The organism is Aliiroseovarius sp. S1123 (genome assembly GCF_023015885.1).
Taxonomy (GTDB): Bacteria; Pseudomonadota; Alphaproteobacteria; order Rhodobacterales; family Rhodobacteraceae; genus Aliiroseovarius.
Genome location: NZ_JALKBE010000001.1, coordinates 626,233 through 721,371 on the forward strand (window position 1 = coordinate 626,233; position 95,139 = coordinate 721,371).

Here is a 95,139-nt window from a genome sequence, read left to right on the forward strand (position 1 = left end):
GAAAACCGCATCTTCAAACAGCGTAACGCTGATATCGGTGTGGTGGACGAACAGGACATTCTGGATTGGGGCTTCTCGGGTGTGATGGTCCGTGGCTCCGGTCTGGCTTGGGATTTGCGCCGTGCGCAGCCCTATGAATGCTATGACGAGTTCGAATTCCAGATCCCCGTCGGCAAAAACGGCGACTGTTACGACCGCTACCTTGTCCGTATGGAAGAGATGCGCCAGTCGCTGTCGATCATCCTGCAATGTGTTGAAAAACTGCGTGCCCCCGAAGGGCAGGGCGATGTTATGGCCCGTGGCAAGCTTTCCCCGCCCAAGCGCAGCGACATGAAGCAGTCGATGGAAAGCCTGATCCACCACTTCAAGCTTTACACCGAAGGCTTCAAACTGCCCGAGGGTGAAGTCTATGCCGCCGTTGAAGCCCCGAAAGGTGAGTTCGGCGTTTATCTGGTGTCGGACGGATCAAATAAACCCTACCGCTCGAAGATCCGCGCGCCCGGGTTCCTGCATCTTCAGGCCATGGATTATGTGGCCGGTGGCCACCAACTGGCCGACGTTGCCGCCATCATCGGCACCATGGATATCGTGTTTGGGGAGATCGACCGCTAATGCTCCGCCGTTTGCATCATGAACAGCCCGAAAGCTTTGCTTTCACGCCCGCCAACCTTGCTTGGGCGGAAGGGCAGATCACGAAATATCCCGAGGGGCGTCAGGCCTCGGCGGTGATCCCGCTTTTGTGGCGGGCACAGGAACAGGAAGGCTGGCTGACCAAGCCCGCGATTGAAGCTGTCGCCGACATGCTGGGCATGGCGTACATTCGCGTGCTGGAAGTGGCCTCGTTCTATTTCATGTTCCAGCTGCAGCCGGTTGGCTCGGTCGCGCATATCCAGATTTGCGGCACCACGGGTTGCATGATCTGTGGCGCGGAAGACCTGATTGCCGTCTGCCGCGAGAAGATCGCGGACAAGCCGCATGTTGTGTCCGGCGATGGCAAGCTGAGCTGGGAAGAGGTCGAGTGCCTTGGATCCTGCACCAACGCGCCGATGGCCCAGATCGGAAAAGACTATTACGAAGACCTGACGGCTGAGAGCTTCGCCAAGATCGTGGACGAGCTGCGTGCTGGCAATGTGCCCACGCCCGGCCCGCAAAACGGTCGTTATGCGGCCGAGCCTCTGTCGGGTCTGACCTCGCTGACCGAGTACGACAGCGGCAAGACGCAGTATAACGCGTCGGTCCAGCTGGCCACCGACATCGGGGACACCGTGAAGCGTATCGACGGCACCGAAGTGCCGCTGCTGACACCGTGGATTGGCAAAGACGGGATCGTGGCAGGCCGCAACGCCGCTGCGCCGACCCCGAAAGCGCCCGCGACCGGCAAGACGGCGGCCCAGCAGGCCAAACCGGCTGCTAAGAAAGCCGAGCCGAAGAAAGCCGAGAAGGCCGAAGCGGCTCCCGCTGCGACCGGCACCGCGATGAAGCCGCGTACCCTGAAAGCCCCCCGCAAGTCGGGCGCGGATGATCTGAAGCAGCTGAAGGGCGTTGGTCCCAAGCTGGAGCAGACCCTGAACGAGCTTGGCTTCTGGCATTTTGACCAGATCGCCAAATGGGGCGCGGATGAAATCGCTTGGGTTGACGACAACCTGAAATTTAAAGGCCGGATCGAACGGGACGGCTGGATTGAGCAAGCCAAAACCCTTGCCGAGGGCGGAGAGACCGAATTCTCGTCCAAGGTCAAAAAGGGCAAGGTTTACTAAGGAATGAGAATGGCTACTGACCCGCAAAGCAACACCGGACAGCAGGGGCGTTTGGCGGCAATCGTCATCGCTGCGACCGGTCTGTTGTGGGTCGGAGGCACGTTTGCTGGCAACTCCCTCGACTGGTCCAACCGGACCATGGCCCTGATGGACATGCTGGCGCTGGCCGGGTTCGTTTTCGGACTGGTTGTAACGTATCGGATCTGGCGCCAGCGCCGGACGGATGAAGGATAGAAGCGAATGCTGCAGGATAAAGACCGGATCTTTACCAACCTCTATGGCATGCACGAGCGTACCCTTGCGGGCGCCAAAGCGCGTGGTCACTGGGACGGCACAGCCGGGATCATCAAAAACGGTCGCGACTGGATCATCGATCAGATGAAAGCCTCGGGCCTGCGGGGCCGTGGCGGGGCGGGCTTCCCGACCGGTCTGAAATGGTCTTTCATGCCGAAGGAAAGCGATGGGCGTCCGGCCTATCTGGTGATCAACGCGGACGAATCCGAACCCGGTACCTGTAAAGACCGCGAGATCATGCGCCATGATCCGCACACGCTGATCGAAGGTGCGCTGATTGCGTCTTTCGCGATGGGTGCCAACACTGCCTATATCTATATCCGTGGCGAGTTCATCCGCGAGCGTGAAGCACTGCAAGCGGCGATTGACGAAGCCTATGACGCGGGCCTGCTGGGCAAAAACGCCGCGAAATCCGGCTGGGATTTCGACCTGTTTCTGCATCACGGGGCGGGCGCCTATATCTGTGGCGAAGAAACCGCACTGATCGAAAGCCTTGAGGGCAAAAAGGGTATGCCCCGCATGAAGCCGCCTTTCCCGGCGGGCGCGGGTCTGTATGGCTGCCCGACCACGGTGAACAACGTGGAGTCGATCGCGGTTGTGCCCACCATCCTGCGCCGTGGCCCTGAGTGGTTTGCGGGCTTTGGCCGCGCCAACAACGCGGGCACGAAGCTGTTTGGCATTTCGGGTCACGTGAACAACCCCTGTGTGGTTGAAGAAGCCATGTCGATCAGTTTTGAAGAGCTGATTGAAAAGCATTGTGGCGGTATTCGCGGCGGCTGGGACAACCTGAAAGCGGTTATTCCGGGTGGCTCCTCGGTGCCTTGTGTGCGCGCCGAGAACATGCGCGACGCAATCATGGATTTCGACTATCTGCGCGGCGAACTGGGCTCGGGTCTTGGCACCGCGGCTGTGATCGTGATGGACCAGTCCACCGACATTATCAAAGCCATCTGGCGTCTGTCGAAATTCTATAAGCACGAAAGCTGCGGCCAATGTACGCCGTGCCGCGAAGGCACCGGCTGGATGATGCGCGTGATGGATCGTCTGGTGAAGGGCGAGGCCGACGTAGAAGAAATCGACATGTTGTGGGACGTGACCAAGCAGGTCGAAGGTCACACGATCTGTGCGCTGGGTGACGCGGCCGCGTGGCCGATCCAGGGCCTGATCCGCAACTTCCGTGACGAAATTGAAGACCGCATTCGTGTGAACAAACAGGGCAAAGTCAGTATCGCTGCTGAGTAAGCAGACGATTGACCGGGTAGAGGCGAGATAATGATCAAGCACCACAACATACTGAAAACAGGCGGTTTCTCGCCCGTTTCAGCGCGTTGTTATTGCATGACAGCGCCCTGCGTCACCATCTCCTTTGTAAACAAAGGAGAATTGTCATGATGAGTATTCGCAAAGTTTTGATGGCCGTTGGGCTGAGCGTAACTGCCGGGGTCGGGATGGCATCTGCCACCGATTATGACCCGCTGCGCAAGGATGCGCGGATGCATAACGAGCTGCTGGGCGCTTCTGTTGCCTATCTGATCGACGAAAACTGTGACGCGCTGACCCTGCGCAAGCTGCGCCTTCTGAACAAAGCGTTTTCGCTGCGTAAGCATGCCATGACGTTGGGCTTTTCGCACAGCGAGGTCATGGCCTACGTAGACAGCGACACCGAACAGGACCGTTTCCGCGCCATCGCCGAGCCTCTGCTGGCGTCGAAAGGTGCGGTCGCGGGTCAGGAAGAAACCTATTGCGCGGTAGGCCGCGCCGAAATTGAAAAACGCTCTTTCGTAGGCTCGTTACTGTACGAGCGCTGAGGGCATGAATGTGTGGGTACGGTGAAAACGCCGGCCCATGGAACGAAAAAGGGACCGTGATGAGCGACCTGAAAAAGATCGTCATTGACGACATGGAAGTCGAAGTGGACGGCGCGATGACGCTGATCCAGGCATGTGAAGTGGCCGGGATCGAGGTTCCGCGTTTCTGCTATCACGAACGTCTGTCGATTGCGGGCAACTGCCGCATGTGTCTGGTCGAGGTCGTGGGCGGTCCGCCCAAGCCGGCAGCATCTTGTGCCATGCAGGTGCGTGATCTGCGCCCCGGCCCGGAAGGGCAGCCGCCGGTGGTGAAAACCAACTCGCCGATGGTTAAGAAGGCCCGCGAAGGCGTGATGGAATTCATGCTGATCAACCACCCGCTGGATTGCCCGATCTGCGACCAAGGTGGCGAATGCGACCTGCAAGATCAGGCGATGGCCTATGGCATGTCAGGCACGCGCTTCAACGAGATGAAGCGCTCGGTCGATGATCTGGATCTGGGGCCGCTGGTGTCGACCGCGATGACCCGCTGTATTTCCTGCACCCGCTGCGTGCGCTTCACGACCGAGGTCGCTGGCATTTCGCAGATGGGCCAGACGGGTCGCGGCGAAGACGCCGAGATTACCAGCTATCTAAACCAGACGCTGGATTCGAACTTGCAAGGCAACATCATCGACCTCTGCCCGGTCGGTGCCCTGACCTCGAAACCTTACGCGTTCACCGCCCGTCCGTGGGAACTGACCAAGACCGAGACCATCGACGTGATGGATGCGCTTGGCTCGAACATCCGCGTGGACACCAAGGGCCGCGAAGTCATGCGTGTGCTGCCGCGCAACCATGACGGCGTGAACGAGGAATGGATTTCCGACAAGACACGCTTCATCTGGGACGGTCTGCGCCGTCAGCGTCTGGACGTGCCTTACATCCGCGAAAACGGCAAATTGCGCAAAGCCACCTGGGGGGAGGCTCTGTCGAAAGCTGCCGAGGCACTGAACGGTGCGACCAAAGTTGCCGGCCTGATCGGTGATCTGGCGTCTGCCGAGGCGGCGTTCAGCCTGAAGACCATCGTTGAAGGTCTAGGTGGCAACGTAGAATGCCGCACCGACAACGCGCGTCTGCCTATTGGCAACCGCTCGGGTTACGTCGGTACCGCGTCGATTGAAGACATCGACAACGCCAAGTTCATCCAGCTGATCGGCACCAACCCACGCGTTGAAGCGCCGGTTCTGAACGCCCGCATCCGCAAGGCGTGGCTGAAGGGTGCTGAAGTTGGTCTGGTCGGTGAAGCCGTTGATCTGACCTACGATTACGCGCATGTGGGCAATGACCGCGCCGCGCTGGAAAGCATCGTTGGCAAGGACTATTGCACCGTGAAAGACGCGCCGTCGGTGGTGATCGTCGGGCAGGGTGCCCTGCGTGAAGCCGATGGTCTGGCCGTTCTGTCGAACGCCATGAAGCTGGCTGAAGACACTGGCTCCAAGCTGATGATCCTGCACACAGCGGCTGGCCGCGTGGGCGCGATGGATCTGGGCGCTGTGACCGAGGGCGGCATGGAAGCCGCCACGACGGGCGCAGACGTCATCTTCAACATGGGCGCGGACGAGATCGAGATCGCAGACGGCCCCTTCGTGATCTATCAGGGCAGCCACGGTGACCGTGGTGCCATGCGCGCTGACGTGATCCTTCCGGGAGCCGCCTATACCGAGGAAAGCGGTCTGTTCGTGAACACCGAGGGCCGCCCGCAGGTTGCCCTGCGCGCCAACTTCGCACCGGGCGAGGCCAAGGAAAACTGGGCCATCCTGCGTGCGTTGTCGGCTGAACTGGGCGCGACCCTGCCTTGGGATACGCAAGCGGGCCTACGCCGCGCAATGGTCGAAGCAGCTCCGGTTTTGGGCGGTGTTGATCAGGTGGCTGACAATGAATGGCAGGCTTTGCCGGTAGAGAAGATGGGCAACGCATCCTTCCGCTATGTAATTGGCGATTTCTATCTGACCAACCCGATTGCTCGGGCGTCGGAAGTGATGGCTGAACTGTCCGCACAAGCGCGCGCCCGCACCGGCGCGTCGCTGGCTGCTGAATGAATATGGAATACCTACGGTCTGAGGGCATGAAGAGATATGTATGAATTCTTCACCACAACAAACTTAGGCATCGCGCTTTTGATCATTGGTCAGTGTCTGCTGATCGTGGTTCCGCTTCTGGTGGCGCTGGCCTTTCTGCTCTATTTCGACCGCAAGGTCTGGGCAGCCGTTCAGCTGCGCAAAGGTCCCAACGTGGTTGGTGCTTTCGGCGTGCTGCAATCCTTTGCGGACTTCCTGAAATACGTCTTGAAGGAAATCGTGGTGCCTGCGGGTGCGGACCGGTTTGTCTTCATGCTGGCCCCGATGCTGAGCTTCGTCTTGGCAATGGTCGCCTGGGCGGTGATCCCGTTCAACGACGGCTGGGTTCTGGCAGATGTGAACGTGGCGATCCTGTTCGTCTTCGCGGTCTCCTCGCTCGAGGTCTACGGCGTGATCATGGGCGGCTGGGCGTCGAACTCGAAATACCCGTTCCTTGGCTCGCTGCGCTCGGCTGCGCAGATGATTTCCTACGAAGTATCGATCGGCCTGATCATCATCGGTGTGATCATCTCGACCGGGTCAATGAACTTCGGTGACATCGTGCGCGCACAAGACGGCGCGGGCCTTCTGAGCTGGTACTGGTTGCCGCACTTCCCGATGGTCTTCCTGTTCCTGATCTCGGCACTGGCAGAAACCAACCGCCCGCCGTTTGACCTTCCCGAAGCGGAATCGGAACTGGTGGCTGGTTATCAGGTTGAATACTCGTCAACCCCGTTCCTGCTGTTCATGATCGGTGAATATGTGGCCATCGTTCTGATGTGTACGCTGATCTCGATCCTGTTCTTCGGTGGCTGGCTGTCGCCGGTCGAGGCCCTGCCGGATGGCATCCTGTGGCTGTTTGCGAAGATCTTCTTCTTCTTCTTCATCTTCTCGATGGTGAAGGCCATCACGCCGCGTTACCGCTATGACCAACTGATGCGCATTGGCTGGAAAGTCTTCCTGCCCTTGTCGTTGGGCTGGGTCGTGCTGGTCGCATTCTTCGCCCAATATGGGGCATTCTGGGGCGCTTATGCCCGCTGGACTGTGGGGGGCTGATCAATGGCTTTTGATTACGCACGCGCAACGAAGTACTTCCTGCTGACGGACTTCATCAAAGGGTTCCAGCTGGGCCTGAAGTACTTCTTCTCGAAGAAGGCGACGATCAACTACCCGTTTGAAAAGGGCCCGCTGTCGCCGCGCTTCCGTGGGGAACACGCCCTGCGTCGCTATCCCAACGGGGAAGAGCGCTGCATCGCCTGTAAACTGTGCGAGGCAATCTGCCCCGCGCAAGCGATCACCATCGACGCGGAGCCCCGCGACGACGGCTCGCGCCGCACCACGCGCTATGACATCGACATGACCAAATGCATCTATTGCGGCTTCTGTCAGGAAGCCTGCCCGGTGGATGCCATTGTCGAAGGTCCGAATTTCGAGTTCGCGACGGAAACCCGTGAAGAGCTGTTCTATGACAAGGCAAAACTGCTTGAGAACGGCGAACGCTGGGAAGCCGAGATCGCGCGCAACATCGAACTTGATGCGCCTTACCGCTGAGGAATGATCCAATGAACGACTTTTCCAAGAAATACGCTGAAATGCTGGAGCAGGGCACCTTGATGCTCCGCGCCTTCAACCCCGCGCTCGAGAAGTTCGTTCCCGAGGGCTTGGACAAACTGATGCCCACCATGCCGAAAGACATGATGGACATGATGTTTGGCAATGCCTTCAACAAGGATGGTCTGGACACGAAGACCCGCATGCTGGTGGCCCTTGCCGGGCTGGTGGCTGCAGGCGCGCAGGCCGGACCGCAGCTGAAAGTGACCGTGCGCCACGCGTTGGAAGCGGGTGCCACCGAAAAAGAGATCGCGGAAGTGATCTATCAAATGTCCATGTTGGGCGGCCTGCCGGCGATGAACCGGGCGCTTGAAGAAGCAAATGCCGTCTTTGCCGAAAACGAGGAGGGGAACGCATGAGCGTTGCCGATTTCGCCTTTTACCTCTTTGCCCTGACCACCGTGGTCGGCGGGTTCTTTACCGTGATGGCAAGAAACCCCGTCCATTCGGTCCTGTGGCTGATCACCGCCTTCATCGGCGCAACGGGTCTGTTCGTCCTTTTGGGCGCCGAGTTCGTGGCGATGCTCTTGATGATCGTCTATGTGGGCGCGGTCGCGGTGCTGTTTCTGTTCGTCGTCATGATGCTGGACGTGGATTTCGAAGCTCTGAAGGCCGAGATGTCGAAATCTCTGCCGCTGGCACTGCTGATCGGGGTCATCCTGCTGATGGAACTGGGCACCATCTTCGGCGTGTGGCAGTTTGCTGATGGGGCCGAGGCTGCACGTGCTGCAGTCACCCCCGCGCTGGACGTGGCCCATAACACCGAGGCTCTGGGCCAGATCCTTTACACCCAATACATCCTGCTCTTCCAACTGGCGGGTCTAATCCTGCTGGTCGCCATGATCGGCGCCATCGTCCTGACCCTGCGCCACCGCACGAATGTGAAGCGCCAGAACGTCATGGCCCAGATGCACCGCGACCCAGCCAAAGCGATGGAGATCATCGACGTGAAACCGGGGCAGGGGCTTTGAGGGGCAGAGATGAACAAGAATAAAACGATGTGGGTGCCGAAATGTGCGCCCGGAATGGAAGGGACAAAATGGTAGGTCTTGAACATTATCTCGCAGTTGGTGCGGCGCTGTTCGTCATCGGCATTTTCGGGCTCTTCCTGAACCGTAAGAACGTCATCATCCTTCTGATGTCGATCGAATTGATGCTTCTTTCCGTGAACATCAACCTTGTCGCGTTCTCGTCCTATCTGGGCGATCTGACGGGGCAGGTTTTCACGCTCTTTGTTTTGACTGTGGCGGCTGCTGAAGCTGCCATCGGTCTGGCGATCCTTGTCAGCTTCTTCCGCAACCGCGGCACAATCGCTGTCGAAGATGTCAACGTGATGAAAGGCTAACCAAGAATGGTACAGTTCATCCTTTTTGCCCCGCTTTTTGGCGCGTTGGTCGCTGGCTTCGGTCACCGCTTCATCGGAGACAAGGGCGCGCAGATCCTGACCACAGCCCTGCTGTTCTGGTCTGCCTTCCTGTCGTGGATTACCTTCCTTGGTCTTGGTTCCGAGACGCAGGTCATCCATCTGATGGATTGGGTGCAGTCGGGTTCGCTGAGCGTTGACTGGTCGATCCGTCTGGACCGTCTGACCGCGATCATGCTGGTCGTTGTGACCTCGGTCTCGTCGCTGGTTCACCTTTATTCCATGGGCTATATGGCCCACGACCCGCAGTTCGAGGGCGAAAGCTATCGCCCCCGCTTCTTCGCCTATCTGTCCTTCTTCACCTTCACCATGTTGATGCTGGTGACCTCGGACAACCTGCTGCAGATGTTCTTTGGCTGGGAAGGTGTGGGCGTTGCCTCGTATCTGCTGATCGGCTTTTACTATAAGAAACCCTCGGCCAACGCGGCAGCGATCAAAGCTTTCGTGGTGAACCGTGTGGGTGACTTTGGCTTCGCTTTGGGGATCTTCGGCCTGTTCTACATGACCGACAGCATCCGCTTTGACGACGTGTTCGCAGCGGCGCCTGCGCTGGCAGAGACCAACATCCACTTCCTGTGGACCGATTGGAACGCAGCAAACCTGCTGGCCTTCCTGCTGTTTGTTGGCGCGATGGGTAAATCGGCGCAGCTGATCCTGCACACCTGGCTTCCCGACGCGATGGAAGGCCCGACCCCGGTGTCGGCGCTGATCCACGCCGCGACCATGGTAACCGCCGGTGTCTTCCTGGTTTGCCGCATGTCGCCCCTGATGGAATACGCACCTGAGGCCACCAACTTCATCGTCTTCCTTGGAGCCACTACTGCGTTCTTCGCGGCCACCGTGGGCCTTGTGCAAAACGACATCAAACGCGTGATCGCGTATTCGACCTGTTCGCAGCTGGGCTACATGTTCGTGGCCGCTGGCGTCGGCGTCTACTCGGTCGCCATGTTCCACCTGTTCACCCACGCCTTCTTCAAGGCGATGCTGTTCCTTGGGGCCGGTTCGGTCATCCACGGGATGCATCACGAGCAGGACATGCGGAACTATGGCAACCTGCGTAAGAAGATGCCCATCACTTTCTGGGCAATGATGATCGGTACGCTGGCCATCACCGGTGTCGGCATCCCGCTGACCACCATCGGCTTTGCTGGCTTCCTGTCGAAAGATGCCGTGATTGAAAGCGCATTTGCCGGCACCAATGGCGGATATGCCTTCTGGATGCTGGTCATCGCGGCGCTGTTCACCAGCTTCTACAGCTGGCGTCTGATGTTCATGACCTTCTATGGTAAGCAACGCGGTGACAAGCACACGCATGAGCATGCCCACGAAAGCCCGCTGGTCATGACCATCCCGCTGGGTGTTCTTGCCATTGGTGCGATCTTTGCCGGTATGATCTGGTACGGCCCGTTCTTCGGGAAAGAAGATAAAGTGAACCAGTTCTTCGGGATCGAAGCGCATGCCTCGGCCACCCATGGCGAGGCTGCTGAGAGCCACGGTGACGATCAAGCTGCAGATACGCATGCTGATGATACCCACGCTGACGATGGTCACGCCACGGAAGAAGCGCATGCTGAAACCATGGCCGACCCGGCGCATGCGCCTGTCGCTGCTGCTCATCACGGTGAAGCGCCGAAAGGTGCGATCTTCATGCACCCGGACAACCACGTCCTGCATGACGCGCATTATGTGCCGAAATGGGTCAAGATCTCGCCCTTTATTGCGATGATCATCGGTTTCGCCACGGCCTTCTGGTTCTACATCCTGAACCCCTCTCTGCCAAAGCGTCTCGCGGCCACCTTCCCGCTGGTCTACAACTTCCTTCTGAACAAATGGTACTTCGACGAGATCTACGACATCCTTTTCGTCAAACCTGCGTTCATCGTTGGACGGTTCTTGTGGAAACGCGGTGACGGCAACGTGATTGACGGCTTCCTGAATGGCGTGGCGATGGGCATCGTGCCCTGGTTCACCAAGCAGGCTGGCCGCGCACAGACCGGTTACCTCTTCTCTTATGCCTTCGCGATGGTTCTTGGCATCGTCGCCTTGGTGACAATCATGATTATCTTCAGCGGTGGAGCGCACTAATGAACAACCTGCTTTCCATCATCACCTTCCTGCCGCTGGTCGCGGCGGTGATCCTTGCGCTGTTCTTGCGCGGGGATGACGAAGCGGCCGGGCGCAACGCAAAATACCTTGCGCTGGCAGCGACGGTTGCAACCTTCCTTTTCTCGCTTCTGGTGCTTGTCGGGTTTGACCCCACCGACACCGGCTTCCAGTTCGTAGAAGAGGGCGAGTGGATCATGGGCCTGAAGTACAAGATGGGCGTCGACGGGATCTCGGTTCTGTTCGTGATGCTCACCACCTTCATGATGCCGCTGACCATCTGGGCCAGCTGGGGCGTGAAAACCCGCGTGAAGGAATACATGATTGCCTTCCTGCTGCTTGAAACCCTGATGCTGGGCGTCTTCATGGCGCTGGATCTGGTGCTGTTCTACCTGTTCTTCGAAGCAGGTCTGATCCCGATGTTCCTGATCATCGGCATCTGGGGCGGCAAGGACCGCATCTATGCGTCCTTCAAGTTCTTCCTCTATACCTTCCTCGGCTCGGTCCTGATGCTGGTTGCGATGATCTATATGTTCGTTGACGCGGGCACGACAGATATCCCGACGCTGATGAACCACAGCTTTGGTTCGGAAGATTTCAGCCTCATGGGCATTCAGGTCGTAGGCGGTGCACAGACACTGCTGTTCCTGGCGTTCTTCGCAAGCTTCGCAGTAAAAATGCCGATGTGGCCGGTCCACACTTGGTTGCCTGACGCACACGTGCAAGCGCCGACCGCCGGTTCGGTCGTGCTGGCCGCGATCCTGTTGAAAATGGGCGGCTACGGCTTCCTGCGCTTCAGCTTGCCGATGTTCCCCATCGGGGCGGATACGATGGCGTGCTTTGTTCTGTGGATGTCGGCGATTGCGATCGTCTATACTTCGCTGGTGGCGCTGGTTCAGGAAGACATGAAAAAGCTGATCGCGTATTCATCCGTTGCGCACATGGGCTATGTCACCGCTGGTATCTTCTCGTTGAACCAACAAGGTTTGGACGGCGCGATCTTCCAGATGATCAGCCACGGCTTCATCTCGGGCGCGCTCTTCCTGTGTGTGGGCGTTATCTATGACCGCATGCATACCCGCGAGATCTCGGCCTATGGTGGCCTTGTAAACCGGATGCCAGCTTACGCGCTGATCTTCATGTTCTTTACCATGGCGAACGTGGGTCTGCCGGGCACCTCGGGCTTTGTGGGTGAATTCCTGACCCTGGTCGGCATGTTCAAAGCCAATACCTGGGTAGCTCTGGTTGCGACCTCGGGCGTGATCTTCTCGGCCGCGTATGCGCTGTACTTGTATCGCCGCGTCGTCTTTGGCGACCTGATCAAGGAAAGCCTGAAGTCGATTACCGAGATGAATAGCCGCGAGAAAGCGATCTTCGCACCGCTCGTCTTCATGACCCTGCTTCTGGGTGTCTACCCGTCGCTGGTCACGGATATCATTGGCCCCTCGGTCGAGGCGCTTCTGACCAACTTCCACGCCGCCGTTCCTGCAGATGCTGCAGAGATGGCTCAGGCCGCAGCGCATTAAGGAGAGCGAAAGATGAGCTCTGTTGATATTCAAACGGTTCTGCCTGAGCTGATCCTTGCGGTCTATGCGATGGTGGCGCTTCTGGGCGCGGTCTATACGTCGAAGGACGGGATGGCCAAGCCGATCACCTGGATCACCGGCGCCGTGATGGTCGTCGTGGCCCTGATGGTTGCTGGCGGAGACGGCAACACCGCCGCGTTCAATGGCATGTTCCTGGACGACGCCTATTCGCGCTTCGCCAAGGTTGCGATCCTGTTGGCCGCCGCTGCGGTTCTGGTCATGGGCGAGGCGACTATGTCGCGCCGTGGGCTTCTGAAATTCGAGTATCCGATCCTTGTAACGCTTGGCACCGTGGGCATGATGGTCATGGTCTCGGCGGGCGATCTGATGACGCTCTATATGGGTCTCGAACTGCAGTCGTTGTCGCTTTACGTCGTCGCCTCGTTGAACCGCGATAGCGTGAAGTCGACCGAAGCCGGTCTGAAATACTTCGTGCTGGGCGCGCTGTCCTCGGGCCTTCTGCTCTACGGTTCGTCGCTGGTTTACGGTTATTCGGGCACGACTTTGTTCTCGGGCATCATCGAAGCCGCGAACCACGGTCAGGTTGGCCTTGGTCTGCTGATCGGTCTGGTCTTCGTGACCGCCGGTCTGGCCTTCAAGGTATCCGCCGTACCGTTCCACATGTGGACCCCGGACGTGTACGAAGGCGCCCCGACCCCAGTTACCGCCTTCTTCGCCACCGCACCGAAACTCGCCGCGATGGGCCTGTTTGCCCGCGTTCTGTTTGACGCCTTCGGCCAGGCCGTAGGCGACTGGCAGCAGATCATCGCGCTTCTGGCCGTATTGTCGATGTTCCTTGGTGCTTTCGCCGCGATCGGTCAAACCAACATCAAGCGTCTGATGGCGTACTCGTCCATTGCCCATATGGGTTTTGCCCTGCTGGGTCTGGCTGCGGGCAGCGCATATGGTGTGCAGGCGATGCTGCTTTACATGGCCGTCTATCTGACCATGAACATCGGCACCTTCGCGTTTATCATGTCGATGGAGCGTGACGGTCGCCCCGTGACCGACATCGCCGCGCTGAACCAGTTTGCCGTGAACGACAAACTGAAGGGTCTGGCGATGCTGATCCTGTTGTTCTCGCTGGCAGGTGTTCCGCCAATGCTGGGCTTCTTCGCCAAATATGGTGTGCTGATCGCCGCCGTTCAGGCCGGAATGGCGTGGCTCGCGGTGGCGGGTGTGATCGCCTCGGTCATCGGTGCCTTCTACTATCTGCGCATCGTGTACTTCATGTATTTCGGTGAAGAAGGTGAAGGGCTGGAGCTGAACATGTCGCCCGCTGCTTGGGCGGCTCTGATGGGGTCGGCTGCGATCATCCTGCTGGGTGTCGTGAACTTCTTCGGCATCGAAGGCGCCGCTGCTGCGGCTGCTGAAGCCCTTGTCAAATAAAGCTCTGCCCAAATGGCCCGAGGGTGTTGAAAAACGCGTTCTGGCCAGTGTGGACAGCACGAATGAAGAGGCCCGGCGTATTGCGCCGGGCCTTTTGGGCCCCACATGGGTGCTTGCGCATGAGCAAACCGCCGGGCGCGGACGGCGGGGCAGGCCATGGGCCGCACCGCGCGGCCACTTCTCGGCGACGCTGGTCATGCGTCCGAACGAGACCCCGGATAAGGTCGCGCTACGCAGCTTCGTGGCATCCTTGGCGCTTTATGATGCATTCGCCGCGGCCACCGGGCGCACCAGCGGATTGTCGTTGAAATGGCCCAATGACGTGCTTCTAAATGGCGGTAAGGTCGCAGGCATCCTTCTGGAAAGCGCCGGCCTTGCAGGGGGGCAGGTCAGCCACATCGCCATCGGGATCGGCGTAAACCTGATCGAGGCACCACAGACCGAGCAGATTGAAGCCACCGCCGTGGCCCCCGTCAGTTTGGCTGGCGAGACGGGCGTTCAGCTGACACCCGAAGAGTTTCTGGGCTTTTTGGCCCCGGCCTATCAGCATTACGAGACCCAGTTCACCACCTACGGGTTCGAACCCATCCGCGAGGCGTGGCTGGCCCGCGCCGCCCGTCTGGGCGAGGTCATCACCGCCCGCACCACCCGCGACGAATACGTGGGACGATTTGAAACAGTGGACGCGCAGGGCAACCTTGTCCTATCAACAGCAAAATCCCGCGAGGTCATCCCCGCGGCCGAGATCTTTTTCTGAAGGAGTGGCCCATGCTTCTGGCCATTGACTGCGGCAACACGAACACCGTTTTCTCGATCTGGGATGGCGAAAAATTCCTGTGCACGCTCAGAACGTCCACACACCATTCGCGCACTGCGGATGCCTATTTCACGTGGTTCTCGACGCTGATCAATCACTACAAGATTGATCCACAGATTACCGGCGTTGCGATCAGCTCGACCGTGCCGCGCGTGGTGTGGAACCTGCGTGTTTTCGCGGATCGCTTCTTTGGCTTGCGCCCGCTGGTCGTCGGCAAACCTGATTGTCTGCTACCGGTTGCGCCGCGTGTAGATCAAGGGACCACGCCCGGTCCGGATCGTCTGGCCAACGCCGTGGCTGGGTACGAACGCTATGGCGGCGACTGCATGGTGGTGGATTTCGGCACAGCGACGAATATCGACGTGGTGGCCCATGACGGGGCCTATATCGGCGGCGTGATTGCCCCCGGCGTGAACCTGTCGCTGGAAGCTCTGCACCAAGGGGCGGCGGCCCTGCCGCATGTGGACGTCACCCAACCCGACAAAGTGATCGGCACCAACACCGTTGGCTGCATCCAGTCCGGCATTTTTTGGGGCTATGTGGGCCTTGTGCAGGGGCTGGTGCAAAAAGTGAAAGACGAATACGGCCTTCCCATGAAGGTCATCGGAACCGGAGGGCTCGCGCCGCTCTTTGAACAAGGCGCGCATCTATACGACAAGATCGATGAAGATCTGACCATGCACGGGCTTGTGCGCATCTACGACTACAATAAGGAACAGGGCAACATATGAGTGCTGACCGTCTGATTTACCTCCCGCTGGGGGGCGCCGGCGAGATCGGCATGAACGCCTATGTCTATGGCTATGGCAAGCCCGGCAAGGAGCGACTGATCCTTGTGGATCTTGGCGTGACCTTCCCGGATATGGATACGACGCCGGGCGTGAACCTGATCATGCCCGATATTTCGTGGCTGGTAGAGAATGTCGACCGCCTGGAAGCCATCTTCATCACCCACGCACACGAGGATCATGTGGGCGCAGTCGGGCGTCTCTATTCGAAACTGAAGGCGCCGATCCACGCACGCCCCTTCACCCGCTACCACGCGCAACGCAAGCTGGAAGAAGCAGGGCAGGTGCCCGAGGTTGTAATTACGGCTGGCGTTTATCCGCAGGTCATCGAGGCCGGGCCCTTTAAGGTCTCGTTCCTGCCTCTGAGCCACTCGATCCCCGAAAGTGCGGGCCTGGTCATCGACACGCCTGCAGGCCGGATCGTGCATACCGGCGACTTCAAGCTGGATGAAACCCCGGTTCTAGGCGATGCGTTTGATGAAGACCTGTGGCGCGAGGTGGCAAAGCCGGGCGTGAAGGCATTGGTCTGCGACTCGACAAACGTGTTTTCACCCGCACCCGGGCGTTCCGAGGCCGAAGTTGGCCCCGAGCTGACCCAGTTGATCAAGGACGCACCGCATATGGTGGTGGCAACCACCTTTGCCTCGAACGTGGCACGGGTAAAGCAACTGGCAGATGCGGGTAAGGCCGCTGGCCGTTCGGTCTGTCTGCTGGGGCGCGCCATGCGCCGGATGATTCAGGCAGGGATCGAGACCTCGGTCCTGCACGACTTCCCGACCACCGTGACACCAGAAGATGCACGCGACATCCCGCGCGAAAACCTGATGCTGATCGTAACCGGATCGCAGGGCGAAAGGCGTGCGGCCTCGGCTCAACTGGCGCGGGGCAAGTATATGGGCCTGTCGATGGCGGAAGGGGACATGTTCCTGTTCTCGTCCAAGACCATTCCAGGCAACGAGCGCGGCGTAATCCGCATCATGAACGCGTTCTCGGAAATGGGTGTGGAGCTGGTCGCAGAGAACGACCGTTATCACGTCTCAGGCCACGCGAACCGCCCGGATTTGCAGCGCGTGCACGAGATCATCAACCCGCAAATGGTCATCCCCATGCATGGCGAACACCGCCACCTGCGCGAACATGCCAAACTGGCCGAGAAGGGCGGGCGCCTCTCGATGGTTGTGGTAAACGGCGCGGTCTGTGACCTGACGGGTGATGCACCGCATGTAGTGGAACATGTTGAAACGGATCGTATTTATCTGGATGGAGACATCCTGATCGGAGCGCTGGACGGGATCGTCCGCGACCGGATCCGATTGGCGCTGAACGGCCATGTCATCGTGAACGTCATTCTGGATGGCGACGAGCCGCTGGGTGAGCCGTGGGTCGAGCTGATGGGCCTGCCCGAGGTCGGCCATTCAAATGCACCGCTTGTGGATGTGCTGGAAGAGGATCTGGGACAGTTCCTGATGCGGGCGTCGAACAAGACGTTGCGTGATGAGGACAAGCTGGGCGACGAGCTGAAACGCATCGCTCGGAAGTCTACGAATGACGAGATCGGGCGCAAACCGGAAGTGACCATCGTTGTCAGCCGGTTAGAGTAAGCAGGAGCCTTTGGGCACCTGTTCCGCGGGTTAGATTTCGCCGTAGTTTGGGCTGCGGCGGATCAACCACTGACCCGCGGGACCGCACATCACGATCTCCCATTCGGTCTCGGATGTGAATTTCTGAACGGCACGATAAACACCGTGTTGAAAGCTGTTCGGGTCTGGCCGCCAGTCGTCGCCCAGGATGAAGCCCCCGGGTTTGACCTGCCGCGACAGGGCCTGTACCTCGCGATAAGTGTCTTCGAACGCGTGGCTTGCGTCCAGATAGGCCCAATCCAGAGGCGCATCGATCACATCGGCGCAGTCCGGATAGAAACCCTCGATCACATGACATTCTGTGTCCGGGTGTAGCACGCAGCGCAGCGTGGTTTCCTGCCGCGCAAGTTCAGTGGGCAATTCGCCACCATTCAAATATGCCCCCTTTCCCCAGTCAAATGTCTCGCCCAATTGGGTCCACCGGTCGATCAGGTACAGTAACCGTGGCTTGACCTGATTACAGATCAATTCTGAGAAATGGCCACGAAACACGCCGATTTCCGCGCCAACCGAATTTTGCGGCAGCAGATCAAGGATATACCGGCGCCTGTTTAGGCGGTTGATCTCGGATTGCGGAAAAGGGAACGCTTCGTGTGTCATCGCCAACGAGGCTTCAGCGTCTTCGGGCTGAAGCCCCGTAGGGATCGCGATCTGCCGCGCCATTTAGCCTGCGCGACGCTCGTCAAAGCTTTTGGCGATGAACTCGGGCAGGTGATCGCCCATGCCAACAACCTTGTTCCCGCCACCACGATTGTTGCCACGGCCGCGCGATTTGTTGCGGTCGTTGCGCTCGGGCTTGGCCTCTGGCTGCGGCTGTTCCGCTGGAGCGGTATCTGCAACGACGTCCTTGGGCTTATCGCTTTTACGCTGACGGGCGGGCTTTTCGGCCTTGTCCTCGTCCGATTTTGCACTGCTGCGCTTGGGCTTTTCGTCTTTCAGCGGATTGTCGACCCGCGGAACTTCTTTTTCGATCAGCCGCTCGACCGCGTCCAGATTCTTTTCGTCGCGCGGCTCGCAGATCATGATGGCTTTGCCTTCACGCCCCGCACGCCCGGTACGCCCGATGCGGTGAACATAGTCTTCCGCATGCCCCGGCACATCATAGTTGAATACGTGGCTTACATTCGGAATGTCCAACCCGCGCGCTGCCACGTCTGATGCACACAAGAACCGAAGTGTGCCTGCGCGGAACCCATCCAGAACTTCCATACGTTTGGATTGTTCCAGATCACCGTGGATCGGGGCTGCGTCATAGCCATACTTGCTAAGAGATTTCGCGCAGATATCCACGTCCGTCTTCCGGTTGCAGAAAATGATCGCGTTGGTGCACTTGTCACCTTCGCGGTCGATCAGGGCACGCAGAAGTTTGCGCTTCTCGCTTGCCGCACGATCGCGGCGCGAGGGTTTGAACATGCACAGTTCCTGTGTGATCGTCTCGGACGTGGTGGCCTGACGGGCGACCTCGATCCGTTCGGGGTTGGACAGGAAGGTGTTGGTGATCCGCTCGATTTCCGGCGCCATTGTGGCCGAGAAGAACAGAGTTTGGCGGGTAAACGGTGTCAGACCGAAGATACGCTCGATGTCGGGAATGAACCCCATGTCGAGCATCCGGTCGGCTTCGTCCACCACCATGATTTGCACACCAGTCAGAAGCAGCTTGCCGCGCTCGAAATGGTCCAGCAAGCGGCCGGGTGTTGCGATCAGAACGTCGACACCGCGGTCGATCAGCTGATCTTGTTCCTTGAAGCTGACACCGCCGATTAGAAGGGCTTTGGTCAGTTTCACATGCTTGGCGTAAACGTCGAAGTTTTCCGCAACCTGTGCGGCCAGCTCGCGAGTCGGGCAGAGCACCAGCGATCGCGGCATACGTGCACGGGCGCGGCCACGCGCAAGGGCCGAGATCATGGGCAGCGTGAACGAGGCTGTCTTGCCGGTGCCGGTCTGGGCAATGCCCAACACGTCGCGGCCTTCAAGGGCAGGGGGAATGGCGCCTGCCTGAATGGGGGTCGGGCTTTCATAGCCCGCTTCGTCAATAGCTTTCAGCACCTTGGGGCTGAGTTTCAGATCGGAGAATTTTGTCAAAAGAGGGCCTTTGCAGTTTGCAGCTCGTGTCGGCCGCAATTTCAGCACGGCCTGTTCAACCGGATTGCTGAACATCTCACGCTGTGGGAATACTGTTTATAGTGTGAAAGGTCAAGGAAATGGGGGCATCGCCCGCTCACAGCGCAAAACACTGCTAACTAGGCTATTTTTCGCCCAAACATGGTGATCTTCGCGACCTAGATGAAATTCAGATGAAGCGAGGCGCGACATATGCCACATTGCATTGCGTCGCCACCGATGCGGTTGAATAGCCTTGATTTCAGGAGGGCCACTCTGTGCAATTCCCCTCAATCGAACGAATGCTGAAAACGCTCCATGGCTGGATCGGAGTGCTTCTATTGCCTTGGATCGTTTTGGTCGGCGTTACGGGTTTGTACATGAACCACGCTCGGGCCGTGAGTGACTTCCTGTCACCTGCTGCATACGACGAGTCGCAGTTTGAAAGCTGGCCTTCTGCTGCGCCAGTTACACAAGGTGACGCGCGCAGGCTGGCGTACAAAATCTATCCAGAGGCAGAGTTTGAAGAGGGGAAATCGTCGAAATATCATGACCGACCTGTCTGGAAGTTTAAATCAGGCTCGGATCAGGTTCTGGTCGAACGCAACACGGGTCATTATTGGGTTAAAACATGGTTTACCCGCGAGACATTCTCCCCCGATGGCCAGCTTTTGCATTCGAAACGCTATTGGGGTTCGGTCATGGACCGCATCCACAATTATGGTTGGATCGACTCTACGTTTGGACGATGGATTACCGACATCGTCGCAGGCTGTTTCGTTCTGTTCGCCCTGTCTGGGGTGACGCTGTTTCTGATGCCGCGCTTACGTCGGCGCAGAAATAGGCGCGCCCGTTTGCGCGCGGCATCGGCGTCAACCATCAGCGCCTCGAAGTGAGGCTTCTGAGATTTGGGATGTGTCCGTAAGTGAGTTGGGCGGGTGCAATTTTGCCCCGCCGCTTGTCAGACCATCATTTCCTTGGTGGCTGACAGTCTTAGGTCCGGATAGTCACGTTCAACACGGTCGATATCCCATTGAAGACGCGTCAAAAACACCGGGTCGCCGTCATTGTCATGGGCGATGTGCTGCTTGTTGGCGTTCACCAGCTTTTCGACTTCGTCCTTGTCGCCGATGATCCAGCGGGCCGAGGTGAATTGTGACTGCTCGAAGCGCACGGGCAGGCCGTATTCCAGCTCGATCCGGCTGGCGAGGACTTCGAACTGAAGTGCACCGACGACGCCGACGATAAAGCCCGAGCCGATGTTGGGTTTGAAGACCTTGGCGGCCCCTTCTTCCGCAAACTGCATCAGCGCCTTTTCAAGGTGTTTGGCTTTCATCGGATCGCCAGCGCGGACGCCCTGCAGAAGTTCTGGCGCGAAGGACGGAATTCCAGTGGCGCGGATCATCTCGCCTTCGGTCAGCGTGTCACCGATGCGCAACTGGCCGTGGTTCGGAATGCCGATGATGTCGCCGGCCCAAGCCTCTTCCGCGAGTTCACGGTCCGAGGCAAGGAACAGCACCGGGTTCGACACCGCCATCGGCTTTTTCGAGCGCACATGGGTCAGTTTCATGCCGCGCTTAAAGTGGCCCGAGGCCAGACGCATGAAGGCCACGCGGTCGCGGTGCTTCGGGTCCATGTTGGCCTGAACCTTGAAGACAAAGCCTGCGACCTTCTTTTCCTCGGGCGCAATTGCACGTGGATCGGCTTGTTGGGGCTGCGGTTCCGGGCCGTAATCGGCGATGCCCTGCATCAGTTCTTGCACACCAAACGAATTGATGGCGGAACCGAACCAAATCGGGGTCATGTGACCTTCCAGAACCGATTGCGGGTCGAGCGTGGGCAGAAGTTCCTTGGCCATTTCGACCTCTTCCAGAAACTTCTCAAGCAGATGCTCGGGTACATGTTCGGCCAGTTTGGGATCGTCCAGGCCTTTGATCTCGATGGTTTCGGCAACCACATTGCGGTCGGCGCGGTCCATCAGCTCCAAACGGTCATTCAGCAGGTCATAGGTCCCCATGAAGTCGCGCCCCATGCCGATGGGCCAGCTGGCAGGGGAGACGTCGATGGCGAGGTTTTCCTGAATCTCGTCAATAATATCAAAGGTATCGCGGCTTTCGCGGTCCATCTTGTTACAGAAAGTCAGGATCGGAAGGTCACGCAGGCGGCAGACCTCGAACAATTTCTGCGTCTGGCTTTCCACACCTTTCGCCCCGTCGATCACCATGACGGCGGCGTCTACTGCGGTTAGCGTGCGATAGGTGTCTTCCGAGAAGTCCGAGTGGCCGGGCGTGTCGACCAGATTGAACCGGTACTTGCCGAAATCAAACGACATGGCCGAGGCCGAGACCGAGATGCCCCGATCCTGTTCCATCTTCATGAAGTCCGAGCGCGTGCGGCGTGCCTCGCCCTTGGCGCGCACCTGACCCGCCATCTGAATGGCGCCACCATACAGAAGGAACTTTTCAGTCAGAGTCGTCTTGCCGGCGTCCGGGTGGCTGATGATCGCAAATGTGCGACGGCGCGCAATCTCGGGCGGCAATTCGGGGCGGTTTGTTTTCGTATCCAACATGGGTCGCATATAGCGACGAGGGCAGGGTGGTGCAACATGCAGGTTGCGTTCGGGATGCGCGGACCGCTAGGTGTTGGAAAACCAAAAATTGCAGTGGAGGATCACATGGATCTGGGAATTTCGGGAAAGAAAGCGCTGGTCTGCGCGTCGTCGAAGGGCTTAGGGTTTGGCTGCGCGCAGGCGCTGGCGCGCGAAGGCGTGTCGCTGGTGATGAACGCGCGGACCGAGGGGCCGTTGCTTGAAGCCGCAGAGGTTATCCGTGCTGAAACAGGTGTCGACGTGGTAACGGTCGCCGCTGACATTACCTCGGACGACGGCCGCGCGCGCGTTCTGGACGCGGCGGGCGAGGTTGATATCCTTGTGACCAATGCCGGCGGCCCACCCCCCGGCACATGGACAGATTGGGAGCGGGAGGCATTCATCGAGGCGTTTGACGCCAACATGCTGACCCCGATTGCACTGATGCAGGCGTTGATCCCCGGCATGGCAGCGCGTGGTTGGGGCCGTGTGGTGAACATCACCAGTGTCTCGGTAAAAGCGCCGATTGCAGTGTTGGGTCTGTCCAACACAGCACGCACGGGCTTGACTGGCTTTGTCGCGGGTGTGTCGCGCCAGATGGCCGGGCAGGGCGTGATCATCAACAACCTGTTGCCGGGTCTGCATGACACGGACCGCATGATTTCACTGGATCAGGCTGCGGCGGATGCGGGTGGTGTGTCCTTTGACGAGGCCCGCGCCCAAAAATACGCCACGCTTCCCGCGGGCCGTTACGGCACCAAGGAAGAGTTCGGCGCCACTTGTGCGTTCATGTGCTCGCAACATGCTGGGTTCATGGTCGGACAGAATGTGCTTCTGGATGGCGGGGCCACGAACACAACGCTTTAAACCCACAAAGATTGGTTGGCGGTGCCGGGGAAGGCTTGTGATTTCCCCCGGCATGCATACTTTTGCCGCCACACCCGTTTTACCGTCCGATAAGGGAGACACAGGATGCGTATGAATAAGCTTGCCGATGGTGCACTCGAGGTCAGTGCGCTGTGTCTGGGTTCCATGCTGTGGGGGTCAACGAACACCGAGGCCGAGGGCCACGCGCAGATCGACATGTTTCTGGATTATGGCGGCAACTTCATCGACACGGCCGAGATGTACCCGGTGAACCCAATTAAGGCAGAGCGCTGTGGTGCATCGGAGGCGGTGATCGGTAGCTGGCTGGCCAAGTCTGGGCGGCGCGACGAGGTGGTCATCGCCACCAAAGTCTCGGGCGACAATCCGGGCTGGAAACGGGACGGTAAGGGCTATGATAGTGCGATCATCCATCAGGCGGTGAACGAGTCTCTGGAAAAGCTGCAGACTGACTATATCGACATCTACCAGACCCACTGGCCCCTGCGCGGCAGCTATGCCTTCCGTCAGAACTGGACGTTTGACCCGTCGCGCCAGAACCGCGAAGAAACCGAAGCGCATATGCGCGACGTGCTGACTGCCATGGCCGAGGTCGTGGCCGCAGGCAAGGTCCGCCATTTCGGGTTGTCGAATGAAAGCGCGTGGGGCACGGCGCAGTGGCTGCGCATTGCCCGCGAAATGGGCGCGCCCGAGGTGATCTCGATCCAGAATGAATACAGTCTGATGCATCGCCTTGCGGACACCGATCTGGCCGAGCTGTGCATGAACGAAGGCACGCGTGTTCTGTCTTTCTCACCACTCGCAACAGGGCTGCTGACGGGTAAGTATCAAAACGGCGCCGTGCCTGCTGGCTCGCGTCTCGAGATCGCGGCGAAGAACGGCTATCCGGATTTGGGCGGACGTATCACAGACCAAGCGTTCCCCGCGGTGGATGCCTATCAGGCAGTTGCGGACAAGCACGGGCTTGATCTGGTGCAGATGGCCTTGGCGTTCTCGGTCGGGCGGCCCTTCATGGGGTCAACGATCTTTGGCGCGTCTTCGATGGAGCAGCTGGGGCTGATTTTGGATGGCAAGGATCTGGTCTTGTCAAACGGAGTTCTCGCCGATATCGACGCGGCGCATCGCGCGCACCCGATGCCGTTCTGAGGAAGCCCATGATGATGGATCGACGTACTGTGCTGAAACTTGGTGTTGCCGCTGTTGCGCCCACGTTGGTCGCGGCCTGTGTCAGCAATGGCGGGATCGAGTTTCATCGCAACACCCGCCGCCCCATCAGCTCGACCACGCGGTTCGATGCGTCCCGGTTCGCCGGGGACTGGGTGATCCGGGGTGAGTTTGTGCACCCCGGCGAGACACCACTTTATGGTAAGGTGTCCATCGAACACGGCGCGCAGGGCATCACGGGCATCACGCTTAGCAACGCGGCCAGCTCGCGCGAGCGTTATGACGCGCAGATGAAAATCCCCGGCCGGATCATCGTGGGTACGCCGCCTTTTGGAACCGAATACTGGGTGCTTTGGGTGGATGCGGACTATCGCACGGCGGCGATCGGCACGCCGTCGGGCAGCTTCGGCTGGATCATCGACCGGAAGCGCACTGGGGGCGCGGATCGCATCAGGGCGGCCGCCGATATGCTGGCGTTTAACGGATACGCCACGGATCGGTTGCAAACACGCTAAGCCCTAAGCTTGCGAAGGGATGCGGGACGTGCGAAGCCGTTTGCATGCAAGCTTGGATCCCCATCACCATACTGGCCGCGTTCTCGCAAAACCTGCGTTTCATGCTGCAAAAGCGGCTGAAGGACACGCGGCTTAGCGCGACCGGGGCCACCTTCGCGCGCTTCGTCTATTCCGCCCCGCTGGTTGCCGTGCTGATGGCGGGCTATTTCACGGCCACGGGACTGGAGGTTCCACAGCCTGACGCGCGGTTCTTTGCCTTTGCCTTCACCGGCGGGATTGCCCAAATTTTGGCAACGATCTGCGTGGTTGCATTGTTTGCCGAACGCAACTTTGCTGTCGGGATCACTTTCAAGAAAACCGAAGTCGTACTGACCGCCCTGACCGGACTTCTGGTGCTCGGGGAAGGTGTCGGAATGGCCGGAGCGCTGGCCATTGGCATCGGGTTCTTTGGTCTGATCCTTTTGTCGGACCCTCCGGAAGGTGGGAAAGGCTGGCGACGTTTCTTCAATAAGGCCGCCGCGCTGGGACTGAGCGCGGGACTGCTCTTTTCCTTTTCGGCCATCGGCTATCGCGGCGCGTCCCTGTCGTTGGGCGTCGAAGACGTGGTGGCGCGCGCGGGCTTTACGTTGGCGGTCGTGACAGCGTTTCAATCGCTGATCATGGCGGGCTGGATGGTCCTGCGCGAAAAAGGCGAAGTCACGCGTGTGCTTGCCTCGTGGCGCGTTGGGGTGCTGGTCGGACTCAGCTCGATGGTCGGCAGTTTTTGCTGGTTCACCGCTTTCACGCTGCAAAACGCGGCGCTTGTGAAGGCGTTGGGGCAGGTGGAGCTTCTGTTCTCCTACGCCGCCACGCTGTTCGTGTTCCGCGAAAAGGTCAGCGGGCGCGAATATGCGGGAACCGCGCTGATCCTCGCCTCGGTCCTGGTGTTGGTTCTGTACCTGAAATAACGCCGTTACAGGGCGGCAGACAAAGGTCCGACGCCGCCCAGACGTTCAAACAGGCTTTCTTCGTCCGAGTTGTTGAAGAAGGGGACCTGAGCGGGGGCGCCGAGGTCAGGCAGGTTGCCTACGATCTCGGCCAGCACGACTTCGGTGATGAAGGGCAGGTCGAAACGACGCACGTCGTCCAGCGGGATCCATTGCAGGTGGCTCAGCTCGTCCGAGGCGCGCGAGAAATCGTCGACATCTGTCTTAAGCTCGTCTGCGTCTACCGCAAAAAAGCGTGCATCAAAGCGGCGCGGGCGTCCTTTGGGGGTGATGGCGCGGAAGACAAAAGACATGCCTTTGGCCGAGGGGATAAAGCCTGCATCCGCAAAGCTTTGCCAGTCGCCGGGGATGTCGCTGGACCACGCGCCAGCCTCGCCCAAGATCTGGCCGGTTTCTTCCCACAGTTCGCGAATGGCCGCGACCAGAAGCGCCTGGGCTTTCGAGGCATCCGCCTGTTCACCCAAACGGGTCAGGCAGGGTTCTGCCCCTGCGTCTGCCAGAGGGACTTGCGCATCGGTCGCATCCAGCGCGCCGCCCGGAAAGACGAACTTGTTGGGCATGAAGGCGGCCTTTGCGCCGCGTTGTCCCATCAGAACTTGGGGGCGAGTGGCTTTGTCCCGGATCAGAATGACGGTTGCTGCGTCGCGGATGATCTTGGATTTGTCCATGTCGGCCCCTTATGGCGTTCTGTTACTTCTTTCCTGCAAAACCGTGCATACGCTTTGCCCACTGAAAGGCAATCATAAAGCCTTTGAAGCGGGGCAGAAGATAAAGTGACGCAGCGACAGTCCCCACGGTGAAGATGGTGGCTAGGATCAAAGGATCTTGCACGACGTGCACATAGAAAATGTGCAGCAGGGGGGCCATGACGTGGCCCACTACGATAATGGTCAGATAGGCAGGGCCATCATCCGCGCGCTGGTGGTATAGTTCTTCCCCGCAAACCGTGCAGTCGTGATGGACCTTCAGATATCCCTGAAACAGCTTTCCTGTGCCGCAGCTTGGGCACCGCTTCGCCCAGCCCTTGCGCAGGGCAGGCTTTAGCTCACGTTCACGTTCGGCCACTGCGGGCATCATATCATCCGCAGTCATCTGAGCGTTTTCAGTCATCGGGGACTCCTTTGTCGCGCGTCAGACCATCATACAGAACTTCACATGTAAATCAGGCCCAGAAATGCGCTTGCGTCGGGATGTCGCGGAAAAATGCGCAAGGCTGCGACGGAAAGCTGAAGCCCGCGCGTTGAAGATACATAGCGACACAGAAACACGGTGTCGCATGAGGCAAGAAATCTTAGGAGACCGTTATGAAACTGAACAAGAAAACTGCTACGACTGCTATTGCTCTGGGTCTTGGAGCCGCTCTGACGCTGGGCTCGACCGCTGCGATGGCCTTTGGTGGCAAAGATGGTGATCGTGGCGCAATGGGACGTAAAGGCGGGTTCATGCAGATGGAGTTCGTGGATGTTGATTTGGACAAGAATGGCCAGATCACCGTCGAGGATCTGCAAGCCGCTGCAAAGGCACGGTTCGACATGGCTGACGCTGATGGCGATGGTGCGTTGACGCTGGACGAAATGAAAGCCCAGGCTGAACAGCGCATGGCAAATCGCATGGCCGCAAAAGGCGACGGCAAAGGCGAGCGCAAAGGCAAGATGTTCCAGAAGCGCATGGGCTGGAAACTGGAAGACATGCTGGCCAAGAAAGACGCGGACGGCAATGGCAGCCTGAGCTTCGAGGAAGTCACACCAGATCAGGCCATGTTTGAACGCATGATCGACCGGTTCGACACGGATGATGACAATGCCATCTCGGCGGCCGAGTTCGATGCGGCCCAGAAAGAGATGTTCATGCGGCACGGCAAACGCGGCCATGGTGGTAAAGACGGCGGCCGCAAAGGCTAAATCTGATGCGGATGCCCCGCCTGACGGGGTGGGGCATCCGCACATTGTCTTGGGTCAGGGATCGGGCTAGGCAGGGTATATGAACATGGCCTTGGACGCGTATGAAGGTGCTTCGGACGAGGCGTTGCTGGTGCTTTACGGCAATGGCGACGCTGTGGCCGCGCAGCTTCTGACCCAGCGGCTTGCACCGCGCGTTCTGGGCTTTGCGACACGGCTTCTGAGCGGTGACCGCGCCGAGGCCGAGGACGTGACGCAGGAAGCGATGTTGCGTCTGTGGAAACAGGCCGCAAGCTGGCGTAGTGGCGAGGCTCAGGTCTCGACCTGGCTGTACCGGGTGGTGTCGAACCTGTGCACCGACCGGCTTCGGAAGCGGCGAACCGTTGATCTCGATGCGGCGGGTGACCCGGAAGATGGGCAGCCCTCGGCGGTCGAAAACATGATGGATGTCGATCGGGCCACGGCCTTGCAGGGCGCGTTGAACCGATTGCCGGATCGACAGAAGGTTGCGGTGACGCTTCGACATATTGAAGGGGCAACGAACCCCGAGATCGCCCAGATCATGGGCATCAGCGTCGAAGCGGTGGAAAGTTTGACCGCAAGGGGAAAAAGAGCCTTGGCCAAGGATCTGGCCGGGCGACGTGAGGAGTTGGGATATGGTGAAGACTGACAAGCAGCCGATGCAGGACAATGAGCTGGACCTGTTCTTTGACGCGGCCCGGCGGGACGTGGCCGCGCCGTCTGACACATTGATGGCGGCGATTATGGCCGATGCACAGGCACAAATGCCTGTGGTCGAACCGCTGCCTACCTCAAAGACACACAAGATGGGATTGTTCGCGTCCATTTGGTCCGCGATTGGCGGTCTGCCCGCTGCGGCCAGTCTGGCGACAGCGACCGTTGCCGGCGTCTGGATCGGGTTTACGCAGCCGGTTCAACTTGAAACGTTGTCTGGCGGGTTGGTGCTGGCGGGGGACTATGTCACCACGGACACCACCTATGCGCTGGAAGACCTTGCGCCCGGATATTTGGGAACGACCCTGTTTGCAGAGGATGAGGGATAATCATGTCAGATCAAACACCGCAGACACCGACCTCACCCTCCCGCGCGCCCCGGCGCTGGACGCGCGTTGTGCTGGTGGTTTCATTGACGCTGAACCTGCTGGTTCTGGGGTTGATCGTGGGGGCCCAGGTTGCTGGGCATCGCGGAGATGGCTTTGATCACCGTGGCCCAGATCGCGGCGCGATCCGCGATCTGGGGTTCGGCCCGATCGCAAAGGCTCTGGATATCAAGGACCGGCGCGAGATTGGGCGCGCCTTTAGGCGCGAAAGCGGATCCTTCAAGGAAAACCGTACTGTGCTTGAGCGGGATTTTGTGGCGCTTTTGCAGATCCTGCGGAGCGAAGATTTCGACGCGGCTTCGTTTGAGGCCACTTTGTCCCAGCAGGCCGAACGGCTACGCCTGAGGGGCGAGACCTTGCGTCATCTGCTCGTCGAACGGATCGACGGGATGTCTGTTGAAGACCGCAAGGCTTTCGCTGATCGTTTGGAACGCGCAGTTGATCGCGGATCGAGACCCAAGGATCGTTGATGTCAGCTGGGTTGCGTCGAACTGCGACCCGTCTGCTTAGGCCGCTGAACGCCCGAAGGTCACCACGTTGCGGCCGTCCGATTTCGACGCATACAGCGCTTGGTCAGCAGACCGCGTCAGCTCATGCGCGCTGCGCGTGTCATGTGGTTGATCTCCCCAAACCGCAACGCCAACAGACACCGTGACCGGGACCGGAAAAGTGGTCTCGGCGACATAGATCGGCTGATCTCCTATGGCGCGGCGCAGACGTTCCGCCATGGCCATCACGTCCTTTTGGCTGACATCGGGCAGGGCAACCATGAACTCCTCGCCGCCAAAACGCGCCAGAAGGTCAAACTCGCGTAGATTGTCGCGCAGGCGATTTGCGACCTCGATCAACACCTGATCGCCAACCCCATGTCCGAACCGGTCATTGATGGATTTGAAGTGATCCAGATCCAGCACCATGATCGCATAGGGCTGCCCGTTGGTTAGGGCCTCTTGTTCCAACCGGTTCAGATAACTTTGCGCATAGCGGCGATTGTGCAGCCCGGTCAAAGGATCCTGTACCGCCAGTGACAAGTTGTGATCAAAGCGTTTGCGCAGGGCGTCCAGTTCCAGCTTGCGCGCCAGAAGGGTTTTCAAACGCACGGCAAGTTCGGTCGCATCGAACCCACAATGCAGAATTGCGTCAGCCCCCAGATCCAGCGCCATTGCGCCGTCATGGGGGCGGTCGCGATCATGGATAACCACAATAATCGCATTTCGCGTATGCACACGAGAGCGTAGCTCGCTGACCAATCGCAGACCGTCTGATTCCCCGGCCAATGACGCGCTGATGACAAAGGCATCGGGGGCATTGCTGTTCGTGTTCACGTCGCTCAACGCCTGCGATTTCGTCATGATATCAAGACGGTGCGGAAGCTCAAGCCCAAGCTTTCGGCGCCACAAAAGCCCGTGTTCCGGCTCTGGCGCAACAAGGGCGATATGGGCCGCGGGGACAAAATTTGCCGCATCCTCGGCACAGCCAAACTCGGCCGAGATGTCGCGATGGCGCATGATCTCATCATATGTTCCGCGCATGCGGATCAGGTTTCGCACCATAGCAGACAGCGTGCTTTCTTTCACATCCGGGGAATAAACATCATCCGCGCCTGCTTCCAAAGCGGCAATCCGGGTATTTTGGCTGTCCTTATCCGCAAACAGGATAACCGGAATGGTGTGCAGGTTCGCGTCCTTCTTCAAGGCGTCGCAGATCGCCAGACTTTGACCAGATTGCCCACGCCCTAAGATGATTAGGTCAGGCTGCGCCCGCCGCGCTGTGTCCAGCACGTCGTCGATCCGCTCGACCTGAATGACATCATACCCCGATACGGTGAATTTCACCTTCAGGACGATGCGATTGGTCGCAAGATCGTCTGCTATCAATATCCTTCCGCTCATCTGACCATTTCGTTAAAAGTTGAATATAAGTTGCAGACATCCTGCGGTCGATTGGTTAAGAAATCCTTTCCAAATGAAAAGGAGTGTTAAGTTGACGTCGGATCAAGCCGAACGGATTGCGTTGAATATGCTCGCTTGGCTGGTGTCAAATGACGAGCTTCTGCCGATTTTCATGGGGGCGACCGGGGCTGGGCAGGACACGTTGCGCGACCGCGCGGGGGACCCCGAGTTTCTTGCCGCGATGTTGGATTTCATGATGATGGATGATCAATGGATCATGCAGGCCTGCGACGCGCAGGGGCTGGCATATGACCTGGTTGCGCAAGTCCGACATGCTTTGCCAGGCGGGTCAGAAATGCACTGGACCTGATGGGCTGATATGGGCAGTGTGGCGTTGAAACGCAGCTAGGAGCACCCCTGATGATCAAAGCCCTACTCTTCGACAAGGACGGCACGCTTTTCCAGTTCAAGGCCACTTGGGAGGCTTGGGCGCATGCAGTGCTATTGCGCCTGACCGATGGCGATCGCGCGCGCGCCACTGACGTTGGGCGGGACATTGGGTTCGACATGGACACGCTGACCTTCGAGCGTGACAGCGTTGTTATCGCAGGAACCCCGGCCGAGATCGTCGCGGCGCTGCAAAAGCACTTTGCATTGTCAGCTAACGCGTTGGAAACCATTCTTAACGACGAAGCCGAAACCGCACCGCAGGTCGAGGCCGTCGCCTTGGTGCCTTTGATGGAAAGCCTTCGCGCCCGCGGGTTGGCGCTTGGAGTGGCAACCAATGACGCAGAACGCCCAGCGCGGCAGCACCTGGAAGGCGCTGGCGTGTCAGAGCTGTTCGATTTCATCTCGGGCTATGACAGCGGAAACGGCGTCAAACCGGATGCTGCACCCTGTTTGGCTTTCGCGCGGAAAGTGGATGTGCCATCGGCTCAGGTCGCGATGGTCGGAGACAGTCTGCACGATTTGAAAGCCGGGCGTGCGGCAGGAATGTGCACCATTGGCGTGTTGACCGGGTTGGCGACCCAGGGCGAGCTATCACCCTTTGCAGATGTGGTTCTGGACAACATCGGGCAAATTCCGGCGTGGTTGGATCAACAGACCTAGCGAACACATACGCTTTTTCGAATTGTTAAGAATTGGGCCCTAGAACGTCACTGTGAAGTGACGCGTGTGATGATGATGCATGGCCTGATTTTGTGGATATTCGAAGCATTTGTACGCCTGACCTATGGGGATCAGGTGTGGGAGAAGGTTCTGACGGATCTGGATCTCCATGTGCAGTCAGTCGAGCCGATGTTTCACTATGATGTTCAGATTGCCCTTTCAATTTTAAGGCAACTATCGATCGAGCAACGTCGGGATCGGAATTCATTGCTCGAAGACTTTGGAACATTCCTTGTGACCGATCCGCGTGTCGAACGGGTGCGACGCCTGCTCCGGTTTGGCGGCGTGGAATACACCGACTTTTTGCATTCTCTGGAGGATCTTAAAGGGCGTGCGCATCTTGCGGTGCCTGACTTGACCTTGCCTGATATCCTCGTGGACGAGGTTAGTCCGCATGTCTTTGAAGTTACGTGTGAAAATAGCCCCAAAGGTGTTCCATATGTCCTGTTGGGTGCTTTGCGCGCATTGGCGGACGATTACGGTTCGCTTGCCTATCTCGACGTGATGTCAGAGCGCGAGCACAGTGTTGTTATCTCTGTCAGTTTGTTGGAGCGGCAGCATGCTGAAGGGCGGGAGTTCCTCTGGGCGACGGATGGTGCCTCATGAATATCGAACGTCCTATTCCCTTTACCTGCGGCGCCTTAGACCATGTCCTTCCCATGCATTTGATTATTGACGGGTCTGGCGTGGTACGGCATGCGGGGCCAACGATCAAAAAGGTTTTCAATAATCGCAAGGTCATTGGGCGGAACGTGTTCGGCCTGCTTGAACTCAGACGGCCCAGAAGCATCACGCGGATCGAAGACGTCGCCAAGATTGATACCAGGCGCGTGCTGCTGAAAATCCGGGATCAATACCGCACGTCGCTGACCGGCGCGGTGACTGTGATGCCTGATCTAGATAGTGTGCTGCTTAATCTGTCCTTTGGCTACTCCATTTCCGAAGCGGTGGCGCGGTATGAACTGACAGGAACAGATTTCGCGCCGACTGATCTGGCGATCGAGATGCTGTATCTTGTGGAAGCGAAATCTGCGGTGATGGATATTGCCAGCCAGCTGGCACATCGGCTTCAGGATGAAAAAGAAATCGCGCAGTCGCAAGCAATGACGGATGGATTGACCGGGTTGGCCAATCGGCGCGCGCTTGAAACGCGCTTGGAAAGGCAGTCCATGCGTAGGGTGCCATTCTCGCTGATGCATCTCGATCTGGACTTTTTCAAATCGGTCAATGACACACATGGTCACGCGGCAGGGGACGCCGTTCTTGAAGCCGTTGCAGAGATCCTTCGGGAAGAAACACGAAAGGAAGACCTTGTGGCGCGCGTAGGGGGGGACGAGTTCGTGATAGTCTTGGACAATCAGGTCTACCCTTCGCGGCTTGAAAAGATATCGGCGCGTTTGATCAAGCGGATCGAAGAGCCAATCCTGTTCCAGGACCGCGAATGCCATGTGTCGGCCAGCATTGGTGTTGTGCCGTCAACCAACTATGCGACGCTGGATCATGCTTTGATGGCCGAAGATGCGGACAAAGCGCTCTACGCATCGAAACACGCTGGGCGGGCAGCGTATACGATCGCGGAAAGCTCAGTGATGGATGGCAATTCTCTGATTGATTGACAGGTGCTTGGGTAGGCCTTAGCACACCTTTGATCCCCGAATGTCAGAGGCCCCTATGTCATTGCGATCTCGTGCAATACGCTTTTCTTTGGTCGCGGCGCTCGGCCTGTTATTGCTGCCGAACAGGGGGATAACGCAAACCGGCGATATCATTCAGTCTATCCTAGGGCGCCCCTTGAACAGCGCGCAGGTATCTCAAGCGTATATCCACGCTGATGGTTCACTTGAGGGGGTTTTTAATGGCATCACATTTGCAGGTACGTGGACCTTGGAGGATGGCAAATATTGCCGCAAATTCACCCGCGGACTGACAGGCGCACCGATGTGTATGACTGTGAGTGCAGAGTATACATCTGATGGCGCAGTCCGCGTTGTGATCTTTGAAGGTCCGGGAGGGCGCGCGCGGTTTGAAGTCGGGTACTAAGCTGGCCGGATGCATGAACTGCCGCTCGCCGCTGCAATCATAACTTTACCTGATCTATTTTTTTAGGGGATCCAACTGGCAGCCCGTAGGGGAATCGAACCCCTCTTTCCAGGTTGAAAACCTGGCGTCCTAACCGATAGACGAACGGGCCGCTCTGTTGGTAGGCGGCTTATAAGGCGAGCCGATTTGTGAGCGCAAGGGCTGAAATGCGCGATTGGCAAAAAAGTTTCACACAGCGCAATTCAATCGACACAAACACGCGTGCTTGCCACTGAAGATTTCTGTTTCCGGATTTTGGGGGAAATGGCAGCCCGTAGGGGAATCGAACCCCTCTTTCCAGGTTGAAAACCTGGCGTCCTAACCGATAGACGAACGGGCCACTCTGTGGTGAGGGGTTTCTATGTCAAAGCCTCATGCCGTGCAAGAGGCATTTTCAATTTTTTCTGCATTAGGAAAATATATTGTTTTCAGGCTCTTGCAGCGTCTTCTAGGCGTAATTGCGGGCTGAGCCGTCCCTGCCATTGATTAACTTCGAGTCGGCCTGCCAAATGGAATCTGGCGCCGCCATGTTGTTCCAACATGGGACCAAGGGGGCCATCAAAGGCGCTGAATGCAATCGCGTCGATCCGGGCTCCCAAGCCGTCGCCAAAGCTGACCTTCAGATGGTTTTGGCCGACACGTTTGGCGAACAGGATCTGGACATCGGGAAAGGCGAAGCGTGGGGCAGGTGCAGAGGCGCCGAACGGGCCGGCCTCTTCCAGTTGTTCAATCAGGTCGACCGAGGCGGCGGAAGGCATGAGGATGCCATCCAGTTTCAAGTCCGCGGCGCCCAGGTTTCCGGCACCCTGCTTCTCCATAAGCGCGGCCAGTCGTGCCATTGCAGGTTCCAACTGATCGCGGGTCAGGCTGAGCCCCGCGGCCATTTTGTGCCCGCCGCCTTTCTCGATCAGACCGTCCGCGGCCAGTTTTTGAATGGCTGCACCCAGGTCGATCCCGGTGACAGAGCGCCCTGATCCCTTACCGTCTTCCCCATCAAACCCGATGACAATGGCGGGGCGGTTTGTGGCTTCCTTCAGGCGGCTGGCGACAATGCCGACGACACCGGGATGCCAGCCGTCTCCTGCGGCCCAGACCAGCGGCTCATCCAACCCACGGCTCTCGGCTTGATCTAGTGCCAGCTCTTGCACGCGCGCTTCGATTTCACGGCGTTCGGCGTTGAGCTCGTTCAGTTTTTCGGCGATCGAATGGGCTTCGTGCGGATTGGTAGTCGATAGCAAACGTGCGCCAAGATCGGATTTCCCGATCCGTCCACCGGCGTTTACGCGCGGCCCCAGAAGATATCCCAGATGATAGGCGCGGGGGGCTTCGTTCAGGCCTGCCACATCGGCCAATGCGACCATGCCGGGACGGGCGCGACGGGCCATGATTTTCAGCCCTTGGCGTACAAGGGCGCGGTTCGCGTCGATCAGCGGGGCGACATCGGCGACGGTTCCCAGCGCTACAAGGTCCAGCATCGAAATCAGGTCCGGACCAGAGCGACCAGCCTCGCGTAGCAGGCGACCCAACTCGACCAACACAAGGAACACAACGCCGGCCGCGCAAAGGTATCCCGGCGCGTCTGCTTCGTCCTGTCGGTTCGGGTTTACCACGGCGATGGCATCAGGCAGCGTTTCGCCGCCAAGGTGGTGGTCAAGCACGATGACATCGGCACCTTTGGCGCGGGCGGCAGTGATGGGGTCGAAGCTGAGCGTACCGCAATCCACGCAGATGATCAGGCTGTGATCCGCGGCCAGTTTCTCCATCGCGGGTGTGTTGGGGCCATATCCTTCTTCAATCCGGTCGGGGATATACAGCGTGACCTGCCGGTCAAACTGTCGAAACCAGTCGATCAGCAACGTAGCCGAGGTCGCCCCATCCACGTCGTAGTCGGCGAAAATGGCGACCCGCTCGGATCGGTCCAGTGCGGTCAGGATGCGAGCTGCGGCCTTGTCCATGTCCTTCAGTTTGCGGGGGTAGGGCAGAAGATCGCGCAAAGTGGGGTCCAGAAATCCCGTGGCCTCGTGCGGGGGGATGCCGCGTTGGGCCAGAAGCGTGCAAAGGGCTGCGGGCAGTTGGGTGTGCTGGCCAATGGCCTCGGCTTGGCGTTCGACTTCGGTCGAAGGGCCCAGCCACTTGCGCCCGGTCAGAGAGCTTTCGACCCCGAGAAAAGCGCTCATGCAAGCACCTGATCGGTCGCGACGACGGTGGCAAATTCGCCGTTCAACTGGTCCAGCGCCGAGATATGGATTTCCTCTGCCGTCATGGCCGGACCATCGCGCCAGTTGTGATCGGCATTGCCGGTGAAGGCCGCGCAAGCGTCATGCGCCAGCGTGACGTTGAAGCCCAGATTTGCCGCCATGCGGGTGGTGGTCGACACGCAATGCGGTGTGGTCAGGCCGCAGATGGTGAGCCTTTCAACACCTTGCTTTCGAAGTGTTTTCTCGAGATCTGTGCCGATGAAAGCCGAATTCACATCCTTGGTCAGCACCGGCTCGCCCTCGCGTGGTGAGACCATGGATTTCAGGGCCACAAGTCCCCCATCCGGGTTCAGTGGGCTGCCCGGAGTGCTGGACATGTGTTGAATGTGAAAGACGGGCGCATTTTGCGCCCGCCAATGGGTGAGAAGCCGGGCGGCGTTCGCTTCGGCCTCGGGATTGTTGCGCGTGCCCCAAACCGGGTCGTCAAACCCTTCCTGAATGTCGATCAGGATCAGGGCGCCCAGCATCAAGCGACCGGGTTGCGATAGATCATGCGACGGACCGAGCCGGTTTTCGAACGCATCAACAGCGTTTCGGTGGTCAGCCAACCGGGCTCGCGTTTGATGCCCGAAACGATCGAGCCATCGGTCACACCGGTCGCGGCAAAGATTACGTCAGCGGTCACCATTTCGTCGCGCGAATAGATGCGGTCCAGATCGGTAATGCCTGCTTTGGCGGCACGGCCGCGTTCGTCATCGTTGCGGAAGGTCAGCTGACCCCACATCTGACCGCCCATGCATTTCAGCGCTGACGCCGCCAGCACGCCTTCGGGCGCGCCACCGCGACCCATATACATGTCGATGCCGGTGATCTCGGCTTCGGCGCAGTGGATCACGCCAGCCACGTCACCATCGGTGATCAGACGAATTGCGGCGCCGGTCGAGCGGATGCCTTCGATCATTGCTTCGTGGCGCGGACGTTCCAGAACGCAGACGGTAATGTCCTTGGTTTCGCAGCCTTTTGATTTGGCCAGTGCTTCGACGCGCTCTTTCGGCGACATGTCCAGCGATACGACATCTTTGGGATAGCCCGGGCCGATGGCCAGCTTTTCCATGTACACATCAGGGGCGTGCAGCAACGTGCCGCGCGGGGCCATGGCGATCACGGTCAGCGCGTTCGGCATGTCTTTGGCGGTCAGCGTGGTGCCTTCCAGCGGGTCCAGCGCGATGTCCACGGCAGGGCCTTCACCAGTGCCAACTTCTTCGCCGATATACAGCATCGGGGCTTCGTCCCGCTCGCCTTCACCGATCACAACGGTACCTTGAATGTCCAGCAGGTTCAGCTGGTCACGCATCGCGTTGACGGCAGCCTGGTCTGCGGCTTTTTCGTCCCCGCGACCGACCAAGTCGGCACTGGCCGTGGCGGCGGCTTCGGAAACACGAGCCAGACCAAGCGAAAGCATGCGGTCGGCGAAAACGACTTTATCGGCCATAAGGGGCAATCCTCACTGTCTCTAGTTGCCATCCGGTTTAAGGGCCGGTGGGGGCAGGGGCAAGGGCATTACGTGACGAAAAGGCGTGGTTGCGCAGGATTCAGATGGCAAAGCGCAGGTCCGGGCTGCGGATGAGCCCCTGAAACAGAAGCGCGATCATGGTGCCGTTCAGGATGTGCCAGATGAAATGAGTGCCTGTTGGCCAGATCTCGCACAGGTGCATGTCGAAGGTGCGGATGGTGAGCGAGATCATGAAGATGACCGTGGCAGCGGTAATCCACGGCGCGATCTGGTGCCCGTTGCGGCGGGTCAGGAAGGTGAATGCCAGAAGCGCCAGAACGGCGGGCAGGTATTGCTCGGACCCGTTGAGAAGGCTGTTTGCGTCGGCGTGATCATGTACTTCGTCGTCCGAAAGCGAGGGTGCGGTAGGCGTAACCTCTTCGGATGCAAAGCTATCACTGGATTGGCTGCCGGAGCCGTCGCCGCCGAAGGCGAACAGCACGGCGATGATGGCTGCTACGACGGCTACCCCAATTCCGATGCGTCCGGGGCGAATACCCGCCACACGGCGCAGGGCGACCAATACGAACAGCAGGACGAAGGTCCAGATTGGGACCACGTCCGCCAGACTGGACCAGGCATTCGCAAAGGTATGGAACAGGAAGCTGCCGATACCGATCATACCGGCAAGTAGGATCAGAACCATGGTCATCGGGTCCAGCCGATCCCGGCGCTTGGCCTCGATCCAGCCCCAGAGGGCGGCCAAGATGAACGCAAGATTCGAGACCGCGTTCAGCGGCTCGGCCCAGAAGGCCGCGCTAACGCGTTCACAATAGATGTCGATGGGGGTGAACCAGTCCATGAGCGCCTCCTTTAAGTGAGGTCACTCTGGCTGGACCGGCGGGGCCGATCCAGTGCCGAGAAAGGTGACGTTGCGCGAGGGGACCTACAGCTCTTCGATGCGGATCGCGACGGGTTCGCCGTCAACCACACCGGTGTTCGCGAAACCCTTGATCGCAGCATCCAGCGCGTCGCGGGTGCATTTGTGGGTGACGATCAAAACGGGGGCCAATTTCTCGTTGTGGCTGGTCTGGCGCATCCGGTTGATGGACACCCCAGCATCGCCCAGAACCGAGGCGACTTTCGCCATCGCACCGGGTTTGTCCAGCAGGAAGAGACGCAGGTAGTAAGGCGCAGGTTTGGCAGCTTTGGCGCCGGTCACCGGGCGCAGGGTCGTCGCCGGCTGCCCGAAGGTCGGGATGTTGATCCCGCGCGCAATGTCCATCACGTCGCCCATCACGGCGCTGGCGGTCGGACCTTCGCCCGCACCGGGGCCGCGCAGGACCACTTGTTCAACAGCATCGCCTTCCACGACGACCATGTTGGTGCCGCCTTCTAGCTGACCCAGCGGGGACGAGGCGGGCACAAGGCAGGGCGACATGCGCTGCTCTAGCCCGCGGCCGGTCATCTGGGCCACACCCAGAAGCTTGATGCGGAAGCCCATTTCCGCTGCGTGTTCAATGTCTTCCAGCTGAATGCGCTGGATGCCTTCCAGTTCGACCGCGTCGAAATTGACCTGTGTCCCGAACGCGATCGAGGACAGGATCGACAGTTTGTGACCAGCGTCGATGCCGCCCACGTCAAGGTTCGGGTCTGCTTCCAGATAGCCCAGCTCGGCGCATTCTTCGAACAGCGCGTTATAGCCGCGGCCGGTGGCCTGCATCTGGGTCAGGATATAGTTACAGGTGCCGTTCATCACGCCCATGACGCGGGTGATCTCGTTCCCGGCCAGGCCTTCCAGCAACGACTTGATGATCGGGATGCCCCCGGCGACGGCGGCCTCATAACGGATGCGTACGCCTGCGGCCTCAGCGGCCAGGGCCAGTTCCTGCCCGTGATGGGCCAAAAGGGCTTTGTTCGCGGTGACGATGTCTTTCCCGGCGGCAATTGCGGCCTCGACCGCGTCCTTCGCCGGGCCTTCGTCTCCGCCCATCAGCTCGACAAACACGTCCACGTCGTCGCGTTTGGCCAAGACAACTGGGTCGTCTTCCCAAGCGTAGCCCGACAGGTCTACGCCGCGATCTTTGTCTTTCGAGCGGGCCGAAACAGCGGAGATCACCACAGGGCGTCCGGCGCGATCCTGCAAAAGTGCTGCCTGACGGCGGATGATCTTCACCACGCCAATACCGACGGTGCCAAGACCTGCAATTCCAAGGCGCAGGGGGGCGGTATCAGTCATGTCGGTCTCCGTCGGCTGTAATGTCATCCCGCGACGTGTATCCAAAGCGGCAGGGCTGTGCAATCCACGGCTTGGCTGCGCTGCTGAATTTCTTGTGGTGTATGGCGTTTAATGCCGAGCCAAGGCAGCCTGCATTCGCCTGCGCGTCTGTCCATCCACGACCGAGGTCCGGCTTAAGCGCGCGGCGCGTGCACGCAAGGCCGCCGCGCGGCTGGCCAAGGAACCGGTGCCATAGTCGGCTTGATCGGTTGGAATTTGTCCAAGGATATCGTTCATCGACACGATTTGTGGATAGGGGGTGTTTGCGGTCGCGCCATCCGCGAAATCCGGAATGTCCGAGCACGCCATCAAGACGCTAAACCCTAGAAACATGCAGGTCTTAAGCGGTCGGGTCATGCGGCGGCGGTCCTTGATGCTATCGTCATGGCGACCATAGACAGGGTGGGCTTGCGCTGCAAGGCAGCATGGCGTTCCCAGTATTTGACAGCAAGACGCCGCGAAACTCTTGGATATGAACGATTGTTCAGTTACCAATTTCACATGGCGCGAAAAACCGGATCACACAGCGAAATTACAGGCCCCCGCGTCCGCGAGGCGGCACTGACCTTGTTTGCCCGTCACGGCTTTGCGGCCGTGTCGATGCGCCAGATTGCGCGCGAAGTGGGCGTGCAGGCGGGTGCCTTGTACCTTTACACGAAAGACAAGCAAAGCCTGCTGTTCGACCTGATGCGTACCCATATGGACGAGCTTTTGGCTGCGTGGGCGATTGAGCCCAAGGGGGACACTGCTCTGGATGCGCTCGAGGCTTTCTCGCGTTTTCACATCCGCTTTCACCTTGAACGCCCCGACGCCGTTTTCATCGCCTATATGGAACTGCGCAACCTGACCGACGAAAATTTCGCCGCGATCGAGGCGTTGCGTCGTCAGTATGAGGGTGAGTTGGAGGCGATCTTGCGGGCCGGACAAGAAGCGGGCGAGCTGGATCTTTCGGACATCCGCCTGAGTTCGATGGCGATCATCGCCATGCTGACCGGGGTGAACACCTGGTATCGCGAGGGCGGTCGCCTGTCGCGTGAAGCGGTGGCGGACCGGTACTGGGATATGGTAAAAGGTGCTGTCGGTGCATGACGTCGACTCGCTTTTCGCTTGATCCAACAGTAAGAGCCCATGTCCCTGCCACCCGGATTTCTAGATGAGTTGCGTACCCGCCTCAGCCTGACACAGGTTGTTGGGCGTAAGGTCATGTGGGATCAGCGCAAATCCAATCAGGCCAAGGGCGACATGTGGGCGCCGTGCCCCTTTCATCAGGAAAAAACAGCGTCTTTTCATGTAGATGACCAGAAGGGGTTCTATTACTGCTTCGGCTGCCACGCGAAGGGGGATGCGATCAGTTTCGTAAAGGAGACCGAGAATGTCTCGTTCATCGAAGCGGTTGAAATTCTGGCGGGTGAGGCCGGGATGAAGATGCCCGCCCGCGACCCCAAGGCGCAAGAGAAGGCAGATCGGCGCACGCAATTGGTCGAGGTGATGGAGATGGCCGTCAGTCATTTCCGCCTGATGCTGAAGACCGGCGCTGGGGCCGAGGCGCGGGATTATCTGACCCGTCGTGGGCTGGATGAAACCGCGCTGGACCGTTGGGAAATCGGCTTTGCGCCGGATGCGTGGCAGGGGCTGTGGGATCACCTGAAGGCCAAGAATGTCGAGGATGATCTGATCCTTGGAGCGGGGCTCGCCAAGCCCAGCCAGAAGGGCGGAAAACCCTATGACACATTCCGAGGCCGCATCATTTTCCCCATCCGCGATGCGCGCGGGCGGGCGATTGCCTTTGGCGGTCGCGCGATGGACCCGAATGACAATGCGAAATACCTGAACTCGCCCGAGACCGAGCTGTTCGACAAAGGCCGCAATCTTTACAACCACGGTCCCGCCCGCGAGGCAGCCGGCAAAGGCCAGCCGCTGATCGTGGCCGAGGGATATATGGACGTGATCGCCCTGTCCGAGGCCGGGTTCAACGCCACCGTTGCCCCTCTGGGAACCGCGATCACCGAAGACCAACTGCGCCTGCTCTGGCGCATCGCGCCCGAGCCGATCATCGCACTGGATGGTGACACGGCGGGGCTGCGCGCTGCAATGCGGGTGATCGACAATGCTCTGCCTTTGCTGGAAGCCGGTCAGAGTTTGCGCTTTTCGATCATGCCTGAAGGCAAAGACCCGGATGACCTGTTGAAGGAAAGCGGGGCAAGCGCGATGCAGGCTCTCATCGACGGGGCCATTCCCATGGTCGACTTGCTGTGGCGGCGCGAGACCGAGGGCAAGGTCTTTGACAGTCCCGAACGCAAGGCCGCCTTGGACAAGGATCTGCGTACGGCTATCGCGCGCATTCAGGATCCGTCGATCCGCAACCACTATGGTCAGGCGATCAAAGATAAGCGGTGGGAGCTGTTCCGCGCCCGTCCCTCGGGGCAAGGCGGAAGCAAGCGTCCTTGGCAGCCCGGTGGACGACGCGGTTGGCAGGCAACGCCCCCAGTGCTGGCCTCGACTAAGGGGTCCATGCTGGCCAGCGCGGACGAACGTGCGCAAGACGCGCTGCGCGAGGCGGTCATTCTGGCCATTTTGATCCGCCGTCCCGACATGCTGGATCAGGTCGAAAGCCGGATGGAACGGCTGGACATGGTCGGCCCGGACCACGACATGCTTTTGCGTTGCGTCCTGACCTCGGCACATTCTGGGGCAGAAGCTCTGGAAGAGCGGCTGCTGAACAGTGTGGGCGGAGATGTGCTCGACCGCCTGTTTTCGCTTAGTCATGTGCGGATCACACCTGCCATTCGGATGAGCGATGACGACGAAATCGTATCGGCGTGCCTGAAAGAAGAACTGACCAAACTGGAAGCCAAGCGCGGCGTGGCGCGTGAAATCCGGGATGCCGAGGCCGACATGGATGCGCTTCCGGATGAAGGCGTCACATGGCGTTTGGGACAGGCGGCCGAGGCCCGCAACAAGGCGCTGCGCAGCCAGACCGAAGATAAAACGACTTATGAAGTGGCCGACAATGGGTCGCTAATGGACCGCGAAGAACGCGATGCCTTGGACGCATTGCTGGCACAGATCGACCCCTCTAAGGGAAAAAGTCACTGAAGCGCGCGGCAAGCCCTGCCGCCTGCTTGCAAACACCGCATAAAGCACCCACCTTACCACTGTGGACGAATCACTGATTCGAATCAGGATCGTTCAACCCGAATCACCCAAGCGCGGGTGGCTGATGGCAGGGGACGCTCTGTCGGACCAGATCAGCCCGCCAAGCGCCTTTCGTGCAAGGAGAGCCCATGGCTGCCAAAGACACCGCCAACGATCAAAAAGACGAGCAAGACGCCGAGCCGATGACGGACATGTCGCAGGCTGCGGTCAAAAAGATGATCGCCGAAGCGCGCGAGCGTGGCTACATCACTTATGATCAGCTTAATCAGGTACTTCCACCTGAACAGGTCAGCTCGGAGCAGATCGAAGATGTGATGTCGATGCTGTCTGAGATGGGCATCAACATCATCGAAGATGACGAGGCGGAAGAGGAAGAGAAGGGCTCGACCGAGGTTGTCGTAAAGAACGCTGGCGGCGAAGTGGCCGTAGCGGGCGCCGAGACCGAGAAGCTTGACCGCACGGACGACCCGGTTCGCATGTATCTGCGCGAAATGGGCTCGGTCGAACTGCTCAGCCGTGAAGGCGAGATCGCGATTGCCAAGCGGATCGAAGCCGGTCGCAACACGATGATCGCGGGTCTGTGCGAAAGCCCACTGACGTTCCAGGCCATTACCATCTGGCGCGAAGAACTTCTGAACGAAGATATTCTGCTGCGCGACGTGATCGACCTTGATGCGACGTTTGGCAACCAGCTGGACGATGACGACGAAGAAGAGGTCACACCGTCCGCCAATGGTGCCGCCCCGAGTGCCGAAAAGAAAGAGAAGGCACAAGAGCTCGACGCGGACGGCAATCCGATCAGCGCCGATGACGACGATGACGACGAGGATGAAGCCGCCAACATGTCGTTGGCTGCGATGGAAGCTGCGCTGAAGCCGCGCGTGCTGGAAACACTCGAACTGATCGCCCGCGATTATGAAATGCTGTCGGAAATGCAGGATTTGCGGATGTCCGCGACCCTGAACGAAGACGACAGTTTCTCGAAGAAGGAAGAGGGCGCTTATCAGAAGCTGCGCTCGGAAATCGTACTGCTGGTGAACGAGCTTCACCTGCACAACAACCGTATCGAAGCGCTGGTGGATCAGCTTTACGGCATCAACCGCCGCATCATGTCGATCGACTCGTCGATGGTAAAACTGGCAGACCAGGCCCGCATCAACCGTCGCGAGTTCGTCGAAGCCTATCGTGGTCGCGAACTGGATCCGACCTGGCTGGACGAGATGGGTCAGAAGACCGGCCGCGCTTGGCAGAGCTTCATTGAGCGTTCGACCGACAAGGTTGAAAAGCTGCGCGGCGATATGGCTCAAGTTGGTCAGTATGTCGGCGTCGACATCTCTGAATTCCGCCGCATCGTGCAGCAGGTTCAGAAAGGTGAAAAAGAGGCGCGTCAGGCCAAAAAGGAAATGGTCGAAGCCAACCTGCGTCTGGTCATCTCGATTGCCAAAAAATACACCAACCGCGGCCTGCAATTCCTTGATCTTATTCAGGAAGGTAACATCGGCCTGATGAAAGCGGTGGACAAGTTCGAATACCGCCGCGGCTATAAATTCTCGACCTATGCAACGTGGTGGATCCGTCAGGCGATCACCCGTTCGATCGCTGACCAGGCCCGCACCATCCGTATTCCGGTCCATATGATCGAAACGATCAACAAGCTGGTTCGGACCGGTCGCCAGATGCTGCACGAGATCGGCCGCGAACCGACCCCGGAAGAGCTGGCCGAAAAGCTGCAGATGCCGCTTGAGAAAGTGCGCAAGGTGATGAAGATCGCCAAAGAGCCGATCTCGCTCGAGACGCCGATTGGCGACGAGGAAGACAGCCAACTGGGTGACTTCATCGAGGACAAGAATGCCGTGCTGCCGCTGGACAGCGCCATTCAGGAAAACCTCAAGGAAACCACAACCCGGGTTCTGGCCTCGCTCACCCCGCGTGAAGAACGTGTGCTGCGGATGCGTTTTGGTATCGGCATGAACACCGACCACACGCTGGAGGAAGTGGGCCAGCAGTTCAGCGTGACCCGCGAACGGATCCGTCAGATCGAGGCAAAGGCGCTGCGCAAGCTGAAGCACCCAAGCCGCTCGCGCAAGCTGCGGTCGTTCTTGGACCAGTAAGGTCACAGACTTGGAAGAAAATCAGAAAACGCCTCGCTTCATGCGGGGCGTTTTTCATTTCTGGGCAGGGGGTAATGCGCGTCACGTGTCGGAAAAGAGGCTCAACACGTGCGAAGAAGTGCCGGACTGATGCCTCTTTCCCTATGCCTTACGCGCCGTTGAACAGATTGTTTCCATCTGATTTTTGGAAAAACACGTTAAACGGTTTTGAATTCTGACGATAATGTGGCACAAGTGAGGCGGGGAAATGATTGTGCCAGCTTATTGATGCTGGCTAAGCATTGGGTGAATTTGATGAATTATGTTGTGAGGGAAAGACCTCTGGCGCTTCAGCCAGAATGGCAAGTCGGTAAGCCGTCAAAGTGGAAGTTTGCTTGCCAGTCGGATGTATCTGTGCGCTTGGGACGTAAGCTTGCGCTTAAGAGCTTGGAAAAACGGAAGAAAGCCGGACAGGCGGTCAAGCGACCGTCCTACTCGGCTTTGTAGACCGGTCAGGCGGCTCTGAAACCGGCCAAGAGATGGGGCATGGCGCTAGGGCGTTGTGACGTGGGTGCTTGGTCGGGTAAGAAAAACCAGCGTCATATAGGACGCTGGTTTTTTCTGTTTTCGGGGGCGCGCATGGCTGGATTGTTCGAGATTTCAACGACAGGGCAGGGGCTTTACGAGTTCACTTCTCAGGTTCACGATTGGCTCCGTTCGCGGGGCGCGGATGATGGGGTGTTGACGCTCTTTGTACGCCATACTTCGTGCTCGCTTCTGATCCAGGAAAACGCAGATCCCGAGGTCCAGACGGATTTGCGCAATTTCTTTCATCGGTTGGTCCCGCCGACAACCGATCCCTCTATGTCCTACCTGAAACATACCTATGAGGGACCCGACGATATGCCTGCGCACATCAAGGCGGCCATGATGCCAGTAAGTCTGTCGATCCCGATCACCAATGGGCGTTTGGCACTGGGGACATGGCAGGGGATCTATCTGTTCGAGCACCGCAACGCACCGCATCAGCGGCAGGTGGTGGCGCATCTGAGCCGTTAAAACTGGTTGATTGACACCGATCAAGGCGCTGCTGGGTATCTCGTTGTAATATATTAATGTTCGGGATTGCTTTTGAATATGGGTAATTTCACAGGTTCAGAAGTAGTTCCGCCATTTTAACTGGGAGGAATTAAAATGAAATCTGTGCTTCTGAAGTTTGTTGCAAGTAGTGTTCTGTCAATTGGGGTAACAGCCGTTCCAGCTGTTGCTCAGCTTGATGAAGCTATGTTTGGGAAAGCGCTGTTTGTTGAGAACTGCGCTGCCTGTCATGGCGCGGATGCGATGGGCAGCGGTCCTGTGTCGGCACTATTCGCCGAGCAGCCGCGTGATCTTCGCGTTCTATCCAAGAAGAACAACGGGATTTTCCCGTTCTCCGAGGTCTATCAGTCCATCAACGGGCGGCGCGATATCGCAGGACATGGCACAACGGACATGCCAGTGTGGGGGGATCTGTTCATGATTGAAGCTGGTCCAAACACCTTCCATCCCGGTGTTGACGCTGAAGAGATTGTTCAGGGGCGTATCCTGTCGCTGGTTTACTATCTTCAGACCATTCAAGAATAGCCTTTGCCACAGAACCTGATGCAGCAACCTTTAAAGCTAGCTGTTCAGTGTCGAGGGTGTCGACGTTGGTCGGCGAAACAAATGCACTGATCGGGCGTTATCTGAATGGATAGCGCCCGCCGTATTTTGGGGCGTGGATTTCCCTCTACACAAGACCTAGAGGCTGCCCTATAGTGCCTGTGGATAAGTGGGTGAAACCCACACCAACGGGGAACAGTGAAGAAAAGGGGTCGCCTATGCGCTGTCCGTTTTGCGGAAATATCGACACTCAGGTGAAAGACAGCCGACCGGCAGAAGACCATGTGGCCATCCGTCGCCGCAGGTTCTGCCCGGCATGCGGGGGGCGCTTTACGACCTATGAGCGGGTGCAGTTGCGTGACTTGGTTGTGATCAAAACGAATGGTCGTCGCGAAGATTTCGACCGCGAGAAGCTTGAGCGCTCGATCCGGATTTCGATGCAGAAACGTCCCGTTGAACCGGAGCGCATTGATCAGATGATCTCGGGTATCGTGCGCCGATTGGAAAGCATGGGCGAAACGGACATTCCGTCGAAAACCATCGGTGAAATCGTGATGGAGGCTTTGGCCCGGATCGATACCGTCGCCTATGTGCGATTTGCAAGTGTTTACAAGAACTTCCAGGCCGCAGATGATTTCGACAAATTTGTCAGCGAGCTGCGCCCGGATATCCCCACGGAAGACGAGTAACCGCCGATGATGTCGGAGAATTCAGGCGCAGATCTTCGGTATATGCGCCTGGCCCTGTCGCTTGCGCGGCGTGGGCTTGGACGTGTGTGGCCGAACCCTGCCGTGGGCTGTGTGATTGTGCAAGACGGGCGGATTGTCGGGCGGGGCTGGACCCAGCCAAGCGGACGTCCGCATGCCGAGGTCGTGGCGCTGGCGCAGGCCGGGGCAGCGGCCAATGGCGCAACCGTCTATGTCACGCTGGAACCCTGCGCCCATCACGGAAAGACACCGCCTTGTGCGGACGCGCTGATCAACGCGGGTATCGCACGCGTGGTCTGTGCGCTGGGGGATCCCGATCCACGCGTGGATGGCGGCGGTTTTGACATGCTGCGCGCCGCCGGGATCAGGGCGGAAACCGGGCTGTGCGAAGATGAGGCGCGTGCCGATCAGGCCGGCTTTCTCAGCCGCGTCACCCGTGGACGCCCCATGCTGACCCTAAAACTCGCCAGCAGCTTTGACGGACGAATTGCCACCGCCAGCGGCGAAAGCCAGTGGATCACGGGACCCGAGGCGCGTCGCCACGTGCATGCCATGCGCGCCAGCCATGACGCTGTGATGGTTGGGGCCGGGACAGCGCGGGACGATGATCCCTCGCTGACGGTGCGTGGGCTGGGCGTGGATCATCAGCCTGTTCGCGTGGTTCTGTCGCGCCATTTAGATTTGCCCTTAGACAGTCATCTTGCCCGCACCGCGCGCGAGGTACCGCTATGGATTTGCCATGGTCGCCGTGCTGCGCCCGAGCTGATTGCTGCGTGGAAGGGCATCGGGGCGACGTTGATCGAAGTCGATGAGGCACAGGCGGCGCTTAACCCTGCCTCGGTTTTGCGGGCGCTTGGCGACCGCGGGCTGACCCGCGTTTATTGCGAGGGGGGCGGAGGGCTCGCGGCCTCGCTTCTGATGGCGGGGCTTGTGGACGATCTGGTGGGCTACGGTGCAGGGCTGGCCATCGGGGCAGAAGGGCGCCCGTCGTTGGCGGCTATGGGGCTAAGTCGTTTGGCCGAGGCGCCCCGGTTCGACCTTGTGGAATGCCGTGATATTGGCGGCGACGTCTTGCATCGCTGGAGACGGAAAAGCGCCTAGCGCCACAGATAGGCGTAGCTGGCGAGAAGCCCCTGTAACTTGGCCAATAACCGCGTTCCGCGTCGTCCTTTGGGAATCACACCCGAGGCCAGCCGATCGACAACAACCTCGACCGGGCAGGCGGTTTTGGTGACGGGGTCGAAATAGCGTGGATAGTCGATCAGAACCGCATGGGTCAGCGCGATCACGTCCGGCCGGGTCACCCTCCGGTCAGGCACCTGTCCCAGATCCGTTGTTAGGCCCCAACCGGCATAGAATGGCGCGCCCAGACAGGTGACGGGCACCCCTCGCAGCAAAGCCTCGAACCCCATGGTCGAGGTCATGCTCCACAGCGCGTCCACATGATCCAACAATGCAATCGGATCGGCGTGATCGGCGATTAGATCCGCGTAAGTTGCGGCCTCGTCAGGCGGGATACGTCCCTTACGCAGGCCAGCCTCAACATCGGGGTGGGGCTTAAAGATGATCACTGCGTCTGGATTGTCCGCGCGCGCGCGTTTCAACAAGTCCAGATTGGTCGAGACCTCCGACGTGCCCAACCTGATCGAGGCGTCATCCTCGACCTGCCCCGGCACCAGAATGCGCGTGCCTTCTGCGAGGTTGTGCAACCCAGCGGGCAGGGGGCGATCCAGATTGTATTTGCCCAATCGGTTTTCCGTGATCCGTGCGATCAGGCGCGCGGCCCGGTTACGTGCGTGATCAGGCAGGGTGGTCGCCGCTGCGATGTGCCGCTCTAACCGGCTTTCGCGGGTTGGGTCATAATAGATGCCCAGATCGTCGCGCACCAAGGACAGAGGCGGCACAAGCTCGGCCCCCAAACCGCGCGACCGCAGAAAGCCATCTTCGATGCGCAGAGGCGGGCGGAGTGTTCCGTGCGCAGCTTCTTCTTTCCCGGCCCAGACCATCAACGGGCGGTCCAGCGTGTCGGCCCCATCTGCTGCGCGCTCGGCTTTGTCATCGAAGATCATGGCAACGTCGGCCTTGAAGAACTCGGCCAAGGGGCGGCGTTTCCACAGGCGCATTCTGGTGGCGACATAGCCTTGATGATCCTCGCGCCAAGCACGTGCGCGGGCCTCGAGCGTGTCGAGCACGTGCTCGATCTCGCAAAGTTCGTCGCGATAGGGATCGTACCAAGTGGGATACAGCATCATCGCGCCGGCAAACAGCTGCGCGCGGGTTAGATTGCGCCCACGCCGGTTCACGGGCTGTCGGTCCTCGGTCAGGCCCCAGCCAGCGTAAAAGGGCTGTCCAAATACGTGGGGTTTGTGCCCGGTTAGGATGGCTTCGAAGCCCATACCAGAACTGACGGTATAGACCGCCATGGCCCCATCCAGCAGCGTCCACGGGCTGACCGGGTCTGTGATCAGATGAACTTGCTCATTCTCATCCTCGGGTCCGTAATGCCCGGTGCGATGACCGGCCTGCGTCTCGGGGTGGGTCTTGATCAGGATGCGTGCGTGAGGATGCTCTAATCGTGCTGCCACCAACATGTCGCGGAAAGTCGCGTCAGACGCGCCGCCAAATCGGATCGAGGCATCCCCTGCTGTCTGATCCAACACCAACACATAAGGCGCATCAGGGACGGGAAGGTCAGGCTGGAAGGCGTTGTATTTCGACAGGTGCCCGGATTTCATGCGTGCGATCGCGGTACGTGCCCGGTTCAGAAGGGCGCTGTCATCCAGCGGGTCGTGTTTCAGGATGTGCTCAAGCCGCGACGGCGCCGACCCGTCAAAATGCACCCCCAGATCATCCAGCATCAGACCCAAAGGCGGCTCGCCGGATCGGCCGGGAAGGACCGAGCGCAGGAAAGCATCCTCGACCCTGAGAACCGGGTTTTTCTTGCGGGCGGCCACGGCTTCGCCCCGTCCCGAGGTGGGGCTTTTTCCCCAGGTTCCAACCCAATCGCCATCTCCGGGAAGGCCAAGCCGGATCTGCCAGCCCGCCAGATCAAGAATGCGTTTCACACGCGGCTGAGTCAAAAAGCCGCCATTGTAAACGAAAAGCCGCCGGGGCTGTGATGACCCGGCGGCTGGATGTGTCTTGACGTCGATAGTCACGGGCAGAGGCCCGATTACTCGGTCAGGCTTTGATTGAGGGCCGCGATGGACCCCGCCGTGGACAGCGAGCCGGTCAGAGCCGACAGGACCTTGGTCCACTGGGTGTAGGGCGCATCGGTGATATACACCGTGTCACCGTCGCGGATCCCGAAGTCGCGTGCCAGGAACAAGCCGTTGGTGCCGGTCAGATCGAGAACATAAATCATGCGCTGCGGCGCGCTCAGATCCGTGCGTCCCAGAACTGAATTGGCGACCTCTGCGCTTTCATCACGCAGCACGAACACACCCTTGGGATCTGCCGCGGCGCCGGACAAGCCACCAACCTGCGCGATGGCCTCTACGGCCGACAGGGTCTGACTTTCAAACCCGACGCGGCGTTGCGTTCCGGTTGCGCCAAGTGCGGTGAAGGTGCGGGGGTCTGCCTCGACCAGAATGCGGTCGCCGCCACGCAGGGCAATATCCATCTTCGGGTTTTCGAACAGATCTTGGAACCAGATCTCGCCCACTTTTGATCCGCGGATCACTTTGACCTTGGCAATCTCAGGTTCGATCGAGACACCACCGGCACGCGCCAGCATGGCGTTCAGCGTGCGGGTCGGGCGTTCAATCGGATAGACACCTTGACCACTCACAGAGCCCGTGACCGATACGGTGGCGCCGTCGCCGGCGATGCGGCGTACGGTGACTTGCGGATCCGGCGTTTGTTCGGCGAGCTTCCGGGTGATCACACGGCGAATGGCTTCGGGCGAGTTGCCTGCAGCTTTCACACGGCCTGCGTAAGGAATGAAGATATAGCCTTCTCCGTCGACCTGTACATGCTCAAGCGCAGCCGGAGCCCCAGCCGTGGTCAGGATGCCGTCTTCAACGTTTTCCCAGATCGAGATGGTAAGCGTGTCGCCGGCACGAATCGTATCCGAACCGACCAGGCTGCGGTTCTGGAAATCCGGGCCAAAACCAAGAGGCGGAACGACAGCAGTTACGCGGGTGACGTGGTCTGTGACGGCCACGATATGCGCATCGCCTTTCTTTTCGACCGACCCCGAGTAGAGTTCTTGCTTGGTTGGGCCAGTGCGGGGCAGCCCACAGGCACCAAGCGCAATAACAGCCGTTGCCAAGATCAAGTGCTTGGCCCAATTAGATTTTTTTGTTGTCACTGCCCGTCCACCGTACATGGAATTATGATTCATTTTCCGAAGGTTAGCGTGACTTGGACGAAATTTCCAGAAAAGGGGCCGTTAGGTCACTTGACCACTCTCAACTGTTGCCGTGGTGCCGCTGTTCCCCGTTCCAGGGCATGATACGGATCGTCTGCTGAAAGCATCATATCCACCACCTGACGCAGCAACTGTCGGCGCCCGCGCGAAGAATAGAAGCCGCCCGCAACCTGACTGGTTTCCAGAAGGAAGTGGCGATAGTCGCGATAGGCGCGTTTGTCAGGGCGGGTTGGGATATCAAAGAACTCGGGCAAGGGCTGTTCGGACACAAACTCGGGCTTGGCATAGACCGCATTGCCGAACAGTTTCAGCGGCAGCCCGCGCCACAGCACCTGCTGGGCGGCGGTCGAGTTGATCGTCACGGCAGACCGCGCGTGATCCAGAAGCTTGGCCAGCTTGCCGCCGCGCACATAGTGCACACGATCGGCGATTCCATGCGCCCGTGCCAGTCTGCGGATTTCCCGCCTCTGCGGCACGCGCCCGTCTTCCAGCGGGTGGGCTTTGAAGACCAGATGGTGGTGCGTGGGTGCGCCTTCGGCAAAGCCCGCGATCACCAATTCAAGAAACTCGGTCATGGTGGCGAAGGGGCTGTGCATCTGAAAGCTTGAATCATGTTCCAGCTGCAAAAGGGCCAGATGGTACGGGAAGCCGCCATAGCGGATGTGCAGCGTGGCTCTGATACGATCTGCGGCAATGGCAGACATCAGAACAAGGCGCTGAAGATACAGAAGAAATTCTTTCCCAACCCCGATGGAGCGGTGCGGGCGGAAGTTGCGATAACGCTGGTTCAGGAACATGACAAACCAGTGGTAGAGCGCGCCATAAAAGACGTGATGACGCATGTCGCCCCAATGGGCGGGGGCCTCGGGCATTTCCGGTTCGGCGTCTTCAAGGATGCGTTGCATCTGTGCGACGTCGTATTCCATCAGGCGTGAATTGCCGTTGGATCCGTCCCGTTCATAGGTCACCCAATAGGGGCGCAGATAGCCTTCCTCGAAGACATGAACAGTCAGCCCCTGTGCGCGTGCCCGTTCGACAGCTTGGGCATGAATGGGGCGCGTGTCGCCATAAAGCACGATGTCGGTAATGCCGTGCATGTCGACAATCTGCTCGAACTGGCTGATCCACTGGTCTTGCGGGTCGGTAAATGGAATGAAGCTTGCATTATCGGGCCAGAACGCTTGGTCGCCACGGTTAAACCCGACACGCCACACCTTGGCCCCCGATCGGCGCAGCATCTTCGACAGTCGTCCGAAAAAAGGCCCGTGCGGACCTTGCAGGAACAGGAAGCTTCGGTTTTCGCCCGTGATGCGCGCCATGCCTGTCAATCACCAAATCATTTAGAGCGTTAATCGCCTTATAGGCCTACAAAAATAGGGTTACAGGGGAATTAACAATGTCTTGCGGCAAAATTTGGGCCGAGCAAGGGAATTATCGACGGATGAGGATTGGCCAGCGCGATGTATCTTGGCTTCAATCCGGGCTGCGTTTCCGGTACAGCAGAAACACAAACCGGATGCAGGAGGCGACATGTTCACGGGGATCATCACTGATGTGGGGCGCGTTGAGGCGCTGGAGCAGGCAGGCGACATGCGTGCGCGGATCGTAACCGCATACGACACGGCTGGGATTGATCTGGGGGCGTCGATCGCCTCGGACGGGGTGTGCCTGACGGTCGTTGCCTTGGGTGACAACTGGTATAATGTTGATATTTCAGCAGAAACCGTATCGAAAACCAATCTTGGCGACTGGACTGTTGGCCGACGCGTAAACCTTGAGCGTGCCCTGAAGGTAGGTGACGAGCTGGGCGGGCATATCGTTTCTGGGCACGTGGATGGCGTGGCCGAGATCGTGTCGATGCATGTGGAAGGCGACAGCACCCGCGTGCGCTTCCGCGCGCCGTCTGAACTTGCCCGATTCATCGCGCCCAAAGGCTCGGTTGCGTTGAACGGCACGTCGCTGACGGTGAACGAGGTCGAGGGCGACGAGTTCGGAGTAAACCTGATTTCGCACACCAAAGAGGTGACGAATTGGGGGCAGGCGCAGGTTGGGGACCGCATCAACCTGGAAATCGACACGCTGGCGCGCTACGTGGCCCGGCTGGCAGATTACGGACAGTCCTGATTTCTGTTTGGCGTGATCTCCGATTGAAATATTCGAAAGTGGGCATATGATTGGCGAAATCCCTTCTGACGGAGATCGCCTATGCCCCTTATTCGCCCCACTCGCCGTGATCTTCTGCGCCTAGCCGCAGTTGCGCCTGCCTTCGCCATGCCTGCCGCCGCGCGGGCCATGCTGGGCGCGCCAGCGGATGGAAATCCCGCACATTTCAGTTTCACGTTGGGGCAGGCGAAAATCACCATCGTTTCGGACGGCTATTTCACTTTGCCCTTCGGGGGGCAGGCAATGAACGCGCCGGAAGAGGAAAAACTGGCCTTCATGGCCGCGCACTACATCGACCCCGAGGTCGGCTATTCGCACACCAACCACATGTATATCGAGCTGGGCGACGCCAAGGTCTTGGTGGATGTCGGGTCAGGCACCCGTTGGTTCGATACCACGGGCCGGTTGATGGAGAACTTAGAGACCGCAGGGATCGACCCGATGGGCATCACCCATGTGGCCATCACCCATGCACATCCCGATCACATTTGGGGCATTCGCGATGATTTTGACGAACCGATCATCCCGGACGCTGAGTATGTGATGGGGCAGGCCGAGCATACGCACTGGCTGCAAGACGGTCTGGTGGACCGCGTTGCACCTGAGGACCAGCAGTTCGTGCTGGGGGCGGTGAATTCGATCAACGCGGAAGGTCTGGAATGGACCTTGGCGTCGAACAATCACGAGATCGCGCCGGGCATTCGGATGATTGAAACACCGGGCCATACGCCGGGGCATATGTCGGTGGCGGTGGAAAGCGACGGGCAGCAGCTGATCGCGCTGGGCGATTGCATGACCCACGCCATCCTGAATTTCGCGCATCCCGAATGGTACTCGGGCCGCGAATCGGACGGGGTGCAGGTTGGCGAGACACGTCACCTGCTGCTGGATATGGCAGCGACGGATCGTATTGCGGTGCTGGGCTATCACTTCCCGTTCCCTGGCGTGGGTCATGTGCGCCGGGACGGCGATGCCTATCAGTTCATCCCAGCGCTCTGGCAGTTTTAGTTAGCTCTTGAAATATCTGAAAGAGTCGCCAAAAAATCTCCTTTTGATTGAATGGAGGTTGATTTGACGAATTCTGGAACCCCGGTGCTGAACACCGCGCTGTTGATAGATGGTGAGAATATTTCGAGCACTTGGGCGGGCAAAACCATCACGGCTTCAGGACAACTAGGCGGCCTGTTGGTGAAACGCGCCTATGGAAATGCGACGAAGATCAAGGGGTGGGACGAGGCACCAGGCATCAAACTTGTGCATACAGGGGCAGGGAAGAACGCTGCCGACATTGCGCTGGCAATAGAAGCAGTTGAACTGAGTTATGCCGGTCTCGTGCAAAACTATGTGCTGGTCAGCTCAGATGGAGATTTCTCGCATCTGGCGACGTTCCTGCGCGAACGCGGGCATCGCGTCTTGGGCATGGGGGAAGACAAAGCGCCGCTTGCATTCCGGAAGTCGTGCACAGACTGGCAGACTCTAGAAGCACGCCCACAAGATTTGCATCGTCGAATACTCGAGGAAATCCGTAAGCGAAAAGATGGCATCTTGATCGGACAGGTCAGCCCATTTCTAAGGGGAAGCTTGGGGGTTACATTGTCAGACCTTGATGAGAAGTCATGGCGAAAATACTTCACGAACCGTGAAGATCTCTTTTGCGTCTCGGGAGAGGCACAGCAAACTCGGATTACGGCGCGTTAGAACTCTTCCCTGCCGCCTTTGGGCTGGCATTGATCGCGCGGCTGCGGTAGTCAGCCCCGAGCCTTAAGGGGAACGCGCTATGTCTGAAAGCACCACCTACGAAACACCCGGTCCGGTCGAAGCTGGATTGTCCAATGCCATCGCCTCGGCCGAGGAAATCATTGCCGAGGCCCGCGCGGGTCGGATCTATATCCTTGTGGACCATGAGGACCGTGAGAACGAAGGTGACTTCGTCATTCCGGCCGATGCGTGTGATGCGGCGGCTGTGAATTTCATGGCCACCCATGGCCGCGGGCTGATCTGTCTGCCGATGGAATCCAAGCGCATTGATGAACTGGGTCTGCCGATGATGGCGACGCACAATTCTTCGCGTCACGAAACAGCGTTCACCGTATCGATCGAAGCGCGCGAGGGTGTGTCCACGGGCATTTCTGCCGCTGACCGTGCGCTTACTGTCGCCACCGCCATCAACCCCGACAACGGGCCTGCCGAGATCGCCACCCCCGGCCACGTCTTCCCGCTGCGTGCGCGCAATGGTGGCGTGCTGGTCCGTGCCGGTCATACTGAAGCTGCCGTTGATATTTCGCGCCTTGCGGGCCGCAACCCTTCGGGCGTGATCTGCGAGATCATGAACGAAGACGGCACCATGGCGCGTCTTCCGGAACTGGTTGAAATCGCGAAGAAACATGGCCTCAAAATCGGCACCATCTCGGACCTGATCGCTTATCGCCGCCGCCACGACAACCTTGTACGTGAAACAGGTCGCGAGACCATCACATCCCAGTTTGGTGGCGAGTGGGAGATGCGCATCTTCACCGACATGACGCACGAGATCGAGCATGTGGTGCTGATCAAGGGCGACATCTCGACCGAAGAACCGGTACTGGTGCGTACTCACGCGCTGCAGGAAGCGCAGGACGTGCTGGGTCTTGGCCCGAAACCTGCTGACGAACTGCCCCGCGCAATGCAGATCATCGCGGATGAGGGCCGGGGTGTTGTCTGCCTGTTCCGTGAGCCGCGCAAGACGCTGCATGCGGACGAAGAAGAAGGCCCGCGCACCGTGCGTCAGATCGGTCTGGGCTCGCAAATCCTGTCGACCTTGGGTCTGAATAAGATGGTTCTTTTGACCGACAGCCCCGAAACCCGCTATGTGGGTCTGGACGCCTATGGGCTGTCGATCACCGGCACCCGCCCCATTCAGGAGAGCTAATCATGGCCACCGCAGAACAGCATTACATTCTGGACCGCCCCAGCTTTGACAAGCCGGTGAAGATCCTGATCGTCGTCGCGCCGTACTATAAGGACATTGCTGACAATCTGGTCGCTGGCGCCAAGGCCGAAATCGAAGCCGTTGGTGGCACTTGGGATCTGATCGAGGTGCCCGGTGCGTTGGAAGTGCCCACCGCGATTTCGATTGCCGACCGCCTGTCGAACTTCGATGGATATGTGGCGCTGGGCTGTGTGATCCGCGGCGAAACCACGCATTATGAAACCGTCTGCAACGACAGTTCGCGTGCCATTCAACTGATGGGCCTCAACGGGCTGTGCATCGGCAATGGCATCCTGACCGTCGAAAACCGCCCGCAGGCCGAAGTGCGTGCCGACGTGAATGATCAAAATAAAGGCGGCGGGGCAGCTGCTGCGGCCTTGCATCTGGTCGCGCTTTCGCGCAAATGGGCGTCTTCAAGCAAGGGCGTCGGGTTCAAGAGCATCTCGGATTCGATCAAGCTTGCTGGTGACACGAAGGATACCCCAACCGCATGACGCTTTCCGGCAACCAGAAACGCAAGATGAAATCCGCCGCCCGCTTGTTCGCGGTGCAGGCGCTGTTTCAGATGGAGGCCGCGGGCCAGACCATGGACCGCGTGATGGTCGAGTTCGAAGACCATCGCTTTGGCGAAGAGTTCGACGACTACACCATGGCCGAGGGCGACAGCCGCCTCTTCCGTAAATTGGTGGGGGATGCGGTGAACCATCAGGCCAAGATCGACCAAATGACCGACCGCGCTCTGGTGGCCAAATGGCCGATCGCACGGATCGACCCGACCTTGCGTGCGCTGTTCCGTGCCGCAGGGGCCGAGATGGTCGAAGGCGATACCCCGCCCAAGGTGGTGATCACTGAATTCGTGGACGTGGCACGTGCCTTTTTCCCAGAGGGGGACGAGGCGAAGTTCACCAACGCCGTTCTGGACCACATGGCCCGCGAGGCGAAGCCCGAGGCGTTTTAACGCCACCACAACCCGAGAAATTCGAGGCCATTGGGATGCGACCCATTGGCCTCTTTTCATTTGGGGCAGGGGCTTACATACTGGCCATATTCATCGAGGGGAATGTGATATGCCTAAACTCATTCGCGTTTATATCAACAACGTCCTGATTGGATTTGCGCTGTCTGCCGCGTTCGTCGCGGCGCTGCTTTATACGAATGTCGGCAATCTGTGGCACCTGATCTCGACCTCGGACATGGGGTGGATCGCGGTTCTGATGCTGTTTGTCTTCAACGGGATCGTCTTTGCGGGCGTCCAATTCGCCTTTGTGATCATGCGGATGGAAAGCCATGACGACACGCCCAAAGGCGGCAAGCGCCAGCCGGTAATCACCGGCGAACCCGCCCGTGTGAAAGTCGCCGCCAACCGCTGAACCCCTTGCAGGACGCGCGAATTGCGGCCATGATTCCCCATCAATGAAAGGGAACCCATGGCCGGCGGTTGGGCGCGCGATGGCGCGGTAAGCGAACAGATTGAAGCCTCGGTTTCCGACGAGCTGGCCCGGATGAAGGCCAAAGCCCAGCCCGTGGGCGAAAGCTTCACCCACTGCGCGGAATGCGAGGAAGAAATCCCTCAAGCCCGGCGCGAAGCCTTGCCCGGCGTGAAGCTGTGTATCGACTGCGTGCGCGAACGGGATGCGGCGTTCCAAAACCGCCCCGGGATCAATCGGCGCGGGTCGAAGGACAGCCAGTTGAAGTAAATCCATCAATTTCAATAATTTGAGTTTTCCGAGAACCCAATGACAAACGACTTTTCTGCGCCATTCCAAATGTTAACCACCCAAATTCGAGAAGCGCTCGACCCATTGGGCTACAGAGATGCTGAGTACGGAGCGTTTATTACAGGCCATGTCCCCCATGTGGCGCCTTACGCATATCTTGCAAATGTTTACGCGGGGTTGGATGAAAGCGGACTTGAAGCAGCGGAAGCTGAATGTGACCGCCTTATCCCGGAAGTGTATCGCGCATTCTTGCAACACACGAACGGCCTTAGGCTTGGGAAACTCAGTCTTCACGGAACGACCTTCGGAACACTAGACCGGACCGACTATTTGGTCGGGCAACCGATCAGTCTATCGTATCAAAACGTCCACGAACGTCCTGACTATATTCCCAATGGTCATTTGGGGATCGGGGCGATGAACGGCGCGTGGCATTCGCAAGGTCACCTCTACCTCGCCTCTACAGGTGAGGTGGAAATGTACCATCGCGACGCGAATCTATTAGGCGCGCGCTGGGCATCGTTTGAAGAGTTTTTTCTAAGCGAGATCCCACGCCAGCTGTCTCTATATGATGCCGACGGACGGATTAAATCGGATGTGAAGCTGCTTCCGGGGGATACAGAAACTTGGGAAGAAATCGCGAAAGCTAAGAAAAGCGAACAAGCTCGAGCATCTGGTCTTCGCGGCAAGATTGCGGGGATGTTCCGCCGGTAGGTTTCGAGCAGAGAAACAAGACTGGAATGCTTCCATAACAGAATTCGGAGTGCTAAAAGCCTTTCAGGACACGGCGATGGCGTCGCCGCGGGGCATCCTCCCCGGTTCCTTTCCTCGCTCCTGTACGCCGGGACTTTCAATCGGGAGATTGAAGGCCCCGCCTTGTCTCCTTTCTTACAGGAGGCATCCATGGCCTGGTCGCCGGACAAAACTGAAGTCAAAAGCTGGAACGAATGGGACACTCTGCGCCATGTGATCGTGGGCCGTGCCGATGATTGCCACATCCCGCCGGAAGAGCCTGCGCTGGATGCAAAGGTGCCGGAAGACAGCGACATGCGGGGCCAGTGGGGCCGCCGCCCGCAGGAAACCATCGACCGCGCGAACGAGCTGTTGGACAACTTTGCCGACCAGCTGCGGGGGCGCGGTGTGCGCGTGGATCGCCCTGTTTCCATTGACCATTCACAGCCCGTGACTACACCTGACTTCCACACCGACAGCCAGTTCGGCTGCATGCCGCCGCGTGACGTGTTGCTAACCGTTGGGCACGAGATGCTGGAAGCGACCATGTCGTATCGTTGCCGCTGGTTTGAATATCTGAACTATCGCCCGCTTCTGAAGCAGTACTGGGAAGAGGACCCCCGGTTCCGTCATGAAGCCGCGCCCAAACCGCGCCTTACGGATGCCGATTACCATCCAGATTACCTGTCCGAGAAGATCGGCGATGCACAGCGTCTGGAATGGGCCGCTGAGAAGTTCTTTGTCACCACCGAGGAAGAGCCTCTGTTCGATGCCGCCGATGTCTTGCGGTTTGGTAAGGATCTGGTCGTTCAGCATGGGTTCACCACCAACTTGAAGGGCATTGAGTGGCTGCGCCGTCACTTCCCAGATCACCGCGTGCACACGGTGAATTTCCCCGGCGACCCGTATCCGATCCACATTGACGCGACCTTTACGCCGCTGCGCCCGGGCCTGATCCTGAACAACCCGCAACGTCGCCTGCCGGAAGAGCAGCGTGGGATGTTTGAAAAGAATGGGTGGGAGATCGTGGACGCCGCCCAGCCCGCCCACAACACGCCGCCGCCGTTGTGCTATTCCTCGACATGGCTGTCGATGAACGTGCTGGTGCTGGACCCCAAAACCGTTTGTGTCGAAAAGTCCGAGGTTTATCAGGCCGAGCAGATGGACAAGCTGGGCATGGAAGTTGTCGAGGTCGAGCTGCGAGACGCCTATGCGTTCGGGGGCGGTCTGCACTGCTGTACAGCCGATGTGTACCGCGATGGCGACTGCGAGGATTATTTCCCGAAGCAGTAAGTTCTTTGCATTGGAAACAAGAAACCCGCGCTTTTCGGCGCGGGTTTTGCCTTTTTGTGGGGGAGGGGCTCTGCCCCTCTTGGCCTTTGGCCAATTCACCCCGGGATACTTATGGCAAGAAAATAAGATCTGCGCCGGAGTCAGAGCAGATCTGCCTCACTCCATCGCTTCCAGCTCATCAATGAAGCCTTCGATCATCGACAGCCCTTTGGCCCAGAAATTCGGGTCCGAGGCGTCCAGTCCGAAGGGGGCCAGAAGCTCTTTGTGGTGTTTTGATCCGCCGGCTTTCAGCATCTCGAAATACTTCTCTTGGAAGTCCGCGTCGCCCTCTTCATAGACCGCGTAGAGCGCGTTCACCAAGCCGTCGCCGAACGCATAGGCGTAGACGTAGAAGGGCGAGTGGACGAAATGGGGGATGTAGGACCAGAAAGTTTCGTACCCGGGCATGAAATCAAAGGCTTCGCCAAGACTCTGGGCCTGAACCGACATCCACAACGCATTGATGTCATCCGGTGTCAGCTCGCCTTCAGCGCGGGCGTCGTGCAGTTTGCATTCAAAGTCATAGAACGCGATCTGGCGCACGACCGTGTTGATCATGTCTTCGACTTTGCCCGCCAGCATGACCTTCTTTTCTTCCGGCGTTTTGGCTTCGGATAGCAGTTTGCGGAAGGTCAGCATCTCGCCAAAAACGGATGCGGTTTCGGCCAGCGTCAACGGGGTCGAGGACAGCATTTCGCCTTGTTCGGCGGCCAGCACCTGGTGCACGCCGTGGCCCAGTTCGTGGGCAAGGGTCATCACATCGCGGGGTTTGCCCAGATAGTTCAGCATCACATAGGGGTGGACGTCGGTAACGGTGGGGTGAGCGAAAGCGCCGGGGGCTTTGCCGGGCTTCACGCCTGCGTCGATCCAGCCATCGGTGAAGAAAGGCTTGGCGATCTCGGCCATGCGTGGGTCGAAATCGGCGTAAGCGTCCATGACGATCTTCTCGGCCTCGGGCCAGTTGACCAACTTGTCGTCTTCCATTGGAAGCGGTGCGTTGCGGTCCCAAACCTGCATCCGGTCCAGACCTAGCCATTTGCGCTTCAGCTCGTAATAGCGATGCGACAGGCGCGGGTAAGCGTCGACCACGGCGTTGCGCAGGGCTTCGACAACTTCGGGTTCCACGTGGTTCGACAGGTGGCGGCCGGTCTGCGGGGTGGGCATGCTGCGCCACTGGTCCTCGATGGCTTTTTCCTTGGCCAAGGTGTTGTGAACGCGCGCGAAGATCTTGATGTTTTCACCCAGTACACGCGCAATCTCTTCCGAGGCTGCCTGACGCGTTGCGCGGTCGTGTTCGGTCAGCAGGTTCGCGGTGGCTTCCAGCCCACGCTCTTCCCCGTTCACGGTGAACATCAGCCCGGCGACGGTTTCGTCAAACAGCGTATTCCACGCAGATGCGCCGACCGAGGACTTGTCATGCAGGAACTGCTCCAGTTCGTCCGACAGCTGATACGGGCGCATGGCGCGCAGGCGGTCGAAGACGGGCTTGTAGCGGGCCAGATCGGCGTTTTTCTGGAACCAGCCGTCCAGCACCGCGTCATCGATCCGGTTCACTTCGAGCGAGAAGAAGACCAAGGGCGCGGTGAAAACGGTGATCTGCTCTTGGCAGTTTTGGAAGAACTGCGCGCGGTCCGCGTCGGTGGTCTCCTGATAATAGCGCAGCCCTGCGAAGGACATGATGCGCCCGCCGATCATCTCGATCTTCTCATAGGCCAACACGCAATCCAGCATGCCTGACGCGTCCAAATCTGCCAGCTTGCCCTGATAGGTCTGGGCGAATTCGGTGCAGGCGTTTTGTAGCCAACCCAGATCACGCTCAAGCTCGGGCGCATCTTCTCCGGGATAGAGGTCCGACAGATCCCATTCCGGCAGATCCCCAAACGGGTTGTCGCCCGTACCGGCAGTTGCATCGCGCAGAATTTGAGGGGGTAGGGTGGAAAACATGAGACCTCCGAAAATGTGGTTTCCCAAGACATAGGCGGTGGGGGGCGGGGTTGCAATCGGGGTGTGTGACGTTCTGGAAACAGGGGCGGGCGGCGTGGCGTCAGGGCGGGAAATGGCCGATTTCCCCCCCTGGGGGTTTTGACCCGGCACTAGGGTCCCTTTATAGGAAGGGCAACTATCCTTAGGAGCGTGCGGCGTGATCAGATTCGTCCTTGGCATATTTGGTGCGATGTTTACCGGCATCACCCTTGCGATCTTCATGGCCGCCTTGGTCGTGGGGGGCGTTTTCTGGATGTATTCCAGAGACTTGCCCAGCCATGAGCAATTGGCGAACTATACGCCCGCGACGATCAGTCGGGTCTATTCGGGTGAAGGTCAGTTGATGGACGAGTTCGCGCAGGAACGCCGCCTGTTCGCCCCTGCCGACGAAATTCCCGATCTTGTGAAGCACGCCTTCATCTCGGCCGAGGACAAAAACTTCTACAATCACGCAGGCTTTGACCCGCGCGGGATTGCCGCCGCTGCTGTCGAGGCTGCACGGGGGGGAGCCCTGCGCGGGGCGTCGACCATTCCGCAGCAGGTGGTGAAGAACTTCCTTTTGTCGTCCGAGCGGTCGGCCGAGCGGAAGATCAAGGAATTGATCCTGTCCGTACGTCTGGAAAGCACGTTGTCGAAGGACGAAATTCTGGCGCTGTATCTGAACGAGATCTTCTTGGGGCAGAACTCTTATGGTGTGACTGCTGCCGCGCAGACCTATTTCAACAAGACACTGGATCAACTGGAGCCGCACGAGGCGGCCTATTTGGCGACCCTGCCGAAAAAGCCAGCAAAGCTGCACCCAGTGCGCAACAAAGAGGATGCGTTGGGGCGCCGCAACTACGTTCTGCGCGAGATGTACCAGAACGGCTATCTGGATCAGGCGGTCTATGAGGCCGAGAAGGATCTGCCCCTGCGCTCGGTTCAGAATGGAGACTTCGAGGGCTTCCGCACGGCGCTGCCAGATCGCGACTATTTCACCGACGAAATCCGCCGCCAGCTAAGCCGTGATTTCGGTGAGGAAGAGTTCTTTACGGGCGGGTTAACCATCCGGGCCACCGAAAATCCGAAGCTGCAAGAAGTGGCTGCAGCCAGCCTGCGCCAAGGGCTGGAAGAATATGACCGGGGCAGGGGCGTCTGGCGTCCCACCGGCGTGAAACTGCCGGAAGGCGCGCTGTCGGACGAGGCAAGCTGGCGTCAGGCACTGGCCGACACCAAGTTCCCGCGTGACATCGAAGGCTGGTACCCTGCCGTTGTGCTTGAGGTTGGTGGCAATGACGCGCGCATCGGCATCGAGGGTGTCGAAGAGGATGATGACGGCCATTGGATCCCGGCCAAGGACGTCACGTGGGCGCGTCGTCTGAATGAAGACGGCAGCATGGGGCGCAAGGCGCGTGTGGCGGGTGATCTTCTGAAAGTTGGCGAGGTCGTGCATGTACGCCGCATGGTGAAAGACGCCGATGGCAGCTTTGTCCGCTGGACCCTGCGCCAGATCCCTGAAGTGCAGGGCGGCTTCATGGCGATGGACGTCAACACCGGCCGTGTGATCGCCATGCAGGGCGGCTTTAGCTATCAGCATTCGGTCTATAACCGCGCCACACAAGCGCAGCGCCAGCCGGGGTCGAGCTTTAAGCCCTTCGTCTACGCCGCCGCACTGGACAGCGGGTTTTCCCCGGCGACCATCGTGATCGACGCTCCGATCGAGGTTGAGAGTGGCGGCAAGATCTGGCGCCCGAAGAACGCCTCGAACGAGTTTTACGGCCCGACGCCCCTGCGCACCGGGATCGAGCAATCGCGGAACCTTATGACCGTTCGTCTGGCGCAGGAAATCGGGATGGATACGGTTGCGGGCTATGCCGAGCGCTTCGGCGTTTATGAGCAGATGAACCCGTTCCTTGCCAACTCGCTTGGGTCTGAAGAAACGACGCTGTTCAAGATGGTTGCGGCCTACGCGATGTTTGCCAATGGCGGCGAGCGGGTAGAGCCCACACTGGTCGACCGGGTGCAGGATCGCTGGGGGCACACCATCTATCGCCATGACCGCCGTGACTGCGTGAACTGTACCGATCCGGTGCTGGCTGCAGGGACTGAGCCAAAAATCAACAGCAACCGCGAGCGTGTGATGGATGCGATCACGGCGTATCAGTTAACCTCGATGATGCGGGGCGTTGTGCAGCGCGGGACCGCCAGCGGAACTGTAAACTTGCCGGTGCCTACCGCCGGCAAGACGGGAACAACCAACGACTCGCGCGATGTCTGGTTCGTGGGCTTTACCTCGAACATCGTTGCGGGCTGCTATATCGGCTATGACCGTCCGCGCAACATGCCCGGCGCGTCGGGTGGCGGTATGTGTGGCCCGGTCTTCAATCGCTTCATGTCCGAGGCGGTGAAAGAACTGGGCGGCGGTGATTTCAAAGTTCCGGAAGGCGGGCATTTCATCAAGATCGACCGGTTCTCGGGCGCGCGTCTGCCGGATGATGCCACCGGCGACTACGTGGTGGCCGAGTATTTCCGTGACGGCGAAGAGCCGTTGTTCGGTGTGATGTTTGACGGTGGCTTTGCCATGGGTTCGAACCTGCCCTTGTTTGACCGTGACGGTGCCGGGGGTGAAGAAGTCCGGACATCGACGGGGAAAACGGTCGTGGTTCCGGACAAGGCGGATTTCGGGACACTGTCGTCTGGCGGGCTCTACTAGGCTGAGGATAACAGCCATAGGTGGAATGGTTTTGGTGCCGCAATGCCTATGTCTGCTGAAAACTTCTGCACAGAAAAGCATTTTGCCCATTGTCTTTCCATGTCTTCAACACATATGTTCAACAGACGGTGGTGCGTTTAGGAAAATGCACTCCGCGCAAGAGTTTCGCTGTCATGGCGACGGATGCGGGCCGAAGGATGCACGCAGACCACATCATGACAGGCTAAAAGCGCTTCGGGACGCAGCCGCATGACGGACTGGCCGCCGAAGCCGGAAATTGATGACCCGGCAGCAGGTTCGTAAAAAGCTTGCCCCGATGTCTGAAAATACGCCCGACTTTGCACAGCGAAGGGGGGCACATGAATGGGTTTCGCACGAACCGCCGGATAGACCGGACAGGATAGGCGAAGCCGGAGAAGAAACGCGATGATGCGTGCGAGGATCGAGCAAGGACAGGCACAGGGGCATACGCCCCTTCAGCTGTTGTCCCATCCCCCGCATCTGCTCGCCCTGACAAGTCACCCCTTTCCCCAAGCGCGTCCCCCGGGACGAGCGCGGCGATCAGGGTGCAGAAAGACACAATGGCAAAGAAGATGCTTATCGACGCCACCCACGCCGAGGAAACTCGGGTTGTGGTGGTTGACGGGAACAAGGTTGAAGAATTTGACTTTGAATCCGAAAACAAACGCCAGCTTGCTGGCAACATTTATCTGGCAAAAGTAACACGAGTCGAACCGTCGCTTCAGGCGGCGTTTGTTGACTACGGCGGAAATCGCCACGGGTTCCTGGCCTTCTCGGAAATCCATCCGGACTATTATCAGATCCCGGTCGCCGACCGCGAAGCGTTGCTGGAAGAAGAGCGCGCCTTTGCTGAAGCTATGGCCGCTGAAGACGAAAAGCCCAAAACACGCCGCCGTCGCCGTTCGCGCACGCGTTCCAAAGCGGAAGAGACCAAGTCGGATGATGCGGTCGCCACCAAAGAGATTGATCAGTCCACCAGTGGGATGGATGTAATTGATCTGGATGATGGTGGATCGGATCTCGACGAAGGCCATTCGCCGATGGATCTGGTTGCCGAAACCCCGGTGGAAGAGCCTGTAGAAGACACAGCTGTTGACGCTGCTTCGGATGCGGCTGAGACTGTCGCAGTAGCTGAAGCCTCTGAAGACGACGTGGTCGAGACGGCAGATGCCGAACAGGCACCTGCTGCTGACGCAGGCGATGACGCCGCCAAAGCCAGCGACGATGATGACGACGCCGGTGATGACAGCGACGACGAAGACGACGAAGACGAGCCGCTGGAAGCGTCCGAGAAGGATGACCAGATCGAGCGCGTTGCTGATGACGATTCGACCGATGATATCCGTCCGCGCCGCAAGCCGCGTCCGAAGCGTTATAAGATCCAGGAAGTGATCAAGGTTCGCCAGATCCTTCTGGTTCAGGTCGTGAAAGAAGAGCGTGGCAATAAAGGCGCTGCCCTGACCACCTATCTGTCGCTGGCCGGTCGCTACTGCGTGCTTATGCCCAACACCGCACGCGGTGGCGGGATCAGCCGCAAGATCACCAATGCCGCCGACCGTAAGAAGCTGAAAGAAATCGCAGCCGAGATCGATGTGCCGAAGGGTGCCGGTCTGATCGTTCGGACCGCCGGGGCCAAGCGCACCAAGACCGAGATCAAGCGCGACTATGAATACCTTCAACGCCTGTGGGAACAGATCCGCGAGCTGACGCTGGAATCCATCGCGCCCGCTAAGATTTACGAAGAAGGCAACCTGATCAAACGCACGATCCGTGACCTGTATTCGCGCGAGATCGATGAAGTGTTTGTCGAAGGCGAGGCTGGCTATCGCGTGGCCAAGGACTTCATGAAGATGATCATGCCGTCCCACGCCAAGAACGTGAAGCACTATACAGACGCCATGCCGCTGTTCGCGCGCTATCAGGTGGAAAGCTATCTGTCGGGCATGTTCAATCCGACCGTTCAGCTGAAATCCGGTGGCTATATCGTGATCGGTGTGACCGAAGCTTTGGTCGCGATCGACGTGAACTCGGGCCGAGCCACCAAAGAAGGTTCGATCGAGGAAACCGCGCTGAAGACCAACCTTGAGGCCGCAGAAGAAGTGGCGCGTCAGCTGCGTCTGCGCGACCTTGCAGGCCTGATCGTGATCGACTTCATCGACATGGACGAGCGTCGCAACAACACTGCCGTTGAAAAGCGGATGAAGGACAAGCTGAAGACCGACCGCGCCCGCATTCAAGTGGGCCGCATCTCGGGCTTTGGTCTGATGGAAATGAGCCGTCAGCGTTTGCGCCCCGGCATGATTGAGGCAACGACTCAGCCTTGTAACCATTGTCACGGCACGGGTCTGATCCGCTCGGATGACAACCTTGCCCTGAACATCCTGCGTCAGCTGGAAGAAGAAGGCGTGCGTCGTCGCTCGCGCGAGGTTCTGGTGAAGGCGCCGATCGGCATCGTGAACTTCCTGATGAACAACAAGCGCGAGCATATCGCGCAGATCGAAGCCCGTTATGGCATGTCGGTACGGATCGAAGCTGATCCGTTCCTGATTTCGCCGGACTACACAATCGAGAAGTTCAAGACCGCCACGCGCGTGGTGCCAGATGCGGCGCCTGTCGTGTCCGTGGATGCGTCCATCATGGCGGACATTGATGACGTCGAAGAGGCCGAGGTGATTTCGGAAGAGACACCGGAAGTCGAAGGTGAGGATAAGCCCAAGAAGCGCCGTCGTCGTCGCCGTCGTCGTCGCGGTCGCGGTGGAGATGATCTTCAAGAGAACGGTCAGATCGAGAACGGAGACGCCGAGCAAGCTGTTTCGGATGATGACGTAGAAGCAGAGTCCGCTTCGGACGCAGAGGACGCTCCGAAAGAGGCTGCTGAGGATGCGACGGAAGAAAAGCCCAAGCGCAAGCGCGCCACCCGGTCACGTAAGAAGACCAACGAGGTTGCGGCGGACGCTGAAGGCACTGACGCTGTTGCGACCGAGGCCGTAGAGGCTGAAGCCCCTGCCGAGGAAGAAAAGCCCAAGAAGCCCGCGCGCAAGCGTCGGACGTCGAAGGCGAAGGCCGAGGAAGAGGCGAAAGTTGCTGAAGCTGAAGCTGAAGCGGTCAAGCCTAAAGCCACGGAAGAGGCAACCGAAGAAAAGCCCAAGCGTAAGCGGGCCAGCCGCGCGAAGAAGCCGAAGGCGGACGACGCTCCGGCAGAGGCTGAAGCCGAGGCCAAGGCAGAAGACGCGCCGGCTGAGGACGAAAAGCCGAAGAAGCCTGCTCGCAAACGCGCGCCGCGCAAGAAGGCTGAACCGGTTGCGGAAGAAGCCGTACCCGCGCCAGAAGAGGCCCCCGCTGCAGAACCAGCGCCGGCCCAGGTTGAGGTTGCCGTGGCCGAAGCTCCGGCAGTTTCCCCGGAACCCGCACCGGTGGTTGAGGTCGCCTCAGACGAGCCGCCCAAACCTAAGCGAAAAGGGTGGTGGTCGCTGAACCGCTAATCCAAAGCACAGAAAGAAACAGAAAGAAAAAGCCGGGCAAATCGCCCGGCTTTTTTCGTTCATCCGTGCTTGATGAAGTAATAGGTCACGCCGACCGGACCGGATGTCTCATCCTGCCCCACAAGCTCGTGCCCTTGTTCGGCGCAGAAATGCGGCACGTCGATCACGGCAGCGGGGTCGGTGGCTTGCAATCGTAGGATTTGCCCCTTCTCAAGCGATTTCAGTCGCTTACGGGCTTTCAAAACGGGCAGGGGGCACAAAAGCCCGATGGCATCCAGATCGTCATCATAGGTCATGATTTTCCTTAACCGCTGCGCAAATCGCTGTCCATCTTCCACGAGATCGCAATTTGTCGCGCAGATGTGACAAAGCGGCAGGTGACGTCGCCCGAATCCCGCGCTATGTGAAGCTTATGTTTGGAATTGAACTGATCGACGCAAGCCTTGTGCCTGCCCTGACCATCGCGTTTATCGCGGGGATCCTGAGCTTCCTCAGTCCCTGCGTGCTGCCCATCGTGCCGCCCTATCTGGCCTATATGTCCGGGGTCAGCATGTCAGAAATGAACGACCGTGGTTCGGGCAGAGGCAAGGTTCTTCTGGCCGCGCTCTTCTTCGTAATGGGCCTGTCGACGGTGTTCCTGTTTCTGGGCTTCGCGGCCTCGGCCTTCGGGGCGATGTTTTTGGCCAATCAGACGCTCTTTGCGGGCATCGCAGGTGTGGTTGTCATGGTCTTTGGCGCGCATTTCCTCGGTGTGATCTCGATCCCGTTTCTGAACCGTGAAGCGCGGTTGGACGCGGGGGATCAAGGCGGCAGCGCCTTTGGGGCATACCTGCTTGGGTTGGCCTTTGCCTTTGGCTGGACGCCGTGCATTGGACCTCAGTTGGGCGCCATTCTGGCACTGGCTGCCAGCGAAGGATCGGTTGCGCGTGGGACGTTTCTTTTGGCCGTTTATGCCATCGGACTTGGCATTCCCTTCCTGTTGTTTGCCGCCTTCTTTGCACGCCTCGGGGGGCTGATGGCCTTCATGAAGCGCCATATGGAGCGGATCGAGCGGATCATGGGCCTGCTTCTGTGGACCATTGGATTGTTGATGCTGACGGGCGGTTTCTCGCGCTTTTCCTATTGGCTGCTCGAGATTTTTCCGGCCATGGCGACACTGGGCTAATTTGGCCCGCAAATTCTGCAAGCCGGGGGTTATGTCCTTAACCATTCCGGTTTAATCTGCCGCAAACGACAGGCCGGGCAGATGACCAAAAACGCCGACACATTGAAAATCGTGCGCCGTCGCCGGGTGTTCTACATCCCCGGCTATGACCCGATTCATCCCCGCCGCTATCGCGAGCTTTACCGCACCGAAGGGGCCGCGCAAGCCGAGGTCTCGGGCTACCAGATTGACCTGATTGGACGACAAGGCGCGGCCACCTATGGTTGGCAGGTACTTGGCCGCATTGATGGTCACGAGGTCGAAGCCGAGTTCGATGTGCTGGTCTGGTCCGACATCGTGCGCGACAGCATGGAACTGAACATCGCGCAGACCTACCTGATGATGGCCCGTACCGCGTGGACCTATATCAGCACGGGGACGCTCCGGCGGTTGATGTGGCTGCGTAAAGGGCCAGTGATTGCGGCGCTCTATCCGGTTGTCGCGCTGATCCTGCAACTGATCTTGGCGCTGGTTGTCGGTGGGATCCTTGGTGGGCTGGTCGAGTGGATCGTAAGCGGGCTGTCGCCGCTTCTGGGGTCTATTCTGGGCTGGGTGGTGATGCTGGCGACTGCCGCGGCCTTGCTGATCTGGTTCCGCAAAATCGATAACAAGCTGTTCATTTACTACCTTATGCATGACTACAGCTATTCGGCCTCGACCAAGGGCGCCAATCCGCCGGAACTAGAAGCGCGGATGGCCCAGTTTGGCGATCAGATTGCCGAGGCGCTGGCGACGGATGTCGACGAGGTGCTGGTGATCGGCCATAGCTCGGGCGCGCATTTGGGGGTGTCGATCCTGTCGGATCTTTTGGCGCAGGGCAGGGTGCGGGAAGATGGACCGCAGCTGAATTTCCTGACCCTTGGCCAAGTGGTTCCGATGGTCAGCTTTCTGCCCAAGGCCGGGCGTCTGCGGCGCGACCTGAACCGGCTCAGCCAGCAGGACCAGATCGCGTGGGTGGATGTCACCGCACCGGGGGATGGCTGTGCTTTTGCGCTGTGTGACCCGGTGTCGGTGTCGGGCGTCGCACCAGAACGCGGCAAGCGCTGGCCTTTGGTGTTTTCGGCCGCTTTCACGCGGTCCCTGTCGCCCGAACGCTGGGCCGCGCTGCGCTGGCGCTTTTTCCGGCTGCATTTTCAGTATCTCTGCGCCTTTGATCGCCCGCGGGATTATGATTATTTCCAGATCACCGCCGGACCTAAGACGCTGCGGGATCGGTATCGGGGGCGGTCGCCTTCGAAAAGCCGTATTGACGTTCCGGCCTCGAAATACAGATCAATGGTACCATGACGGATCCTTTGCCTCCCAAGCCGCCTTCGCGCCCCGGTCGGGTGTCTCTGTGGCGCTATGCAAAGCTGTTTCGCAAGGACATACTCTCGGCCCAGCCCGCCCGTCTTTACCGCGCGTGGATGGCCGAGTTTCGGACCCCGTTTTTCCGCAGCTATATGTGCAATGATCCTGAACTGGTTGATCTGGTGTTGAAGGGACGCCCGGACGACTTTCCGAAATCCGACCGGATCCGCGAGGGGCTCGCACCGCTCTTGGGCAACTCGGTCTTTGTCACCAATGGCGAGGTGTGGAAGCGCCAACGGCGCATTATCGACCCAGCCTTTGAAGGTGGCCGCCTGCGCGAGATCTTCCCGGCCATGTGGGACGCTGCCAACGCTGCTGTCGTGCGGTTTGAGGCGCATGCGAACGGCAAGCCGGTCGAGATCGAAAGCCACACTAGCCATGCTGCCGCTGATGTGATCTTCCGCACGCTGTTTTCGATCCCGATCGAGCACGAGGTCGCAAGTCGCGTCTTTGCCGAGTTCAAGGATCACCAGCGCACGCAGCCGGTGTTGAACCTTGGGGCATTTCTGCCGCTGCCCAAATGGTTCCCGCGCTTTCATAGGCGCGACACCAAGCGGACGGCCAAGGTTATTCGCGGCTTGATCCAGCAGCTGACACAGGACCGGATGCAGGCCATTCAGGAGGGCACCGCGCCGGACGATCTGGCCACCAAGATTATGACCACGCCAGATCCGGAATCAGGCGTGTGTTTTGACGCGGACGAGATGGTCGATCAGGTCGCCATTTTCTTTTTGGCGGGCCACGAAACCAGCGCCTCGGCCTTGGCATGGGCGCTCTATCTTCTGGCGCTCTATCCTGATTGGCAGGATCGGGTGGCCCAAGAGGCGCAGGAGCAGATCGACCCCGAGAAGGCCTATTTCTCGGTCATGTCCAAGCTGCGCCAGTCGCGGGACGTATTTCGCGAAACCATGCGCCTTTATCCTCCGGTGCCGATGATGGTGCGCGAGACCACTTGCCCCGAGCGTTTCCGCGCCCGCAAAGTGCCCGTGGGCAGCCAGATCGTCCTTAGCCCTTGGCATCTGCATCGCCATGAACGCCTATGGGATCAGCCCGACGCCTTCGATCCGGAGCGGTTCCAGACGCCTAACGGGAAAGAGTGCCTGCGCGATGCCTATATCCCGTTCTCGGCCGGGCAACGGGTCTGTCCGGGCTCGGGCTTTGCCATGATCGAAGGGCCGTTGATCCTGTCGATGCTGGTGCGGTCTTATCGGTTTGAATTGGTCAAGGATCGCCCCGCCATGCCCGTTGCGCATTTGACTGTGCGGGGCAAGGACGGGATATGGTTGAAGATAATGCCGCGAACGTAGCACGGGAAATTGCAATTTCCCGTTTCGTATTCTTGCAGGAAAACGGCTAGACCACGCGACGGATCGGTTCTTGATTGCAGAAGATCACCAACTGACCGGCATTCTCGACTGCGTGATAGCCGCGTCGTCGAAGTTCATCCTCGAAGCGATCACGACCAACATAGCGTTCAATATCGCGCAGCTTGCGTCTTATGACGGCGCCTTGGCGCGCGGCCTTCGAGCTGAAAAGATCGATCATCCAAGCGTCAGGCGTGAGAGGAGCAGGTACGGGCATACCGCCACGCTAGATCAGCTTGGTTAAGCCCGCGTTAACCGCGATAATAGTCCAGCACATACACCCGGATGGCCGATGCCAATCCGCGATCCACGCCGCGCGCGTTGTCGATCTCGGCGGCCAATGCGTTTAACGGGAGTCCACGGGCACTTGCGATATCCTGAAAGGCTTTCCAGAACTCGGGCTCCAAGGAAACAGAGGTCCGGTGGCCGTGAAGGGTGAGGGAGTGTTTTGCTGGTCGGCTCATGTGTCACGATCCTGTTTGTGACCGTCAAACAGACGTTTGATGCGCGCGGTTTCGGCTGTGTCCGCGTCTTTCTGGGCCTTGGTTCGACCAAATTTAACCGCGTTCTGATCTGCACGGGCCTTTTTATCGGCCCGCGCTTTGTCTTTTCGATACCGGTTCAGGTTGACCGGCTTTTCCATCAGGCTTTCGGGCCGATCATCTGCTCGGGGCGGACAACCTCGTCAAAGGTCTTCTCGTCCACGAAACCAAGCGCGATGGCCTCTTCCTTCAGGGTGGTGCCGTTCTTGTGTGCGGTCTTGGCCACTTTGGTCGCGTTGTCGTAACCAATGGTGGGCGCAAGGGCTGTCACCAGCATCAGGCTTTCCTTCATCAGCTTGTCGATGCGCGGCTCGTTGGCTTTGATGCCGTTCAGCATACGCTCGGTGAAGCTGTCCGTCGCGTCGCCCAGCAGTTGGATCGACTGCAGCAGGTTGTAGCTCATCATCGGGTTATAGACGTTGAGTTCAAAGTGCCCCTGCGACCCTGCGAAAGTCATTGCGGCGTTGTTGCCCATGACGTGGGCGGCAACCTGCGTCAGCGCCTCGGCTTGTGTCGGGTTCACCTTGCCCGGCATGATCGACGAACCGGGTTCATTTTCCGGCAGGATCAGTTCGCCCAGACCAGACCGCGGGCCCGAGCCCAGGAAGCGGATGTCGTTGGCGATTTTATAGCAGGAACCGGCAACTGTGGCCAAAGCGCCCGACATGAAGACCATGGCGTCGTGGGCGGACAGGGCCTCGAATTTGTTCGGTGCGGTGACGAAGGGCAGGTCGGTGATGCGTGCCATGTTGGCGGCGACTTCCTCGCCCCAGCCCACTTTTGTGTTCAGGCCGGTACCAACGGCGGTACCGCCTTGTGCCAGCTCATAGATGCCGGGTAGGGCAGCTTTCACACGCGCGATGCCCTGACGGATCATGTGGGCGTAGCCCGAGAATTCCTGACCCAGTGTCAGAGGGGTCGCGTCCTGCGTGTGGGTGCGGCCGATCTTGATGATGTCTTTGAATTCTTCTTCCTTGGCCTCAAGGCCTTTCAGAAGCTTCTCCAGACCGGGTAGCAGCACGTCACGCACCGACATTGCGGTCGCGATATGCATGGCGGTCGGGAAGGTGTCGTTCGACGACTGACCCATGTTGCAGTGATCGTTCGGGTGAACGGGATCTTTCGAGCCGATGACGCCGCCCATGATCTCGATCGCGCGGTTGGCGATCACTTCGTTGGCGTTCATGTTCGACTGGGTGCCCGAACCGGTCTGCCAGACCACCAGCGGGAAGTTGTCGTCAAACTTGCCGGCAACCACTTCGCTTGCCGCCTGAATGACCGCATCCGCGATGTCGGCGTTCATGGCGCCCGAAGCTTTGTTCGCCTCGGCACAGGCCTGCTTGATCACGCCAAGCGCGCGCACGATGGCGACGGGCTGTTTTTCCCAACCGATGGGGAAGTTCATGATCGAACGCTGCGTCTGAGCGCCCCAATACTTGTCGGAAGGAACCTCGAGCGGGCCAAAGCTGTCGGTTTCGGTGCGGGTCTGGGTCATGTCTTTGCGCCTTTGTCAAAAATACCGGGTTCTTCATAGCGGAATGGGCGCAAAGTTCAATCCTGTATACCGTGGGATACCGCTAACGGTGGCGGTATCCTGTTTGTATTCCGGCCCTAGTGCGTCTGACGGCGGAATTCGTAGACACGGGCCGGGGGCAGGTTGTTCCAGACAATCCCGCGATGACGTGCGGAAATCCCAAGCTCGACCTGCATCTCGTCCGAGATCGGGCTGTTCGGTGCATAGGTGATCTGGGTGAAGAACCCGCGCGGAGACATCACGTCGAAGGCGCGCCCCACAACCTCGCGCTGGATGGTCGGGCGGGCCAGAACCGGCACGCCCGAGATCACGGCGCCGATGTTTGTCAGCCCAAGGTCTCGGATCTCCTGCGCTGGACGGTTCAGGACGGTGACGCCGGGAAAGTCGCGGGTTAGCGCCTTGCAGAACTCGGGGTTGGTTTCCAGAAGGGTCAGGCGCTCGGGCGCCACCCCGCGTTTCAAAATGGCGCGGGTGAAGCTGCCGGTTCCGGGGCCGATCTCCACCACAGGCCCGGTGGTGTTTTCCAGCCCCTCGGTCATCTTGCGTGCCACAGCGGCCGAGGACGGCGCAACCGCCACCACCTGCGTCGGGCGCCGCAGCATTTGCCCTAGAAAAAGAGAGATATTCGAAGCCATCACAGTCCCCACAACTGACGTTTCCCGCAGTCTGACGGGGGAATGTAACGGCTGTGTGGCGACGTTCTGCCGGGACGCGCTATTTGCGGAAACTGTCCAGGCTGACAATCTCGGCGTCGTGATGTTCTTCTTTCACATCCTCGGCAAAGGCCGCTTCGGCATCGTCATGTTCGGGGTCCGCCACGGGCTGCTCCTCCTCGGCCAGAAGGTCTTCGTCTCCGGCCAAATGCAGATCCGGGTGGTGCTCTTCCTGAAGCTCAAACCGCAGGCCGAACTCGACCGAGGGGTCCACGAAGGTGCGGATGGCATCAAAGGGCACGTAAAGCCGCTCGGGCACGTCGCCAAAATTCAGGGTCACGGCAAACCCATCCAGGCGGACATCGAGATCTTCGAACCAATGTTGCAGGACGATGGTCATGTCGTCAGGAAAACGGTCATGCATCCATTCCGCGATCTCGACATCCTCGTGATGGGTGTCGAAATTGATGAAGAAATGGTGCTCTCCCGGCAAACCGCCACTGGCCACGTCGCTCAGAACTTTGCGGATCAGACTGCGCATGGCGTCATGCATCAGATTTCCATAGTCGATCTGGTCGGACATGTCTGACATCGGGCGGGACCTCCTGCGCTTTGGGTCAGAATAGGGGCAGGGCGCGGGGAAGGGAAGATGGGAAGTGATTAGGCGACCAGATTGTAGCCGAGCCCGGCCAGCGCCATGCAGATTAGGGTAACCGGCAGAGAAAGGCGGGACAGCAACAGGGCTGATAGGGCGCAGAGGCCGACGGCTGTCAGATCAACCGAGGTCACGACTGGGCGCGCGCCGGGCAATCCGTCCCAAATCGGAACGGTGCGGGCGAAGAACACGGTCATGGCGAACCACAGCATCAGATTGGCGATGACACCGACGATGGCAGCGGTGATGGCGCGCAGGGCTGCATCCAGCCGGGGTTGGCTGGTCAGCCACTCCACATGAGGGGCTGCGGTGAAGATCCAGAGAAAGCAGGGCACGAAGGTGGTCCAGAGCGTCATCATCCCGGCCGCGAAAGCCAGCCCGACGCCCGCAAGATTATAGCCCGCCATGAAACCCACGAACTGGGTGACAAGAATCAGGGGGCCGGGGGTTGTTTCGGCCAATCCCAATCCATCCACCATTTGGCCCGCGCTGATCCAGCCTTCGGTCTCGACCGCGGCTTGTGCCATGTAGGCCAGTACCGCATAGGCTCCGCCAAAGCTGACCACGGCAAGTTTCGAGAAGAACAGCCCCACATCCACCAAGAAGTCTGCGCCCAACAGGAATGACAGAGCGATCGGCGCCGCCCAGAGTACCCCCCAGAGGGCGATGGTGGACAGGGTTGTGCGGGTCTGTGGTGTCGGTGCAGGAACAGCCGTGCTTTGGGCGACAGGGCGCAACGCGCCAAATAGGGCTGCGGCGACGATCACCAACGGGAAAGGCAGGCCAAACAGGTAAAGTGCAATGAACGCCAGTAGGGCGATGAACCAATGCAGCGAGCGTTTCAGGGTTTTACGCCCCAGACGCCACAAAGCCTGCAATACAACGACGACCACGGTGGCCTTGATCCCCAGAAACAACGCCTCGACCGCCGGGACATTGCCCCAATGCGCATAGGCTAGAACCAGAGCGAACATGACGGCGGCTCCGGGGAGGACGAACAGAAGGCCTGCGATTAGACCTCCTAACGTGCCGCGCAGACGCCAGCCTGCATAGGTGCACAGCTGCATCGCCTCGGGTCCCGGCAGAAGCATGCAGAACGACAGGGCGCGCAGGAATTGATCTTCGGTCAGCCATGGGCGGTCCTCGACCAATTCCTTGTGCATGACAGCGATCTGCGCCGCTGGGCCGCCAAAGGACATCAGGCCAATGCGGGTGAAGACACGGGTAAGATCGGACAGCGACGGTTCCATGCGCGGATAGGGGCGCGAAGACTGTCCGATTGCAAGCGAAAATAGGGGGGAAGTGCAGGCTTCTGTTGCCAGGTGCCTGCGAACCCCGCCCTAAGCTGCTAGGCCTAGGGGCTTAAGTTTCGGCGACCCGAACTGCTTACGCAGCCAGAGCCATTGCCGGAGCTTTGTTGTCATTTGCAACTAGCTTAAATGAACCGATAACGGTGGTATCTCACCGAAACAAAGCTAACCCCTTTAGACGTCCGTCGATCCTGTTTCGCCCCCAAGGTCCCCAAATGAAGGAAGTTGGTGGAGGCGCCGGGTACCGCCCCCGGGTCCGATCCGCTTATTACGAGCGCGTTTATGTCCATAGTCCCCGAGGGGACAGATCATATGTAAGGGCTTGAGAGAGGATTGAAAAGGGGGTCAGCAACTCCAATCGTATAGAGTGTCGCTGAAGTCCTGCTCGGCCAGATCGCTAGGCCTAATGAACAATGTCATTTCGCCGAGGTCTCCCCAGACAATTACATTGTGTTGAGCACCCAATGTAAATACGCAGACAGCATACCCCGTATAGCTGGGATTGGCTCGAATATCAGTCTGACAAAAAATCGGATGCCCGCCAATAAACCCGGTTGGTGAGTACTTCTTCTCATCTAACTTGTTGTAGAGGTCGTCTTCTTCACCATCTTGAAGTTCGGAATACAAACGATCAAAAACCTTATCGACGCGATGGTCCGAGGCTGAAGGTAGGAGCTGTTCGCGCTTGAAGCTAAGGCCCTTTCCGGTCTCATACCAATTGTCCCACTCGAACGGCACAATGACGTCGCTCATATCATGCATACTGCCAAAGGTTTCAGCGCCAAGTGGAGCGCGGAGACACACTGAACTGTCATGGTGGAAGAGGGTTCTATGAGCCTTGGGGGCACCTGACTCGAATGTCAGCCCCATCAGATCGCCTTGCTCGAAGAACACCTGCAACAGTCCAGATGTTGGAAACCCTTCAAGCGGGGGCATCTCGGCGAAGTTGATCTGAACAAGATGCACCATCGGTTTGCCGTTTGCGTCGGTAGGGTATGCGACGCCCGGCGGCAAGGCGGGTTGCCCTCCGATCATGCTTTGGTGGGGAGAGGTTGCGTCGCTGCCATCGGCGGTCATCAGGTTTGCAGGCAAGGCAAGCGAGGTTGCAAATTCCATGATCTCGTTGAAAGCGGCGGATCGATCTTCCGGCTTTATGTCAGTAGATTGTTCAAGTTCAGTTGGGCACATTTCTTACACCTATCCAGAAATCAAAAAATTCTACGATAGATTGTTATGGTGTTTAGCTCGGTCTTGTCGAGCAGAAGGTTGGGAACGTTTGCTCCGTGCAGCGCTTACGATTGCTTTGACGACGTCAGCCGGTTTCTCCCCAACTCAACGGTGTATTCCGCCAGTTCTGACAGGGTGCTATCCGCCCCATCTCCATCCTGCCCCTCAATCGCATCCGCCAACCGCGTGTGCAGCGCCACGATCCTGTCCCGATCCCTTTGCGTATAGGTGATGATGTTCATCAGCGGTTGCATGGCCTCGACGGCACCCGCCAGTTGATAGGACAGCACCGGATTACCTGCACCGTCCACCAGCGCGCGGTGGAAGGCCACGTCTGAGGCGCAGAAGGCTTCGTCTGTCAGGCCGGGTTGCGACTGGCGATGGATTTCCGCCCGCATGGTGGCCAGCTGATCTGGCGTGCGGCGCTGGGCCGATAGGGGCGCGCAGGAGCGTTCCAGCGCGTATCGGGCCTCACACGCCGTTTCAAAGTCTACGCGGTTCATGGACAGTAGCAGGGTCGAGGTGGTGATCTGCTGATCATAGGCCTCTTCAAAGGACATGCGGTTCACGAAGGCCCCGCCCGCAGCACCGCGCTGGGTCCGGATCAAGTTTTGCGCGGCCAGACGCTTTAACGCCTCGCGCACGGTGGAGCGGCCTACGTCGAATTTCTCGCAAAGTTCCGCTTCAGAGGGCAGGCGTTGATCCACGATCAGGCTGCCTTCGATAATGGCATCGCGAATGGCTTCTGCAATCTGGGTCGAGAGGTCTTCGTTTTCGTTCAGGTCCGTTTTCACGCCGCGTCACTTTCTAATTGTCAGACATTTACTTGCCCTGTCGGCAATTGTCAGACATTATCATTCCGACTCGCAAGATGGAGGCAATATGTCGGTCGCGTCAAGGATCAGAACGATGGGGGCACCACATTGGTTGGCGCTGTTTGCCCTGATCCTTGTGGGATGGGTCGCCCTTTACACAATGGCGCTGCCACCAGACGCGTTGGAACTGTCACGCATCTATGGCGCGGATTTCTGGCGCTCGCTCTGCGTTGTGGAGCCTGACAAGGCCGGGTTCATGGGACTGTTTGCCATGTGGGCGGTGATGTCGGCGGCAATGATGGCCCCCACTGCGTTGCCCACGTTTGCCACCTATGACGACATGATCGCCTCGGGCGCAGGGACACGCCAAGGATTTGCCGAGCTGATCGCGGGCTATCTGGCCGTTTGGCTGGGTTTCGCCGCTATCGCCGCCGCTGGGCAGTTGGTGCTCTTCCGCGCTGGGCTTCTGTCGCCGCTGGGGCAAAGCGTCTCGCCGTGGCTGACAGGCGGATTGCTGATCGGGGCAGGGGCGTACCAGTTCTCGTCGCTGAAGGACAGCTGCCTCAGCCAATGCCGCCTGCCAATGACCTTCTTCATGCAATACTGGCGCGAGACACGCTGGAACGCGGTCGCGCTGGGCTTGCGCCTTGGTGCGATTTGCCTTGGTTGCTGCTGGGCTCTGATGCTTTTGGGCTTCGTGGGTGGGGTTATGAACCTCGCCTTTATGGGGCTCGCCACACTTATCATGATTTTTGAAAAACTGCCCGATCTGGGCCGCTATCTAACCCGCCCCTTGGGCTGGGCGCTGATCGCGGGCGGGATCGTGGCACTTGTCCAGGGAGGATAACATGGACGGATCGCAAATTGGTACAGTCGAATGGACCATCAAAGGGGAGCTCATCCTCAACTGTAACTGCACGGTCTTCTGCCCCTGCGTGGTCAGCCTTGGGGATCACCCGCCGACGGAGGGGTATTGCATGGGCTGGGCCGGCGTCCGCATCGACGAAGGCCAGTATGGCGGCGTAGACCTGTCGGGTTTGAATGTGGGTTTGCTGCTGGAAATTCCGGGTCGCATGGCGCGCGGCAACTGGAAAGCGGCTGCCTATATCGACGAACGTGCCTCGGACGAGGCATTTGAGGCGCTGTGCCACATCTTCACCGGGGCTGCCAAAGGTACTACTGGACTGTTCAAAATGCTGGTCAGCGAGTTCCTGGGGGCTGAGCGTGCTCCGGTATCGTTCGAGACTGAAGGCAACACCCGTCGTCTGATCGTTGGCAAGGCCATTCGCGGCTCGATCACCCCGGTTCCCGGTAAAGGCGGTGCCGAACAGGTTATCACCAACACCAACTACTGGATGGGCCCGGACATCACCGTTGCCAAAGCCGATGAAGCCCGCGTGCGTGCCTATGGCCGCGTTTGGGACTTCGACGGTAAATCTGCCGAGATTTGCCAGATCGATTGGAAAGGCCCCGGTCGCTAACGCGGCCGGAGGACCCTACGGGAGCGCGACCCATGGCCCTGATCTCTCCGTCCCGCCGCTTGCGGCGCACCCCTTTCTCTGACGGCGTCGAAGCTGCCGGGGTCAAGGGCTACACGGTGTATAACCACATGCTGCTGCCGACCGTTTTTCGGTCGGTGGAAGAAGACTATCGCCACCTGAAGGACGCGGTCCAAGTCTGGGACGTGGCCTGTGAGCGACAGGTCGAGGTGCGCGGCCCGGATGCCGCCCGCCTGATCCAGATGCTCACCCCGCGTGATCTGTCGAAGATGCAGGACGGGCAGTGTTTCTATGTCCCCATGGTTGATGAAACCGGCGGGATGCTGAACGACCCGGTGGCGGTGAAACTGGACGAGGACCGTTTCTGGATCTCGATTGCCGACAGTGACCTGATCATGTGGGTGAAGGGGCTGGCCTATGGGTTCCGGCTGGACGTGTTGGTGGATGAACCAGACGTCTCTCCCTTGGCCATTCAAGGGCCAAAATCGGATGATCTGGCGGCGGCCGTCTTTGGCGATGCCGTACGCGATATCCGATTTTTCCGCTACAAACGGTTGGAGTTTCAGGGGCGTAGCCTAGTGGTCGCGCGGTCGGGGTACTCCAAACAGGGCGGGTTCGAGATCTATGTCGAAGGATCCGACATCGGCATGCCGCTGTGGAACGCACTGATGGAGGCAGGCAAAAGCATGGATGTGCATGCGGGTTGTCCCAACGGGATTGAGCGCGTCGAAGGTGGGCTTTTGTCCTATGGTAACGATATGACCCGCGAAAACACCCCGCACGAGGCCGGGCTGGGGCGGTTTTGTTCAACCCAAAGCGCCCTTGGCTGTGTGGGGCGTGATGCGTTGTTGCGCGTGGCCAAAGAAGGACCCGTGCAGCAAGTGCGCGCGATTGAGATCTTGGGTGGTGTGCCGCCCTGCGATCGGGCGTGGCCACTTATGGATGGGGATCAACAGGTGGGGCAGGTGACCTCGGCTGCGAACTCCCCTGATTTCAATACCGGTGTCGCGATCGGCATGGTGCGGATGACCCATTGGGACACGGGCACCGAGCTTGACGTGATGACACCTGACGGGCCGCGTGCGGCGACCGTCTATGACACATTCTGGATTTGAGGAGACGACGATGTTCAAAGCGCTGATGATGGAGCAAAACGACGAGGGGCTAGCCCAAGCGTCGATCAAGGAAATCGGTGAAGACGCGCTGCCTGAAGGCAATGTGACCGTCGCCGTGGAATACTCGACCGTGAATTACAAGGACGGGCTGTGCCTGTCGGCCAAGGGCGGGGGGCTGGTGCGCAACTATCCCCACGTGCCGGGGATCGACTATGCGGGCACGGTCGAGGCGTCGGATGACGACCGCTACAAGCCCGGCGACAAGGTTGTCCTGACCGGCTGGCGCGTGGGCGAGGTGTCTTGGGGCGGGTACGCCCAGAAGGCGCGCATTTCGGCGGACAAGCTGGTGCCGCTGCCCGAAGGTTTGACCACCCGTCAGGCAATGGCTGTGGGGACTGCTGGCTTCACCTCGATGCTGGCTGTGATGGCATTGGAGGACCACGGTCTGAAGCCGGGGCAGGGGCCTGTGCTGGTGACTGGTGCGGCTGGCGGCGTTGGCTCGGTTGCCACTGCCATTTTGGCCAATCTTGGCTACGAGGTTGCCGCAGTGACCGGACGTGCTGATCAGGCGGACTATCTGAAGTCGCTGGGCGCCACCACGATCGTCCCGCGTGAAGAGCTGAATGAAACCACGAAACGCCCGCTCGAGGCCGAAACATGGGCCGGGTGTGTGGACGCCGTGGGTGGCGACATGCTGGCGCGCGTGCTTGGGCAGATGAAATACGGCGCGTCCGTATCTGCAGTGGGCCTTGCAGGTGGCGCTGGGCTGCCTGCTACCGTCATTCCGTTCCTGCTGCGTGGTGTGAACCTGTTGGGCATTGATTCAGTGATGCAGCCCTATGACAACCGCGTACGGGCGTGGCAGCGGATTGCGAAAGACCTGCCGATGGACAAGCTGGAAGCGATGATCACCCCTGCGACACTGGAAGACCTTCCCGGGCTGGGGGCTGATATCCTAAAAGGGGGTGTCAAAGGTCGTGTCGTGGTGGATGTAAATGCCTAAAAACGATGAGGGGCGCGCCATCGCGTCCCTCGCCAACAGAACGCTAGAAGAAATTGACGGGCAGCGCTGGGGAACGCCCTGCTGCGCGTCGTATATCGAGGCCACATGTGCCTCGCTGCGCAAGAAACCCCTTGGACAATTCACCACCGAAGACCTGCGGATCATGATTGCGCAGGATATTGGTGTGGATGTGCTGAAGCCCTTTGCGCTGGCGGTCTTGCGCGAAGATCCCATGGCCGAGGGCGACTATTATCCCGGTGATCTGCTCGAAGCCGCACGTAAGCGATGGCCCGAGGATGCCGAGCTTCAAGCCCTGACATAGAAACGGCGCCGGAAAGACCCGGCGCCGCATTTGTTTTCGGATGCTGAGTGAAGCTTACTCAGCCGGCTCTGCCTGCGTGCTTGCGTGTTTTTCACGCAGACCGTCGCGGTACAGCGCCTTGGTCAGCGACACCATCATCAGCCCCATGACCGCCGTAAAGGGGAGCGCGCCGATGATCATCGCGTTTTTCAGCGCGTCCATCGGGTTGTTTTCCCCCGCAGCCAGAAGCAGCGTCCCGATCACGGCGGTCAGAACAACACCCCAGACGATGCGGTGCTTGATGCCGGTCTCTTGCTCGCCACCCGACATGATGGTGTTCATCACAAGGATGCCACTGTCAGCCGAGGTCACAAGGAAGGTCAGGATCAGGACCACGCACATGACGGTGATGATCGACAGGAACGGACCCGAGATCATCTCGCCCAGTGTGACGAAAAGCTTCGAGGTGTTCGAGGCGCCGATGATGGCACCTTCCGCAGCGCCGCTCAGCTCTAGATCAATGGCTGTGCCACCAAGGATGGTCATCCAGGCAAAGCAGACCAAAGCCGGGGCGAATACGCATCCGATGATGAACTCACGAACCGAACGACCCTTCGAGATGCGGGCCAAGAACAGGCCTACGAAGGGCGAGAACGCGATCCACCATGCCCAGTAGAAGGTGGTCCAGCCAGCCTGCCAGCCGAACTGACGGGCGGGTTCACCAGCGGCGTAGACCTCACGTAGGACGTCCTCGGGCAGGGCGGCTGCGTCGCCTTCCAGACCCGACACGAAGCCTCCATAGCTACCCCATGCGTTGGTTGCGCCACCCTTCAAGGTGTCGGCCAGCGGTGCTGCGGCTTCCGGCAGGTTTGCCACGAAGTCGCCAGCGGGCTGCGGGCCATAGGCACCGAAGGACAACTGCACGATGTGCAGGAGATAGTCGATCAGGGCTGCGCCATAGGTGGACATCGCAAAGAAGAACGAGCCAAAGACAACGAAGGTCAGAAGCAGGATCAGCGACAGAACCAGGTTCAGGTTCGACAGGTACTTCACCCCGCGTCCAACACCCGAAACAGCCGAGATGATCGACAGACCCATGATGCAGACCAGACCAGTCACCAGACCAACTTTGGCCGGGGCAGGCGCGTCGCCCGACATATCCATCATCCACTCCATGCCGGTGATGGCATAAAGACCGTCAATGAACTGGCTGACGCCGAAGCCGATGGTAACCGAAACACCCAGAATGGTGGCGACAACGCCCAGAACGTCTACGATGTGACCAAAGAAGCCGTTTACGTACTTGCCGAACAGCGGCGTCAGGGCTGAGCGGATCGTCAGTGGCATATCACGCGTATACGCATAGTAAGCCAGCGACAGGCCGGTCATCACATAGATCGCCCAAGCGTGGAACCCGTAGTGCAGGAAGGTATAGCGATATCCCGACTGCAGGCTTTCAGGCGTGTTGGGGGCAACATCTCCGGTCAGGATAACCGGGTTCGATCCCCACAGGCCCAAGGGCTCGGCGGTTGCGAAGACCATCAGGCCGACGCCCAGACCGGCGCCAAACATCATCGAGAACCACGAGAAGTTCGAGAACTCGGGCTTTTCGCCCGGCAGGCCCATCACGCGTTTGCCGGTAGACGGCAGGATAGCAACGATGGCCAGGAAGAATAGGAACATGCCTACGATGATGATGTAAAAGCTGTTGAACCCTTCAAGAAGGCGCCAGTTCAGGCTGCCGAGGGTGGAATTTGCGTTTGCTGGGAAAACCAGTGCCCAGATCACCAATGCAACCATGATCCCTTTCGAGATCAGCGCAATCGGAAGGCTGTTGCCCTCGTAAAATCCTGACGGTGCCTTCGGAATGTGAAGCTCCGTGAAGGGTGGTTTGATACTCATATTCCCTGTCCTTGGTTGTTTAACCTTGCTCAATCGGACGGACCGAATGGCATCTTGTGAGCCTGAAGGACGTGACTTGTGCGACATTCGTCAAAATGGACAGGATCGTGGTCAGATGCGACAAAATGTCGTTTTTTAACACGTTAAGAAGGTGGATTTTCGGTGTGCGATTGTATGCAGTTTTTGTTGACCTTGACGCGAAAACCATCGCCGTTTAGCCAGATCCTGTCCTTGTTTCGACTAGGGCTGTCCGCGGATGTATCAGGCCGCGGGCTGGTTGGAAGACCTGCCGGATCTGGGGTGGCTCTGATCTGATGGGCACCCCCCAAACATGACTGAAGGAGCCGATAATGGTCGAACTGGACATCAACTGGGTGCGCGCGCAATTCCCTGCTTTCTCTGAACCGACTTTGCAGGGGCAGGCGTTCTTCGAAAATGCGGGTGGATCTTATACCTGCAAGCCCGTGATTGATCGCCTAACCCGTTATTACACCCAGCGTAAGGTTCAGCCCTATGCACCCTACGAGGCATCCCGACTGGCAGGGGAAGAGATGGACGAGGCGCGGGCGCGTCTGGCGGCGATGATGGGGGTTGAGACGGACGAGCTGTCCTTTGGTCCCTCGACCACGCAAAACACCTATGTGCTGGCACAGGCGTTCCGGCAGCATCTGTCACCGGGCGACGCAATTGTCGTCACAAATCAGGATCACGAGGCGAACTCGGGCCCGTGGCGGCGGCTGGCCGACGAAGGGTTCGAGGTCCGCGAATGGCAGATTGACCCCGAAACCGGCCATCTGGACCCGGCTGCGTTGGATGACCTTCTGAGCGATGGGAAGGTCAAGCTGGTCTGCTTCCCGCATTGCTCGAACGTGGTGGGCGAGATCAACGACGTGAAGGCGATTTGCGCCAAGGTCCGCGCGGCAGGGGCCTCTAGCTGTGTGGATGGTGTCAGCTACGCCCCGCATGGGTTTGTAAATGTGGATGCGCTGGGGGCAGATGTCTATCTGTTCTCAGCATATAAGACCTATGGACCGCATCAGGGCATCATGGTGATCCGCCGCGCGCTGGGCGAGGCACTGCCCAATCAGGCGCATTATTTCAACGCAGGCAGTCTGTATAAACGCTTCACCCCTGCCGGCCCGGACCACGCACAGGTCGCAGCTTCGGCCGGGATGGCGGATTATATGGAGGCACTGGCCAGACATCATGGAGCATCCGGTGATCCGGCAGATCTAGCCGCCACTGCCCACACCCTGATGCGGGACCACGAGGTCAAGCTGTTGCAACCGCTTCTGGACTACGCCACGGCCAAGAATTCGGTCCGCCTTCTGGGGCCATCGGTTGCGGCCAATCGTGCGCCGACGGTATCGCTGGCCTCGGTCAAGCCGGGCGAGAATCTGGCCGCGGCGCTGGCCCCGAAAGGCATCATGGCGGGCGGCGGTGACTTCTACGCGGTGCGTGCGCTTCAGGCGCAGGGCGCCGATCCGGCGCATGGCGTTCTGCGTGTCAGTTTCACGCATTACACGTCCGCGGAAGAGGTCTCGAAATTGATCGAGGCGTTGGATCAAGTGCTCTGACACATCACATGCTTGTCCCGGCAACACCGGCCGGGGCATCACCTTAGTATACTGCAATTGCAAAACCGTTTTCCGCAGCTGCACAGCAGCTACCTTGCCAGCTCACCCATGCACGACATAGCCTTCTAGCAGTTTATCGATGCTTCAGGGGTGAGATATGATCCTGACAGAGACCAAGGACCAACGTGATCTGCCGCGCTATTTCGCGCAAGTATTTGCGATTACCAAACGCATGAATAGAGGGCGATTGGACTTCGTGATGCCCGATGGACGCCGGTTTCGGGCAGAAGCCCCTCAGCCCGGTTATGTGGCCGAATTGCATGTCCATGACCCGGACGTCTTCGCCCGTTTGATCCGCGAGGGTGATCTGGGCTTTTGCGATTCCTACATCGAAGGTGGATGGTCGACCCCCGATCTGCAGGCCTTTCTGGATCTGGTGCAGGACGACAATGACATGATCTATGACGGGTTTCCCGGTCAGATCTTCGTGCGGGCTTACGAGCGTCTACGCCACCTAATGCGGGCGAATACCAAAAAGCAGGCGAAGAAAAACATCTCGGCGCACTACGATCTAGGCAATGACTTCTACATGGCGTGGCTGGACGACACGATGACCTATTCATCGGCCCTGTTCCGCACGGGGCAGGAAAGCCTTGAGCGCGCACAAGAGGCCAAATACGCATCGATGATCGACGAGATGGGCGTCGGGCCGGGGGATCACGTGCTGGAGATCGGCTGCGGATGGGGCGGCTTTGCCGAATATGCGGCGCGCAAAGGGATACGCGTCACCGGGCTGACCATCAGTCAGGAGCAGCATGATTTTGCGGTCGAGCGACTGCGCCGTGCGGGGCTATCTGGCATGGTCGACATCAAGATGCAGGATTACCGCGATGAAACCGGCCAATATGACGGTATTGCCTCGATCGAGATGTTCGAGGCGGTCGGCGAGAAATACTGGCCGATCTATTTTGAGACGGTGAAATCTTGCCTAAAACCGGGCGCGAAGGCCACGCTTCAGATCATCACCATCGCCGAGCGCAGGTTTGAGGCTTACCGTAAAGGCGTGGATTTCATACAGAAATATATCTTCCCGGGCGGCATGTTGCCGTCAAAAACCGTACTGCAGGACGAGGTTGCGCGCGCTGGGTTGGACACGCAAAACCAAATCGCGTTTGGTGAAAGCTACTCGGTCACGCTGCGTCGGTGGTTTGATCGTTTCAACGCCAGTTGGGGCAAAATCGCCCCGTTGGGATTTGACGAAAGGTTTCACCGGATGTGGAACTTCTATCTGACGTCCTGTGCTGCGGCGTTTCATTCTGGAAGCTGCGACGTGGTGCAGTTGACCGTGGCGCGGAAGTCCGGATAAACCTGTGTGACTGCCGTGCTTTACGTCATAATATGGCCATAAGCAGATCTTAACGATTTGGTAAGAACCACCACGCGCCCAAACGACGGAAAACCAATGCCCACAGCCGCTAAACTTCTCTCTGCACTAATTTTGGCTGCTGTTGGTTGGATGTGTGGCGAACTGGTCAAACCCCTGATGCCCGAGGGCAGGGACCTGTCCTATCTGTCACCGACCACGGCAGCGGTCGGGTTCTTTGTCGGCTGGTTCTATTTGGGTCCGCGCGCGGACCGGGGGCTTGGGACTACTGGGGCAAATGCAGGGACGACGTTGTTTGTGCAGGTTTTCATGACGCTGTTTACTTTCGCGTTTGCGAAGATGATCGGCAACTCTCTGCGCAAACGATATGATGGGCCGATCGAGGCGCTGCAGGATATCTTCATCATTGGTTTTGAGATGGCAATAGAATACACGACGGCTGAAATCGCTGCGGTCGCCATTCTGGGTGTGTTCATCGCGTCGTCTTCTGCCTTTTACGCCGCCCGAAAATGGGGTTAGTGCTTCTGTACGCGCGGCGCCGTGTGCAGATGTGAAAGGGATCCTGTGAACTCGTTGTTTTTTTATGGCACGCTGTGCCACCGCCCGCTTCTGGACTTGGTTTTGGGGGGCGAAAGTACTTGCCGTATCAGTCCCGCGATCTTGCCCGGACATGTGGCAAATTGGGTTCAAAATCAACCCTTTCCGATGATTTCTGAACGTGAAGCTTCAGCCCAGTTAAGCGGGCTTTTGGTGCAGGATCTGTCGGATCAAGACGTGGCGCGATTGAATTTCTACGAGGGTGGTTTTGACTATTCTCTTCAGGAAGTCATGGTGCAGGTTGAACCAGAGGGCACGCAGGTTCAGACGCAGGTTTACTTCCCGACACCCGGCCTGTGGACACCCGGAGCGGTATGGAACCTGAGAGACTGGGAGCAACAGTTCGGCGCCATGACCGTCGAAGCCGCGAAAGAGGTCATGGAAGGGTTCGGGCACGTTTCGCCGGACGAGATCGCACGGCGCTTTCCCATGATCCGCACGCGTGCGTCGAGCCGGGTTCGGGCGCGGAGCGAACCGGCCCCGACGACCTTGCGCGCAGACTATGGTGTGCAGGATGTTGCCGTGACACGCCGCGGCCGCCCCTATACCAAGTTCTTCACCTTGGAAGAGCAGGAACTGTCCTTCCGCAAATACTCGGGCGAGATGAGCGCGGTCGTCGACCGTGCCGCCTTTGTAGGCGGGGATGCTGTGATCGTGCTGCCCTATGACCCGGTGCGCGACCGTGTTCTGGTGATTGAACAGTTCCGCATTGGTCCGCAGGCTCGCGGGGACGTGCATCCGTGGCTGTTGGAGCCCATCGCAGGACGGATTGACGGGGGCGAAGCACCTCAAGACTGCGCACGCCGCGAAGCGATGGAGGAAGCAGGGTTAAAACTGGACCGCCTGATCCCGCTGCCCCCACATTATCCAAGCCCCGGCGCGAATACCGAATTCTTTTATCCTTTCATTGCCCTGTGTGATCTTCCGGATGATGCAGGTGGGATTGGCGGCGTCGAAAGCGAGGCCGAGGACATCCGCAGCCACGTCATTCCCTTTGATCGCTTGATGGATCTGATCACCTCGGGCGAGGCTAACGTGGGTCCGTTGATCCTTGCGGCCTTCTGGTTGGCAGCCAATCGACAGGATTTGCGCACGCATTCGTGATGCTCGGCCCTTGAACCGCCTATTGTCAGGTCATACAGATGGTAGAAACGACGCGCGATAAAGGGCTGGAATATGGACATCAAACGCGATCTCGAAGCAACCGTGGGCAACACGCCTCTGATCCGGCTGAATGCAGCCTCTGAGGCGACGGGCTGTGAAATTCTGGGCAAGGCCGAGTTCATGAACCCGGGCCAGTCCGTCAAGGACCGCGCGGCGCTGTTCATCATCCGTGATGCTGTGGCGCGTGGCGCGCTGAAACCGGGTGGAACGATCGTCGAAGGCACTGCGGGCAATACTGGGATCGGGCTTGCGCTGGTTGGCGCCTCGATGGGCTTCAAGACGGTGATCGTGATCCCGGAAACGCAGTCCGAGGAAAAGAAAGACATGATCCGTCTGGCTGGGGCCGAGTTGGTTCAAGTCCCTGCTGTTCCCTATAAGAACCCCAACAACTATGTGCATTATTCGCGCCGTTTGGCTGAGAAGCTGAACGAAAGCGAACCGGCGGGCGCGATCTGGGCCAACCAGTTTGACAACGTGGCCAATCGTCAGGCGCATATCGAAGGCACGGGTCCCGAGATCTGGGCGCAGACCGATGGCAAGGTGGATGGTTTCACCTGTGCGGTCGGGTCGGGCGGGACGCTGGCCGGCGTCGGCATGGCGCTGCAGCCCAAAGGCGTGAAAGTCGCGCTGAGCGATCCGATGGGTTCGGGCCTGTATTCGCTTTATGAAACCGGCACTGCCGCGGCCGAAGGTGGCTCGATCACCGAAGGGATCGGGCAGGGGCGGATCACCGCGAACCTCGAGGGCTTCACGCCCGACATGCGGTTCCAGATCCCCGACGACGAAGCGCTGCCGGTGATCTTCGACCTGCTGCAGGACGAAGGCCTGTGCCTTGGTGGCTCGTCCGGCATCAACGTGGCCGGCGCCATGCGCATGGCGCGCGAGATGGGACCGGGCCACACGATCGTGACCGTTCTATGTGACTATGGCACGCGCTATCAGTCGAAACTGTTCAACCCGGACTTCCTGCGTGAGAAAGGCCTTCCGATCCCCACTTGGTTGGATCGCGAGCCTGCTTTCATGCCCGAGGTCTTCGAGGATATCTGATGCCCCCTGATCTGCGCCGTTCGACGCTGCCCACCCGGTTCCTTTGGCTGATGCGGGTGTGGCTGTGCGCTGCGCTGCTGCTTGTTCCCCTGGGGGTCAGCGCGCAAGACGCAGATACCAGCACTGATGCGCCTAGCTATGTCCTGACCAAAAGTGGCGCGCCGGATTATCTGGCGTGGTCGCGTGTGGCTGAACGGGGCGAACGTGTGCTCGAAATCGGGCGCGCCTCAGATCAGGCCTTCAGCGAGTTGCGCGGCGAAATTGACCAGTGGCGCGGGCTGTTCAAATCCGCGCAGGACGAAAACTCGATCCGCATCAACACGCTGAAGACGCAACTGGCAACGCTTGGGCCCGAGCCGGAAGATCCCGGAAGCGAAGTGGCAGTGCTGACCCAGCGCCGTGCCGAGCTGACCGAGGAACTGAACAAGGCGCAGGCGCCAGTCAAAGAGGCCGAAGAGGCCTACGCCCGCGCTGACCTTCTGATCCGCGAAATCGACAGCGTGTTGCGCACGCGCCAGACCAATCAGCTTTTGGAACTTGGCCCAACACCGCTGAACCCGGCGGCGTGGCCATCGGCTCTGGCCTCGCTGAGGCAAACCTTCTCGACGGCGCTGACCGAGATGCGCAATGCATGGGGCAGCGATGCTCAGCGGCGCGATTTGCATGCCGATCTGCCGCTGACACTGGTCCTGTTGGCTATTGGTCTGGTGTTGCTGTCTCGCTCGCGTAGCTGGCTGATCCAGCTTGGAAACCGGCTGCGCCAGATGCGCAATGGGCCTTCGCGCGGGGTGGTTGGATTTGTCATTTCGCTGGGGCAGGTGATCGCGCCGATGTTGGGGCTGACGGCCTTTTTGATCGCCTTGAACCTTGCGGGCGTTCTTGGCCTGCGTGGGCAGGTGATCGCGGATGCTTTGCCTGCGGTTGGTCTGCTGTTCTTCGTTGCGCTGTGGATTGGCAACCGGATTTTCGGCGCGGAACCAACGCATGCGTCTCTTTACCTTCCGACCCCGGCTTTGCGCGCCGAAGCGCGCATCGATGTCACACTGTTGGGGCTGCTTCTGGGCATCTTGTCCCTGCTGCGCGACATCGGCGCGGCCGAGGCGTACTCAAGCAGCACCAACGCGGTTCTGGCGTTTCCCTTACTGGTGGGCGCGGGGGTGCTGTTGGTTCGTCTGGGGCGTCTGCTGCGCCGCCATCTTGGCACACAGACATCGCACGCCCAGAGCACGTTCAGAACGCGGACCATCGCGATCATTGGGCGGATTTGCGAACTTGTTGGGTTCGTGGCGCCCGTTGCTGCAGCTGTCGGGTATTCCAAACTGGCCGAGGCTCTGCTGATCCCGACCATCCTGACGCTGGCTGTTCTGGCGGTGCTCGAAATCCTGAATGCCTTCATCAAGGCTGTCTATGCCACGGTTTTCCGCGCCGATAATGAGACGACGGATCAAGCGCTTTTGCCTGTCATCATAAGTTTCTGTCTGCTGTTGGGGGCGATCCCGCTGCTGGCCTTGATCTGGGGCGCGCGGTCCACTGATCTGCTGGAGCTTTGGATGCACTTCCTGAACGGGTTCCAGATGGGTGACGCCCGGATTACACCTCGCGCATTTATGATCTTCGCGGCGATTTTCCTTGTCGGTTATGGCGCGACCCGCGCGGTTCAATCAGCACTGCGTAGTACCATTCTGCCCAAGACCAAAATGGACAAGGGCGGGCAGAACGCCATCGCAGTGGGCACGGGCTATGTCGGGATTTTTCTGGCGGCCGTGATCGCGATTACGGGGGCAGGGATCGACCTTAGCTCGATCGCGATCATTGCCGGTGCCCTGTCCGTCGGGATTGGCTTTGGCCTGCAAACCATCGTGTCGAACTTCGTTTCGGGCATCATCCTTCTGATTGAACGCCCCATTTCCGAAGGGGACTGGATCGAGGTGAACGGCCAGATGGGCTATGTGCGCGATATCTCAGTCCGCGCCACCCGGATCGAGACGTTTGATCGATCTGATGTGATCCTGCCCAACTCGGACCTCGTGTCAGGTGTTGTCACGAACTATACGCGTGGCAACTCGATCGGACGAGTAATTGTGCCGGTGGGCGTGGCCTATGGTACTGATACGCGGCGCGTAGAGGCGATCCTGCGCGAGATTGCAGAAGCGCATCCGATGGTCACTGTCAATCCGGCCCCGTCTGTGGTGTTTCAAGGGTTCGGCGCAGACAGCCTCGATTTCGAGATCCGCGCCATCCTGTCTGACGTGAATTTCATGCTGTCGGTGAAAAGCGAGATCAACCACGAGATCGCCCGCCGGTTCGTCGAAGAAGGGATCGAGATTCCGTATGCGCAGCGCGACATCTGGTTGCGCAACCCAGAAGTGTTGACCGGGGCGGCAACGACGCCCGTGGCGACGGCGGCAGCGCCCGAACAAAAATTGGACCGCGACGTCATGACGGTCGAGGATCTGGATGGAGAAGGCGAAGGCGATGAGTAAGCCGCTGTTTCAAGACGACGCATATCTAACCGAGGCACCGGGGCGCGTTGTGGCCCATACCGATCAGGGCGGCGTGGTTCTGGATCAAAGCTTGTTTTATGCGACCGGCGGTGGGCAGCCCGGCGACCGGGGGAGCTTGGCGTGGGCCGGTGGGCAGATGGAAATTGCCACCACCGTGAAGGGCGAGGACGGCGCGATCGTTCTGGTGCCTGCAGAGGGGCAGGGCGTGCCACCTGTTGGGTCTGATGTCGTCCAGACGCTCGACTGGGACCAGCGCCTGCGCCACATGCGGATGCATACGGCGTTGCATCTGCTGTCAGTCGTGATTCCGCTGCCTGTGACGGGTGGTCAGATCGGAGCCGAGAAGTCGCGCCTCGATTTCGCGATGGAGCACCCGCTGGAAGACAAACAGGCGGTCGAGGACGCTTTGAATGCCCTGATCGCCCGCGATCTAGCGGTCACAACCCGCTGGATTTCCGATGCCGAGCTCGAGGCCAATCCCGGTCTGGTCAAAACCATGTCGGTTCAGCCTCCGAAAGGGGCAGGGCAGGTGCGGTTGGTGAGGATCGGTACGGAAGAAGAGCAGGTGGATCTGCAACCCTGTGGCGGCACGCATGTTGTGCGTACGGCCGAAATCGGCCGCGTCCGCCTTGGGAAGGTCGAGAAAAAGGGGCGCATGAACCGCCGCGTCGCCCTGCATCTTGAGGCCTAGCGCTGCCGCGCGCGGTAACCCTGGCGGGCCACCCCACTCGGCGATGGCCGCAGCAAGCTGCGGCAGATTTCAGGCCTCCGGCGGGGATATTTCGGGCAAGAAAATGCGATGGGAGTCGCCGCGTTTGGTTGGGCGTAGATATTCGCCCAACCTGCCATGAAAAGTGACAATGACCGCTTGAACCCCGCAGCACTTCCGAATAACAACGTCGGCGGAGCGGTGGCCGAGTGGTCGAAGGCGCACGCCTGGAAAGTGTGTAGGCGGGGAACCGTCTCGAGGGTTCGAATCCCTTCCGCTCCGCCAGAAAACTTCCCCTAAAATGCTGTAAAATAACAATATTAGGAAATCACTCCGCCAATATTGCCGAATTTTATACACAAACTGATACACATTTTGATACACGACGCCGCTAAATTTTTTGAGTTGAGCATTCGCTTTTGGCGATTCTGAAACGCGGAAAAACGTACCACTTTCGACGGCGCGTGCCGGTCCGATACGCGCGGCATCCCTTGGCCGTAAAGCACCTCAACCTGCCGTAACTTCGTGACAATCTCTTCCGGCTTGTGTCGTTTGATTCCCATATCTGATCCTCTGTTTCCTAACCAAAGGGGCGCACGAGGGTTTCGAGGGGCAGTTCGATCTGTTGGGTTCCGCACTAAATGGTGTGCGCGAGCCGGGATAATGGGTAGCCACGCTGGCCTAGCTGAGATGAGTTGGAATTGGTCTGGCAGCACGAACTCTCCTCTCAGGCGTTCCCCGAAAGACACGCGGTAGATCGAGTTTTCTGCTTTAATGCGTTCTGTCAGACCCGGCGAAAGATTGAGGTACTGGAAAGCCTGTCGAATCGACGTGTCTGAACAAGAAAAGGCCCGCCGGGTGGGCGGGCCTTTTGTATCTTCTGCGATGTTCGATCAGACGGCGTCGGTCAGGGCCGGCACGGCTTCGAACAGGTCGGCAACCAGACC

Annotated in this window: 91 protein-coding genes, 3 tRNA genes and 1 other RNA gene (1 of these 95 only partly in view); 65 read left to right on the plus strand and 30 right to left on the minus strand. The window is 59.0% G+C overall.

Going from position 1 to position 95,139, the window contains the following annotated elements; translation table 11 throughout:
- From MWU53_RS02970 to MWU53_RS03050, 17 genes are all read left to right on the plus strand, one after another.
- On the plus strand, window positions 1-612 hold the 3' portion of the coding sequence (locus tag MWU53_RS02970; RefSeq protein ID WP_247090533.1) for an NADH-quinone oxidoreductase subunit D. It extends 609 nt beyond the left edge of the window; 612 of the gene's 1,221 nt are visible here — the last part of the coding sequence; its start codon lies beyond the left edge, outside the window; its stop codon occupies window positions 610-612.
- Window positions 612-1,757 carry an NADH-quinone oxidoreductase subunit E gene (locus MWU53_RS02975; RefSeq protein ID WP_247090302.1) on the plus strand — a complete coding sequence of 382 codons (1,146 nt, stop codon included), beginning with the start codon at window positions 612-614 and terminating at the stop codon, window positions 1,755-1,757. Before MWU53_RS02970 ends, MWU53_RS02975 begins: the two co-directional genes overlap by 1 nt.
- A 9-nt stretch (window positions 1,758-1,766) precedes the next feature.
- Window positions 1,767-1,991, plus strand: coding sequence for a DUF5337 domain-containing protein (locus tag MWU53_RS02980; RefSeq protein WP_247090304.1), 225 nt, complete (start codon window positions 1,767-1,769; stop codon window positions 1,989-1,991).
- Between the two features lie 6 nt (window positions 1,992-1,997).
- On the plus strand, window positions 1,998-3,293 hold the full coding sequence (gene nuoF, locus MWU53_RS02985; RefSeq protein ID WP_247090306.1) for an NADH-quinone oxidoreductase subunit NuoF: 1,296 nt from the start codon (window positions 1,998-2,000) through the stop codon (window positions 3,291-3,293).
- A gap of 146 nt (window positions 3,294-3,439) precedes the next feature.
- Window positions 3,440-3,859 carry a DUF5333 domain-containing protein gene (locus MWU53_RS02990; RefSeq protein WP_247090308.1) on the plus strand — a complete coding sequence of 140 codons (420 nt, stop codon included), beginning with the start codon at window positions 3,440-3,442 and terminating at the stop codon, window positions 3,857-3,859.
- A gap of 59 nt (window positions 3,860-3,918) precedes the next feature.
- Window positions 3,919-5,940: an NADH-quinone oxidoreductase subunit NuoG gene (nuoG, locus tag MWU53_RS02995; RefSeq protein WP_247090311.1), complete on the plus strand. Its 2,022-nt coding sequence runs from the start codon at window positions 3,919-3,921 to the stop codon at window positions 5,938-5,940.
- A 36-nt stretch (window positions 5,941-5,976) separates the two neighbouring features.
- Window positions 5,977-7,014, plus strand: coding sequence for an NADH-quinone oxidoreductase subunit NuoH (gene nuoH, locus MWU53_RS03000; RefSeq protein ID WP_247090313.1), 1,038 nt, complete (start codon window positions 5,977-5,979; stop codon window positions 7,012-7,014).
- A gap of 3 nt (window positions 7,015-7,017) precedes the next feature.
- Complete coding sequence (gene nuoI, locus MWU53_RS03005) at window positions 7,018-7,509, plus strand: NADH-quinone oxidoreductase subunit NuoI (protein ID WP_247090314.1); 492 nt, start codon at window positions 7,018-7,020, stop codon at window positions 7,507-7,509.
- Between the two features lie 11 nt (window positions 7,510-7,520).
- Window positions 7,521-7,928, plus strand: a complete 408-nt coding sequence (locus MWU53_RS03010) for a carboxymuconolactone decarboxylase family protein (RefSeq protein WP_247090316.1) — start codon at window positions 7,521-7,523, stop codon at window positions 7,926-7,928.
- Window positions 7,925-8,539: an NADH-quinone oxidoreductase subunit J gene (locus tag MWU53_RS03015; RefSeq protein ID WP_247090318.1), complete on the plus strand. Its 615-nt coding sequence runs from the start codon at window positions 7,925-7,927 to the stop codon at window positions 8,537-8,539. The genes MWU53_RS03010 and MWU53_RS03015 overlap by 4 nt, the downstream gene beginning before the upstream one ends.
- A gap of 68 nt (window positions 8,540-8,607) precedes the next feature.
- Entirely contained in the window at window positions 8,608-8,913 is a 306-nt protein-coding gene (nuoK, locus tag MWU53_RS03020) for an NADH-quinone oxidoreductase subunit NuoK (RefSeq protein WP_108856011.1), read from the plus strand.
- 6 nt (window positions 8,914-8,919) lie between these two features.
- Complete coding sequence (gene nuoL / locus MWU53_RS03025) at window positions 8,920-11,076, plus strand: NADH-quinone oxidoreductase subunit L (RefSeq protein WP_247090320.1); 2,157 nt, start codon at window positions 8,920-8,922, stop codon at window positions 11,074-11,076.
- Window positions 11,076-12,620 carry an NADH-quinone oxidoreductase subunit M gene (locus MWU53_RS03030; RefSeq protein WP_247090322.1) on the plus strand — a complete coding sequence of 515 codons (1,545 nt, stop codon included), beginning with the start codon at window positions 11,076-11,078 and terminating at the stop codon, window positions 12,618-12,620. The genes nuoL and MWU53_RS03030 overlap by 1 nt, the downstream gene beginning before the upstream one ends.
- A gap of 12 nt (window positions 12,621-12,632) precedes the next feature.
- Window positions 12,633-14,069, plus strand: coding sequence for an NADH-quinone oxidoreductase subunit NuoN (gene nuoN / locus MWU53_RS03035; protein ID WP_247090324.1), 1,437 nt, complete (start codon window positions 12,633-12,635; stop codon window positions 14,067-14,069).
- A gap of 4 nt (window positions 14,070-14,073) precedes the next feature.
- Window positions 14,074-14,826 carry a biotin--[acetyl-CoA-carboxylase] ligase gene (locus MWU53_RS03040; protein WP_247090535.1) on the plus strand — a complete coding sequence of 251 codons (753 nt, stop codon included), beginning with the start codon at window positions 14,074-14,076 and terminating at the stop codon, window positions 14,824-14,826.
- 11 nt (window positions 14,827-14,837) lie between these two features.
- On the plus strand, window positions 14,838-15,617 hold the full coding sequence (locus tag MWU53_RS03045; protein ID WP_247090326.1) for a type III pantothenate kinase: 780 nt from the start codon (window positions 14,838-14,840) through the stop codon (window positions 15,615-15,617).
- The gene (locus MWU53_RS03050; protein ID WP_247090328.1) at window positions 15,614-17,275 is read left to right on the plus strand and encodes a ribonuclease J; all 1,662 of its coding nucleotides are present in this window, start codon (window positions 15,614-15,616) and stop codon (window positions 17,273-17,275) included. Before MWU53_RS03045 ends, MWU53_RS03050 begins: the two co-directional genes overlap by 4 nt.
- 30 nt (window positions 17,276-17,305) lie before the next feature.
- On the opposite strand, the gene MWU53_RS03055 is transcribed toward MWU53_RS03050, so the two are convergent.
- Together MWU53_RS03055 and MWU53_RS03060 are read right to left on the minus strand one after the other, a co-directional pair.
- The gene (locus MWU53_RS03055) at window positions 17,306-17,977 is read right to left on the minus strand and encodes a class I SAM-dependent methyltransferase (protein WP_247090330.1); all 672 of its coding nucleotides are present in this window, start codon (window positions 17,975-17,977) and stop codon (window positions 17,306-17,308) included.
- Complete coding sequence (locus tag MWU53_RS03060; RefSeq protein WP_247090332.1) at window positions 17,978-19,396, minus strand: DEAD/DEAH box helicase; 1,419 nt, start codon at window positions 19,394-19,396, stop codon at window positions 17,978-17,980. It abuts the gene before it with no gap.
- Window positions 19,397-19,692: 296 nt separating this feature from the next.
- Here MWU53_RS03060 and MWU53_RS03065 point away from each other — a divergent pair, with 296 nt between their 5' ends.
- On the plus strand, window positions 19,693-20,310 hold the full coding sequence (locus MWU53_RS03065) for a PepSY-associated TM helix domain-containing protein (protein WP_247090334.1): 618 nt from the start codon (window positions 19,693-19,695) through the stop codon (window positions 20,308-20,310).
- Window positions 20,311-20,375: 65 nt separating this feature from the next.
- Here the strand turns inward: MWU53_RS03065 and MWU53_RS03070 are convergent, their stop codons facing one another.
- On the minus strand, window positions 20,376-21,983 hold the full coding sequence (locus MWU53_RS03070) for a peptide chain release factor 3 (protein WP_247090336.1): 1,608 nt from the start codon (window positions 21,981-21,983) through the stop codon (window positions 20,376-20,378).
- A gap of 105 nt (window positions 21,984-22,088) precedes the next feature.
- On the opposite strand from MWU53_RS03070, the gene MWU53_RS03075 reads away from it, so the two are divergent.
- The 4 genes from MWU53_RS03075 to MWU53_RS03090 all read left to right on the plus strand — a co-directional run bounded on the left by MWU53_RS03075 (window position 22,089) and on the right by MWU53_RS03090 (window position 25,512).
- Complete coding sequence (locus MWU53_RS03075) at window positions 22,089-22,868, plus strand: SDR family oxidoreductase (protein WP_247090338.1); 780 nt, start codon at window positions 22,089-22,091, stop codon at window positions 22,866-22,868.
- Window positions 22,869-22,973: 105 nt separating this feature from the next.
- Entirely contained in the window at window positions 22,974-24,032 is a 1,059-nt protein-coding gene (locus MWU53_RS03080) for an aldo/keto reductase (protein WP_247090340.1), read from the plus strand.
- Window positions 24,033-24,043: 11 nt separating this feature from the next.
- Window positions 24,044-24,565 carry a lipocalin family protein gene (locus MWU53_RS03085; protein ID WP_247090341.1) on the plus strand — a complete coding sequence of 174 codons (522 nt, stop codon included), beginning with the start codon at window positions 24,044-24,046 and terminating at the stop codon, window positions 24,563-24,565.
- Window positions 24,566-24,609: 44 nt separating this feature from the next.
- Window positions 24,610-25,512, plus strand: coding sequence for a DMT family transporter (locus MWU53_RS03090; protein ID WP_247090343.1), 903 nt, complete (start codon window positions 24,610-24,612; stop codon window positions 25,510-25,512).
- A gap of 5 nt (window positions 25,513-25,517) precedes the next feature.
- On the opposite strand, the gene MWU53_RS03095 is transcribed toward MWU53_RS03090, so the two are convergent.
- Together MWU53_RS03095 and MWU53_RS03100 are read right to left on the minus strand one after the other, a co-directional pair.
- The gene (locus MWU53_RS03095) at window positions 25,518-26,219 is read right to left on the minus strand and encodes an NUDIX hydrolase (protein ID WP_247090345.1); all 702 of its coding nucleotides are present in this window, start codon (window positions 26,217-26,219) and stop codon (window positions 25,518-25,520) included.
- Window positions 26,220-26,241: 22 nt separating this feature from the next.
- Window positions 26,242-26,661, minus strand: coding sequence for a DUF983 domain-containing protein (locus MWU53_RS03100; protein WP_247090347.1), 420 nt, complete (start codon window positions 26,659-26,661; stop codon window positions 26,242-26,244).
- Between the two features lie 194 nt (window positions 26,662-26,855).
- Here MWU53_RS03100 and MWU53_RS03105 point away from each other — a divergent pair, with 194 nt between their 5' ends.
- The 4 genes from MWU53_RS03105 to MWU53_RS03120 all read left to right on the plus strand — a co-directional run bounded on the left by MWU53_RS03105 (window position 26,856) and on the right by MWU53_RS03120 (window position 29,040).
- The gene (locus MWU53_RS03105) at window positions 26,856-27,452 is read left to right on the plus strand and encodes a hypothetical protein (protein ID WP_247090349.1); all 597 of its coding nucleotides are present in this window, start codon (window positions 26,856-26,858) and stop codon (window positions 27,450-27,452) included.
- A 79-nt stretch (window positions 27,453-27,531) separates the two neighbouring features.
- Entirely contained in the window at window positions 27,532-28,119 is a 588-nt protein-coding gene (locus MWU53_RS03110) for an RNA polymerase sigma factor (RefSeq protein ID WP_247090351.1), read from the plus strand.
- On the plus strand, window positions 28,106-28,513 hold the full coding sequence (locus MWU53_RS03115; RefSeq protein WP_247090354.1) for a dihydroorotate dehydrogenase: 408 nt from the start codon (window positions 28,106-28,108) through the stop codon (window positions 28,511-28,513). The genes MWU53_RS03110 and MWU53_RS03115 overlap by 14 nt, the downstream gene beginning before the upstream one ends.
- Window positions 28,514-28,515: 2 nt before the next feature.
- Window positions 28,516-29,040, plus strand: coding sequence for a periplasmic heavy metal sensor (locus MWU53_RS03120; RefSeq protein WP_247090357.1), 525 nt, complete (start codon window positions 28,516-28,518; stop codon window positions 29,038-29,040).
- 36 nt (window positions 29,041-29,076) lie between these two features.
- On the opposite strand, the gene MWU53_RS03125 is transcribed toward MWU53_RS03120, so the two are convergent.
- Window positions 29,077-30,462: a diguanylate cyclase gene (locus MWU53_RS03125; protein WP_247090359.1), complete on the minus strand. Its 1,386-nt coding sequence runs from the start codon at window positions 30,460-30,462 to the stop codon at window positions 29,077-29,079.
- Between the two features lie 73 nt (window positions 30,463-30,535).
- Between MWU53_RS03125 and MWU53_RS03130 the strand changes: the two genes are divergently transcribed.
- From MWU53_RS03130 to MWU53_RS03145, 4 genes are all read left to right on the plus strand, one after another.
- Window positions 30,536-30,832, plus strand: a complete 297-nt coding sequence (locus tag MWU53_RS03130; protein WP_247090361.1) for a DUF3572 domain-containing protein — start codon at window positions 30,536-30,538, stop codon at window positions 30,830-30,832.
- Window positions 30,833-30,882: 50 nt separating this feature from the next.
- Window positions 30,883-31,572 carry an HAD family hydrolase gene (locus MWU53_RS03135; protein ID WP_247090364.1) on the plus strand — a complete coding sequence of 230 codons (690 nt, stop codon included), beginning with the start codon at window positions 30,883-30,885 and terminating at the stop codon, window positions 31,570-31,572.
- A gap of 69 nt (window positions 31,573-31,641) precedes the next feature.
- Window positions 31,642-32,238 (plus strand): heme NO-binding domain-containing protein, encoded by a 597-nt coding sequence (locus tag MWU53_RS03140; protein WP_247090365.1) that lies wholly within the window; start codon window positions 31,642-31,644, stop codon window positions 32,236-32,238.
- Between the two features lie 53 nt (window positions 32,239-32,291).
- Window positions 32,292-33,248, plus strand: a complete 957-nt coding sequence (locus MWU53_RS03145) for a GGDEF domain-containing protein (RefSeq protein WP_247090368.1) — start codon at window positions 32,292-32,294, stop codon at window positions 33,246-33,248.
- Window positions 33,249-33,748: 500 nt separating this feature from the next.
- Here MWU53_RS03145 and MWU53_RS03150 read toward each other — a convergent pair.
- From MWU53_RS03150 to MWU53_RS03185, 8 genes are all read right to left on the minus strand, one after another.
- Window positions 33,749-33,823: transfer RNA gene (locus MWU53_RS03150), tRNA-Glu, on the minus strand.
- Between the two features lie 153 nt (window positions 33,824-33,976).
- Window positions 33,977-34,051, minus strand: a tRNA-Glu gene (locus MWU53_RS03155).
- 88 nt (window positions 34,052-34,139) lie between these two features.
- Window positions 34,140-35,888, minus strand: coding sequence for a single-stranded-DNA-specific exonuclease RecJ (recJ, locus tag MWU53_RS03160; protein ID WP_247090370.1), 1,749 nt, complete (start codon window positions 35,886-35,888; stop codon window positions 34,140-34,142).
- On the minus strand, window positions 35,885-36,436 hold the full coding sequence (locus tag MWU53_RS03165) for a cysteine hydrolase family protein (RefSeq protein WP_247090372.1): 552 nt from the start codon (window positions 36,434-36,436) through the stop codon (window positions 35,885-35,887). The genes recJ and MWU53_RS03165 overlap by 4 nt, the downstream gene beginning before the upstream one ends.
- Complete coding sequence (gene glpX / locus MWU53_RS03170) at window positions 36,436-37,401, minus strand: class II fructose-bisphosphatase (RefSeq protein WP_247090375.1); 966 nt, start codon at window positions 37,399-37,401, stop codon at window positions 36,436-36,438. Before glpX ends, MWU53_RS03165 begins: the two co-directional genes overlap by 1 nt.
- A 100-nt stretch (window positions 37,402-37,501) precedes the next feature.
- Window positions 37,502-38,263 (minus strand): ceramidase domain-containing protein, encoded by a 762-nt coding sequence (locus MWU53_RS03175; RefSeq protein WP_247090378.1) that lies wholly within the window; start codon window positions 38,261-38,263, stop codon window positions 37,502-37,504.
- 84 nt (window positions 38,264-38,347) lie between these two features.
- Window positions 38,348-39,640 carry a homoserine dehydrogenase gene (locus MWU53_RS03180; protein ID WP_247090381.1) on the minus strand — a complete coding sequence of 431 codons (1,293 nt, stop codon included), beginning with the start codon at window positions 39,638-39,640 and terminating at the stop codon, window positions 38,348-38,350.
- Window positions 39,641-39,748: 108 nt separating this feature from the next.
- Window positions 39,749-40,036 carry a hypothetical protein gene (locus tag MWU53_RS03185; RefSeq protein WP_247090384.1) on the minus strand — a complete coding sequence of 96 codons (288 nt, stop codon included), beginning with the start codon at window positions 40,034-40,036 and terminating at the stop codon, window positions 39,749-39,751.
- Window positions 40,037-40,180: 144 nt separating this feature from the next.
- On the opposite strand from MWU53_RS03185, the gene MWU53_RS03190 reads away from it, so the two are divergent.
- The 7 genes from MWU53_RS03190 (at window position 40,181) to ribD (ending at window position 48,374) form a co-directional block, all read left to right on the plus strand.
- Window positions 40,181-40,768: a TetR/AcrR family transcriptional regulator gene (locus MWU53_RS03190; RefSeq protein ID WP_247090387.1), complete on the plus strand. Its 588-nt coding sequence runs from the start codon at window positions 40,181-40,183 to the stop codon at window positions 40,766-40,768.
- A gap of 39 nt (window positions 40,769-40,807) precedes the next feature.
- Window positions 40,808-42,775, plus strand: a complete 1,968-nt coding sequence (gene dnaG, locus MWU53_RS03195) for a DNA primase (protein WP_247090389.1) — start codon at window positions 40,808-40,810, stop codon at window positions 42,773-42,775.
- Between the two features lie 188 nt (window positions 42,776-42,963).
- A complete protein-coding gene (rpoD, locus tag MWU53_RS03200; RefSeq protein WP_247090391.1) occupies window positions 42,964-44,946 on the plus strand; it encodes an RNA polymerase sigma factor RpoD in 1,983 nt (660 codons plus the stop codon).
- A 618-nt stretch (window positions 44,947-45,564) separates the two neighbouring features.
- Complete coding sequence (locus MWU53_RS03205; RefSeq protein WP_247090393.1) at window positions 45,565-45,984, plus strand: secondary thiamine-phosphate synthase enzyme YjbQ; 420 nt, start codon at window positions 45,565-45,567, stop codon at window positions 45,982-45,984.
- A 135-nt stretch (window positions 45,985-46,119) separates the two neighbouring features.
- A complete protein-coding gene (locus MWU53_RS03210; protein ID WP_247090395.1) occupies window positions 46,120-46,548 on the plus strand; it encodes a cytochrome c in 429 nt (142 codons plus the stop codon).
- Between the two features lie 236 nt (window positions 46,549-46,784).
- The gene (gene nrdR, locus MWU53_RS03215; RefSeq protein WP_247090397.1) at window positions 46,785-47,255 is read left to right on the plus strand and encodes a transcriptional regulator NrdR; all 471 of its coding nucleotides are present in this window, start codon (window positions 46,785-46,787) and stop codon (window positions 47,253-47,255) included.
- A 6-nt stretch (window positions 47,256-47,261) separates the two neighbouring features.
- Complete coding sequence (gene ribD / locus MWU53_RS03220; RefSeq protein ID WP_247090398.1) at window positions 47,262-48,374, plus strand: bifunctional diaminohydroxyphosphoribosylaminopyrimidine deaminase/5-amino-6-(5-phosphoribosylamino)uracil reductase RibD; 1,113 nt, start codon at window positions 47,262-47,264, stop codon at window positions 48,372-48,374.
- Here ribD and MWU53_RS03225 read toward each other — a convergent pair.
- The 3 genes from MWU53_RS03225 to MWU53_RS03235 all read right to left on the minus strand — a co-directional run bounded on the left by MWU53_RS03225 (window position 48,371) and on the right by MWU53_RS03235 (window position 52,964).
- On the minus strand, window positions 48,371-50,353 hold the full coding sequence (locus MWU53_RS03225) for a capsular polysaccharide biosynthesis protein (RefSeq protein ID WP_247090399.1): 1,983 nt from the start codon (window positions 50,351-50,353) through the stop codon (window positions 48,371-48,373). The two genes, ribD and MWU53_RS03225, sit on opposite strands and share 4 nt — an antisense overlap.
- Window positions 50,354-50,445: 92 nt before the next feature.
- Window positions 50,446-51,546, minus strand: coding sequence for a polysaccharide biosynthesis/export family protein (locus MWU53_RS03230; RefSeq protein WP_247090400.1), 1,101 nt, complete (start codon window positions 51,544-51,546; stop codon window positions 50,446-50,448).
- Between the two features lie 125 nt (window positions 51,547-51,671).
- Complete coding sequence (locus MWU53_RS03235) at window positions 51,672-52,964, minus strand: capsular biosynthesis protein (protein WP_247090402.1); 1,293 nt, start codon at window positions 52,962-52,964, stop codon at window positions 51,672-51,674.
- 211 nt (window positions 52,965-53,175) lie between these two features.
- Between MWU53_RS03235 and MWU53_RS03240 the strand changes: the two genes are divergently transcribed.
- The 10 genes from MWU53_RS03240 (at window position 53,176) to MWU53_RS03285 (ending at window position 60,519) form a co-directional block, all read left to right on the plus strand.
- Window positions 53,176-53,769, plus strand: a complete 594-nt coding sequence (locus MWU53_RS03240) for a riboflavin synthase (RefSeq protein WP_247090404.1) — start codon at window positions 53,176-53,178, stop codon at window positions 53,767-53,769.
- A gap of 81 nt (window positions 53,770-53,850) precedes the next feature.
- Window positions 53,851-54,816 carry an MBL fold metallo-hydrolase gene (locus MWU53_RS03245; RefSeq protein WP_247090407.1) on the plus strand — a complete coding sequence of 322 codons (966 nt, stop codon included), beginning with the start codon at window positions 53,851-53,853 and terminating at the stop codon, window positions 54,814-54,816.
- Between the two features lie 63 nt (window positions 54,817-54,879).
- Window positions 54,880-55,506 carry an NYN domain-containing protein gene (locus MWU53_RS03250; protein ID WP_247090409.1) on the plus strand — a complete coding sequence of 209 codons (627 nt, stop codon included), beginning with the start codon at window positions 54,880-54,882 and terminating at the stop codon, window positions 55,504-55,506.
- 79 nt (window positions 55,507-55,585) lie between these two features.
- Window positions 55,586-56,716: a 3,4-dihydroxy-2-butanone-4-phosphate synthase gene (gene ribB, locus MWU53_RS03255; RefSeq protein ID WP_247090412.1), complete on the plus strand. Its 1,131-nt coding sequence runs from the start codon at window positions 55,586-55,588 to the stop codon at window positions 56,714-56,716.
- A 2-nt stretch (window positions 56,717-56,718) separates the two neighbouring features.
- Window positions 56,719-57,270, plus strand: a complete 552-nt coding sequence (locus MWU53_RS03260; protein ID WP_247090415.1) for a 6,7-dimethyl-8-ribityllumazine synthase — start codon at window positions 56,719-56,721, stop codon at window positions 57,268-57,270.
- On the plus strand, window positions 57,267-57,734 hold the full coding sequence (nusB, locus tag MWU53_RS03265) for a transcription antitermination factor NusB (protein WP_133489672.1): 468 nt from the start codon (window positions 57,267-57,269) through the stop codon (window positions 57,732-57,734). Before MWU53_RS03260 ends, nusB begins: the two co-directional genes overlap by 4 nt.
- 109 nt (window positions 57,735-57,843) lie before the next feature.
- Window positions 57,844-58,146: a hypothetical protein gene (locus MWU53_RS03270; protein ID WP_247090417.1), complete on the plus strand. Its 303-nt coding sequence runs from the start codon at window positions 57,844-57,846 to the stop codon at window positions 58,144-58,146.
- A gap of 57 nt (window positions 58,147-58,203) precedes the next feature.
- The gene (locus tag MWU53_RS03275; RefSeq protein ID WP_247090419.1) at window positions 58,204-58,473 is read left to right on the plus strand and encodes a DksA/TraR family C4-type zinc finger protein; all 270 of its coding nucleotides are present in this window, start codon (window positions 58,204-58,206) and stop codon (window positions 58,471-58,473) included.
- Between the two features lie 39 nt (window positions 58,474-58,512).
- Window positions 58,513-59,208 (plus strand): SMI1/KNR4 family protein, encoded by a 696-nt coding sequence (locus MWU53_RS03280; protein ID WP_247090421.1) that lies wholly within the window; start codon window positions 58,513-58,515, stop codon window positions 59,206-59,208.
- A gap of 189 nt (window positions 59,209-59,397) precedes the next feature.
- A complete protein-coding gene (locus MWU53_RS03285; protein ID WP_247090423.1) occupies window positions 59,398-60,519 on the plus strand; it encodes a serine/threonine protein kinase in 1,122 nt (373 codons plus the stop codon).
- Window positions 60,520-60,675: 156 nt separating this feature from the next.
- On the opposite strand, the gene MWU53_RS03290 is transcribed toward MWU53_RS03285, so the two are convergent.
- Entirely contained in the window at window positions 60,676-62,502 is a 1,827-nt protein-coding gene (locus MWU53_RS03290; RefSeq protein ID WP_247090425.1) for a M3 family oligoendopeptidase, read from the minus strand.
- A 196-nt stretch (window positions 62,503-62,698) separates the two neighbouring features.
- Between MWU53_RS03290 and MWU53_RS03295 the strand changes: the two genes are divergently transcribed.
- Both MWU53_RS03295 and MWU53_RS03300 read left to right on the plus strand, forming a co-directional pair.
- A complete protein-coding gene (locus tag MWU53_RS03295; protein ID WP_247090427.1) occupies window positions 62,699-65,233 on the plus strand; it encodes a PBP1A family penicillin-binding protein in 2,535 nt (844 codons plus the stop codon).
- Window positions 65,234-65,814: 581 nt separating this feature from the next.
- A complete protein-coding gene (locus MWU53_RS03300) occupies window positions 65,815-68,736 on the plus strand; it encodes a ribonuclease E/G (RefSeq protein ID WP_247090429.1) in 2,922 nt (973 codons plus the stop codon).
- Between the two features lie 59 nt (window positions 68,737-68,795).
- On the opposite strand, the gene MWU53_RS03305 is transcribed toward MWU53_RS03300, so the two are convergent.
- On the minus strand, window positions 68,796-69,032 hold the full coding sequence (locus MWU53_RS03305; RefSeq protein WP_247090431.1) for a sulfurtransferase TusA family protein: 237 nt from the start codon (window positions 69,030-69,032) through the stop codon (window positions 68,796-68,798).
- 116 nt (window positions 69,033-69,148) lie between these two features.
- Here MWU53_RS03305 and MWU53_RS03310 point away from each other — a divergent pair, with 116 nt between their 5' ends.
- From MWU53_RS03310 to MWU53_RS03320, 3 genes are all read left to right on the plus strand, one after another.
- On the plus strand, window positions 69,149-69,901 hold the full coding sequence (locus MWU53_RS03310) for a cytochrome c biogenesis protein CcdA (protein ID WP_247090433.1): 753 nt from the start codon (window positions 69,149-69,151) through the stop codon (window positions 69,899-69,901).
- Between the two features lie 81 nt (window positions 69,902-69,982).
- Entirely contained in the window at window positions 69,983-71,227 is a 1,245-nt protein-coding gene (locus MWU53_RS03315) for a hypothetical protein (RefSeq protein WP_247090435.1), read from the plus strand.
- Window positions 71,224-72,597 (plus strand): cytochrome P450, encoded by a 1,374-nt coding sequence (locus MWU53_RS03320; protein WP_247090437.1) that lies wholly within the window; start codon window positions 71,224-71,226, stop codon window positions 72,595-72,597. The genes MWU53_RS03315 and MWU53_RS03320 overlap by 4 nt, the downstream gene beginning before the upstream one ends.
- A gap of 46 nt (window positions 72,598-72,643) precedes the next feature.
- On the opposite strand, the gene MWU53_RS03325 is transcribed toward MWU53_RS03320, so the two are convergent.
- From MWU53_RS03325 to MWU53_RS03370, 10 genes are all read right to left on the minus strand, one after another.
- A complete protein-coding gene (locus tag MWU53_RS03325) occupies window positions 72,644-72,835 on the minus strand; it encodes a hypothetical protein (RefSeq protein WP_298562585.1) in 192 nt (63 codons plus the stop codon).
- 70 nt (window positions 72,836-72,905) lie between these two features.
- On the minus strand, window positions 72,906-73,118 hold the full coding sequence (locus MWU53_RS03330) for a ribbon-helix-helix domain-containing protein (protein WP_247090441.1): 213 nt from the start codon (window positions 73,116-73,118) through the stop codon (window positions 72,906-72,908).
- Window positions 73,115-73,297 carry a DUF4169 family protein gene (locus MWU53_RS03335; protein ID WP_247090443.1) on the minus strand — a complete coding sequence of 61 codons (183 nt, stop codon included), beginning with the start codon at window positions 73,295-73,297 and terminating at the stop codon, window positions 73,115-73,117. The genes MWU53_RS03330 and MWU53_RS03335 overlap by 4 nt, the downstream gene beginning before the upstream one ends.
- Entirely contained in the window at window positions 73,297-74,691 is a 1,395-nt protein-coding gene (gene fumC / locus MWU53_RS03340; protein WP_247090445.1) for a class II fumarate hydratase, read from the minus strand. The genes MWU53_RS03335 and fumC overlap by 1 nt, the downstream gene beginning before the upstream one ends.
- 116 nt (window positions 74,692-74,807) lie before the next feature.
- Complete coding sequence (locus MWU53_RS03345) at window positions 74,808-75,365, minus strand: rRNA adenine N-6-methyltransferase family protein (protein WP_247090447.1); 558 nt, start codon at window positions 75,363-75,365, stop codon at window positions 74,808-74,810.
- A 79-nt stretch (window positions 75,366-75,444) separates the two neighbouring features.
- Window positions 75,445-75,966, minus strand: a complete 522-nt coding sequence (locus MWU53_RS03350) for a ClpXP protease specificity-enhancing factor SspB (protein WP_247090538.1) — start codon at window positions 75,964-75,966, stop codon at window positions 75,445-75,447.
- A gap of 77 nt (window positions 75,967-76,043) precedes the next feature.
- Entirely contained in the window at window positions 76,044-77,288 is a 1,245-nt protein-coding gene (chrA, locus tag MWU53_RS03355) for a chromate efflux transporter (RefSeq protein WP_247090449.1), read from the minus strand.
- A gap of 51 nt (window positions 77,289-77,339) precedes the next feature.
- Window positions 77,340-77,692: a transfer-messenger RNA gene (gene ssrA, locus MWU53_RS03360) on the minus strand.
- 1 nt (window position 77,693) lies between these two features.
- Entirely contained in the window at window positions 77,694-78,536 is an 843-nt protein-coding gene (locus MWU53_RS03365) for a YwqG family protein (RefSeq protein WP_247090451.1), read from the minus strand.
- Between the two features lie 104 nt (window positions 78,537-78,640).
- Window positions 78,641-79,369, minus strand: a complete 729-nt coding sequence (locus tag MWU53_RS03370; RefSeq protein WP_247090453.1) for a FadR/GntR family transcriptional regulator — start codon at window positions 79,367-79,369, stop codon at window positions 78,641-78,643.
- A gap of 115 nt (window positions 79,370-79,484) precedes the next feature.
- On the opposite strand from MWU53_RS03370, the gene MWU53_RS03375 reads away from it, so the two are divergent.
- From MWU53_RS03375 to MWU53_RS03395, 5 genes are read left to right on the plus strand one after another with little or no spacing between them, the layout of a single operon-like run.
- Window positions 79,485-80,237, plus strand: a complete 753-nt coding sequence (locus MWU53_RS03375; protein WP_247090455.1) for a DUF2182 domain-containing protein — start codon at window positions 79,485-79,487, stop codon at window positions 80,235-80,237.
- 1 nt (window position 80,238) lies between these two features.
- Window positions 80,239-80,871, plus strand: a complete 633-nt coding sequence (locus MWU53_RS03380; RefSeq protein WP_247090457.1) for a DUF1326 domain-containing protein — start codon at window positions 80,239-80,241, stop codon at window positions 80,869-80,871.
- Window positions 80,872-80,903: 32 nt separating this feature from the next.
- Window positions 80,904-82,004, plus strand: a complete 1,101-nt coding sequence (locus MWU53_RS03385; RefSeq protein WP_247090460.1) for a dimethylsulfoniopropionate demethylase — start codon at window positions 80,904-80,906, stop codon at window positions 82,002-82,004.
- Between the two features lie 10 nt (window positions 82,005-82,014).
- Window positions 82,015-83,007, plus strand: a complete 993-nt coding sequence (gene acuI / locus MWU53_RS03390; RefSeq protein WP_247090462.1) for an acryloyl-CoA reductase — start codon at window positions 82,015-82,017, stop codon at window positions 83,005-83,007.
- Window positions 83,000-83,329, plus strand: coding sequence for a contact-dependent growth inhibition system immunity protein (locus tag MWU53_RS03395; RefSeq protein ID WP_247090464.1), 330 nt, complete (start codon window positions 83,000-83,002; stop codon window positions 83,327-83,329). The genes acuI and MWU53_RS03395 overlap by 8 nt, the downstream gene beginning before the upstream one ends.
- Before the next feature lie 54 nt (window positions 83,330-83,383).
- Here the strand turns inward: MWU53_RS03395 and MWU53_RS03400 are convergent, their stop codons facing one another.
- Window positions 83,384-85,210: a BCCT family transporter gene (locus MWU53_RS03400; RefSeq protein WP_247090466.1), complete on the minus strand. Its 1,827-nt coding sequence runs from the start codon at window positions 85,208-85,210 to the stop codon at window positions 83,384-83,386.
- 350 nt (window positions 85,211-85,560) lie between these two features.
- Here MWU53_RS03400 and MWU53_RS03405 point away from each other — a divergent pair, with 350 nt between their 5' ends.
- From MWU53_RS03405 to MWU53_RS03440, 8 genes are all read left to right on the plus strand, one after another.
- The gene (locus MWU53_RS03405; RefSeq protein WP_247090468.1) at window positions 85,561-86,787 is read left to right on the plus strand and encodes an aminotransferase class V-fold PLP-dependent enzyme; all 1,227 of its coding nucleotides are present in this window, start codon (window positions 85,561-85,563) and stop codon (window positions 86,785-86,787) included.
- A gap of 157 nt (window positions 86,788-86,944) precedes the next feature.
- Window positions 86,945-88,153, plus strand: coding sequence for a cyclopropane-fatty-acyl-phospholipid synthase family protein (locus MWU53_RS03410; protein ID WP_247090470.1), 1,209 nt, complete (start codon window positions 86,945-86,947; stop codon window positions 88,151-88,153).
- A gap of 96 nt (window positions 88,154-88,249) precedes the next feature.
- A complete protein-coding gene (locus MWU53_RS03415; protein WP_247090472.1) occupies window positions 88,250-88,690 on the plus strand; it encodes a TrgA family protein in 441 nt (146 codons plus the stop codon).
- Window positions 88,691-88,735: 45 nt separating this feature from the next.
- Complete coding sequence (locus MWU53_RS03420) at window positions 88,736-89,872, plus strand: NUDIX domain-containing protein (protein ID WP_247090474.1); 1,137 nt, start codon at window positions 88,736-88,738, stop codon at window positions 89,870-89,872.
- Window positions 89,873-89,944: 72 nt separating this feature from the next.
- Entirely contained in the window at window positions 89,945-90,979 is a 1,035-nt protein-coding gene (locus tag MWU53_RS03425; RefSeq protein WP_247090476.1) for a cysteine synthase A, read from the plus strand.
- Window positions 90,979-93,462 (plus strand): DUF3772 domain-containing protein, encoded by a 2,484-nt coding sequence (locus MWU53_RS03430; RefSeq protein WP_247090478.1) that lies wholly within the window; start codon window positions 90,979-90,981, stop codon window positions 93,460-93,462. The genes MWU53_RS03425 and MWU53_RS03430 overlap by 1 nt, the downstream gene beginning before the upstream one ends.
- Window positions 93,455-94,174 carry an alanyl-tRNA editing protein gene (locus MWU53_RS03435; protein WP_247090480.1) on the plus strand — a complete coding sequence of 240 codons (720 nt, stop codon included), beginning with the start codon at window positions 93,455-93,457 and terminating at the stop codon, window positions 94,172-94,174. Before MWU53_RS03430 ends, MWU53_RS03435 begins: the two co-directional genes overlap by 8 nt.
- A 213-nt stretch (window positions 94,175-94,387) precedes the next feature.
- Window positions 94,388-94,477 (plus strand) — tRNA-Ser (locus MWU53_RS03440).
- The last annotated feature ends 662 nt before the right edge of the window (window positions 94,478-95,139 follow it).

Excerpts from the sequence above, each read along its gene's own strand:
- MWU53_RS02975 (WP_247090302.1), top strand. The coding sequence starts at position 612 with ATGCTCCGCCGTTTGCATCATGAACAGCCCGAAAGCTTTGCTTTCACG.
- MWU53_RS02980 (WP_247090304.1), top strand. The coding sequence starts at position 1,767 with ATGGCTACTGACCCGCAAAGCAACACCGGACAGCAGGGGCGTTTGGCG.
- nuoF (WP_247090306.1), top strand. The coding sequence starts at position 1,998 with ATGCTGCAGGATAAAGACCGGATCTTTACCAACCTCTATGGCATGCAC.
- MWU53_RS02990 (WP_247090308.1), top strand. The coding sequence starts at position 3,440 with ATGATGAGTATTCGCAAAGTTTTGATGGCCGTTGGGCTGAGCGTAACT.
- nuoG (WP_247090311.1), top strand. The coding sequence starts at position 3,919 with ATGAGCGACCTGAAAAAGATCGTCATTGACGACATGGAAGTCGAAGTG.
- nuoH (WP_247090313.1), top strand. The coding sequence starts at position 5,977 with ATGTATGAATTCTTCACCACAACAAACTTAGGCATCGCGCTTTTGATC.
- nuoI (WP_247090314.1), top strand. The coding sequence starts at position 7,018 with ATGGCTTTTGATTACGCACGCGCAACGAAGTACTTCCTGCTGACGGAC.
- MWU53_RS03010 (WP_247090316.1), top strand. The coding sequence starts at position 7,521 with ATGAACGACTTTTCCAAGAAATACGCTGAAATGCTGGAGCAGGGCACC.
- MWU53_RS03015 (WP_247090318.1), top strand. The coding sequence starts at position 7,925 with ATGAGCGTTGCCGATTTCGCCTTTTACCTCTTTGCCCTGACCACCGTG.
- nuoK (WP_108856011.1), top strand. The coding sequence starts at position 8,608 with ATGGTAGGTCTTGAACATTATCTCGCAGTTGGTGCGGCGCTGTTCGTC.
- nuoL (WP_247090320.1), top strand. The coding sequence starts at position 8,920 with ATGGTACAGTTCATCCTTTTTGCCCCGCTTTTTGGCGCGTTGGTCGCT.
- MWU53_RS03030 (WP_247090322.1), top strand. The coding sequence starts at position 11,076 with ATGAACAACCTGCTTTCCATCATCACCTTCCTGCCGCTGGTCGCGGCG.
- nuoN (WP_247090324.1), top strand. The coding sequence starts at position 12,633 with ATGAGCTCTGTTGATATTCAAACGGTTCTGCCTGAGCTGATCCTTGCG.
- MWU53_RS03045 (WP_247090326.1), top strand. The coding sequence starts at position 14,838 with ATGCTTCTGGCCATTGACTGCGGCAACACGAACACCGTTTTCTCGATC.
- MWU53_RS03050 (WP_247090328.1), top strand. The coding sequence starts at position 15,614 with ATGAGTGCTGACCGTCTGATTTACCTCCCGCTGGGGGGCGCCGGCGAG.
- MWU53_RS03055 (WP_247090330.1), bottom strand. The coding sequence starts at position 17,977 with ATGGCGCGGCAGATCGCGATCCCTACGGGGCTTCAGCCCGAAGACGCT.
- MWU53_RS03070 (WP_247090336.1), bottom strand. The coding sequence starts at position 21,983 with ATGTTGGATACGAAAACAAACCGCCCCGAATTGCCGCCCGAGATTGCG.
- MWU53_RS03075 (WP_247090338.1), top strand. The coding sequence starts at position 22,089 with ATGGATCTGGGAATTTCGGGAAAGAAAGCGCTGGTCTGCGCGTCGTCG.
- MWU53_RS03080 (WP_247090340.1), top strand. The coding sequence starts at position 22,974 with ATGCGTATGAATAAGCTTGCCGATGGTGCACTCGAGGTCAGTGCGCTG.
- MWU53_RS03085 (WP_247090341.1), top strand. The coding sequence starts at position 24,044 with ATGATGGATCGACGTACTGTGCTGAAACTTGGTGTTGCCGCTGTTGCG.
- MWU53_RS03090 (WP_247090343.1), top strand. The coding sequence starts at position 24,610 with ATGCAAGCTTGGATCCCCATCACCATACTGGCCGCGTTCTCGCAAAAC.
- MWU53_RS03095 (WP_247090345.1), bottom strand. The coding sequence starts at position 26,219 with ATGGACAAATCCAAGATCATCCGCGACGCAGCAACCGTCATTCTGATC.
- MWU53_RS03100 (WP_247090347.1), bottom strand. The coding sequence starts at position 26,661 with ATGACTGAAAACGCTCAGATGACTGCGGATGATATGATGCCCGCAGTG.
- MWU53_RS03105 (WP_247090349.1), top strand. The coding sequence starts at position 26,856 with ATGAAACTGAACAAGAAAACTGCTACGACTGCTATTGCTCTGGGTCTT.
- MWU53_RS03110 (WP_247090351.1), top strand. The coding sequence starts at position 27,532 with ATGAACATGGCCTTGGACGCGTATGAAGGTGCTTCGGACGAGGCGTTG.
- MWU53_RS03115 (WP_247090354.1), top strand. The coding sequence starts at position 28,106 with ATGGTGAAGACTGACAAGCAGCCGATGCAGGACAATGAGCTGGACCTG.
- MWU53_RS03120 (WP_247090357.1), top strand. The coding sequence starts at position 28,516 with ATGTCAGATCAAACACCGCAGACACCGACCTCACCCTCCCGCGCGCCC.
- MWU53_RS03125 (WP_247090359.1), bottom strand. The coding sequence starts at position 30,462 with ATGAGCGGAAGGATATTGATAGCAGACGATCTTGCGACCAATCGCATC.
- MWU53_RS03130 (WP_247090361.1), top strand. The coding sequence starts at position 30,536 with ATGAAAAGGAGTGTTAAGTTGACGTCGGATCAAGCCGAACGGATTGCG.
- MWU53_RS03135 (WP_247090364.1), top strand. The coding sequence starts at position 30,883 with ATGATCAAAGCCCTACTCTTCGACAAGGACGGCACGCTTTTCCAGTTC.
- MWU53_RS03140 (WP_247090365.1), top strand. The coding sequence starts at position 31,642 with ATGATGATGCATGGCCTGATTTTGTGGATATTCGAAGCATTTGTACGC.
- MWU53_RS03145 (WP_247090368.1), top strand. The coding sequence starts at position 32,292 with ATGCATTTGATTATTGACGGGTCTGGCGTGGTACGGCATGCGGGGCCA.
- recJ (WP_247090370.1), bottom strand. The coding sequence starts at position 35,888 with ATGAGCGCTTTTCTCGGGGTCGAAAGCTCTCTGACCGGGCGCAAGTGG.
- MWU53_RS03165 (WP_247090372.1), bottom strand. The coding sequence starts at position 36,436 with ATGCTGGGCGCCCTGATCCTGATCGACATTCAGGAAGGGTTTGACGAC.
- glpX (WP_247090375.1), bottom strand. The coding sequence starts at position 37,401 with ATGGCCGATAAAGTCGTTTTCGCCGACCGCATGCTTTCGCTTGGTCTG.
- MWU53_RS03175 (WP_247090378.1), bottom strand. The coding sequence starts at position 38,263 with ATGGACTGGTTCACCCCCATCGACATCTATTGTGAACGCGTTAGCGCG.
- MWU53_RS03180 (WP_247090381.1), bottom strand. The coding sequence starts at position 39,640 with ATGACTGATACCGCCCCCCTGCGCCTTGGAATTGCAGGTCTTGGCACC.
- MWU53_RS03185 (WP_247090384.1), bottom strand. The coding sequence starts at position 40,036 with ATGACCCGACCGCTTAAGACCTGCATGTTTCTAGGGTTTAGCGTCTTG.
- MWU53_RS03190 (WP_247090387.1), top strand. The coding sequence starts at position 40,181 with ATGGCGCGAAAAACCGGATCACACAGCGAAATTACAGGCCCCCGCGTC.
- dnaG (WP_247090389.1), top strand. The coding sequence starts at position 40,808 with ATGTCCCTGCCACCCGGATTTCTAGATGAGTTGCGTACCCGCCTCAGC.
- rpoD (WP_247090391.1), top strand. The coding sequence starts at position 42,964 with ATGGCTGCCAAAGACACCGCCAACGATCAAAAAGACGAGCAAGACGCC.
- MWU53_RS03205 (WP_247090393.1), top strand. The coding sequence starts at position 45,565 with ATGGCTGGATTGTTCGAGATTTCAACGACAGGGCAGGGGCTTTACGAG.
- MWU53_RS03210 (WP_247090395.1), top strand. The coding sequence starts at position 46,120 with ATGAAATCTGTGCTTCTGAAGTTTGTTGCAAGTAGTGTTCTGTCAATT.
- nrdR (WP_247090397.1), top strand. The coding sequence starts at position 46,785 with ATGCGCTGTCCGTTTTGCGGAAATATCGACACTCAGGTGAAAGACAGC.
- ribD (WP_247090398.1), top strand. The coding sequence starts at position 47,262 with ATGATGTCGGAGAATTCAGGCGCAGATCTTCGGTATATGCGCCTGGCC.
- MWU53_RS03235 (WP_247090402.1), bottom strand. The coding sequence starts at position 52,964 with ATGGCGCGCATCACGGGCGAAAACCGAAGCTTCCTGTTCCTGCAAGGT.
- MWU53_RS03240 (WP_247090404.1), top strand. The coding sequence starts at position 53,176 with ATGTTCACGGGGATCATCACTGATGTGGGGCGCGTTGAGGCGCTGGAG.
- MWU53_RS03245 (WP_247090407.1), top strand. The coding sequence starts at position 53,851 with ATGCCCCTTATTCGCCCCACTCGCCGTGATCTTCTGCGCCTAGCCGCA.
- ribB (WP_247090412.1), top strand. The coding sequence starts at position 55,586 with ATGTCTGAAAGCACCACCTACGAAACACCCGGTCCGGTCGAAGCTGGA.
- MWU53_RS03260 (WP_247090415.1), top strand. The coding sequence starts at position 56,719 with ATGGCCACCGCAGAACAGCATTACATTCTGGACCGCCCCAGCTTTGAC.
- nusB (WP_133489672.1), top strand. The coding sequence starts at position 57,267 with ATGACGCTTTCCGGCAACCAGAAACGCAAGATGAAATCCGCCGCCCGC.
- MWU53_RS03270 (WP_247090417.1), top strand. The coding sequence starts at position 57,844 with ATGCCTAAACTCATTCGCGTTTATATCAACAACGTCCTGATTGGATTT.
- MWU53_RS03275 (WP_247090419.1), top strand. The coding sequence starts at position 58,204 with ATGGCCGGCGGTTGGGCGCGCGATGGCGCGGTAAGCGAACAGATTGAA.
- MWU53_RS03280 (WP_247090421.1), top strand. The coding sequence starts at position 58,513 with ATGACAAACGACTTTTCTGCGCCATTCCAAATGTTAACCACCCAAATT.
- MWU53_RS03285 (WP_247090423.1), top strand. The coding sequence starts at position 59,398 with ATGGCCTGGTCGCCGGACAAAACTGAAGTCAAAAGCTGGAACGAATGG.
- MWU53_RS03290 (WP_247090425.1), bottom strand. The coding sequence starts at position 62,502 with ATGTTTTCCACCCTACCCCCTCAAATTCTGCGCGATGCAACTGCCGGT.
- MWU53_RS03300 (WP_247090429.1), top strand. The coding sequence starts at position 65,815 with ATGGCAAAGAAGATGCTTATCGACGCCACCCACGCCGAGGAAACTCGG.
- MWU53_RS03305 (WP_247090431.1), bottom strand. The coding sequence starts at position 69,032 with ATGACCTATGATGACGATCTGGATGCCATCGGGCTTTTGTGCCCCCTG.
- MWU53_RS03310 (WP_247090433.1), top strand. The coding sequence starts at position 69,149 with ATGTTTGGAATTGAACTGATCGACGCAAGCCTTGTGCCTGCCCTGACC.
- MWU53_RS03315 (WP_247090435.1), top strand. The coding sequence starts at position 69,983 with ATGACCAAAAACGCCGACACATTGAAAATCGTGCGCCGTCGCCGGGTG.
- MWU53_RS03320 (WP_247090437.1), top strand. The coding sequence starts at position 71,224 with ATGACGGATCCTTTGCCTCCCAAGCCGCCTTCGCGCCCCGGTCGGGTG.
- MWU53_RS03325 (WP_298562585.1), bottom strand. The coding sequence starts at position 72,835 with ATGATCGATCTTTTCAGCTCGAAGGCCGCGCGCCAAGGCGCCGTCATA.
- MWU53_RS03330 (WP_247090441.1), bottom strand. The coding sequence starts at position 73,118 with ATGAGCCGACCAGCAAAACACTCCCTCACCCTTCACGGCCACCGGACC.
- MWU53_RS03335 (WP_247090443.1), bottom strand. The coding sequence starts at position 73,297 with ATGGAAAAGCCGGTCAACCTGAACCGGTATCGAAAAGACAAAGCGCGG.
- fumC (WP_247090445.1), bottom strand. The coding sequence starts at position 74,691 with ATGACCCAGACCCGCACCGAAACCGACAGCTTTGGCCCGCTCGAGGTT.
- MWU53_RS03345 (WP_247090447.1), bottom strand. The coding sequence starts at position 75,365 with ATGGCTTCGAATATCTCTCTTTTTCTAGGGCAAATGCTGCGGCGCCCG.
- MWU53_RS03350 (WP_247090538.1), bottom strand. The coding sequence starts at position 75,966 with ATGTCCGACCAGATCGACTATGGAAATCTGATGCATGACGCCATGCGC.
- chrA (WP_247090449.1), bottom strand. The coding sequence starts at position 77,288 with ATGGAACCGTCGCTGTCCGATCTTACCCGTGTCTTCACCCGCATTGGC.
- MWU53_RS03365 (WP_247090451.1), bottom strand. The coding sequence starts at position 78,536 with ATGTGCCCAACTGAACTTGAACAATCTACTGACATAAAGCCGGAAGAT.
- MWU53_RS03375 (WP_247090455.1), top strand. The coding sequence starts at position 79,485 with ATGGGGGCACCACATTGGTTGGCGCTGTTTGCCCTGATCCTTGTGGGA.
- MWU53_RS03380 (WP_247090457.1), top strand. The coding sequence starts at position 80,239 with ATGGACGGATCGCAAATTGGTACAGTCGAATGGACCATCAAAGGGGAG.
- MWU53_RS03385 (WP_247090460.1), top strand. The coding sequence starts at position 80,904 with ATGGCCCTGATCTCTCCGTCCCGCCGCTTGCGGCGCACCCCTTTCTCT.
- acuI (WP_247090462.1), top strand. The coding sequence starts at position 82,015 with ATGTTCAAAGCGCTGATGATGGAGCAAAACGACGAGGGGCTAGCCCAA.
- MWU53_RS03395 (WP_247090464.1), top strand. The coding sequence starts at position 83,000 with ATGCCTAAAAACGATGAGGGGCGCGCCATCGCGTCCCTCGCCAACAGA.
- MWU53_RS03400 (WP_247090466.1), bottom strand. The coding sequence starts at position 85,210 with ATGAGTATCAAACCACCCTTCACGGAGCTTCACATTCCGAAGGCACCG.
- MWU53_RS03405 (WP_247090468.1), top strand. The coding sequence starts at position 85,561 with ATGGTCGAACTGGACATCAACTGGGTGCGCGCGCAATTCCCTGCTTTC.
- MWU53_RS03410 (WP_247090470.1), top strand. The coding sequence starts at position 86,945 with ATGATCCTGACAGAGACCAAGGACCAACGTGATCTGCCGCGCTATTTC.
- MWU53_RS03415 (WP_247090472.1), top strand. The coding sequence starts at position 88,250 with ATGCCCACAGCCGCTAAACTTCTCTCTGCACTAATTTTGGCTGCTGTT.
- MWU53_RS03425 (WP_247090476.1), top strand. The coding sequence starts at position 89,945 with ATGGACATCAAACGCGATCTCGAAGCAACCGTGGGCAACACGCCTCTG.
- MWU53_RS03430 (WP_247090478.1), top strand. The coding sequence starts at position 90,979 with ATGCCCCCTGATCTGCGCCGTTCGACGCTGCCCACCCGGTTCCTTTGG.
- MWU53_RS03435 (WP_247090480.1), top strand. The coding sequence starts at position 93,455 with ATGAGTAAGCCGCTGTTTCAAGACGACGCATATCTAACCGAGGCACCG.